The sequence below is a fragment of the Consotaella salsifontis genome, from assembly GCF_900167365.1.
Classification (GTDB): Bacteria; Pseudomonadota; Alphaproteobacteria; order Rhizobiales; family Rhizobiaceae; genus Consotaella; species Consotaella salsifontis.
Genome location: NZ_FUXL01000002.1, coordinates 168,352 through 280,826, shown reverse-complemented (window position 1 = coordinate 280,826; position 112,475 = coordinate 168,352). Strand labels below are relative to the sequence as shown.

At 64.7% G+C, this 112,475-nt stretch carries 104 protein-coding genes and 1 tRNA gene (2 of these 105 only partly in view); 56 read left to right on the top strand and 49 right to left on the bottom strand.

Features of this window, described 5'->3' with window-relative positions:
• The 8 genes from adhE to B5D38_RS03375 form a co-directional block, all read right to left on the bottom strand.
• Positions 1-2,274, bottom strand: the 5' portion of a protein-coding gene (adhE, locus tag B5D38_RS03410) for a bifunctional acetaldehyde-CoA/alcohol dehydrogenase (RefSeq protein WP_280949363.1). Its footprint begins 432 nt before the window's first position; 2,274 of the gene's 2,706 nt are visible here — the first part of the coding sequence; it begins with the start codon at positions 2,272-2,274; the stop codon falls past the left edge of the window.
• 230 nt (positions 2,275-2,504) lie between these two features.
• Positions 2,505-3,488, bottom strand: coding sequence for a threo-3-hydroxy-L-aspartate ammonia-lyase (locus B5D38_RS03405; protein WP_078706945.1), 984 nt, complete (start codon positions 3,486-3,488; stop codon positions 2,505-2,507).
• A 104-nt stretch (positions 3,489-3,592) separates the two neighbouring features.
• The gene (pflA, locus tag B5D38_RS03400; protein ID WP_116002558.1) at positions 3,593-4,393 is read right to left on the bottom strand and encodes a pyruvate formate-lyase-activating protein; all 801 of its coding nucleotides are present in this window, start codon (positions 4,391-4,393) and stop codon (positions 3,593-3,595) included.
• Between the two features lie 107 nt (positions 4,394-4,500).
• Positions 4,501-6,759, bottom strand: coding sequence for a formate C-acetyltransferase (gene pflB / locus B5D38_RS03395; RefSeq protein ID WP_210189110.1), 2,259 nt, complete (start codon positions 6,757-6,759; stop codon positions 4,501-4,503).
• A gap of 722 nt (positions 6,760-7,481) precedes the next feature.
• On the bottom strand, positions 7,482-8,669 hold the full coding sequence (uxuA, locus tag B5D38_RS03390) for a mannonate dehydratase (protein WP_078706944.1): 1,188 nt from the start codon (positions 8,667-8,669) through the stop codon (positions 7,482-7,484).
• Positions 8,670-8,676: 7 nt separating this feature from the next.
• Positions 8,677-9,954, bottom strand: coding sequence for a TRAP transporter large permease (locus tag B5D38_RS03385; RefSeq protein WP_078706943.1), 1,278 nt, complete (start codon positions 9,952-9,954; stop codon positions 8,677-8,679).
• 3 nt (positions 9,955-9,957) lie between these two features.
• Complete coding sequence (locus B5D38_RS03380) at positions 9,958-10,491, bottom strand: TRAP transporter small permease (protein WP_078706942.1); 534 nt, start codon at positions 10,489-10,491, stop codon at positions 9,958-9,960.
• A gap of 86 nt (positions 10,492-10,577) precedes the next feature.
• Complete coding sequence (locus B5D38_RS03375) at positions 10,578-11,564, bottom strand: C4-dicarboxylate TRAP transporter substrate-binding protein (RefSeq protein WP_078706941.1); 987 nt, start codon at positions 11,562-11,564, stop codon at positions 10,578-10,580.
• Between the two features lie 179 nt (positions 11,565-11,743).
• Here B5D38_RS03375 and B5D38_RS03370 point away from each other — a divergent pair, with 179 nt between their 5' ends.
• The 7 genes from B5D38_RS03370 to B5D38_RS03340 all read left to right on the top strand — a co-directional run bounded on the left by B5D38_RS03370 (position 11,744) and on the right by B5D38_RS03340 (position 19,845).
• A complete protein-coding gene (locus tag B5D38_RS03370; RefSeq protein ID WP_078706940.1) occupies positions 11,744-12,499 on the top strand; it encodes a GntR family transcriptional regulator in 756 nt (251 codons plus the stop codon).
• A gap of 256 nt (positions 12,500-12,755) precedes the next feature.
• Complete coding sequence (locus tag B5D38_RS03365) at positions 12,756-14,012, top strand: ABC transporter substrate-binding protein (RefSeq protein WP_078706939.1); 1,257 nt, start codon at positions 12,756-12,758, stop codon at positions 14,010-14,012.
• A gap of 283 nt (positions 14,013-14,295) precedes the next feature.
• Complete coding sequence (locus B5D38_RS03360; protein ID WP_078706938.1) at positions 14,296-15,291, top strand: carbohydrate ABC transporter permease; 996 nt, start codon at positions 14,296-14,298, stop codon at positions 15,289-15,291.
• Positions 15,291-16,118: a carbohydrate ABC transporter permease gene (locus tag B5D38_RS03355; RefSeq protein WP_078706937.1), complete on the top strand. Its 828-nt coding sequence runs from the start codon at positions 15,291-15,293 to the stop codon at positions 16,116-16,118. The genes B5D38_RS03360 and B5D38_RS03355 overlap by 1 nt, the downstream gene beginning before the upstream one ends.
• 102 nt (positions 16,119-16,220) lie before the next feature.
• Positions 16,221-17,351: an ABC transporter ATP-binding protein gene (locus B5D38_RS03350; protein ID WP_078706936.1), complete on the top strand. Its 1,131-nt coding sequence runs from the start codon at positions 16,221-16,223 to the stop codon at positions 17,349-17,351.
• 398 nt (positions 17,352-17,749) lie between these two features.
• The gene (gene draG / locus B5D38_RS03345; protein WP_078706935.1) at positions 17,750-18,730 is read left to right on the top strand and encodes an ADP-ribosyl-[dinitrogen reductase] hydrolase; all 981 of its coding nucleotides are present in this window, start codon (positions 17,750-17,752) and stop codon (positions 18,728-18,730) included.
• A 203-nt stretch (positions 18,731-18,933) separates the two neighbouring features.
• A complete protein-coding gene (locus B5D38_RS03340; protein WP_078706934.1) occupies positions 18,934-19,845 on the top strand; it encodes a polysaccharide deacetylase family protein in 912 nt (303 codons plus the stop codon).
• A gap of 65 nt (positions 19,846-19,910) precedes the next feature.
• Here the strand turns inward: B5D38_RS03340 and B5D38_RS03335 are convergent, their stop codons facing one another.
• The 3 genes from B5D38_RS03335 to rocF all read right to left on the bottom strand — a co-directional run bounded on the left by B5D38_RS03335 (position 19,911) and on the right by rocF (position 24,007).
• Positions 19,911-20,576 carry an HAD-IA family hydrolase gene (locus B5D38_RS03335; protein WP_078707110.1) on the bottom strand — a complete coding sequence of 222 codons (666 nt, stop codon included), beginning with the start codon at positions 20,574-20,576 and terminating at the stop codon, positions 19,911-19,913.
• A gap of 161 nt (positions 20,577-20,737) precedes the next feature.
• Positions 20,738-22,921, bottom strand: coding sequence for a methyl-accepting chemotaxis protein (locus tag B5D38_RS03330; protein ID WP_165690776.1), 2,184 nt, complete (start codon positions 22,919-22,921; stop codon positions 20,738-20,740).
• A gap of 165 nt (positions 22,922-23,086) precedes the next feature.
• Complete coding sequence (rocF, locus tag B5D38_RS03325; protein WP_078706932.1) at positions 23,087-24,007, bottom strand: arginase; 921 nt, start codon at positions 24,005-24,007, stop codon at positions 23,087-23,089.
• 115 nt (positions 24,008-24,122) lie between these two features.
• On the opposite strand from rocF, the gene B5D38_RS03320 reads away from it, so the two are divergent.
• Together B5D38_RS03320 and B5D38_RS03315 are read left to right on the top strand one after the other, a co-directional pair.
• The gene (locus B5D38_RS03320; protein ID WP_078706931.1) at positions 24,123-24,560 is read left to right on the top strand and encodes an Lrp/AsnC family transcriptional regulator; all 438 of its coding nucleotides are present in this window, start codon (positions 24,123-24,125) and stop codon (positions 24,558-24,560) included.
• Between the two features lie 117 nt (positions 24,561-24,677).
• Positions 24,678-26,108 (top strand): MATE family efflux transporter, encoded by a 1,431-nt coding sequence (locus B5D38_RS03315; RefSeq protein ID WP_078707109.1) that lies wholly within the window; start codon positions 24,678-24,680, stop codon positions 26,106-26,108.
• Positions 26,109-26,131: 23 nt separating this feature from the next.
• Here B5D38_RS03315 and B5D38_RS03310 read toward each other — a convergent pair whose 3' ends face one another.
• Positions 26,132-26,866, bottom strand: a complete 735-nt coding sequence (locus tag B5D38_RS03310; protein WP_425349305.1) for a GntR family transcriptional regulator — start codon at positions 26,864-26,866, stop codon at positions 26,132-26,134.
• Positions 26,867-27,364: 498 nt separating this feature from the next.
• Here B5D38_RS03310 and citC point away from each other — a divergent pair, with 498 nt between their 5' ends.
• From citC to B5D38_RS03275, 7 genes are all read left to right on the top strand, one after another.
• Positions 27,365-28,486 carry a [citrate (pro-3S)-lyase] ligase gene (gene citC, locus B5D38_RS03305; protein ID WP_078706930.1) on the top strand — a complete coding sequence of 374 codons (1,122 nt, stop codon included), beginning with the start codon at positions 27,365-27,367 and terminating at the stop codon, positions 28,484-28,486.
• 121 nt (positions 28,487-28,607) lie between these two features.
• Positions 28,608-28,904, top strand: a complete 297-nt coding sequence (citD, locus tag B5D38_RS03300; protein ID WP_078707107.1) for a citrate lyase acyl carrier protein — start codon at positions 28,608-28,610, stop codon at positions 28,902-28,904.
• The gene (citE, locus tag B5D38_RS03295) at positions 28,901-29,773 is read left to right on the top strand and encodes a citrate (pro-3S)-lyase subunit beta (RefSeq protein WP_078706929.1); all 873 of its coding nucleotides are present in this window, start codon (positions 28,901-28,903) and stop codon (positions 29,771-29,773) included. The genes citD and citE overlap by 4 nt, the downstream gene beginning before the upstream one ends.
• A gap of 14 nt (positions 29,774-29,787) precedes the next feature.
• Positions 29,788-31,311, top strand: coding sequence for a citrate lyase subunit alpha (gene citF / locus B5D38_RS03290; protein ID WP_078706928.1), 1,524 nt, complete (start codon positions 29,788-29,790; stop codon positions 31,309-31,311).
• On the top strand, positions 31,308-31,874 hold the full coding sequence (citX, locus tag B5D38_RS03285; protein ID WP_207552878.1) for a citrate lyase holo-[acyl-carrier protein] synthase: 567 nt from the start codon (positions 31,308-31,310) through the stop codon (positions 31,872-31,874). Before citF ends, citX begins: the two co-directional genes overlap by 4 nt.
• 31 nt (positions 31,875-31,905) lie before the next feature.
• Positions 31,906-32,766, top strand: a complete 861-nt coding sequence (gene citG / locus B5D38_RS03280) for a triphosphoribosyl-dephospho-CoA synthase CitG (RefSeq protein WP_207552877.1) — start codon at positions 31,906-31,908, stop codon at positions 32,764-32,766.
• Positions 32,767-32,805: 39 nt separating this feature from the next.
• On the top strand, positions 32,806-33,483 hold the full coding sequence (locus B5D38_RS03275; RefSeq protein WP_245318767.1) for an RBBP9/YdeN family alpha/beta hydrolase: 678 nt from the start codon (positions 32,806-32,808) through the stop codon (positions 33,481-33,483).
• A gap of 31 nt (positions 33,484-33,514) precedes the next feature.
• Here the strand turns inward: B5D38_RS03275 and B5D38_RS03270 are convergent, their stop codons facing one another.
• The 5 genes from B5D38_RS03270 to B5D38_RS03250 form a co-directional block, all read right to left on the bottom strand.
• Positions 33,515-36,013 (bottom strand): sensor histidine kinase, encoded by a 2,499-nt coding sequence (locus B5D38_RS03270; protein WP_078706926.1) that lies wholly within the window; start codon positions 36,011-36,013, stop codon positions 33,515-33,517.
• Positions 35,988-36,659, bottom strand: a complete 672-nt coding sequence (locus B5D38_RS03265) for a response regulator transcription factor (RefSeq protein ID WP_078707104.1) — start codon at positions 36,657-36,659, stop codon at positions 35,988-35,990. The genes B5D38_RS03270 and B5D38_RS03265 overlap by 26 nt, the downstream gene beginning before the upstream one ends.
• Before the next feature lie 125 nt (positions 36,660-36,784).
• Positions 36,785-38,290, bottom strand: coding sequence for a tripartite tricarboxylate transporter permease (locus B5D38_RS03260; RefSeq protein ID WP_116002556.1), 1,506 nt, complete (start codon positions 38,288-38,290; stop codon positions 36,785-36,787).
• Positions 38,291-38,304: 14 nt separating this feature from the next.
• The gene (locus B5D38_RS03255) at positions 38,305-38,778 is read right to left on the bottom strand and encodes a tripartite tricarboxylate transporter TctB family protein (protein WP_165690775.1); all 474 of its coding nucleotides are present in this window, start codon (positions 38,776-38,778) and stop codon (positions 38,305-38,307) included.
• A gap of 87 nt (positions 38,779-38,865) precedes the next feature.
• The gene (locus B5D38_RS03250) at positions 38,866-39,843 is read right to left on the bottom strand and encodes a tripartite tricarboxylate transporter substrate binding protein (protein WP_078706924.1); all 978 of its coding nucleotides are present in this window, start codon (positions 39,841-39,843) and stop codon (positions 38,866-38,868) included.
• A 278-nt stretch (positions 39,844-40,121) separates the two neighbouring features.
• On the opposite strand from B5D38_RS03250, the gene B5D38_RS03245 reads away from it, so the two are divergent.
• Positions 40,122-41,558: a M20/M25/M40 family metallo-hydrolase gene (locus B5D38_RS03245; protein ID WP_078706923.1), complete on the top strand. Its 1,437-nt coding sequence runs from the start codon at positions 40,122-40,124 to the stop codon at positions 41,556-41,558.
• Here B5D38_RS03245 and B5D38_RS03240 read toward each other — a convergent pair.
• Positions 41,519-42,475, bottom strand: coding sequence for a nucleoside hydrolase (locus tag B5D38_RS03240; protein WP_078706922.1), 957 nt, complete (start codon positions 42,473-42,475; stop codon positions 41,519-41,521). The genes B5D38_RS03245 and B5D38_RS03240 overlap by 40 nt on opposite strands.
• Positions 42,476-42,669: 194 nt before the next feature.
• Between B5D38_RS03240 and B5D38_RS03235 the strand changes: the two genes are divergently transcribed.
• The 5 genes from B5D38_RS03235 (at position 42,670) to B5D38_RS03215 (ending at position 47,868) form a co-directional block, all read left to right on the top strand.
• The gene (locus B5D38_RS03235; protein ID WP_078706921.1) at positions 42,670-43,710 is read left to right on the top strand and encodes an ABC transporter substrate-binding protein; all 1,041 of its coding nucleotides are present in this window, start codon (positions 42,670-42,672) and stop codon (positions 43,708-43,710) included.
• 76 nt (positions 43,711-43,786) lie between these two features.
• Positions 43,787-44,614 carry an ABC transporter permease gene (locus B5D38_RS03230; RefSeq protein WP_245318766.1) on the top strand — a complete coding sequence of 276 codons (828 nt, stop codon included), beginning with the start codon at positions 43,787-43,789 and terminating at the stop codon, positions 44,612-44,614.
• Between the two features lie 2 nt (positions 44,615-44,616).
• Entirely contained in the window at positions 44,617-45,405 is a 789-nt protein-coding gene (locus B5D38_RS03225) for an ABC transporter permease (RefSeq protein ID WP_078706919.1), read from the top strand.
• A gap of 20 nt (positions 45,406-45,425) precedes the next feature.
• Entirely contained in the window at positions 45,426-46,478 is a 1,053-nt protein-coding gene (locus B5D38_RS03220) for an ABC transporter ATP-binding protein (RefSeq protein ID WP_078706918.1), read from the top strand.
• A 220-nt stretch (positions 46,479-46,698) separates the two neighbouring features.
• Positions 46,699-47,868 carry an AIPR family protein gene (locus B5D38_RS03215; RefSeq protein WP_078706917.1) on the top strand — a complete coding sequence of 390 codons (1,170 nt, stop codon included), beginning with the start codon at positions 46,699-46,701 and terminating at the stop codon, positions 47,866-47,868.
• A gap of 203 nt (positions 47,869-48,071) precedes the next feature.
• Here B5D38_RS03215 and B5D38_RS03210 read toward each other — a convergent pair whose 3' ends face one another.
• The 3 genes from B5D38_RS03210 to B5D38_RS03200 all read right to left on the bottom strand — a co-directional run bounded on the left by B5D38_RS03210 (position 48,072) and on the right by B5D38_RS03200 (position 51,616).
• On the bottom strand, positions 48,072-48,752 hold the full coding sequence (locus tag B5D38_RS03210) for a phosphoribosyltransferase (RefSeq protein ID WP_078706916.1): 681 nt from the start codon (positions 48,750-48,752) through the stop codon (positions 48,072-48,074).
• A 162-nt stretch (positions 48,753-48,914) separates the two neighbouring features.
• Positions 48,915-50,690, bottom strand: coding sequence for an adenine deaminase (locus B5D38_RS03205; protein ID WP_245318765.1), 1,776 nt, complete (start codon positions 50,688-50,690; stop codon positions 48,915-48,917).
• 8 nt (positions 50,691-50,698) lie between these two features.
• On the bottom strand, positions 50,699-51,616 hold the full coding sequence (locus B5D38_RS03200; RefSeq protein WP_078706914.1) for a nucleoside hydrolase: 918 nt from the start codon (positions 51,614-51,616) through the stop codon (positions 50,699-50,701).
• 111 nt (positions 51,617-51,727) lie between these two features.
• Here B5D38_RS03200 and B5D38_RS03195 point away from each other — a divergent pair, with 111 nt between their 5' ends.
• Complete coding sequence (locus B5D38_RS03195; RefSeq protein WP_078706913.1) at positions 51,728-52,345, top strand: nucleotidyltransferase family protein; 618 nt, start codon at positions 51,728-51,730, stop codon at positions 52,343-52,345.
• Here B5D38_RS03195 and B5D38_RS03190 read toward each other — a convergent pair.
• Positions 52,328-53,251: a DMT family transporter gene (locus tag B5D38_RS03190; RefSeq protein WP_078707102.1), complete on the bottom strand. Its 924-nt coding sequence runs from the start codon at positions 53,249-53,251 to the stop codon at positions 52,328-52,330. The genes B5D38_RS03195 and B5D38_RS03190 overlap by 18 nt on opposite strands.
• Before the next feature lie 115 nt (positions 53,252-53,366).
• Between B5D38_RS03190 and B5D38_RS03185 the strand changes: the two genes are divergently transcribed.
• The gene (locus B5D38_RS03185) at positions 53,367-54,233 is read left to right on the top strand and encodes a LysR family transcriptional regulator (RefSeq protein WP_078706912.1); all 867 of its coding nucleotides are present in this window, start codon (positions 53,367-53,369) and stop codon (positions 54,231-54,233) included.
• A gap of 38 nt (positions 54,234-54,271) precedes the next feature.
• On the opposite strand, the gene B5D38_RS03180 is transcribed toward B5D38_RS03185, so the two are convergent.
• On the bottom strand, positions 54,272-55,324 hold the full coding sequence (locus B5D38_RS03180) for a LacI family transcriptional regulator (protein ID WP_425349311.1): 1,053 nt from the start codon (positions 55,322-55,324) through the stop codon (positions 54,272-54,274).
• Positions 55,325-55,547: 223 nt separating this feature from the next.
• On the opposite strand from B5D38_RS03180, the gene B5D38_RS03175 reads away from it, so the two are divergent.
• The 4 genes from B5D38_RS03175 (at position 55,548) to B5D38_RS03160 (ending at position 59,833) form a co-directional block, all read left to right on the top strand.
• Positions 55,548-56,810 (top strand): ABC transporter substrate-binding protein, encoded by a 1,263-nt coding sequence (locus tag B5D38_RS03175; protein WP_078706910.1) that lies wholly within the window; start codon positions 55,548-55,550, stop codon positions 56,808-56,810.
• Between the two features lie 100 nt (positions 56,811-56,910).
• Positions 56,911-57,837, top strand: a complete 927-nt coding sequence (locus B5D38_RS03170) for a carbohydrate ABC transporter permease (RefSeq protein WP_078706909.1) — start codon at positions 56,911-56,913, stop codon at positions 57,835-57,837.
• Positions 57,827-58,708, top strand: coding sequence for a carbohydrate ABC transporter permease (locus B5D38_RS03165; protein ID WP_078706908.1), 882 nt, complete (start codon positions 57,827-57,829; stop codon positions 58,706-58,708). Before B5D38_RS03170 ends, B5D38_RS03165 begins: the two co-directional genes overlap by 11 nt.
• A 9-nt stretch (positions 58,709-58,717) precedes the next feature.
• The gene (locus B5D38_RS03160; protein WP_078706907.1) at positions 58,718-59,833 is read left to right on the top strand and encodes an ABC transporter ATP-binding protein; all 1,116 of its coding nucleotides are present in this window, start codon (positions 58,718-58,720) and stop codon (positions 59,831-59,833) included.
• A gap of 61 nt (positions 59,834-59,894) precedes the next feature.
• Here B5D38_RS03160 and B5D38_RS03155 read toward each other — a convergent pair whose 3' ends face one another.
• Positions 59,895-60,959: a LacI family DNA-binding transcriptional regulator gene (locus B5D38_RS03155; RefSeq protein ID WP_165690774.1), complete on the bottom strand. Its 1,065-nt coding sequence runs from the start codon at positions 60,957-60,959 to the stop codon at positions 59,895-59,897.
• A gap of 90 nt (positions 60,960-61,049) precedes the next feature.
• Here B5D38_RS03155 and B5D38_RS03150 point away from each other — a divergent pair, with 90 nt between their 5' ends.
• The 7 genes from B5D38_RS03150 to B5D38_RS03120 all read left to right on the top strand — a co-directional run bounded on the left by B5D38_RS03150 (position 61,050) and on the right by B5D38_RS03120 (position 69,824).
• Entirely contained in the window at positions 61,050-62,294 is a 1,245-nt protein-coding gene (locus B5D38_RS03150) for an ABC transporter substrate-binding protein (protein ID WP_078706905.1), read from the top strand.
• Between the two features lie 108 nt (positions 62,295-62,402).
• Entirely contained in the window at positions 62,403-63,266 is an 864-nt protein-coding gene (locus B5D38_RS03145; RefSeq protein ID WP_245318764.1) for a carbohydrate ABC transporter permease, read from the top strand.
• Positions 63,263-64,204, top strand: a complete 942-nt coding sequence (locus tag B5D38_RS03140) for a carbohydrate ABC transporter permease (RefSeq protein WP_078706904.1) — start codon at positions 63,263-63,265, stop codon at positions 64,202-64,204. The genes B5D38_RS03145 and B5D38_RS03140 overlap by 4 nt, the downstream gene beginning before the upstream one ends.
• A 26-nt stretch (positions 64,205-64,230) precedes the next feature.
• Positions 64,231-65,316: an ABC transporter ATP-binding protein gene (locus B5D38_RS03135; protein WP_078707100.1), complete on the top strand. Its 1,086-nt coding sequence runs from the start codon at positions 64,231-64,233 to the stop codon at positions 65,314-65,316.
• Positions 65,317-65,342: 26 nt separating this feature from the next.
• Complete coding sequence (locus B5D38_RS03130; protein ID WP_078706903.1) at positions 65,343-66,104, top strand: sugar phosphate isomerase/epimerase family protein; 762 nt, start codon at positions 65,343-65,345, stop codon at positions 66,102-66,104.
• A 13-nt stretch (positions 66,105-66,117) separates the two neighbouring features.
• On the top strand, positions 66,118-67,260 hold the full coding sequence (locus B5D38_RS03125; RefSeq protein ID WP_078706902.1) for a Gfo/Idh/MocA family protein: 1,143 nt from the start codon (positions 66,118-66,120) through the stop codon (positions 67,258-67,260).
• A gap of 44 nt (positions 67,261-67,304) precedes the next feature.
• Positions 67,305-69,824: a beta-glucosidase gene (locus B5D38_RS03120; RefSeq protein ID WP_078706901.1), complete on the top strand. Its 2,520-nt coding sequence runs from the start codon at positions 67,305-67,307 to the stop codon at positions 69,822-69,824.
• Between the two features lie 93 nt (positions 69,825-69,917).
• On the opposite strand, the gene B5D38_RS03115 is transcribed toward B5D38_RS03120, so the two are convergent.
• The 4 genes from B5D38_RS03115 to B5D38_RS03100 all read right to left on the bottom strand — a co-directional run bounded on the left by B5D38_RS03115 (position 69,918) and on the right by B5D38_RS03100 (position 73,907).
• Positions 69,918-71,246, bottom strand: a complete 1,329-nt coding sequence (locus tag B5D38_RS03115) for a TRAP transporter large permease (protein WP_245318763.1) — start codon at positions 71,244-71,246, stop codon at positions 69,918-69,920.
• A 1-nt stretch (position 71,247) separates the two neighbouring features.
• The gene (locus B5D38_RS03110) at positions 71,248-71,856 is read right to left on the bottom strand and encodes a TRAP transporter small permease subunit (protein WP_078706900.1); all 609 of its coding nucleotides are present in this window, start codon (positions 71,854-71,856) and stop codon (positions 71,248-71,250) included.
• A 180-nt stretch (positions 71,857-72,036) separates the two neighbouring features.
• Positions 72,037-73,086: a TRAP transporter substrate-binding protein gene (locus B5D38_RS03105; protein ID WP_078706899.1), complete on the bottom strand. Its 1,050-nt coding sequence runs from the start codon at positions 73,084-73,086 to the stop codon at positions 72,037-72,039.
• Positions 73,083-73,907 (bottom strand): FadR/GntR family transcriptional regulator, encoded by an 825-nt coding sequence (locus tag B5D38_RS03100; protein WP_078706898.1) that lies wholly within the window; start codon positions 73,905-73,907, stop codon positions 73,083-73,085. Before B5D38_RS03100 ends, B5D38_RS03105 begins: the two co-directional genes overlap by 4 nt.
• A 287-nt stretch (positions 73,908-74,194) precedes the next feature.
• Between B5D38_RS03100 and B5D38_RS03095 the strand changes: the two genes are divergently transcribed.
• Positions 74,195-74,728, top strand: a complete 534-nt coding sequence (locus B5D38_RS03095) for a gluconokinase (protein ID WP_245318762.1) — start codon at positions 74,195-74,197, stop codon at positions 74,726-74,728.
• Between the two features lie 31 nt (positions 74,729-74,759).
• On the opposite strand, the gene B5D38_RS03090 is transcribed toward B5D38_RS03095, so the two are convergent.
• Positions 74,760-76,568: a sensor domain-containing phosphodiesterase gene (locus B5D38_RS03090; protein ID WP_207552876.1), complete on the bottom strand. Its 1,809-nt coding sequence runs from the start codon at positions 76,566-76,568 to the stop codon at positions 74,760-74,762.
• Positions 76,569-76,825: 257 nt separating this feature from the next.
• Here B5D38_RS03090 and queF point away from each other — a divergent pair, with 257 nt between their 5' ends.
• From queF to gph, 4 genes are all read left to right on the top strand, one after another.
• A complete protein-coding gene (gene queF, locus B5D38_RS03085) occupies positions 76,826-77,290 on the top strand; it encodes a preQ(1) synthase (protein WP_078706897.1) in 465 nt (154 codons plus the stop codon).
• A gap of 146 nt (positions 77,291-77,436) precedes the next feature.
• Positions 77,437-78,552, top strand: a complete 1,116-nt coding sequence (gene ribB / locus B5D38_RS03080; RefSeq protein WP_078707096.1) for a 3,4-dihydroxy-2-butanone-4-phosphate synthase — start codon at positions 77,437-77,439, stop codon at positions 78,550-78,552.
• A gap of 164 nt (positions 78,553-78,716) precedes the next feature.
• The gene (locus B5D38_RS03075) at positions 78,717-79,214 is read left to right on the top strand and encodes a MaoC family dehydratase (RefSeq protein WP_078707095.1); all 498 of its coding nucleotides are present in this window, start codon (positions 78,717-78,719) and stop codon (positions 79,212-79,214) included.
• Entirely contained in the window at positions 79,211-79,942 is a 732-nt protein-coding gene (gene gph, locus B5D38_RS03070; protein WP_078706896.1) for a phosphoglycolate phosphatase, read from the top strand. The genes B5D38_RS03075 and gph overlap by 4 nt, the downstream gene beginning before the upstream one ends.
• 172 nt (positions 79,943-80,114) lie before the next feature.
• Here the strand turns inward: gph and B5D38_RS03065 are convergent, their stop codons facing one another.
• A complete protein-coding gene (locus B5D38_RS03065) occupies positions 80,115-80,561 on the bottom strand; it encodes a DUF983 domain-containing protein (protein WP_078706895.1) in 447 nt (148 codons plus the stop codon).
• A gap of 139 nt (positions 80,562-80,700) precedes the next feature.
• Between B5D38_RS03065 and B5D38_RS03060 the strand changes: the two genes are divergently transcribed.
• Positions 80,701-80,925 carry a hypothetical protein gene (locus B5D38_RS03060; RefSeq protein WP_078706894.1) on the top strand — a complete coding sequence of 75 codons (225 nt, stop codon included), beginning with the start codon at positions 80,701-80,703 and terminating at the stop codon, positions 80,923-80,925.
• Between the two features lie 214 nt (positions 80,926-81,139).
• Here B5D38_RS03060 and B5D38_RS03055 read toward each other — a convergent pair.
• Positions 81,140-81,215, bottom strand: a tRNA-Thr gene (locus B5D38_RS03055).
• Positions 81,216-81,403: 188 nt separating this feature from the next.
• On the opposite strand from B5D38_RS03055, the gene B5D38_RS03050 reads away from it, so the two are divergent.
• The 3 genes from B5D38_RS03050 to B5D38_RS03040 all read left to right on the top strand — a co-directional run bounded on the left by B5D38_RS03050 (position 81,404) and on the right by B5D38_RS03040 (position 84,187).
• Complete coding sequence (locus B5D38_RS03050) at positions 81,404-82,225, top strand: exonuclease domain-containing protein (RefSeq protein WP_078706893.1); 822 nt, start codon at positions 81,404-81,406, stop codon at positions 82,223-82,225.
• On the top strand, positions 82,225-83,844 hold the full coding sequence (locus B5D38_RS03045; RefSeq protein WP_078706892.1) for a cisplatin damage response ATP-dependent DNA ligase: 1,620 nt from the start codon (positions 82,225-82,227) through the stop codon (positions 83,842-83,844). Before B5D38_RS03050 ends, B5D38_RS03045 begins: the two co-directional genes overlap by 1 nt.
• Positions 83,845-83,920: 76 nt before the next feature.
• Positions 83,921-84,187 carry a DUF6460 domain-containing protein gene (locus tag B5D38_RS03040; protein ID WP_078706891.1) on the top strand — a complete coding sequence of 89 codons (267 nt, stop codon included), beginning with the start codon at positions 83,921-83,923 and terminating at the stop codon, positions 84,185-84,187.
• Between the two features lie 4 nt (positions 84,188-84,191).
• Here B5D38_RS03040 and B5D38_RS03035 read toward each other — a convergent pair whose 3' ends face one another.
• Positions 84,192-85,334 (bottom strand): YihY/virulence factor BrkB family protein, encoded by a 1,143-nt coding sequence (locus tag B5D38_RS03035; protein WP_245318760.1) that lies wholly within the window; start codon positions 85,332-85,334, stop codon positions 84,192-84,194.
• A 155-nt stretch (positions 85,335-85,489) separates the two neighbouring features.
• Between B5D38_RS03035 and B5D38_RS03030 the strand changes: the two genes are divergently transcribed.
• On the top strand, positions 85,490-86,878 hold the full coding sequence (locus tag B5D38_RS03030) for an MATE family efflux transporter (RefSeq protein ID WP_078706889.1): 1,389 nt from the start codon (positions 85,490-85,492) through the stop codon (positions 86,876-86,878).
• Between the two features lie 4 nt (positions 86,879-86,882).
• Here the strand turns inward: B5D38_RS03030 and B5D38_RS03025 are convergent, their stop codons facing one another.
• Positions 86,883-87,983 carry a quinone-dependent dihydroorotate dehydrogenase gene (locus B5D38_RS03025; protein ID WP_078706888.1) on the bottom strand — a complete coding sequence of 367 codons (1,101 nt, stop codon included), beginning with the start codon at positions 87,981-87,983 and terminating at the stop codon, positions 86,883-86,885.
• Positions 87,980-88,333, bottom strand: a complete 354-nt coding sequence (locus B5D38_RS03020) for a DUF952 domain-containing protein (RefSeq protein WP_078706887.1) — start codon at positions 88,331-88,333, stop codon at positions 87,980-87,982. Before B5D38_RS03020 ends, B5D38_RS03025 begins: the two co-directional genes overlap by 4 nt.
• Before the next feature lie 120 nt (positions 88,334-88,453).
• On the opposite strand from B5D38_RS03020, the gene B5D38_RS03015 reads away from it, so the two are divergent.
• The 5 genes from B5D38_RS03015 (at position 88,454) to B5D38_RS02995 (ending at position 92,400) form a co-directional block, all read left to right on the top strand.
• Positions 88,454-89,050: a hypothetical protein gene (locus B5D38_RS03015; protein ID WP_078706886.1), complete on the top strand. Its 597-nt coding sequence runs from the start codon at positions 88,454-88,456 to the stop codon at positions 89,048-89,050.
• A gap of 8 nt (positions 89,051-89,058) precedes the next feature.
• Positions 89,059-89,499 (top strand): secondary thiamine-phosphate synthase enzyme YjbQ, encoded by a 441-nt coding sequence (locus B5D38_RS03010; RefSeq protein ID WP_078706885.1) that lies wholly within the window; start codon positions 89,059-89,061, stop codon positions 89,497-89,499.
• A gap of 101 nt (positions 89,500-89,600) precedes the next feature.
• On the top strand, positions 89,601-90,056 hold the full coding sequence (mscL, locus tag B5D38_RS03005) for a large conductance mechanosensitive channel protein MscL (RefSeq protein ID WP_280949362.1): 456 nt from the start codon (positions 89,601-89,603) through the stop codon (positions 90,054-90,056).
• Positions 90,057-90,163: 107 nt separating this feature from the next.
• A complete protein-coding gene (locus B5D38_RS03000) occupies positions 90,164-91,336 on the top strand; it encodes a pyridoxal phosphate-dependent aminotransferase (protein WP_078707094.1) in 1,173 nt (390 codons plus the stop codon).
• The gene (locus tag B5D38_RS02995; protein WP_245318758.1) at positions 91,333-92,400 is read left to right on the top strand and encodes an AbrB family transcriptional regulator; all 1,068 of its coding nucleotides are present in this window, start codon (positions 91,333-91,335) and stop codon (positions 92,398-92,400) included. The genes B5D38_RS03000 and B5D38_RS02995 overlap by 4 nt, the downstream gene beginning before the upstream one ends.
• A gap of 10 nt (positions 92,401-92,410) precedes the next feature.
• Here the strand turns inward: B5D38_RS02995 and B5D38_RS02990 are convergent, their stop codons facing one another.
• From B5D38_RS02990 to B5D38_RS21980, 3 genes are all read right to left on the bottom strand, one after another.
• A complete protein-coding gene (locus B5D38_RS02990; protein ID WP_078706883.1) occupies positions 92,411-92,782 on the bottom strand; it encodes a cupin domain-containing protein in 372 nt (123 codons plus the stop codon).
• Positions 92,783-92,922: 140 nt separating this feature from the next.
• The gene (gene hemA, locus B5D38_RS02985; protein WP_116002555.1) at positions 92,923-94,203 is read right to left on the bottom strand and encodes a 5-aminolevulinate synthase; all 1,281 of its coding nucleotides are present in this window, start codon (positions 94,201-94,203) and stop codon (positions 92,923-92,925) included.
• A gap of 212 nt (positions 94,204-94,415) precedes the next feature.
• The gene (locus B5D38_RS21980; RefSeq protein WP_131829855.1) at positions 94,416-94,613 is read right to left on the bottom strand and encodes a hypothetical protein; all 198 of its coding nucleotides are present in this window, start codon (positions 94,611-94,613) and stop codon (positions 94,416-94,418) included.
• 207 nt (positions 94,614-94,820) lie between these two features.
• On the opposite strand from B5D38_RS21980, the gene B5D38_RS02980 reads away from it, so the two are divergent.
• On the top strand, positions 94,821-96,146 hold the full coding sequence (locus B5D38_RS02980; RefSeq protein WP_078706882.1) for an NAD(P)H-dependent oxidoreductase: 1,326 nt from the start codon (positions 94,821-94,823) through the stop codon (positions 96,144-96,146).
• An 84-nt stretch (positions 96,147-96,230) separates the two neighbouring features.
• Here B5D38_RS02980 and B5D38_RS22155 read toward each other — a convergent pair whose 3' ends face one another.
• From B5D38_RS22155 to B5D38_RS02935, 10 genes are all read right to left on the bottom strand, one after another.
• Entirely contained in the window at positions 96,231-96,680 is a 450-nt protein-coding gene (locus B5D38_RS22155) for a MarR family winged helix-turn-helix transcriptional regulator (RefSeq protein ID WP_165690773.1), read from the bottom strand.
• 196 nt (positions 96,681-96,876) lie between these two features.
• Positions 96,877-97,920, bottom strand: coding sequence for an ATP-binding cassette domain-containing protein (locus B5D38_RS02970; RefSeq protein WP_078706880.1), 1,044 nt, complete (start codon positions 97,918-97,920; stop codon positions 96,877-96,879).
• A complete protein-coding gene (locus B5D38_RS21785) occupies positions 97,917-98,912 on the bottom strand; it encodes an ABC transporter ATP-binding protein (protein WP_245318757.1) in 996 nt (331 codons plus the stop codon). Before B5D38_RS21785 ends, B5D38_RS02970 begins: the two co-directional genes overlap by 4 nt.
• Positions 98,909-99,724, bottom strand: a complete 816-nt coding sequence (locus B5D38_RS21780) for an ABC transporter permease (protein WP_245318755.1) — start codon at positions 99,722-99,724, stop codon at positions 98,909-98,911. The genes B5D38_RS21785 and B5D38_RS21780 overlap by 4 nt, the downstream gene beginning before the upstream one ends.
• A gap of 50 nt (positions 99,725-99,774) precedes the next feature.
• Entirely contained in the window at positions 99,775-100,722 is a 948-nt protein-coding gene (locus tag B5D38_RS02960; protein WP_078706878.1) for an ABC transporter permease, read from the bottom strand.
• Between the two features lie 269 nt (positions 100,723-100,991).
• Positions 100,992-102,521, bottom strand: coding sequence for an ABC transporter substrate-binding protein (locus tag B5D38_RS02955; protein WP_078707091.1), 1,530 nt, complete (start codon positions 102,519-102,521; stop codon positions 100,992-100,994).
• 119 nt (positions 102,522-102,640) lie between these two features.
• Positions 102,641-103,765: a GTP cyclohydrolase II RibA gene (ribA, locus tag B5D38_RS02950; protein ID WP_078707090.1), complete on the bottom strand. Its 1,125-nt coding sequence runs from the start codon at positions 103,763-103,765 to the stop codon at positions 102,641-102,643.
• A 125-nt stretch (positions 103,766-103,890) separates the two neighbouring features.
• Positions 103,891-104,682 (bottom strand): phosphatase PAP2 family protein, encoded by a 792-nt coding sequence (locus B5D38_RS02945; protein WP_245318753.1) that lies wholly within the window; start codon positions 104,680-104,682, stop codon positions 103,891-103,893.
• Between the two features lie 90 nt (positions 104,683-104,772).
• The gene (locus tag B5D38_RS02940; RefSeq protein ID WP_078706877.1) at positions 104,773-104,964 is read right to left on the bottom strand and encodes a hypothetical protein; all 192 of its coding nucleotides are present in this window, start codon (positions 104,962-104,964) and stop codon (positions 104,773-104,775) included.
• A gap of 96 nt (positions 104,965-105,060) precedes the next feature.
• Positions 105,061-105,267, bottom strand: a complete 207-nt coding sequence (locus B5D38_RS02935) for a hypothetical protein (protein WP_078706876.1) — start codon at positions 105,265-105,267, stop codon at positions 105,061-105,063.
• Between the two features lie 470 nt (positions 105,268-105,737).
• On the opposite strand from B5D38_RS02935, the gene B5D38_RS02930 reads away from it, so the two are divergent.
• Positions 105,738-105,932, top strand: coding sequence for a hypothetical protein (locus tag B5D38_RS02930; RefSeq protein ID WP_078706875.1), 195 nt, complete (start codon positions 105,738-105,740; stop codon positions 105,930-105,932).
• Between the two features lie 29 nt (positions 105,933-105,961).
• Here B5D38_RS02930 and B5D38_RS02925 read toward each other — a convergent pair whose 3' ends face one another.
• Entirely contained in the window at positions 105,962-106,612 is a 651-nt protein-coding gene (locus tag B5D38_RS02925) for a fused DSP-PTPase phosphatase/NAD kinase-like protein (RefSeq protein ID WP_078706874.1), read from the bottom strand.
• Between the two features lie 171 nt (positions 106,613-106,783).
• Positions 106,784-107,569 (bottom strand): SDR family NAD(P)-dependent oxidoreductase, encoded by a 786-nt coding sequence (locus B5D38_RS02920; protein ID WP_078706873.1) that lies wholly within the window; start codon positions 107,567-107,569, stop codon positions 106,784-106,786.
• A 155-nt stretch (positions 107,570-107,724) separates the two neighbouring features.
• On the opposite strand from B5D38_RS02920, the gene B5D38_RS02915 reads away from it, so the two are divergent.
• The 4 genes from B5D38_RS02915 to pstC all read left to right on the top strand — a co-directional run.
• Positions 107,725-108,723 (top strand): hypothetical protein, encoded by a 999-nt coding sequence (locus tag B5D38_RS02915; protein WP_078706872.1) that lies wholly within the window; start codon positions 107,725-107,727, stop codon positions 108,721-108,723.
• A gap of 131 nt (positions 108,724-108,854) precedes the next feature.
• Positions 108,855-110,144: an ATP-binding protein gene (locus B5D38_RS02910; RefSeq protein WP_078706871.1), complete on the top strand. Its 1,290-nt coding sequence runs from the start codon at positions 108,855-108,857 to the stop codon at positions 110,142-110,144.
• Between the two features lie 413 nt (positions 110,145-110,557).
• Complete coding sequence (pstS, locus tag B5D38_RS02905; protein ID WP_078706870.1) at positions 110,558-111,613, top strand: phosphate ABC transporter substrate-binding protein PstS; 1,056 nt, start codon at positions 110,558-110,560, stop codon at positions 111,611-111,613.
• 68 nt (positions 111,614-111,681) lie between these two features.
• On the top strand, positions 111,682-112,475 hold the 5' portion of the coding sequence (gene pstC / locus B5D38_RS02900; protein ID WP_078706869.1) for a phosphate ABC transporter permease subunit PstC. It continues 196 nt past the right edge of the window; the window shows 794 of its 990 coding nt (coding positions 1-794); the start codon lies at positions 111,682-111,684; the stop codon falls past the right edge of the window.

The window sequence follows — 112,475 nt, the reverse complement described above, 5'->3', positions numbered from 1 at the left end:
CAGGAGCAGCGCGTTGGCAAGGCCGTGCGCGATGTGGAACTCCGCGCCGAGCTTGTGGGCCATGGAGTGGCAGACGCCGAGGAACGCGTTCGCAAAGGCGATGCCGGCGAGCGTCGCCGCATTGTGCACCTGCTCGCGTGCCTTCGGATCGCGCGCCCCGTTCTTATAGGCCGAGGGCAGATATTCCTTCAGGAGCTTCAGCGCCTGGAGCGCCTGGCCATCGGAATATTCGTTCGCCATCACCGACACGTAGCATTCGAGCGAATGCGTCACAGCGTCGATGCCGCCATGGGCGGTCAGCGACTTCGGCATGTGCATGACGAGATCGGCGTCGATGATCGCCATGTTGGGGGTGAGCTCGTAATCGGCGATCGGATACTTGATGCCGGTCTTCTCGTCGGTAACGACGGCGAAGGGCGTCACTTCCGAGCCCGTGCCCGAGGTGGTGGGGACGGCGACGAACATCGCCTTCTCGCCGAGCTTGGGGAAGCGGTAGATGCGCTTGCGGATGTCCATGAAGCGCAGCGCGAGATCGGCGAACTCGACGTTCGGATGCTCGTACATCACCCACATGATCTTGGCCGCGTCCATCGGCGAGCCGCCGCCCTGGGCAAGGATCACGTCCGGGGCGAAGGCGTTGCACATGGAAAGTCCCTTGCGCACGACCGCCAGTGTCGGATCGGCCGAAACCTCGAAGAACACCTCCACTTCGAGGCCCTGCTCCTTGAGGATGCGCACCGTCTCGTTCACGTGGCCGTTCTCGAAGAGGAAGCGGTCGGTGACGACGAGGCAGCGCTTCTTGCCCTTCAGCTCCTCAAGGGCAAAGGGCAGGCAGCCGCGGCGGAAATAAATGTCCTTGGGGAGCTTGTGCCAGAGCATGTTTTCGGCTCGCTTTGCCACCGTCTTCTTGTTGATGAGATGCTGCGGTCCGACGTTCTCCGAAATGGAGTTGCCGCCCCAGGAGCCGCAGCCGAGGGTGAGGGAGGGGGCGAGGCGGAAGTTGTAGAGGTCGCCGATGCCGCCATGAGAGGCCGGGCTGTTGATCAGCACGCGCGCGGTCTTCATCTTGTCGCCGAACGTCGCGATGCGCTGCGGCTCGAGGTCCTGGTCCGTATAGAGAACCGAGGTGTGGCCAATGCCGCCGAGGGCGACCAGAGCCGCCGCCTTGGAGCACGCGTCGTCGAAGTCCTTGGCGCGGTACATGCCCAGCGTCGGCGAGAGCTTCTCGTGGGCGAAGACCTCGTCCTCCTCCGTGCTTTCCACCTCGGCGATGAGCACCTTGGTGTCGGACGGAACGGTAATGCCCGCCGCCTTGGCGATGGTCGGAGCCGACTGGCCGACGATCTTGGCGTTGAGCGTTCCGTTCTGCATGATCACGTCGCGCACGGCGCCCGCCTCGTTGCCGGACAGAATGTAGCCGCCATGGCTGCGGAAGCGTTCACGCACCGTGTCGTAGACCGCATCGACCGCGATCACCGACTGCTCGGAGGCGCAGATGACGCCGTTGTCAAAGGTCTTCGACATGAGAATGGAGGCGACGGCGCGCTTGATATCCGCGTGCTCGTCGATGACCGCCGGCGTGTTGCCTGCGCCAACGCCGATGGCCGGCTTGCCGGACGAATAGGCCGCCTTCACCATGCCGGGGCCGCCGGTCGCCAGGATCAGGTTAATGTCCTTGTGGCGCATCAGAGCGTTGGAGAGCTCCACCGACGGCTCGTCGATCCAGCCGATGATATCCTCGGGCGCGCCGGCCTTCACCGCCGCGCGCAGAACGAGGCGCGCCGCCTCACAGGTCGACTTCCTGGCGCGCGGATGCGGCGAGAAGATCACGCCGTTGCGGGTCTTCAGCGCGATCAGCGCCTTGAAGATGGCGGTCGAGGTGGGATTGGTGGTCGGGACGATGGCGCAGATGAGGCCCACCGGCTCGGCCAGCGTCATGGTGCCGTATTCCGGCTCCTCGTCAAGGACGCCGCAGGTCTTCTCGTCCTTGTACTTGTTGTAGATGTATTCGGAGGCGAAATGGTTCTTCGTGACCTTGTCCTCCATGACGCCCATGCCCGTCTCCTCGACGGCCATGCGGGCAAGAGGAATGCGCGCGTTGGCAACGGCCAGCGCCGCCTCGCGGAAGATCAGATCCACTCGCTCCTGATCGAATTCCGCATAGACCTGTTGGGCCGCTTTGACGCGGGCAACAAGCTGGTCGAGCTCGGTCGGATTGGTGACGGGCATGGTGTCCCTCCTTCGAAGGGTTGACGGGACAGCACGGCGTTGCACCGTGCCGCGGCCAGCCCGACCTCAGGTCGGATGGCCGGAGATGCGCGATAGCGGAAGCGCCTATCGATCGGGCGGTCGCTGGCGGTCAGGAGCCTTTGATGGGAGCGGCGATGACCTTGCTAGCGACGACTTAAATCCATTTAAATGGCAAAAAAGCTCAGGTCAACGCTGCTCGGCACCCATGCGTCACACCGCCGCCATGTCCTGTCGCACAGATCTGGATGAGTTCGTCAGAAGAACCGGGCGAAGCTCGCCATGTCGACATTGCCCCCGCTCAGAATCACGCCGACCCGCTTTCCCGCGACGGGCACGGTGCCGGTAAACGCCGCCGCGGCTCCGAGGCACCCGGTTGGTTCGACCACCAGCTTCATTCGTTCGGCGAAAAACCGCATGGCTTCGACCAAGGCGTCATCGGGCACCGTCAGGATGTCCGTTACCAAGCGGCGGATGATGGGGAAGGTCAAGTGGCCGAGACGACTGGTGAGCGCCCCGTCGGCGATGGAACGCGGAACCGCGATGGTGACGATCTCGCCTGCCTTCAATGATTGGCGGCCGTCATCGCCAGCCTCAGGTTCGACCCCGTAAATTTCGCAGTCGGGGGACAGCTTCTCGGCCGAAAGGGCCGAGCCGGCGGTTAGCCCGCCGCCGCCGAGAGGCACGATGAGCATGTCCAGCGGCCCGACCTCCTCGAAGAGTTCGGCCGCGGCAGTGCCCTGGCCGGCGATGATGTCCGCATGATCAAAGGGCGGGATCAGCGTCAGCCCCCGCTCCTCGGCCAGAACGCGGCCGAGAGCCTCGCGATCCTCGGTATAGCGATCGTAGGTGATCACCTCAGCGCCGTAGCCGCGTGTAGCGGCGAGCTTCATCGCCGGGGCGTCCGCCGGCATCAGGATCGTGGCCGGAACGCCCTGAAGCTTGGCGGCATAGGCGATCGCCTGGGCGTGATTGCCCGAGGAGAACGCCGCGACGCCGCGCGCGCGCGCCTCATCCGAAAGGGCTGCGATGGCGTTACAGGCGCCGCGAAACTTGAAGGCGCCGGCGCGCTGAAAGTTCTCGCATTTGAAAAAGAGATGAGCGCCCGTCAGCGCGTTTGCGGTGCGGGAGGTCATCACCGGCGTCCGGTGCGCGATGCCAAGGATGCGCTGGCGCGCGGCATCCACATCGGCGAAGCTCGGGAGACCCCTGGCGTGGTTCACGTGGTCGGCGGCTGTCATCGGTGGCGTCCTTCGCGCAATCTTCCATGCCTCGGCATGTCGCCGGCAGGGTACGCCATGACGCGACCTGATCAAGCCGAAAGGCGGCGAGATCAGGATGAACTTTAAAAGACCTTCAGCCCGCGCTCGGCAAAGATAGAGCGCGCGGCCGCCGTCGCCTCGTTGGAGGGTGTCGGCCATCCTTGGAGCGGATACTTCATGCCAAGCTCCGCCCATTTGTGGGCGCCCATCTGGTGGAAGGGAAGAACCTCCACCCGCTCCACCACCGACCCCAGATCGGCGACGAAATCCGCTAGGCGGGCGACATCGTCAGCATCGTCGGTGAGGTTCGGGACCAGGACGTAGCGCAGCCAGATGGGCTTGCCGAGGCGCTTCAGCCGGTGGGCGAAGTCGAGCGTAGGCTGAAGCGGCTGCGCCGTCAGCTTCTCGTATTTGGCAGGATCGGAATGCTTGATGTCGAGAAGAACGAGATCGATGGGATCGAACCAGTTGTCGTCGACATGGGCGTGGAGGAAGCCCTGGGTGTCGAGGGCGTTGTGCAGCCGCAGTTCGTCCTTGATCCGCCGGAAGAGCGCGCCGACGAATCCGGCCTGCATCAGCGGCTCGCCGCCGGAGATGGTGACGCCGCCGGCAACGCGCAGGAAGCCGGCATAGGGCTTCACCTCCGCCATCGCCTCATCGAGCGTGACGGAGCGGCCGTTGTGGAGCTTCCAGGTGTCGGGGTTGTGGCAATAGGAGCAGCGGAAAAGACAGCCCGAGGTGAAGAAGACGAAGCGCATGCCCGGTCCGTCGACCGCCGCCCCGGACTCCACAGAATGGATGTAGCCGTGGTCGGACGGCAGATGCACCGCGGAGGGAACGTGGAGCTGGGGGGCTTCGACCGATTCCGTCATGCGAAAGGCCATCTCGATATCTCCTGTCCAGGCCGTGTCGAGCCGAAGGCTCGAAGGTGTCAGGTGGTCGGGGAGGGCAGGAGCCGGGCGGGAAGATCCCGCTCGGCTCCTTGAAGACCTTACATGTGCTCGTGGAAGGTCCGGTTGATGACGTCCATCTGCTGCTCACGGGTCAGCTTGACGAAGTTTACCGCATAGCCGGAGACGCGGATCGTCAGCTGCGGGTAGAGCTCGGGATGCTCCATGGCGTCGAGCAGCGTCTCGCGATTGAAGACGTTCACGTTGACATGGAAGCCGCCCGCCGCCGTGTAGGCGTCAAGGCAGTTGGCGAGGTTCTTGACCCGATCCTCCGCCGTGCGGCCGAGGGAGCCTGGCGTCGCCGATGCCGTCCACGAAATGCCGTCGAGCGCCTCGTCGTAAGGAAGCTTGGCAACCGACGCACCCGCTGCGACGAAGCCCTTCTTGTCGCGGCCGTTCATCGGGTTGGCACCCGGAGCGAAAGGCTCGCCGGCGCGGCGACCGTCCGGCGTGGTGCCGGTCTTCTTGCCGTAGACCACGTTGGAGGTGATCGTCAGGACCGACTGCGTCGGCATCGCATTGCGATAGAAGTAGGGCTGGGCCCTGACCTTCTCCATGAAGGCTTTGACCAGCCACGCCGTGATGTCGTCGACGCGATCGTCATTGTTACCGAAGGCCGGATATTCACCCTCGATCTTGTAATCGACGGCCAGGCCCTTCTCGTCGCGGATCACATGCACCTTGGCGTGCTTGATGGCCGAGAGCGAGTCGGCGGCCACCGACAGACCGGCGATACCGCAGCCCATGGTGCGCAGGATGTCACGATCATGCAGCGCCATCTCGATACGCTCATAGGCGTACTTGTCGTGCATGTAGTGGATGATGTTCAGCGCGTTGACGTAGGTCTTGGCGAGCCAATCCATCATCTTGTCGAACTTGGCGAGCACCTCGTCATAATCGAGGACGTCGCTCGTGATGGGCTCGAAGCCCGGCGCGATCCGCTTGCCGCTCTTCTCGTCCACACCGCCGTTGATGGCGTACAGCATGCACTTGGCAAGGTTTGCACGAGCACCGAAGAACTGCATCTGCTTGCCGATGCGCATGGCCGAGACGCAGCAGGCGATGCCGTAGTCGTCGCCCCACTTCTCGCGCATCAGGTCGTCGTTTTCGTACTGGATGGCGCTGGTATCGGTCGACACCTTGGCGCAGAAGTTCTTGAAGCCTTCCGGCAGCTTGGAGCTCCACAGCACGGTCAGGTTCGGCTCAGGTGCCGGGCCAAGGTTGAACAGCGTGTTGAGGAAGCGGAAGCTCGACTTCGTCACCAGCGGACGGCCGTCCAGGCCCATGCCGCCGATCGATTCCGTCACCCAGGTCGGATCACCCGAGAACAGCTCGTCGTATTCCGGCGTGCGCAGGAAGCGGACGATACGCAGCTTGATGACGAGATCGTCGATCATCTCCTGCGCCTGGTCCTCGGTGAGAAGGTTCGCCTCGAGATCGCGCTGGATGTAAATGTCCAGGAAGGTCGACACGCGGCCGAAGGACATGGCGGCGCCATTCTGCTCCTTCACCGCAGCCAGATAGGCGAAATAGGTCCACTGCACCGCCTCGCGGGCGTTTTGCGCCGGCCGGGACAGATCGAAGCCATACTTGGCGCCCATCTCGCGCAGCTCATCGAGGGCACGGAACTGCTCCGAAAGCTCCTCGCGCTGGCGGATCGTGTCTTCCGTGAAGACCGCGCCGTCGAGCTCGTGGAATTCCTTCTGCTTGGCTGCCCGAAGGGCGTCGGTGCCATAAAGAGCCACGCGGCGATAGTCGCCGATGATGCGGCCGCGGCCGTAGGCATCCGGGAGGCCGGTGATGACGCCGGACTTCCGGCAGGCGATGATCTCGGGCGTATAGGCATCAAAGACGCCCTGGTTGTGGCTCTTGCGGTGGTGCGTCCACATCTCGTGGACGACCGGGTCCGCCTTGAAGCCGTAAGCGGACAGGCCGCCCTCGACCATGCGCAGTCCGCCGTTCGGCATGATCGCCCGCTTCAGCGGCGCGTCCGTCTGCAAGCCGACGATAACTTCGTTGGCCTGATCGATGTATCCGGCGTCGTGAGCGATGATCGAGCTGGGCTTGTCAGCGGAAACGTCCAGCACGCCCTTCTTGCGCTCTTCGGCGAGAAGCACACTCAGCTTCTCCCAGAGCGCCTTCGTGCGGTCGGTGGCGCCGGCAAGGAAGGAGGCATCACCTTCGTAGGGCTTGTAGTTCGCCTGAATGAAGTCGCGAACGTCGATCGCCTCGCGCCAGGTGGTTCCGGAGAAGCCGGCCCAGGGCTCTGCGAGGGTGGCGTCGGAAACGGTATCCATCATGTCTGTCCTCTTTCCTTGGGACCACCGCCGACCGTGCGGCACTGGCGGTCCTGGCAGATCGGCCGAGTCGGGAACGTTTGAACTTCGCTCTCACGGGGCCGGCTGTGGTGCCTGTCGGTTGAAGATCATTGGCACCGTGTCTCCCCCGATATGATCTCCATTCTCTACCTGGACAATCTTGTTTTGGCGAAAGCTCCCTTGCCCGGTTTTCAGGTCCTCATTTGATCTATGACAACGACCTCGGACCATGCGTGATTAAGATGGATCTTCCAGCGGTTGTTCCGGTGAATGCCTGCTAGATTTCTCACGCTGGCCTGCCCGCGCCATCGCGGCGCACGTCGACTCATGTCTGCGTGTTCGCTCGACCCGATACGACCGGACGCCTGTCGGAAGATGTCCGACGAGCTCACAGTCTATTCGCCAACACCTTCATTTCCGCATTGGTTCCCTTCGGTCCGCACGACGCCACTCTTGCGGCGGTCCTGCTAATTCTTCGCAAAGAGTTCCAGAAAAAACCATGGGACTAAGGCGAAAGACAGCCGCGAACTTGTCGGTCTTCATCAACGAACTGTGAACCCGCCAGCGTGATGGAAGAAAGGTGCCCCTCGGGGCGGCGCATGCCTTTGCCAGATCATGCCTTCCCAAAAGAAAACCGGCGCCCATGGGCGCCGGCAATAAGCTTCTCGCACTTGTACTGCGCTTTGCTTCGGAAAGCGGTTGGGTCAGCCTTCGATCGCGCTGATGGCCGCCATCACGCCGCGAAGCTCCGCCAATCCGCGCATACGCCCAATCAGCGGGTAGCCCGGATGGGTCTTGCGGCCGACGTCGAAAAGCATCTCGTGGCCGTGGTCCGGCCGCATGACGATATTCGAGTCCGCGCGCCCGCTCTCGCGGCGGCGCTTCTCTTCCGCCATCAGCACGCGCACCAGCTTCACCATGTCGGTGTCGCCCGCAAGGTGAGCCGCTTCCTGGAACGAGCCGTCCGCTTCCTTCTTCACGTTTCGAAGATGGGCGAAGTGGATGCGGTCGGCAAAGCGCGCGGCGATGGCCGGCACGTCGTTCTCCGGATTGGCGCCGAGCGAGCCCGAGCACAGCGTCAGGCCATTGGCGAGCGAGGGAACGGCGTCGAGGATGAAGGCGATGTCCTCGGCGTTCTTGACGACGCGCGGCAGGCCGAAGATCGGACGCGGCGGATCGTCGGGGTGGACGCAGAGCATGACGCCGGTTTCTTCGGCCGTCGGCACGACCGCCTTGAGGAAGGCGACGTAGTTGGCGCGGATGTCGTCGACGGTGATGCCCTTGTAGCGGGCGAGCACCGCGCGCAGTCCGGCGACGTCGTAACGTTCATAGGCGCCGGGAAGGCCCGCCATGATCGAGTTGAGCAGCCGGTCGCGATCCTCCTGCGTCGAGGCGTCGAACCAGGCCTTCGCCCGCTCGAGCACGTCGGCGGAGAAGGTTTCCGCCGCGCCCTCGCGCTCCAGGATAAAGACCTCGAAGGCGGCGTATTCATGCATGTTGAAGCGCAGCGCCGAACCGCCGCCGGGTAGCGGCTCCCGCAGCTGCGTGCGGGTCCAGTCGAGAAGCGGCATGAAGTTGTAGCAGACCGCCTTGATACCGCAGGACGCCAGATTGCGCAGCGAAATGCGGTAGTTCTCGTAGAGCGGCGTAAGGTCCCGGTCGCCGAGCTTGATCGACTCGTGAACCGGCAGGCTCTCCACCATCACCCACGACAGCCGGCCGTCAGACTCGCGCTCGATGAAGGCCTTGCGCTCCTCGATCTGCTCCACGGTCCACACTTCGCCGTAGGGAATGTCGTGGAGCGCCGTGACGATGCCGGTGGCGCCGGTCTGGACGATTTCCGGAAGGGTGACTTTGTCGGCTGGGCCGAACCACCTGAAAGATTCTTGCATGACGGCCTCACATCAAAAGGTTTGGCAGGAACAGGACGAGACCGGGCAACAGCACCAGGACCGCGATGACGATGAGGATCGCGACCAGGAAGGGCAGCGATTCCTTGAGGTATTCCTCGACCGGACAATCGAGGATCGAGCACACGGCGTACATCGCCACACCCACCGGCGGGGTCATGCCGCCAAGGGTGATGATGCTCATCATCAAAACGCCGAAGTGGACCGGGTCCATGCCGAGCTTGGTGATGATCGGCACGAAGATCGGCGTCAGCAACAGCGTCATCACCGTGGCTTCGACGAAGAGGCCGCAGATGAAGATGAAGACGAGGATCATGAAGACGACGACGACGGGCTGGCTGGAAAGGCCGAGCATCACCTGGGCGATCGTCTGCGGCGCCTGCTCGAACACGATGGCATAGCCGACCATGCCGGAGAGCAGGATGATCAGCGTGATGACGCCGATGTCCTGGACGCTCTCGCTGAGCGCTTCGTTGAACGAGGCCCAGGTCAGGTCGCGGTGGACGAAGGTGCCGATGACGACGGCGTAGACCACCGCGAAGGCGCCGACCTCGGACGGGGTGAAGACGCCGCTGCGGATGGCAAAGAGAAGCGCCACGGGGAAGAGCAGCGCCCACTTGGCATGCCAGACGGCGCGCCCGACGCGGGGCAGTGTGGGCGGAACGGCGTCGGCGGCGCTATAGCCGCGCTTGCGCGCCACGAGCCACACGGTGAACATCATGGCGATCATCATGAGGATGCCCGGCACGACGCCCGCGAGGAAGAGGCGGCCGATCGAGACGTTGCCGACGAAGCCGTAGAGAATGAGGCCGAGGCTCGGCGGAATGGTCGCGGTGATCAGCGAGCCGACGGCGATCGAGGCGCAGGTGAAGCCTCTCGAATAGCCGCTCTTGATCATGGAGGGGCCGAGAACGCGCGCCTCCATGGCGGCATCGGCGACCGCCGAGCCGGAGACGCCGCCCATGAACGTCGAGAGCAGGATGCAGACCTGGGCGAGGCCGCCGGACATCCATGCCACCAGCACGTTGGAGCAGCCGATGAGCCGTTCCGTGATGCCGGTCTTGTTCATCATGTGGCCGGCCAGCACGAACAGCGGCACGGCGAGCAGGGGGAAGCTCTGGGACATCGCCGCCACCTGCTGAACGCCGATGGACACGGGGATGAACTGGCTCGTGGCGAAGAAACTGAAGCCCGCGATGCCGATACCGAAGGCGATCGGCATGCCCGCGAACATGAATAGGAAGAAGAGGACAGCGAGCAGCACCATGGCTCAAAGCTCCTGCTGCATGAGGTCGTCGGCTTTTTGCCCTGGCGCGACGTCGGTGGCCGGTGTCTCTTTGGCGAAGATGAGCGCTCCATCGCGGATCGCGATGAACATCTGGTAGAGCAGAATGACCGCCAGAAGACCGCAGCCGATGGGAACGGCGATCGTGACCCAGGCATAGGAGATGCCGCTGTCGCCGTAGACGCGCTCCCAGTTGAGGAGCGTCAGCTGAATGCCGAACCAAGACATGACAGCCAGGAAAACGACGGCGAGGGCGGCCATCACGAAGTCGACCACGCGGCGCATGCCGAGGGGCAGCTTCTGCACGAAGTAGTCGACGCCGATGTGCGAGCGGCGCGCCAGCCCCTTGACCGCGCCTGCGAAGCACAGCCACACGAACAGCGCCTGCGCGAGATCGACGGACCAGACCAAGGGATGGTCGACGGTGCGCGCGATGGCGGCGGTAAAGACCAGGACGACGATGGCGGCAAGGAGCAGCTTGCCGAACCAGTCTTCCAACCAGGATAGAAGTGATAACATTGGGATGAACCCCTGCCGCGACGCCGCGGCTTCTTGCGGCCCGAAGAGGAAAGGCGGCTTTCGCCGCCTTTCCGTGAGTGTCTGGCTTACTTGGCCAGAACCTCGTCGATCTCTTTCTTGAGATCGGCATAGCCGAGCTTCTCGTAGACGCCGGCGGTCGCTTCCTTGAAGGGCGTGACGTCGATCTTGTCGATCGAAAGGCCGGCCTTCTCCATGTCGGCGTCGACCTTGGCTTCAGCGTCCTCGGTGGCCTTGGAGGCCACGTCGCCGCCGGAAAGCGCCTCTTCCTTCAGCACTGTCTGGAATTCCTGCGGCAGGCTGTCGAACCACTGCGCGCTGGTGACGAGGCCAGTGATCAGGCCGATGTGGCCGGTCTTGGTATAGTGCTTGGCGACCTCATAGAGGCGGGCGCCGTAGACGGCGGTGTCCTGCGCCTCAGCGGCGTCGATGACGTTCTGCTGCATGGCGGGATAAACCTCGCCCCAACCCATCGGCGTCGGCGTGGCGCCCATCGCGCGGATGGTTTCCATCCAAACCGGCGCGCCGGGCGTGCGCATGCGAACACCCGAGAGGTCTTCCGGCTTGGTGACGGGCTTCTGCGTCAGGACGTTGCGCGAGCCCTGCCACCAGTTCATCGACAGGATCTGATGGCCGGACGCCTTGCGCAGTTCCTCGGTCCACTTGTCGAAGAGCGGCGAGGTGACGACCTTGCGGTAGCCCTGGAAGCCATCGGCGAGGTAGGGCCCGCCGAGGACGCCCATGTCCTTGACGAAGACGGCGAGGCGGCCCGGATCGACCAGAACGGCGACGTTGGCGCCGGCGCGGGCCTGCTCAAGAACGTCTTCGTCCTTGCCGAGCTGCGAGCTCGGGAAGAGGCGCACTTCGACCTTGCCGTCGGTGCGCTCGGAGACGCGCTGGCGGAACTGCTCGAGACCCTGGTAGATCGGGTCCTCGGCGGTCAGCGCCGTGCTGACGTTGAGCTGATAATCGGCGGCATTCGCCGCCGGAAGACCGAAGACGACCATCGCGCCGGCGGCAGCGGCGACAGACATGAGTTTGCTGAGAATCGACATGTGTTCCCTATCTCCCTTCAGGGTTCCGGCCGACGACCGGCGCACGAGAATTCAGCCGTCACGGCGGCTCTCAACGGCCGCTCGGGGCTGTGCGGCTCGCTTCAGGCCTTCATCAAGGCTTGCGGACCGGTATTGGTATGGTAGTATGACGGGCATGAGATGCAAGCGGTTTTTTTGAGATGGTAGCGGCAATCGACCCGGCGGCGGCGCTCGCGCCCCAGATTTATGCGCAGCTTCGCGCGTCGATCATTCAAATGCGTCTGATGCCCGGCCAGGCGCTTTCGGAGAAGGAAATCGCGGGCCAATTCGGCGCCAGCCGTCAACCCGTGCGAGAGGCCTTCATCAAGCTCGCGGAAGGGGGGTTGGTGCGCATTTTGCCGCAGCGGGGAACCTTCGTGGTGAAGATCTCCCTGCGGGCGGTGGCCGATGCGCGCTTCGTGCGCGAGGCAGTAGAGGTGGCCACGGCGCGAACCTGCTGCAGGGTTGCCACCGAAAAGGACATCGCGAGGATCTCGGCCATCCTTGACGAACAGGAGCGCGTTGCTGCGAGGGCCGATAACCAGGCGTTCCTGGCGCTCGATGAACGCTTCCATCATGCACTGGCCGAGGCCGTCGATTGTGAGGCGGCTTGGCGTGTCATCGAAAACGGCAAGGCCCAGATGGATCGCGTCCGCTATCTCAGCCTGCCCGGGGCCACGCCGAGATCGCTTCTGGTCGAGCAGCACCGCTCGATTGTCGATGCCATTGCCCGGCGTGACGAGCGCGCGGCGATGGAAACGATGCGCGTTCATCTCCGCGAGATCTTCCTGGCGCTGCCGGCGCTCGCCGAGCAGCATCCCGATCTTTTCGAGAACGACTCGCTCCCGCTTCACGCCGAGGAGATGAGCCACGCCACCATCGCGGCGCTGGGCAGCTCCGTCTCCGCCGTCGGCTGAGGTTCGGAACCCTCCATATGAGCGCATTCCGGCGATGCCATTCATCGCTCCCTGTGAGGCTGTCTCGCTTTGAAGGCGAATCCGCCGCGCCGCTATTGCAACGGAAGGTATCGCGCCTACCCTCTCCCTAGGAACCCCGGGCCGCCGGCCGGCTGTGGCATGATCTGCCATGCGGCCCTTGAAAGAGCACCGGGGATGGAATTCCGGTCGACGGCGACTGCCCCAGACCGTGGTGTTTCAGTCTAGGGAGGCAACGATGAAGTCCATGAAACTCTGGTTCGCGCTCGCAGCCGGCGTTGCGCTGATATCCGGTCCGGCAAGCGCGGTCGAGCTGTCGATCGTCTCCGGGGCCACGGGCCAGGACATCGAGGATATTCGAGCCGGCATAGCCGCCTACGAAAAGCAGACCGGCAACACCGTCAAGATCGTCGAGATGCCCAACTCCTCGACGGACCAGTTTGGCCAGTACCGGCTTTGGCTTTCGGCCGGAAATCCCGACATCGACGTCTATCGCACGGACGTCGTATGGGCGCCGCAGCTCGCCGCCCACTTCGTCGACCTGTCGGACGCCGCCAAGGATATCGCGGGCCAGAACATTCCCTCGATCATCGAGTCGCAGAAGGTCGAGGGCAAGCTCGTCGCCCTGCCGATGTTCGCCGACGCGCCGGCGCTCTATTACCGCAAGGACCTGCTCGAAAAATACGGCATGGAGCCGCCCAAGACCTGGGCTGAACTGGAGAAGGACGCCAAGCAGATTCTGGAGAAGGAAGGCGATTCGGGCCTCAACGGCTTCGTCTTCCAGGGCGCGCCCTACGAGGGCTTGACATGCAACGGCCTGGAGTGGGTCGCGAGCCACGGCGGCGGCCAGATCGTCGAACCCGATGGCGAGATCACCATCAACAACGACAAGGCCGTGGCGGCCTTGAAGCAGGCGGCCGGGTGGATCGGGACCATCGCCCCGCAAGGCGTGCTCTCCTATCAGGAGGAAGAGGCGCGTGGCGTCTGGCAGACCGGCAAGGCCATCTTCATGCGCAACTGGCCCTACGCCTATGCCCTGTCGCAAAGCGGCGAGTCGGCGGTCAAGGACAAGTTCGCCGTCGTGCCGTTGCCGGCCGGCGAGGGAGGCAATCCGGCGGCGTGCCTGGGAGGCTATAACCTTGCCGTTTCGAAATATTCCCGCCACCCCGACGACGCCGTCGAGCTGGTCAAGTTCCTGACCTCGGCCGACGCGCAGAAGGATCGCGCGATCCGTTCGGCCAAGCTGCCGACCATCGGCAGCGTCTATGAGGATCCCGAGGTCGCCAAGGCGCAGCCGATCGTCGCGCAGTGGAAGGATGTCGTCACCAACGCCGTGGCGCGCCCCTCCGCGCCCACCAAAAAGCAGTATAACGAAGTCTCCAAGGACTTCTGGACGGCGGTGAACGAGACACTGGCCGGCCGCGGCTCGGCCGAGGAAAACCTGAAGCAACTTGACCGTCAGCTGAAGCGGCTCAAGCGCGGCGGCTGGGAATAGACGTCTTTCCCTCCTTCGCCGGCGCGGAATCTGCCGCACCGGCGTCCCTGATCGCGCCAGTCGGTATCTCCGGCTTTCGCCAGCATCCGGCGCTCCATCATCTCCGATAGACACGCACCAGCCCGCGCTTCGGCGCCGGCTGGACCAACAGGGAAGGTGCATTCCTCGCCGGAAAAGTAACCACGCTGGCTACCGCCGCAACTCAGATGCGATTTTTGGTGTGCTGTTAGGGAACTAAGTATTCGGCACATTCTTAACAGAATAAAGGTCAGTGGGAGGAGCCATGACCAACGTCAAACTCGGTGCGCCGCCTACCGAGCATTCATTCGTTGCGGATGAGGCGGCCGCGGTTCAGTCGCAATTGTCGCGCCAGAGGCTTCGCTCCGCCTGGATGTTCCTCACGCCAATGATCCTGGTGTTGGCGCTCGTCGCGGGGTGGCCTCTCGTCAAAACCATCTGGTTTTCCTTCACCGACGCCAGCCTCGACGATCTTGCCGGCGCAAATTTCGTCGGCTTCCGAAACTACCTTGAATATGTCGACTATGGTGACGGGGAGGGCGAGTATTTCGGCCTTCTCGTCGATCCCAATTGGTGGAACGCCGTCTGGAATACGGTCTATTACGCCGCCATTTCGGTTACTATCGAGACTGTGCTTGGACTTGTGTTTGCACTCGTCCTGAATGCCGAGTTTCGCGGTCGCGCCTGGGTCCGGGCCGCCGTTCTGATTCCCTGGGCCATTCCCACCATCGTCTCGGCGAAGATGTGGGCCTGGATGATGAACGATCAGTTCGGCATCCTCAACGACATGCTGATGTCCGTCGGCATTCTCTCCCAGCCCATCGCTTGGACCGCGAACCCCTCCACGGCGATGATCGCCGTCATCATCGTCGACGTCTGGAAGACGACGCCCTTCATGGCGCTGCTTATTCTCGCCGGCCTCCAGATGGTGCCGGGAGACATCTACGAGGCAGCGAAAATCGACGGCATCCATCCGGTCAAGGTGTTCTGGAAGGTCACATTGCCGCTGATCCGGCCGGCGATCCTCGTCGCCGTGATCTTTCGCGCCCTCGATGCACTGCGGGTCTTCGACCTCATCTATGTGCTGACGCCGAACAACACCCAGACGAAGTCCATGTCGGTCTTCGCCCAGGAAAATCTCTTCCAGTTCGACAAGTTCTCCTATGGATCAGCGGCATCGACGCTGCTTTTCCTGGTCATTGCGATGATCACGCTGGTCTACATCAAGGCCGCGAAGCTCGAATTCGAGGGAGGGCGCTGATGCCGACCGTGATCAAGCAGACGGGGTTCTACCTCCTCGTGGCCTTCATTGTTCTGTTCTCGGTGTTTCCGTTCTACTACGCGATCCTGACCAGCCTGAAGTCGGGCACCGCGCTATTCCAGGTCGATTATCTTCCGACGCATTTCGACTTCGGGAATTATGCCGATCTCTTCGCTACCGGTGTCTTCCCGAAGAATATCTTGAACTCCGTAATCGTGGCGACGGTCGTGGTGGTGATCTCGCTCTTCCTGGCGGTGACGGCGGCCTACGCGCTGTCGCGCATTACCTTCAGGGGCCGAACGCTGCTGCTTCTCACCATCCTCGGCGTCTCGATGTTCCCGCAGATCGCGGTGCTCGCCGGGCTCTTCGAGATGATCCGCGCGGCCGGGCTCTACAACACGCTCTTCTCGTTGATGTTCGCCTATATGATCTTCACCTTGCCGTTCACCGTGTGGGTGCTGACGACCTTCATGCGCGATCTGCCGGTGGAGATCGAGGAGGCGGCGATCGTCGACGGTGCGGCGCCGCTGACCATCGTCCTGAAGGTGTTCCTGCCGCTGATGTGGCCGGCATTGGTGACGACCGGGCTCCTCGCCTTCATCGCCGCCTGGAACGAGTTCCTCTTCGCGCTGACCTTCGTCTCCAACAACGAGACGCGGACGGTGCCCGTGGCGATCGCGCTCCTGTCGGGCGCCTCGGAGCAGGAAATCCCCTGGGGCACCATCATGGCCGCCTCGGTGATCGTCACCGTGCCGCTCATCGTGCTGGTCCTCATCTTCCAGCGCAAGATCATTTCGGGCCTCACCGCCGGCGGTGTGAAGGGCTAGCGCAATCCTCGCGAACGGCGGTTCGGCAGCCGGTGCCGGACCCCACAACCGGACATCAACCCCGTGGTCGCGCTGGCAGCGCGGAGCTGAGAGGGGCCTGACATGGCGCATCTGAAGCTGACCAACATCAAGAAATCCTATGGCAGCGTGAAGGTGCTGCACGACATCAATCTCGACATCCGCTCCGGCGAGTTCGTCGTTTTCGTCGGCCCCTCCGGCTGCGGCAAGTCCACCTTGCTGCGCGTCATCGCCGGCCTCGAGGACATCACGGGCGGAACGTTCCAGATCGACGGTCAGGTGGTGAACGCCCTGACGCCGAAAGCGCGGGGCGTGGCCATGGTGTTCCAGTCCTATGCGCTCTATCCGCATATGACGGTCTACGACAACATGGCCTTCGGCTTGCGCCTCGACAAAGGCTCATCGTCGAGCGAGGTCGACCGGCGGGTGCGCGAGGCGGCGGCGATCCTCCAGATCGAGCCCTATCTCGACCGCCTACCCAAGGCGCTCTCGGGTGGCCAGCGCCAGCGCGTCGCCATCGGCCGTGCGATTACCCGCGACCCCAAGGTCTTCCTCTTCGACGAACCGCTGTCCAATCTCGACGCGGCACTGCGTGTCGCTACTCGCATCGAGATCGCGCGGCTGCACGAGCGCATGGCGGACACGACGATGATCTACGTCACCCATGATCAGGTGGAGGCGATGACCCTTGCCGACCGCATCGTCGTGCTCAACAGCGGCCATGTCGAGCAGGTTGGATCGCCGATGGAGCTCTACAACGATCCCGACAACCTCTTCGTCGCCCGTTTCATCGGCTCTCCTTCGATGAACATCCTGCCGGCAAGGATCGAGGCCGCCGGCGCCGAGACGGCCGTCGTGCCGGAGGGTGGGCGCCGCATCGTGGTGCCCGTGCCGACGCCTTCCGGGTCTTCTAGTTCGGCCGCGCATCTTGGCGTCAGGCCGGAAAGCCTCGAGCTTGTGGATGAAGGGCAGGGGCTCTTTACCGGGCGCGTGACCTTGGTCGAGTCGCTCGGAGAGGTGACGCTGGTCTATATCGATATCGGACGGGGCGATGAGCCCCTGGTGGCGAAGCTGCCGGGCGAGGTGAGGCTCGCGCGCGATTCGACGGTGTCGCTGTCGGTCGATGTATCCGCGCTGCGCCTGTTCGACGGCTCCGGTCGTGCGTTGCGCGGCGATCGCGCCCGTGAGCCGGAACTGATGCGGAACGCCGGCTGACTGGACAAGAGGCGGGGGCTCATCAGGCGTCCGCCGCCCGACATTGCGGTGCGTCAATGCGCCCCTGGGTCATTTGGTGACTGAGTCCTTTCCGAGGACCATCGGAGCGTCGAGCGGGAGGTTGGCGGCGCATCATCCCCAAGCGGAGAACGGCAGGAGTCTCGTCGGTGGCGTCATTGCCGCCGTCATTGGTCGTGGAAGCCCATCTTCCGAGTGCGGGCGCCGCCTTTCAGGGTGATGTTTCGGTGGACTTCTGGTCGATTCCGCGGGGAAGACGTGCCCGTTGAGCGCGAGACGTCTTGTCGGATGCGGTGTCATGCAGCCATTCTCGGTGGAGACGGGGAACGGCTGGCCTGTCCCACAAGGACACGGGCATCGAAGGGAAGGGAGCGGAGGCTATGAGCGAGATCCTCGAAGACGGCATTCGCGACAGGGCGCTCGGTGCATATTTCGGGCTCGCCGTTGGCGACGCTCTGGGCGCGACGGTCGAGTTCCTCTCCAAGGACGAGATTGAGGCGCAGTACAAGCTCCACACCAAGATGATCGGCGGCGGCTGGCTGCGGTTGAAGCCGGGGCAGGTCACGGACGACACGGAGATGAGCCTCGCGCTCGGAAACTCTTTGGTCGGGCGCAGTGGCTTTGATGCCGCCGCCGTCTGCAGCGCCTTCGCCAGCTGGTTCCGCAGCCGGCCGGTCGATGTCGGCAACACCTGCCGACGCGGCATTCAGCGCTTCATGGTCCACGGCACCACCGAGACCCCGTTCAACGAGGGTGACGCCGGCAACGGCGCGCTGATGCGCAACCTGCCCGTCGTTCTCGCCACGCTCTTCAATCCTCCCCTGATGGAGGCTTGGTCGCTGGGCCAGAGCCGCACGACGCACAATCACCCGCTGTCCGATCAGGCGACCATCGCTCTCGGCCACATGACGCGCATTCTGGTGCTCGGCGGCTCGCGCGAAGATGTGCGCCGCGCGGCGGACAAGCTGGTCGACGAGTGCAACGCCTTCCGCTTCGAGCCTTATCGCGGCTTGAGTTCCGCCTTCGTCCTCGACACGGTGCAGACAGTCCTCCACCACTATTTCGCCACCAACGACTTTCAGACCGCGCTCATCGAAACCGTGAACCAGGGGGGAGACGCCGATACCACCGGCGCCCTGGTGGGCATGCTCGCCGGCGCGACCTATGGGGCCGATGCCATCCCCGCGATGTGGATGAAGAAGCTCGACACCAAGGTCCGTCGCCAGATCATCGGTCAGGTCCATGATCTTCTGGCGCTCAGCCGCCAGACGAAGGAAGCACCTGTCGTCGTGGAGACGCAGCCGACCCGGCAGACGGCCGAAGTCGTGCGGCTTGCCGATCGCGATCGAAGGAAAGCGTAGCAGTTCTTGTCCGACAGGCTGGTTCGGCTCCCGCATCCTGCCGCGAGGCTCGGGGCTGACAGATGTCGGATGTCGTTCTCCGGCGGGCAGGAGACGAGACGCTCCAAATACACCGGGAGTGGCCAAAAGGACCCACCGCCGGAAAGGGTCCATTAACCTTAACAAATTAACTCTCTCCGGGTCTTTCACCGGGGACCCCCATCATGCGTTGTCTCTCTCTTGTCTTGGCGACCGTGCTCGGCACGGCCGGCGTGAGCGGCTGTGCCCAGCTTCCCAGGGAGAAGCCCGTCGCCGATGCCAGCGTCCGGACGACCGATGGCATGGTGCCTCTCCTCGCCTTCGCCAGCCCCAGCGTCAGCCTTAGCAAGTCAAATGGCGACATGTTCCCGCAGGCCTATAAAGGCACGGAAGGACCTCTCACAGGCAGGACACTGCCGGTCAGTCGCGCGAGCGATATCGTCCTGAAGGATCACGAGGTCATCCTGACCTTCGACGACGGCCCGATGCCGGGCAAGACCACCAAGATTCTCGATGCGCTGGATCACTATGGCGTCAAGGCGACGTTCATGATGGTCGGCCAGATGGCGCGAACCTATCCGGCCATTGTGCGTCAGGTCGCGGCCCGAGGGCACACCATCGGCAACCACACCGAGGACCACAAGAACCTCGCCAGCCTGAAGTTCGATGCCGCGATGGACGAGATCAAGGCCGGCGACGAGGGCATCTCCGCCGCGCTGCGGCCGCTCCGCACCGACCCCATCCGCTTCTTCCGCTTCCCCTACCTCGCCTCGACGAAGGCTCTGCGCGATGCCTTGGCCGGCGAGGGCGTCGTCGTGGTCGGCGCGGATGTGGATTCCAAGGACTACTTCATCAGCACGCCCGAGCAGGTGAAGGAGCGCGCCCTTTCCCGCCTGGAGGCGCGGGGCAAGGGCATCATTCTCTTCCACGACATCCACGGCCGGACGGCCGCGATGTTGCCGGACTTCCTCAAGGCACTTCAGGAAAAGGGCTACAAGGTCGTCCGCATGGTGCCGGCCCGCTCGCTGGAGGGCAAGGAACTGGTGGCGAGCGCCGAGGCTGGGGCCGCGAAGAATGGGACTGCTGCCAAGGGATGATCGGCCGCGCTTGACGAAGTGTGAGCCGGCGCCGTGGCGCCGCTCTCGGACTCAGGGCAAGCCGATCAGTCGGCCTTGAAGACGCGGATGCGCCCGTCCGGCAGAACTTCCGTCCTGAGGCTCCGATAGTCGGGGATGGCGAGGTGCCGCTCCTCGACCTCGCCATGGAGCCATGCCGTCACCACGACGACCTTGCCGCCGGCGGCCTCCGCCGCAGCGATGCCGGTCGGCGCGTCCTCGAAGATCAGGCAGCGCGCCGCCGTTGTGCCGAGCCGTCGCGCCGCGAGCAGGAAGCCGTCGGGAGCGGGCTTGCCGCGCTCGATATCCTCCGCCGTGATCATCGTTTCCGGCGCGGGCAGTCCGGCCGCCTCGAGCCGGCGAGCGGCCAGCCGGCGCGGCGAGGAAGTGACGATGGTCCAGCGCGATACCGGCAGACCGGACAGGAAGGCTGCAGCGCCTGGAATCTGCTCGATGTCTGCAACGTCGATCATCTCGGCTTCGGCGATGCCGTCCGCTTCGACCTGAGGGTCGATCCCTGGAAGGCCGAGATTGCGGATCGTATCGATGCCCCTTGCGCCATGCATCTTCGGCAGGAAGGTCGCGACATCGAGGCCCTGACGCTCCGCCCAGGCTCCCCAGACGCGCTCCGCCGCCTTCAGAGAGGTGAGGATGGTGCCGTCCATGTCGAACAGAAGAGCATCGGCGGTTTCTTCCAGAAGTGCGTGGGGCATGGCGGTCTGCGCGCGATCTCTCGAAAAGGGCCGCCTCGGCAAGCCGAGGGTCGGGAAGAAGAGGGCAGGGCGACCGGATGTCGCCTTGCTCGGCGCTTCATAACGCGAATTCAGCATCCATCAAACGCCAAGCCGCGACCGCTCTTTGTCGCGCCCTTGTCTCAGGCGGCTGATCGCATGCCTCTCGCTGACGTTGCCCGGTTATCGGCGAAGGTGAAGGCGCCGACATGCCTTTCCAGCGTTTCCGCTTCGGTTGACAGCGAATGAGTGGCCGCGGTCGACTCCTCGACCATCGCCGCATTCTGCTGTGTGACGACGTCCATCTGGGAAACCGCCCGGTTGATCTCGGAGAGCGTCGTTGCCTGCTGTGTGGCGTTGGCGACGATCGCCTCGACCTCGCGCTGTACGCGGACGACCCTTTCGACGATTCCCTCGATCGACTTGTTGGCCTGGCTCGAAAGGGAAACGCCGTGGTCGACCTCCGACAAGGAGCGCTCGATCAGGCTCTTGATCTCGCGGGCTGCATCCGCCGAGCGCTGGGCAAGGGCTCGCACTTCCTGGGCAACGACGGCGAAGCCCTTGCCGGCCTCGCCGGCGCGCGCCGCCTCGACGCCCGCGTTCAGGGCGAGAAGGTTCGTCTGGAAAGCGATCTCGTCGATGACGCCAGTGATTTTGGAGATTTGCCGGGAGGATTCGGCAATGGTTTCGATGGCGTTGACGCTTTGTCCGACGACCGTCGAGGAGCGGCTGGCGTAGCTGGACGTTTCGCTCACCAGATCCTGGGCGTGTCCGGCGCGCTTTGACGTCGCATCGATGCTACCGGAGACTTCCGCCAGCGCTGCCGCCGTTTCCTCCAGCGCGGACGCCTGATTTTCCGTGCGGGCGGCAAGATCGTCGCTCGCTGCCTGAAGCTCCTTCGTGCCCTGCCGCACGACGGCGACCGTGGTTCCCACCGACCGCAGCGCATCGGAGAGCTTGTCGGCAGCGCGATTGAAATTGAGCCGCACCGCGTCCATGTCCGAGGAGAACGGTCTCCCGATCCGGTGATCCAGCCGGCCGCTGGCCAGAAGCTCCAGTCCCTCGGCGAGGGACGAGAGTGCCTGCTCGACGGTTTCGGCCCTGGATCGGCGGGATGCTTCCGCTTCGGCGCGGTCGGCCTCCCGTTCCTGGGCGTGGCGCAATTCTTCCTGACGCTGTGCCGTCGCGTTATCGCGCGTGATGTCGACGAAACGATGGACCGCGCGCGCCATCAGTCCGATCTCGTCCTTGCGGGTGATGTCGATGCGATCCATCTCGATGCGTCCTTCGGCGAGGCTGCGCATGGATGCGGTCAGCTCGGCGAGCGGGCGGGAAACGGTGCGAGCGATGAGAAGCGAGGCGACGAGCGTTGCTGCCGTTGCGGTCCCAAGCCATGCGAGCAGGCGCACGAAGGCGGACCAGGCGCGCTCTGCCGCCACTGTGGCGTCATTGGCGATCGCGGCGAGCTCTTCGTCCTCGGTCGCCTTCAGCGCGTTGATTCTCTTGCTGGCGAGGTCGAACCAAGTCATGGGGTCGAGGCCGCCGAGATCGGTCGTCACGCCGTTCTTCATCATCGAAGCCCGCATCTCTTCGAGGTCCGCGGTGCCCGCAGCGGCCAGGCGTTGCTCAAAGGCCGCTTTCCTGTCGGATGGCAGCGAGGCGGCATAACGCTGCAGAAGAACGGCCTCGGCGCCGCCGAACGAGACGAACTTCACATAGATGCCCGGATCGAAGCGGCGCGCCGCGATGACGCCGGCGCCCATGCCGCGTTCCTGGCCCGCATATTCCTTGGCCAGAAGCAGGTCATCATAGGCGACGAGGCGCGGCGCAAGCTCCTGATCGGCAGTGCCGGACGACAGGTGGACAACGGCGTCGATGAGGGATGAAATCATGCCGTTGTATGTCTGGAATGCCTTCTGCGGCAGGACACGCAGCGTGGCGACGTCGTCGCGGAGCGCTGGGATGGCCTCCAGATTTCCGGCAACGGCCTGGGTGATGGCGAGGGTCTCGCCGTCGATCTCCCGCTCCATGGCGGAGAAATCGCTGAGCGCGCCGTCCGTGGCCGCGCGCACCGACGCCAGTCGATCCTTGGCCTGAAGTCCCCCGGACGCCATGAATGTGGACGAGGTTCCTCTCTCCGCCTGGAGGGTGTGGATGAGTCGGCCCGCGGCCCCGATCGCCCGGGCCTTCTCAACGAGATCGTGCATCTCGTTATAGGTCTGGTGCGAAGAGGATATTCTATCCGCCGCCATATAGAACATCATGATGATGGGCAGGGTGAACGCCGCCACAAGGCGAGCGGTGAGACGAACGTCAGAGATCCGCATAGAGTAAATTCCGGGCATAAATCGACTTGGCATCCCGAGGGTGGGATGAGGGAATACTGCCGGAAAAAATTTTAAATATTACACTTCAAATATAAATCACATATAAATTCAGAGAAGCTTAAAGAGGGGGCAATTCTATTCGGCACACAATCGGGCTCTTTAGAGCTAATAGCTGCGGGTGGGGCGGTCCATCACTTTGCGGCCCATCAGGCTTGCGGCGAGCTCGACCAGCAACATCGCTGTGCGTCCGCGTTCATCGAGGAACGGGTTGAGTTCGACAAGGTCCAGACTTGCGACGAGGCCGCTGTCGTGCAGCATCTCCATGACGAGATGCGCCTCGCGGAAGGTTGCCCCGCCCGGAACCGTGGTGCTGACGGCCGGTCCGACCGCAGGGTCGAGGAAGTCGACGTCGAAGCTCACATGGAGAAGGCCGCCGGCCGCCGCGACACGTTCGAGGAACGGGCGAAGCAGGGCTGCGATGCCGTTCTCGTCGATCGCGCGCATGTCGTGGACGGCGATCCCGGACTTTGCCACGGCCTCCCGCTCGGCCGGGTCGACGCTTCGGATTCCGATCATCGAGATATTGCGGGGATCGACCGGCGCTGAAACGGTCGGAAAATAGGGCTGAAAGCCGGGCTGCCCGGTGAAGTAGGCAACCGGCACCCCATGGAGATTGCCGCTCGTCGTCGTTTTAAGCGTGTGGAAATCGGTATGTGCGTCCAGCCACAGCACGAAGAGCGGCCGGCCGAGCTCTGCCGCGCGCCGCGCCATGCCCGACACCGTGCCGGCGGAAAGCGCGTGGTCTCCGCCGAGGAAGATCGGCATGGCATCGGCGCTTTCCCGCCACGCGGTTTCGGCGAGGCGGGCCGTCCAGGCTGAAATCTCCGCAAGATTGCGCACCGCTGCGTTGGGGTGGCTCGCGGGTGATGATGGTGAGGCGGCGACGTCGCCCTTATCGACGACGCGATGGCCGAGGGCGGTGAGGGCATCGGCGAGGCCCGCTATGCGCAGCGCCGCCGGCCCCATGGCACAGCCCAGTTGGGGTGCGCCATCCTGAAGCGGCGCGCCGATCAGCTTTACATCCATGTCCAAACTCCTGTTCCTGTCAGACAAGCAGGGGATGGCGGCGGATCGAACAGGCATTATTGCCAAAAAGGCGGCAGTTTCTTAGCAATATGTCGGCTACAGGAGGCAAAGCGGCATGGATCAGCTCGACACCAACCTCATCACGCTCCTTCGGCACAATGCCCGGCGCTCGATCTCCGATCTTGCCGCCGCGCTCGGCGCGTCCCGCGCCACGGTACGCTCGCGACTGGAAAAGCTGGAAAAGAACGGCAGCATTCTCGGCTATACGGTGATTCTACCGGCGGACGCCGTCGATCTTCCGGTGCGCGGCATCATGATGATTGAAATCGAAGGACGGGTAACGGATCGAGTGATCAGCGCGCTTGGCGGCTTTCCGGAGGTTTCGGAGATCCACACCACCAACGGGCGCTGGGACCTCGTCGTCGAGCTTGGTGCCGCGACGCTGGCCGATTTCGACAGTGTGCTGAGGCGCATCCGCCTGGTTCCCGGCATCACCGCCAGCGAGACGAATCTTCTTCTGGCAACGCCGCGAAGCACCCGCGCCCGGCTCTAGCGGGAGGCGCAGCGAAACCCGCCGATACCGATCCAGTTTCCGCGCTGACGGATCCCCTCACGACGGGTTGGACTTCCGGCGTGGCACCGGCTAAGGGCAGGGTTCACAGGTGATATGATGAATCCCGATACCCGTCTTACCGCAGGCAACGGCGACCGCGTGGTCGTGCCTGTTGCTTCCTCCCTCTCATGGCCGGGCCATGCGCGCGCGACCGCTGTACTGGCGCTGCCGCTGGTCGGCGCGCAGCTGACGCAGATCACCATCTCCGTCACGGACACCGTCATGATCGGCTGGCTGGGGGCTCGCGAGCTCGCCGCCGCTGTGCTTGCGACTCAGGCGTTCTTCTTCGTCTTCATCTTCGGTTCGGGCTTTGCCCAGGCCGCGCTCCCGCTCGCCGCCAACGCGGAAGGCAAGGGTGACGTTCGCGAGGTGCGGCGCGCCATCCGCATGAGCCTCTGGGTGTCGGGGATCTATGCGGCGCTGGTCATGATCCCGCTCTGGCACATCGAAGGCATTCTCGTCGCGCTTGGTCAGAAGCCCGACGTGGCGGCGCTCTCTGCCGATTACATGCATGTCGCCCAATGGTCGATGTTTCCCGCACTCCTCATCATGGGGCTCAGGTCCTACCTGACGGTGCTGAACCGCGCCTATCGTGTTCTCGCGGTGGTTCTTGCCGGCGCCCTGAGCAACGCTGTGCTCGACTATGCTCTTATCTTCGGCGAGTTTGGTGCGCCGGCGCTCGGCCTTGTCGGCGCGGCGATCGCCACCCTCGGGACACAGATCATCATGGCGGCGCTGCTCTTCGTCTACACCGCACGCTCTCGCGAGTTCGAGCGCTATGCGCTGTATCAGCGGTTCTGGCGGCCCGACTGGGCGGCGTTCTTTGAGATCATTCGGCTCGGCTGGCCAATTGGGGCGACCGTCATCGCGGAGGTCGGCCTGTTCACGGCGTCGTCGCTGATGGTGGGATGGATCGGCACGATCCCGCTCGCCGCCCATGGCATCGCGCTCCAGATTTCGTCCATCGCCTTCATGATACCGCTGGGCATCGGCAATGCCGCAACCGTCCGCGTCGGATTGGCCTTCGGCCGTGGCGATCCTGGTGAGCTTTGGCGGGCGGGTGTCTCGGCGCTCCTGCTTGGCGGCACGATAGCCTTCGGCACGGCCTCTCTCTTCTGGCTGATCCCGGACCAGCTCGTCGGCCTCTATCTTGATCCCGAGAGGGAAAACGCGGAAGCGGTGCTCGCCTATGCCGCGCCGCTGCTCCTCGTGGCCGCGATCTTTCAGATCTTCGATTCGCTCCAGGCCGTGGCAAGCGGCGTCCTGCGCGGCATGAAGGATACCCGCACGCCGATGTTCATCGCCGTGGTCAGCTACTGGTTCGTCGGCATGCCGGTCGCCTATTTCGTGGCATTTGGCGCGGGCTGGGGAGGGCTCGGCATTTGGAGCGGGCTCGCCTCCGGACTGGCGGCGGCGGCGCTGATGCTGACCTCACGCTATGTCTATCGGGCTCGGCGGTGGCATGGCGAGCCGGGGCTCGCGGGCTGACCGCCACAGCCGGGGGCGCCGGCTCATCTGCCGGCATCGTCCGCGATGAAGTAGCCTGGATGCGCAGACACGATGGCCGGCAGATCGTCGAGAACCTTGCGCAAATGTGTGCGCATGGCTGCCTCCGCCGCTGCAGGGTCGTGCGCCGCGATGGCGTCGACGATCACCTGATGCTGGTCGATGATCAGATCGAGCGGGAAATCGACGGTGCTGAGGAAGCGTACCCGATCCATCTGCGCCTTGATGTCCTCGAGAAACGACCAGATGCGCCCTTTGCCCGCAGCCTCCGCCAAGGTGCGATGAAACACTTCGTCGAGCTGAAAGAAGGTCGCGGTTCCCTGGGCTCGTGCGTCGCGTTGCTCAGCGATCTGGCGCTGGAGTTCGGCGACGAAAGCGTCATCGGCCGTTTCCGCCACCAGGCGCACGATGTCCGTCTCGATCGCCTCGCGCACGAAGCGGGCGTCCATCACCTCGGCCTGCGAGATCTTTCGCACGAAGCTGCCGCGCTGCGGTCGGATCTCCAGAAGACCTTGCTCTGACAGCTTAATGAATGCCTCGCGAACCGGCTGTCGCGAGAAACTGTAGCGCGACGCGATCTCCTGCTCCGAGAGTCGGGTTCCCGGAACCAGCTCGGCTCGCACGATCTGGCTGCGGAGAACACGGACGATCTGTGGCCCGATGGGGGCCGCCGGATCTAGAACAAGAGGCTCTTCGGGGGCGGGCATGACGGCGATCGCTTCTTCGAACATGGCTTGCATACTAGTCAGCTCATAATGCCACAGCATTGAAGGATAAGATATCTTTGCCTTCGCGCCGCCAGCGGTTCCGCTCCCCCTCCTTTTCGGCCGTGCGACGTTTTGCCGAAGCACGGGGCCAATCCCGAGAACTATAGATGCCGACCGGCGCCATCGCCGCCTTGGCTGCCCATGTCGCACCCTCGCTGACAGGGCCGCGACAGCTTCTTTGCGTAAGCCGTCATAGGTCAAAATTGGCGCGAAAGAGGGGAGTTCATCCCCCGATGGACAAAAATGGGCCTTCCGGCCCCTGTGGGGGAGGAGCACCGAAAGCGGCATTTCAGGCGCCGACAAAATCGGTGCCGATGGGTGGCTGTCTGCCGCCGCGATGCTTCGTTCGGCTGCGTCGATGGCAGGGCGCGAGGATGACGGAAAAGAACCGAACCGCATCATGACGGGAACGCGACCTTTCATCCGACGACGGTTTGGGCGACTTGTGGCTCTCCGGGGGGAGGGGCGGCGATGAGCGAGGGCGGGGACGAACTCGACTTCTCTGTCGTGGACCCCACGCTGGATGCGGGGGAACGGGCGGCGGTGATCGCGCTGCTCGCGGAATGCGGCCTCGATTATGAGGAGAACATCGAGGCTCTGGTGGTCTGCCGTCGCGAGGGGCGGCTGGTGGCCTGCGCCGGGCTCGAATGCAACATCGTCAAATGCGTCGCCACCTGCCCCGATTATCGCGGTGAAAATCTCAGCCTCAAGGTGGTGAGCGAGGTGGTGGCGCTCGCCCATGAACGCGGCCACACGCACCTCTTTCTCTACACCCGCCCCGAGAACGTCTCAGTCTTCGCAGGCTGCGGCTTCTATCCGCTGGTGGAGGCGCCCGGCTACGTCACGGTGATGGAGAACACGCCCATCGGCATCCGCTCCTACTGCAATCGCCTGAAGGCGTTGCGCAAGGACATGCCTCGGATCGGCTCCATCGTGATGAACGCCAACCCGTTCACCTACGGCCATCGCTATCTGGTGGAGCGCGCGGCGGAGGCCTGCGACTGGCTGCACCTTTTCGTGGTCGCCGAGGATGTCTCGCTGATCAGCTATCGCGACCGCTATGCCCTGGTTGCAGAAGGGGTGAAGGACATCACCAACCTGACGCTCCACCACGGCTCGCAATACATGATCTCGCGGGCGACGTTCTCGGCCTATTTCTTTAAGGAGAAGGGGATCGTCGGCGACTGTGTCTCGGCGATCGATCTGCTTCTCTTCCGCAACTACATTGCACCGGCTCTCGGTATCACCCACCGCTATGTCGGCACCGAGCCCTTCTGCGCCACGACGCTCAAATACAACGAGGACATGAAGTACTGGCTCCAGGCGGACGTTTCCCCCGCCGCGCCGGTGGCGGTGGTGGAGGTCGAGCGCACCACGGCGACGGGGGTGCCGATCTCGGCCTCCGAGGTGCGCCGGCTTTTGCGCAACGAGCGCTTCGACCGCATCGCCGAGATCGTGCCGCCGGCGACGCTCGATGTCCTGTTGAAGAACTATGCGCCGATGCGCCGGCGATCGGTGGAACTTCCCCCTGGCGCGAGCGAGGCAGAGGGCTGGCAGACGCTGGCCTCGCTGCCTGGCGGTTCGCGCCAATGAGAGATCGGGCACGGCGCTGGAAGAAACGGCTGTCGGTCACGGCCCGCTGATGGATGATGAGGGAATAAGCGGTGGGCGGGCAGGCCCTGTCGCCGCATGGAATGAGGAGGCGAGGAAAGACGTGAACATCGTCAGGGACAGCATCGCCGGAACGCTGGAATCCAACGACCTGTTGGTAAAGGTGTCGCCGGCCCAGGACGAGGGGTTGGAACTCCACGTCAACAGTGAGGTCATTCACCAGTTCGGGGCGCAGATCGAGGCCGTGGTGCGCGAGACGCTTTCCCGCCTCGGCGTGACGAACGCCCTGGTTCTAATCGAGGACAAGGGAGCGCTCGACTGCTCGATCCGCGCGCGGGTCCAGGCCGCGGTGCTGAGAGCCTCGGACGCCACCGGAATCGACTGGGAGGCGCTGTCATGACGCTCCGCCGCTCCATGCTGTTTCTGCCGGGCTCGAACGCGGCGATGCTCTCCACCGCTTTCGTCTTCGAGGCCGACAGCTTCATGTTCGATCTCGAGGACGCCGTGTCGCTGCGCGAGAAGGACACGGCGCGCCTGCTCGTCTATCACGCGCTGAAGATGCCGGCCTACGCCAAGCGCGAGAAGGTGGTCCGCATCAATCCTCTCTCGACGCCCTTCGGCCGGCTGGACCTGGAGGCGGTGGTGCGCGCCGGCGTCGACGTCGTGCGCCTTCCCAAGACCGACACCGCCGAGGATGTTGCCGATCTCGAGACCGAGGTGGAGCGCATAGAGCGCGCCTGCGGACGCGAGGTCGGATCGACCAGACTGATGGCGGCGATCGAATCCGCCTCGGGCGTCGTCAACGCCCTGGCTATCGCCAAGGCTTCGCCGCGCATCATGGGCATTGCGCTCGCCGGGTTCGACTATGTGATGGACATGCAGACGCAGCGCGGCGACGGCACCGAGCTCTTCTATGCCCGCTGCGCCGTGCTTCACGCGGCGCGCGCCGCCCGGGTCGATGCCTTCGACGTCGTGTTCGGCGACGTCAACGACGAAGCGGGCTTCCTGAAGGAGGTGGATCTCATCAAGCGCCTCGGCTTCACCGGCAAGTCGCTGATCAATCCGCGCCAGATCGAGCTTTTGCACAACGCCTTTGCGCCAGCACAGGAGGAGGTCGACTACGCCCGCCGCGTGGTGGCGGCAGCGGCCCAGGCAGAGGAGAAGGGCCTCGGCGTCGTCTCGCTCAACGGCAAGATGGTGGATGCGCCGGTGATTGCCATGGCCGAGCGGGTGCTTCAGCGCGCCGCGGCCTCGGGTGTCCGGCAGTAGAGGGAGACGAATCCATGAACGACATAGCTGATCGTCTCGCCGGTGCGTCCACGCCGGCCCTTGCCGGGCTCGAGCCCTATGCGGGCTTTGCCGCCAAGACGCCCTATCTCGCGAGCCGCGAGGAGAAGCGCTCGCGCAAGCTTTGTGCCTCCCTCGAAGAAGCCGTGCGCAAGGCGGGGCTCGCGGATGGCATGACCATCTCATTCCATCACGCCTTCCGCGAGGGCGACAAGACCATCAACGACGTGGTGGCGGCCCTGGCGACGATGGGCTTCAAAAACCTGACGCTCGCCTCCTCCTCGCTGCTCTCCTGCAATGCGCCGCTGATCGAGCATATCAAGAGCGGCGTGATCTCGCGCATCTACACCTCGGGCATGCGCGGCAAGCTCGCCGAGGCTCTGTCCCACGGCCTGATGGACGAGCCGGTGAACATTCACTCGCATGGCGGACGTGTGGCGCTCATCCAGTCGGGAGAGCTCAAGATCGACGTCGCCTTTCTTGGCGTTTCCACCGCCGACGACTTCGGCAATGCCAACGGCGTCTCGGGGCGTTCGCGCTGCGGCTCGCTCGGCTATGCGATGGTCGACGCGCAGTTCGCCGCCAAGGTGGTCCTGCTGGCCGAGGAGATCGTGCCCTTTCCCAACGCGCCGGCCTCCATCCGCCACGACCAGGTGGACTTCGTGGTCAAGGTCGATCAGATCGGCGATCCGTCCAAGATATCCATCGGCGCGGCGCGCATCACCTCCAACCCGCGCGAACTGCTGATCGCCAAGTTCGCGGCGGACGTGGTGGAGCATTGCGGCTTCTTCGAGCAGGGCTTTTCCCTGCAGACGGGATCGGGCGCGTCGGCGACGGCGGTGACGCGCTTCATCGAGAACCGCATGAGGAAGAGGGGCATCACCGCCTCCTTCGCCCTCGGCGGCATCACCGGCTCCATCGTCGATCTTCACAAGAAGGGGCTGATCGAGACCATCATCGATACCCAGAGCTTCGACGCGGACGCGGCGGAATCGCTGCGCACCTCGCCCCGGCACCTGGAGGTCTCGACCAACCAGTACGCCAGCCCGCGCGGCAAGGCCGCCTATGTCGATCAGGTGGACATCGTCGTCCTCTCGGCGCTGGAGGTCGATCTCGACTTCAACGTCAATGTCATCACTGGCTCGGACGGCGTAATGCGCGGCGCTTCGGGCGGCCACAGCGACGTGGCGGCGGGCGCCAACCTCGCCATCGTCGTCGCGCCCTTGATCCGCAGCCGCATTCCGACCGTGGTCAGGCGGGTCAACACCGTGGTGACGCCGGGCGAATGCATCGGCGTGCTGGTCACGGACCATGGCGTCGCGGTCAATCCCGCCCGTCCCGAGGTCGCCGAGCGGCTAAAGGCGGCGGGCCTGCCGGTGCTTTCCATCGAGGAGCTTCATGAGCGCGCCGTGTCAATTACCGGCGAACCGCGACCGATCGAATATCTCGACAAGGTCGTCGGCATCGTGCGCTACCGCGACGGCACGGTGATAGACGTCGTCCGGCAGGTCAAGGGTTGACCTGGTCCGTCGATATCGGCGGGCGAGGGGACTCCCATGCCCGCCCGATCACTCTCGAGGAAATGCTCGCCGCCCGCGAGGCGCGCGTGGAGCGCCAGGGGGCGATGCTGGCGCGCTTTCACCGCCCTTTGGTTTCCCTCACCCTGGTCATGCCGGGCGCGGTGAAGAACCCGCCTTTCGCCACGCCATTGCTGGCGGCTGCGATCGAGCAGGTTCGTGCGGCGGCGCGCGGGTGTGGCTGGACGATCCTGGCGGAGGAGAGGATCGCTGCGGGCACGGGGCCGGAGGCGCTTGTCGTCATCGACGCCGAAGCGGCGGATATCAAGCGGGCGATGACGGCGATCGAGGAGACCCATGAGCTCGGCCGGCTGTGGGACCTTGACGTCATCGCGCTGGGCGAGCTTAGCATTTCGCGACGTGCTCTCGGTCTTCCCGTGCGGCGATGTCTCGTCTGCGGGGAGGCGGCTCACGTCTGCGCCCGCTCGCGCCGCCATCCCGTGGAAGAGCTGTTCTCGATTGTTGCGGAAAAAGCCCATGCCTCTCTCGGTTTCGGCGGCGACTGACCCCGCGCTTGTTCTATCCGCGTCGAGCGCCGTGACTTCCACCGCGTGGGCGGGGCTGGCGTATCGTGCGCTGATCCGCGAAGTGACGCTGACGCCCAAGCCCGGCCTCGTCGACCGGCGCAACAGTGGCGCCAACCGCGACATGAAGCTATCCACCTTCATGGCGAGCGCGGCCGCTATCGCCCCGTTTTTCCTGCGCTTTCATCGCTGCGGCGTCGAGGGCAGCGGCATCCCTCCGAGGACATTCCTCGCCTCGATCCGGGGCGAGGGGATCGCATGCGAACGCGCGATGCTGACTGCCACCGGCGGCGTCAACTGCCACAAGGGCTCGATCTTCGCTCTTGGGCTTCTGCTGGCGGCGGCCGGACGCCTTTCGGCCCTGCCCCGGCGCCCCGACGTCGACGATCTTTGCGAGGAAGTGGCGCGGATGTGCGACGGCTTGGTAGAGGCCGAGCTAGGGCACGCCGGCCAGCCGCGGACGGCGGGCGAGCATCTTTACCGGCTTCACGGCCTGACGGGCGCGCGCGGCGAGGCCGCCTCGGGCTTCGCCACGGTACGGCAGTATTCGCTTCCCGCCTACCGTCAAGCGCGCGAGGCGGGTGCGGGGGGAAGGATGGCGCTTCTCTCTGCGTTCCTGGAGCTTCTCGCCGTCAATGCCGACACCAACATCGTGACAAGAGGCGGTGTGGGCGCTCTCCGCTACATCCAGGAAAAGGCGCGCCGGCTGAGGGCGATGGGGGGCATCGATCATCCAGGGTTCATTGAGGCGATGATCGTCCTCGACGAGGCGATGATCGAGCGCAATCTCAACCCCGGCGGCTCGGCCGACCTTCTCGCCGTCACGTGGTTTCTCGCTCATGCGGAGCGCCTCGGCGGCGGTACGGCCCCTTGATGAAGCGCGGTCGGGGGGATTATTGTTTTTGTTGAACGAATGTTCATCAGCGTTGGTGTCGCGGGGACGGGCGGGCCGGTGGAAGCCTTGATGGAAGAGATCGACGAGGCGCTGCTTGCGGCCTCCGAGCGCTATGACTTCGTTCTCGTGCCCGGCCTCTACGACAGCGGACCTGAGCATTGGCAGAGCCATTGGCAGCGCCGCCACAGCTTCTGGCGCCGGATCAGCCAGAGCAAGTGGGACGACCCCGACATCGAGCGCTGGATCAGCGCCATTCGGCGCGATCTGGCGACCGCCCGCCATCCCGCCATCCTTGTCGGCCATAGCCTCGGCGCGCTCGCCTCATGCTGCATCGCCGCCGAGGGCGAATACCTGGTCGCTGGCCTGATGCTGGTGGCGCCGGCCCAGCCCTCCAAGTTTCACGTCGAGGATCGTGTGCCGCAGTCCAATCTCGGCGTCCCCTCCGTCATCGTTGCCAGCCGCAATGATCGCCTGATGCCGTTCGAAAGGGCGATTCACTGGACGGGGGTGTGGGGCGGCCATCTGGTGGATGTGGGCGAAGTCGGCCACATCAACGCCGAGGCGGGATTCGGTCCCTGGCCCTATGGCGTGGAGCTGTTGAAGGCGCTCGTCGACCGTGTCGACGCCTGGGACGACAGCCTCGACAGCGCCTATTGCGACATTTCCGGCGACGGCCGCCAGCCGGCCGCCGGCTGAAGAGTTCGCTGGGCTTGGAGCGCTCAACCCCTCATCGGGCCGCCGTCACGATCCGCCATTGCTCCAGGAAGCGCTCGCGCTTGCGCCGGTCCAGGAAGACGAGAAGGCCGGGGCCGAGGGCGATCCTGTAGATCGAGCCGTCGAAGGCGCCACGCCCCGGATTAGCCGACCAAAGCTCGTTGACGTCGTGCGGCAGTGTGTTGTCGATGACGGTGCGTTTGGCAATCAAGGCCTGAGCGCGTTCCGAGAGCAGATAGTCGATGAACCGGCCAGCGATAGACGGGTGCCGCGCCGTGCTCGGTATGACCGCAGTCCGGGGGACGGCCAGCGTATAATCCGTCGGCAGAACGATTCCGATCGGCGCCCCGGCGTCCAGCCGCTCTTGGGCATAGCTGGCGAGCACGTTGTAGCCGATCAGCGCCCTGCCGGCCTCCACCTCCGACAGCATGTCGTAGGCACGGGACATGAGCTTGGCGTCGAGATCGCCCCAGGCGGTGGCGAGTTGCCAGAACTGGCTGGACAGCAGCCAATCCTGCGTCGCCAGAAGATAGCCGAGACCGGCATTGGCGATGTCGTAGGTGACGACCTTGCCGCTGTAGCGCGCCTCGTGTTCGCGCATCAGGCGGATCAGCGCGTCGCGCGAATGCGGGACCTCGTCGGGCGGCACGAGATCGCGGTTGTAGACGATGGCCACCGGTTCGTTCGAGAAGGCGAAGATTTCGTCGCGCCACTTCGCCCAGGGCGGCAGGCGCTCGGTGCGCGGCGAGGAATAGCGCAGGCTGTAGCCGTCATTGACCAGCTTCACCTGGAGATCCACGGCCGAGCTTATGACGATGTCGGCCCCGTCGGACTGGTTGCGGTCGATGGTGGCGGCATAGAGATCCTGGGTCAGCATGTCGCGATAGGCGACGCCGATGCCGGGGTTCTGGGCCTGAAAGTCGCGGATCAGCGGTTCCATGAACTGCTGGTCGGCCGCCGCGTCGATCACCAGCGTCGCTTCCTGTTTGGCGGTGGCAGGGAACTGAATGCGCTCCGTGCCGAGCGCTGGCGCGGCGGCAAGAAAAAGTGCCAGAAGGAAGAGCGGCGGCAGAAACGGCAGGCGCCGCCGGCGTTGCGGCTCGGTCACTTCCTTGGCAGGCGAGGGGAAGGACAGGCGCACGACGAGCCCGCCGCCCGGCCGATCGAGTAGCTCCAGGCTCGCCTCGTGGGCCTCGGCCGCCACCGTGACGATGGCAAGGCCGAAGCCGCTGCCGGGCATGCCAGCCGCCGAGCTGCCGCGCCTGTAGCGCTGCAGCACCAGGGGCTTTTCCTCGTCGGGGATGCCGGGGCCGCGATCCGCCACCTCGACGACCGGCCCGCGCCCATCCGCCGCGCCGTGCACGAAGACATCCACCTCAGGCTCTGCGCCTCCATACTTGATGGCGTTGCCGACGAGATTTGCGAGCGCCTCGCGCAGAATGATCGAATCCCCCTCTATCGTCCGTTCCGGCGCCCCGCCGTCGCGCAGCACGCGGATCGAGGCATTCTCCGCGATCACGGCCGTCCGGTGCACCACCTGTGCGGCGAGACCCGCGAGATCGATCGCCTGCTTCTGCATGGCTTCGGAGCGGTGGACGACCGCCGCATGGTTGAGGAGCTGGGTCGTCAACTCGCTCGCCTCCACCGCGTTCCGGTGGATGCGCGCGAAGATCTGGCGCAGGCGCTCCGGATCGGTTTCGTCGACGCCGAGCTCGGCCTGGCTACGCAGGGCCGCAAGCGGCGTGCGGATTTCGTGGGCGGCATCGGCCAGAAACATCTTGCCGGATTCGAGGCTCGTCTTGAGGCGCGACATCAAATGGTTGATCGCCTGGACGAGGGGAGCGACCTCCGTCGGGGCGGGAATCTCGATGGGCGTGAAATCCTGCGGCCGACGGGTGCTGATGCTGTTCTCGAGCTTGCGCAGGGGCTGGAGCGTCTTGCGAATGCCGAACCACACCATGAGCGCGGAAAAGAGCATCGCGCCTGTCAGCGGCGCGAAGGAATAGGCGAAGATGCGCTGAGAGAGCAGGCCGCGCTCCTCCCGCGTCTGCGCGACGACGATCGTCACCCAGCCGCTCTCCTCGGCACCGGTGACGAACCTGCCGAGCCGAACCGTGCGCACCGGGGTTTGCCGATAGACGGCATCCGCGAAGACGCCTGACCCGCGCCTGAGTGGCTCGCCGGGCAGGTCGCCATAGCCGGTAAGAAGGCTGCCGTCCGCGCCCAGCACCTTATAGAAGACGCGGTCGCGCCGGGCCATGCCGAGAATATTCAGCGAGGAATAGGGCAGGTCGACCGTGACGACCCCGTCCTCGGCACGGACAGAGTCGGCGATCGAGAAGGCCGAGGCCGAGAGAAGCTGGTCGTAGGCGCTGTCGGCGGCGTGGTGCGCGAAGGCGCTGAGAAAGGAGAACAGCACCAGCGACAGCAGTCCGAAGACGGCGAAGACGACCGTCAGCAGCCGCTGAAGCAGCGAACCCTCTGCCTTATTCGGGCTTCTTCTCCGCCACATAACCCATTCCATGGACCGTGCGGATCGCCACCGAGGCGTTTTCGAGCTTGCGGCGCAGCCGGGAGACGTAGAGCTCGATGGCGTTGGGCGCCACGGCCTGGTCGAGGCTGAAAAGCTGGTCGATCAGCGCGTTCTTGCTCATCACCCGGCCGAGATTGCCGAGCAGGATCTCGAGCAACCCGAACTCGCGCGCGCCGAGATCGACGGGCTGGTCGTTGATCCTGATCCGCCGCGCGGCCACGTCCAAGGCAAGATTGCCAAGTGTGATGGTCGAGGAGGTCTGGCCGTGTGGCCGCCGCAGGAGCGCCCGGCAGCGTGCCTCCAGCTCGCCCAGGTCGAACGGCTTGACCATGTAGTCGTCCGCCCCGATGTCGAGGACGTTGATGACACAGTCCACCTGCGACCGGGCGGTGATGACGAGCACCGGCGTGGCATCGGCGGCGCGGCGCATCTGGCGCAGCAGCGTCTGGCCGTCGATGCCGGGCAGCATGAGATCCAGGATGACCAGCTGATAGGTCTCGGTGGCAAGCAGTTCGGCGGCCGCCGCCCCTTCCGCCACCCAGTCCACGGCATAGCCGCGCTTGCGCAGATGGCTGACGACAGCATCGGCAAGGTCTTCGGCGTCCTCGACGACAAGGATGTGCATCGAGCGCATTCCTCCCTCCGGCGGTTCCCGAGGGTCCGCCGGAACATCTTCTTTTTCCTCCACCTTCATTTCCGACATTTCGCCCCGTCCCGCCAGTGTTTTTACAAAGGTGGAGCCGCCGGTCGTCAGACTGCGGAAGGGACGGTCGTGTGGCGCGCGCGCCAGCTGCGGTAGAGCGGCAGCAGAAGGATGATGATGGTCAGCAGGTAGAGGACGATGGAAATCGAGGAGTTGACGAACACCCCCATGTCGCCGCCCGACATCTTCAGCGCCCGGCGGAAATTCGTCTCCATCATGTTGCCGACGATCGCCGCGAGGATGAAGGGCGAGGTCGGAATGTCGAGGAAGTCGAGCACGAGGCCGAGCAATCCGAAGAGGATCAAGGGATAGAAGTCGAAGGCGCTGTCGCTGATGGCGTAGATGCCGAGATAGGCAAGGCCGAGCACGGAGGGGTAGAGAATGCGCCCCGGCACCGAGAGCACGCGCACCAGGAGAGAAGCCAGCGGCAGATTGATGATCGCGCAGATGATGTTGCCGACGAACATCGAGGCGGTGAGGCCCCAGACGATATCTGGATGATCCTGGAAGAGCGTCGGCCCCGGCTGGAGCCCCAGCATCAAGAGCGCGCCCATCATCACCGCCGTTACGCCAGAGCCCGGAATGCCGAGCGTCAGCATGGGGATGAGGGCGCCGATGGAGCAGGCGTTGTTGGCCGATTCCGGAGCGGCGAGGCCGACGATCTCGCCCTTTCCGAAGGCTTCGGGCGTCTTCGAGAGCTGCTTCTCGTTGCTGTAGGCCATCATTGAGGCCATGGTGCCGCCGGCGCCCGGCAGCACGCCGATGAGGAAGCCGATCGGCGCCTGGCGAAGGATCGGCATCAGGCAGCGCCGCCATTCCTCCTTGGTGATCCAGATCGGGCCGAACTTGGTCTGGACCTGACGCGTCACCGTTTTGGGATTGGCGCATTTATAGACTTCCACCAGCGCGTAGAAGCCGATGATGACGATGAGGAAGTCGAGCCCGCCCATGAGCTCGAGGAAACCGAAGGTGTAGCGATCGACGCCCGTGAGCCCGTCGAGGCCAATGGTGGAGACCATGAGCCCCATGGCCGTCGAGACCAGCCCGCGCAGGAGATTGCCGCGCGACAGCGAGGCGGTCGCAACGAGCGCGAAGATCATCAGGGCGAAATACTCGCCAGGGCCGAAGCGCAGCGCGAAGCGCGCGACATAGACGGCCGCGAAGACGAAGATGACGGCGCCGATCAGTCCGCCGATGAAGGAGGCGATGGCCGAGATGGCGAGGGCCGATTCCGCCTTGCCGTTGCGCGCCATCGGATAGCCGTCGAAGCAGGCCGCGACTGCCGCGCCGTCGCCCGGCGTGTTGAGCAGGATGGAGGCGCGCGACCCACCGAACATCGCGCCGTAATAGATGCCGCACATGGTGATTAGCGCGCCCGTCGGCCCCATGAAATAAGTCATGGGAAGGAGCACGGCGACGCCGGTGGCCGGCCCGAGGCCGGGCAGCATGCCGATGACCGTGCCGACCGCGCCGCCCAGCGTCACGTAGAGAAGGTTCTCCGGCGTCAGGCAGATCGTGAAGCCATAGGCGAGGTTCTGAAGGATTTCGATCATGATCGCCTCGACGCTCAGAACTCGGGGAAGGCCACGAGGGGCTTGCCCAGCCAGGTGAAGATGAAGAAGACGATGATGGCGAAGCCGATGGCGGTGATGATGTTCGCCTTCCACCGCTTGACGCCGTTATAGGCGAACGAAATTCCGCCGATGAAGATGGTGGTGGAGGCGATGAAGCCGAGCGGCTCGAACGTCAGCGCGTAGAGCACGCCGAAGGCGGAGCCGATGAGCGCCGCGCGGTGGGTGCTCGTAAATTCCCATGTCACCAGATGCGCGACACCGGGCTTCAGGATCTCGCTGACGATCAGCGCGACGCCGCAGACGACGCAGAGCCCGGACACCAGCCAGGGAAAATACTTCGGCGCGTTGGGATCGCCGAGGGCGGCGTCGCGCATGCTGAAGGAGGCGAGCCCCCACGCCGCGCCCACCACGACGGCGAAAAGGCCGGCGAGAAAGCGGCTGTTCCTGAGCAGACTGCCATCGGTCAAGGGCGTGTCTCCAAGCGAAAAGATGCGCGATCGTTCAATCGGGAGGGGTGGGCCGGCGAGCGCGGCGCGCGCCGGTCCACGGCCGCGTCACTGCGCGGCGAGCATGCCCAGCTCGGAGAGCATTCCCTTGTATTCCTCGTTGGACTGCTCGAGGAATTTCTCGAATTCGGGCCCGTCGAGATAGGAATCATCCCAGCCGTATTGCGCGCGCGCGTCGGCCCATTCCTTGGTCTGGACCATCTTGCCCAGCGTGTCGCGCCAGTACTTGACGGCGGCCTCCGGCATCTTCTCTGTGCCGAAGAGGCCACGCCAGTTGAGGAAGTCGACCGGAACGCCCGCCTCGCGGCAGGTCGGGATGCCTTCGCGTCCCGCAACCGGCTTGGGCGCCGTGTAGCAGAGCACGCGAATGTCGCCGCTCTTCAGCTGGCCGAGAAGCTCGGTGATGCCCGTCGACAGGATGTCGAGGTGGCCGCCCAGCAGCTGGGCGAGGCTCGATCCGTCCTGGTAGCTGATATAGTTGAGCTTCTTGATGTCGTTGACGCCCGCGGCCTTGGCCACCTGCACGAAGGCGAGATGGTCCATGCTGCCTGCTGCCGACGTGCCGCCGATGGAGACGGAGCCGGGGTCCTTCTTCAGCGCCTCGATGACGTCGTTGAGGTCCTTGTAGGGGGAATCGGCCTTCACCGCGAACGCCTCGTAGTCCGAGATGAGGCGGGCGAGCGGCGTCGTGTTCTTGTAGGAAAGCGGGGTCGTGCCGCTGAGGTTGATCAGCAGGAGCGGGGGCGAATAGACGCTGACGATCGTGTCGGACTTCGCCTTCTGGGTCATGTAGGCGAGATTGACGCCGCCGCCGCCGCCGGGCTTGTTGGTGACGGGCATCGGAACCTTGACGAGCCCGGTGTCGGACAGGACCTTCGCCACGGCGCGAATGGTGGTGTCCCAACCGCCGCCGGCGCCGGCCGGTGCGATGAATTCCATCGGGCGCGACGGATAGTCGGCCGCGCTGGCCGAGAACGCAAAACCGGCGACGAGCGCGGGCAACAGGTATTTGGCGACTTTAAGCATTCATCTCCTCCCAAGCCGAGGTGCAAGCTAAGATTCGTCCGCGCCCGCCGGCCCGCGCATCGCGACAAGGCGGGCGCCTCCCAGGGCCATCGATGCGACAGCCTCGTTATGGGTTAAACGGAGCTTCTGTCACTGACCTGTCAGCCGTGCGGTCAGTGCATGGCAGAGATGCGCCTGCTGGCCGACAGACGGGATGGCACGGAGGCCGCGCGGGTCGCGGCGATGTCGTATAGGCTCTCTGGCAGCAGCCGCGAATGAACTGAAGGAAGGATCGAGGAATGGCCGACAGAACGGTGGAACAGGCGCTGGAAGCGGCGGATACGCAACTCGGCGCCAGCCTGGAGCGCTTGCTGTCCTTCGTCCGCATCCCCTCCATCTCCACCGACAGCCGGCATCGCGGCGACTGCCGCCGGGCGGCCGAGTGGCTGGCGGGCGAGCTGGCCTCGCTCGGCCTCGACAGCGCGGTGCGTGACACGCCGGGGCACCCGATGGTGGTCGCCCATGATCCGGCCGGCGTCGCGGGGCCGCGCGTTCTCTTCTACGGCCATTACGACGTACAGCCCGTCGATCCCCTGGAGCTGTGGGATCATCCGCCGTTCGAGCCGAGGATCGTGGATGCGGGCGACGACAAGCACATCACCGGGCGTGGCGCCTCCGACGACAAGGGAGCACTCCTGACCTTCATCGAGGCTTGCCGCGCGTGGAAATCCGTGCATGGCCACCTGCCTGCCTCCATCTCCTTCCTCTTCGAGGGCGAGGAGGAATCCGGCAGCCCGAGCCTGGTTCCTTTTCTTGAGGCCAACCGGGACGAGCTGTCGCGTGACGTCGTCTTCGTCTGCGACACCGACATGTGGGACGACCAGACGCCCGCCATCACCACGCTCCTGCGCGGCCACCTCTTTGAGGAGGTGACGCTGGAGGCCGCCGATCGCGATCTCCACTCCGGCATGTTCGGCAATGCGGTGCGCAACGCCGTCGAGCTTCTCTGCGATATCCTGGGCGAGCTACGCGGCCCCGACGGCGCGATTGCCATTCCCGGCTTCTATGATGGGGTTCAGCCCTTGGCGCCCGAGATCGCGGCGCTGTGGAAGAGCATTCCCTTCGACGAAGCCGGTTTTCTGGCGCGGGTCGGCGCGAGTGTTCCCGCGGGCGAAGCGGGGCGCTCGGTGATGGAGCAGCTTTGGGCGCGGCCTTCCTTCGACATTTGCGGCATCTCGGGCGGCTATGAGGGCGAGGGATTCAAGGCCGTGCTGCCGGCCAAGGCGAGCGCCAAGGTCTCGTTCCGGCTCGTGCCGGGGCAGGACCCCGACCGCCTGCGCACGCTGTTCCGCCAGTTCGTGACCGAGCGCCTGCCGGCCGACTGCCGCGCAAGTTTCTCCTCCTTCGGCGCCAGCCGCGCCACGGCGATCGCACCCGACGGCCCGTTCATCGGCCCCGCCCTGGAGACGCTGACAGAGGAATGGGGGCGACAAGCCGCGCTCGCCGGCACCGGCGGCTCCATTCCCATCGTCGGACACTTCAAGCGGATTCTCGGCATGGACTCGGTGATGGTCGGCTTTGCCCGCTTCGACAACCGCGTCCACAGCCCGAACGAGAAGTACGACCTTTCGAGCTTTCACCACGGCATCCGCTCGTGGGTGCGCGTCCTCGGGCGGCTGGACGAGATGGCGCGCTCTCAGGCCGAAAGGCGGAGTTCGCCGACCGAGGCCCGGTAGAGCTCCTTCATGCGGTCGAGATCGACCGCCTCGACCAGGACGACCGGCGGCGTGCCCAGCCGCCGGCTCGGATCGACCACCGTCATTCCGCGCGTGATCCCCGGCGCCAGCGCCACCTTCACCGAGGCCGTAAGCGAGCGCGTCACGATCGCGGGGTCGATCGCCACCGCCGCCGCCAGCGGATCGACGAAGCGCATGATGTCCATGCCGGTATAGGATTTGACGATCTCGCGGCTCTGGTTGGCGAGGGCCTGGGAGAAGCGCTTGCCGGCGCTGTCGCCCACTCCGGCGAACATCTCCTCGATCTCCTGGCCCTGCATCTGATGGGTGGCGCAGGTCTCCCACGGCACGACGACGGTCTCGATGTCGCTGCCGAAGACGATGCTGGCGGCTTCGGGGTCGGCATAGATGTTGAACTCGGCGGCGGGCGTGGTGTTGCCGCGTCCGTTGAGCGTGCCGCCCATGATGATCAGGCGGCCGATGCCGGCGATGACCTTGGGCTCGAGATGAAGCACCAGGGCGAGGTTGGTCAGCGGTCCGATGGTGAGGATGTCGACCTTCTCGCCATCCATCGCGGCCTGGAGCAGCGTCTCGCGCAGAAACTGGACGGCGTCGTCGCCATGCGGATCGCCAAAAACCTCCAGGCGCGGTGCCCCGCCGAGCCCGTCCTCGCCATGGATATGCGTGGCGTCGATGATCGGCTGGACCAGCGGCTGCGCTGCACCGCCATAAACCGGGATATCGGCGCCCGCGACGGCGAGGGTCGTCAGGATGTTCCGCGTCGCCGAGGCCAGCGAGACGTTGCCGAAAACCGTGGTGATGGCGTCCGGTGCGCGCCCGTTGGCGATGAGCAGCAGCAGAGCCTGGGCGTCGTCGACGCCACCGTCGGTATCGAGGATGAGGCGATTTTGGGCCACGCGGCATACTCCTAATTCGACCTGTCCGTCTTATGAGCCACCGCTCGGGTGCTCGGCAAGCGCCGCGAGCGACGGTGTATCAGCGGCTGGATTCGCGCTATCCGCGTGTGGGTGCTTGATATTTCGGCTTGAAAAGCTTCTGCCGGGAAAATAGCCTCCGCGCGGACTCGGCCGGGGTGCCGACGGAAACACGCATGGGAAGCGACATCATGAAACGTGTTTGGACGGCGCTTGCGGTGGCGGCTCTGGCGGACGTGGCGGGTGCGACATCGGCCTCGGCCGAGACGCTCACCATTTCCTGGTGGGGCTACAACGGCGACAAGATGAACGCCAACATCATCGAGCCCTTCAAGAAGATGTGCGGCTGCGATGTCGTGTTCGAGACGGGCAACAACGCCGACCGGCTGAACAAGCTGGCCATCCGCCAGGGCGCGGGCGTCGACGTCATCTTCCTCACCGACAGCTTCTCGCAGATCGGCATCGACCAGGGGCTGTTCCTGCCGGTCGACCGCGCCAAGGTGCCGAATGTCGAGCACGTCTACGACATCGCCAAGGCGCCCCAAGGCGAATATGGCCCGGCCTATACGATCGGCCGCGTCGGCATCGTCTACGACTCGGCCAAGGTGAAGCCGCTGACGACCTGGGACGATCTCTGGCGCGACGATCTGAAGAGCGCCGTAACACTGCCCGGCATCACCACCACGGCCGGCCCGATGATGGTGCTGAAGGCAGGCGACCATGCCGATGTCGACGCCTATGAGGACGAGGACGCGGCCTTCGACGCGATCGAGAGCCTGAAGCCCAACGTCGTCAAGAACTACAACACCGGCTCGGAGATGGTGAACCTCATCTCGACCGGCGAGGCGACGGTGGCCGTCGCCCAGGACTTCACGCTCGCCTCGCTCCAGAAGGCGGTGCCGACCATGACCTGGGCCGACCTCGAGGACGGCGCGATCGCCACGCTCAACACGGTGAACATCCCCAAGGGCTCCGAGCATGTCGACCTTGCCCTGAAGTTCATCAACTTCCTGCTCTCCGACGAGGTGCAGCAGAAGGAGGCCGAACAGGGCGTCGACGCGCCGGTCAACGTCAACGTGAAGCTGACGCCGGACGAGGCGAAGCTCTGGACCTATGGCGCCGACATGGTGGGAAGCCTCACCACCGTCGACTATGCGGCCCTCAACGCCGCCAAGGATGCGTGGATCGACCGCTGGAACGAAATCTTCGGAATGTGAGCGCCGTCGTGGCGCATGGTCGATCGATGACAGGCCGGATGGCGTGGCTCCCCCTGGCGCGAACAGGGGGCCGGTCGTGACGCGCCGCTGGCTTGGATGGGCCCTGGCGGCGCCGGCCACGATCGCCGTCGCGATCTTCCTGGTCGCGCCGGTGCTGGCGACGTTCGCCACCACCTTCGGCGGGCCGAAGGGGGCTTTCGCCGCCTATGCCGCCTTCTTCGGCAGCGGCTTTCGCCGCACCGTTCTCTACCGCACGACCGAGGTGGCGCTGATCACCACGGCGATCTCCGTCTTCGTCGGCTTCATCACCGCCTATGTCGTCTCGCGGGTTCGCGGAAAAGCGAAGAGCATCCTGATCATCGCGGCGGTCTTCCCGCTTTTGACCGGCGTCGTCGTGCGCTCCTTCGCCTGGCTCGTCATCCTCGGCAAGAACGGCATCCTCAACACCGCGCTTCTCGATCTCGGGCTCGTCAGCGAGCCGCTGTCGATGCTTTACACCGAGGGCTCGGTGATCGTCGCGATGGTCTACCTCTTCGTGCCGCTGATGATCCTCACCTCCGTCGGCGTGCTGGAAGGCATTCCCGACGATCTCATCCAGGCGTCCACCTCGCTCGGCGCCTCGCCCGCCGCAACCTTCCGGCAGGTGGTGTTTCCGCTCGCCATGCCGGGCATCATCGTCGGCGCCGTGCTGGTCTTCACTGGCTCCTTCACCTCCTACGCCACGCCCCAGCTTCTCGGCGGCGAGCGGCAGATGATGATGGGCACCTTCCTCTACCAGCGCGCCATGGTCACGTTCGACTGGGTCGGCGCCTCGACCGTCGCGGTGATCATGACCGTCGTCACCATCGCCATCGTGCTTCTCATGAGCCGGATCGCCCGGCGCCTCAACCCGGCGGCGGTCTGAAAATGGCAACGCGCATCCACCCGCTTCTCGTGGCCTTCGCCGCGCTCGTCTTCTTCTTTCTGGTGGGGCCGCTGGTCATCATCGTCGGCGCCGCGCTCTCCGACACCAGCTTCCTCACCTTCCCGCCCCAGGGGCTGACGCTTCACTGGTTCTCCAACATCTTCGAGATCAGCGCCTTCCGCGAGACCATGACGACGAGCTTTCTGCTCGCCTTTCTTGGCACCTCGCTGTCGCTCCTCGTCGGCATTCCGGCGGCCTATGCGCTGCATCGCCACCGCGTGACGCTGCCCACATGGCTGTCGACGGTGTTCGTCTTGCCGGTGCTGATCCCGGAGATCGTCTTCGGCTTCTCGCTGATGAAGTCGGCGACGGCCGCGGCGGGCCTGCCGATCTTCGCGAGCCTCCTCATCGGCCACGCCCTGCTGGTGCTGCCCTATTGCGTGCGCGTGGTGAGCGCGAGCCTCGCCGCCTTCGACTTTTCCGTCGAGGAGGCGGCCGTCAGCCTTGGCTCCCCGCCGTTGAAGACGTTCTTCACCGTGGTCCTGCCGAACATCCGCGCCGGGGCGATCGCGGCCTTCATCCTGGCCTTCATCACCTCGCTCAACGACGTCTCGGTCTCGCTCTTCCTCACCGGCCCCGGCATCTCGACCCTGCCGATCCAGCTTCTCGCCCACATGGAGCAGTTCTTCGATCCGACGATCGCGGCGGTTTCCGTGCTCTTGATGGCGGTGACTGTGGCGGTGATGGCGGTGGTCGAGGCGACGCTCGGCCTCTCCTTCCTGACCAAGTAGCCCAGCTGGCGAAGTAGCTTATGTCCGTGACCCTCGACCTCTCGTCCGTCAGCGCCCATTACGGCACCACGAAGGTGCTGGAGGAGCTGTCGCTCTCCGTGAAGGCGGGCGAGCTCGTCTCGCTGCTCGGGGCCAGCGGCTGCGGCAAGACGACGACGCTGCGCCTCGTCGCCGGCTTCCTCTCGCCCTCCGGCGGCACCATCCGCCTCGGCGGCGAGGACCTGACGCGAAAGCCGGCCCATGCCCGCAACATCGGCATCGTCTTCCAGAACTATGCGCTGTTTCCGCATCTGACGGTGGAGGAGAACGTCGCCTTCGGCCTGAAGCAGCGCCGCGTCGAGCCGGCCGCGCGGCGCGAGCGCGCCCTCGCCATGCTGGAGCGGGTGGGCCTTGCCGAATTCGCCGACCGCCACCCCGCCGCGCTCTCGGGCGGGCAGAAGCAGCGCGTCGCGCTCGCCCGCGCGCTGGTCATCGATCCGCCGCTCCTGATGTTCGACGAGCCGCTGTCGAACCTCGACGCCAAGCTGCGCGTCGACATGCGCGTCGAGATCCGCCGCCTGCAACAGGCCAACAACACCACCGCCCTCTACGTCACCCACGACCAGGAGGAGGCGTTCTCGATCTCCGATCGCGTCGCCATCATGAACGCCGGGCGGATCATGCAGCTCGACGCGCCGGAGGTGCTCTACAGCCGCCCCGCGAACCCCTTCGTCGCCCGCTTCGTCGGCTTCGAGAATCTGGTGAGGATGCGCGTTGCCGAGCGCATGGGCGAGACGGTCCTCGCCGAGGCGGAGGGCGGCGGCCGGCTGCATTTGTCGCAGCAGGCGCTCGGCCCCATCCCCGACGCCTTCGTCCTCGCCGCACGCCCCGAGGGGTTGACGGTGGCGAGGCAAGGGGAGGGCATCGCCGCGCGCCTCGGCCTGCGCACCTATCTCGGCCGCGCCTATCAGTATCGCTGCGAAACCAGCGCCGGCGAACTCATCGCCAACGGCCCGCTCTCCCAACCCTTCGAACCCGGCGAAACCGTCGTCCTCACCCCCAGCCTTGAGCAATGCTGCGTGCTGGAGGGGTAGGAAAGCGAGATCGTTGATGGAGCGGAAGATCGGATAGCCTCCTAGTTCGTCGAGCCTCCCAACCTCCTAGCTGTCTGGTTGCAGTCTAAAAACGCCTCTATGGGCGCGACGATCTTGAATGTTCTGCCAGATCGGCGCATCGTAAGTAAGTAACGATTCGCCTTGGTCATCCAGGTGGGTGCGCCAATAGCGGGGCGATCGTTGGTTGAAAGGAAGTAAAATGGCGTCTAATGCCAAACAGGAGAGCTATGCTCTCGAATATCGCGTTCTGCGCAATATCAGTGCTCCTGAAGATGAGGCTGATGGGCGTAAAGTATATGCCGGGCAGGCGCCGGCATCTAGCCTCCTAGAGCTTGAGGACGACGATAACGTCCGGGAATATCTGGTTGAGGCTAAGGGGAAGCAGAAGCATACCCCTACTCTGGTTCATCAGGCTATTAGAAAAACACTTCGTGATCATCCAGATCAGTTCAATATATTGAACGGAGGTTTGGTTATAGTTGCGCGTGGCGCATCAGTAGATGACGCTAAGAAAGTTGTTCGCCTTGATCGTCCGAGCATTATAAACGGATCGCAAACTCAGGGCGAGCTAAAGCGCTTCTTTAATGACCATATCAAAGATGAAGCCGGTGTCGATCCCAGCGTGAAATTCGAGCTGATCATCACTGCTGATCGTGATTTAGTTGCAGAAATTTCAATCGCCCGCAATTTTCAGAACGATGTTCGAGCAATATCCATCGCAGGTCGCCGGGGGCAGTTGGACGAGTTGGAGTCTGCGCTCCAGGAGCAATATCCTGATGCAAAGCTAAGAAAATCAGAGACTGATCTCACGGCTGACGGTGAATATGTTGATACGGAAAAATTAATCCAGGTTATTTTTGCGATCCTTCCGGAGGAGATACTTGGAAAGCTTGAGCGGCTTGATAGTACAAATAAAGTATTTACTTATTCTCAGAAGACTAGATGTCTTAAGCTGTTTCAAGGCGTTGTGGATAACGGTCCTTTTGATGTTTACGAAGCGTTTCTCGGTCTAGCTCCGACGGCGTGGGGGCTTTATGAGCGTTGGAAATGTCATCAAGGATTTAAGGGTACTCGTATCCGCTCGATAACTCGAGAGGATGGTGTAATCGTGGAAGTGCCTGACGGCGTTATTTTTCCGATACTTGCTGCTCACGCTGCTTTCGTTAGTAAGCACAAGGGCCAGTGGGTAATGCGAAAGCCAGATGCACTTGCCGATTCCGAGCTAATTGAAGCTGCCAAGCAAGCATATATGGAAATTGCTGGGAGTAATCCGCAAACCATGGGAAAAAGTAAGGCATGCTATTCTACGCTTCATCAGATTACCTCCATCTTTGCCCGGCTGGCAAAATCTAGTTCTAGTCGTGCATAGCTAAAAGACGTGGTGGAAGGAGCGGCCGGCAAGGGGATTTCTTGGTTCGGCTTAACGGGTGTGACCCTGTCGGATATTGCTTTCACTCGATAGACGAACGCAACTTACCGGGCTAAGTTGGTAGCCAGCAGAGATGTTGGCTACCAATTGGCTTGCAATTGTCTCCGCTAAGCCCCTCCGGCAAACACTTCCTTCTTCCCCCCTCACGCCATCCAGCACCCTCTTTCCCCACACCGCTTCAGCAACGGCGTCGAGAAGACGGCGACAGTCTTTTCCGGCCAGGAGGGATCAAGGGCGGAAAGGGTTTCGCGCCAGCGGTCGGACTGGAGCATGGCGGCGCCGAGGGCGATGGGGGTGACGCCGCAGGCGGCGAGGAGGGTGATGCCGGCGGCGGCCGAGCTTCCCGATGAAATGACGTCGTCGACGAGGAGCACGCGCTTGCCCGCGATCAGCGGCAGCATGCGCGGGTCGAGATAGAGCCGCTTCTCATGGTCCGGCGAGGTGACGGAGGAGAGCGGCACCGACAGGGCTTCGTCGTACCAGAACTTTTTCGACGTTCCGAGCGGCACGTAGCGCTCGTGGCGCAGCCGGCGCGCGACGGCGCTCGCCAGCGTCAGGCCGAGGGTCGGCAGGCCGACCACCACCTCGGGCGAAAATTCCGCCGCGCGCTCGGCCAACGCCTTGGCCAGACTCTCCTGCACATGAAAGCTCGCCTGGCTGATGATGAGCGAGGCAAGGCCGGTGCCGCCCTCGGCACGCGGGCGGATCGGAAGCCTAAGAACGCGGCCGTCGGGAAGCCGGGCGGGATAGACATCGGCAAAGCTCAGCGCCTCGGGCGCTTCGCCCTCGGGCTCGAACTCCTGCCAGAACTCGTGGGGCTGCATCGGCGGCGGCATCCTCGGCTTTCAGCGACAGCGATGGTTTTCACGGATGGCGGGAGCATGCAACCTGCCGCAACGCCGCATCGCTCTACGCCTTTGATCTATGAGCAATTCCAGACGCAAAGCCGCTTCACGGTTTTGCTGGAATTGCTCTGGGCGCGCGCGTCAAGGTAGCGTTTCGAGGACGGGCGAGGCGAGGAGCCGGCCCGTCGCCCCGTCGGCGATGCCCCGGTCCGTCTGGTGCGGGCCGGCGTTGCAGGCGAGCGTCGCGCCGAAGCAGGCCTTGAAGACGAGATAGGGCGGGCGCCATGGCGCGATGCGGTCCATCTCCGCCCTGAGCGCGGCGAAGGCGGCGCCGACCTCGGCGATCCCCTCGGCCGAGACGAGCCCGGCGATGGGCAACGGCAGGAGCGCGCGCACCTCTCCGCCCGAGGCGACGGCCATGCCGCCGCCCGCCGCGATCACCGCGTTGGCTGCCGCCGCCATGTCCGCCTCGTTGCCGCCGAAGACGGTGAGGTTGTGGCTGTCGTGGGAAACCGTGGTGGCGAAGGCGCCGCGCCATTCGCCCCAGCCATGGAGGAAGCCGACGCGCGGGGCGCTGTCGGCGCGGCCGTGGCGATGGGCGACGGCGATCAGCGTGGTTCCCTCCGGCGGCACGACGAAGCCGCCGCGCACCTCGGCCTCCGCCTCGCTCCAGCGGGTGAAGCGCGGCTGGTCGATGAGCGCGACCCGCGCCCGGTTCCCCGTGGCGGCGACGCGAAAATCGTCCGGTTCGAGCGCGCCGAGCTTCATCGTGCCGAGAAGCGGCGCCGGGTCCGTCTCGGCGATGTCGAGGAGAAGCCGGCCCTTCGAGGCGGCGTGGCGCCCGCCGACGATCACCTCCCGCGCGGCAAAGCCCGAAAGATCCTCGAAGAGGACGAGATCGGCTCGGCAGCCGGCGGCGACGAGGCCGAGATCGGGCCGGCCGAGGCGCCTTGCGCCGTTGAGGCTCGCCGCCTGGAGCGCCCATTCCGGCTTCATGCCGTAGCGCACGAGCCGCCGCACCACGTCGTCGAGCCCGCCGGCGGAGGCGAGATCGTCGGGAAAGACGTCGTCGGTGCACAGCGTCACGCTCTGCGGCAGATGGCCGAGACGGTCGAGCGCGGCGACGAAATCCGGCAACAGATGATCGTGGGAGCCGCGCAGCTCGATGGCGATGCCGGCGCGCAGCTTGGCGAGAAGGTCGTCGCCCGAGACGAGCTCGTGGTCGGAGGAGATGCCGGCCGCCATGAAGGCCTGAAGCTCGGCGCCGGCAAGGCTGCGCGCATGGCCGCAGACCAGCTTGCCCGAGGCCAGCGCCGCCTCGACGATGGCGCCCATGCGAGGATCGCCCGAAATCACCTCGCGCATCGCCATCATCTCGGCAAGGCCGCCGATTTCCGGCCAGGAGAGAAGCTCGGCGATGGTCTCCGGCCCGAAATCCGCCCCCGCCAGCTCCAGCCCCGGCGCGGACGGCACGCAGGAGGGCGCGAGCGGAACGATCCGCAGCGGCAGGCCGCGCACCGCCTCGACACTCCATCGCACGCCGGCAACGCCGGCGACGTTGCCGAACTCGTGCGGGTCCCAGATTGTGGTGGTGACGCCGCGCGGCAGCACGGCGCGGGCATAGTGGGCGGGCGTCACCATCGAGCTTTCGACATGCATGTGCGTGTCGATCAGCCCCGGCGCGACGAAGGCGCCGCTGGCATCGATGGTCTCGGCGGCGTCGCTGCGCGCGCCGGGCGCGTGAAGGCTGGCGATGAGCGGGCCGACGAGGCCGATATCGGCCGGCAGAAACTCCGCCGTCGCGCCATGAAAGACGGTGCCGCCGGCAATCAGTAGGTCGAACGGCGCATCCCCTCGCGCCGCCGCGACGGCGCGCCGGCGAAGGGCTGGATCGGCAAGGTCAAGCGGCTCGCGCATCGCCCCACTCATCGCGCCGCCACCTGATGAAGCGCGCCGAGAATGGCCGATCGCGCCGCGTCGGCGTCGAGCCCGGCGGCAAAGCGAGCGTTGAAACGGGCGCCCGGCCGAGCATCGACCACGGTGCGCCCGCGCGTCAGAGCGCCGGCGAGCTCGACCTCGATCCGCGCCTCGCGGAACTCCACCTCGTCGGGGCGCGTGAAGGCGAAGGCGGCGACGGCGTCATAGAGCGACATGCCCGCCCGCCCGCGAGAGGTGGCGATATCGATGAAGCCGGCGAGGAGATCGGCAAGCGTTTCGGCCGCCGCTCCGCCGCCCGCGCGGATGGCGGCAACGTCGTCAGGATAGGCCAGCACCTTCCGGCAGAAATCGAGATCGACCATGGTGAAGGGGATGGCGGCCGCAAGTACGATGGCCAGCGCCTCCGGGTCGGCGAGGGCGTTGAACTCGGCCGAGGCGGTGTGGTTGCCCCTGGTCAGCCCGCCGCCCATCCAGGTGAGGTGGGTGATGCGCGCGGCAAGGTCGGGCCGCGCCAAAGCGAGGGCGGCGATGTTGGTCAGCGGCCCGAGCGCGAGGATGCGATGTTCGCCCTCGCTCGACAGCCAGCGGCAGAGGGCCTCGAAGGCATCATCGGTAAACTCCGTGGCGACCACGGGCAGAGTGCGTTCCGCCGTCGGGATGCCGGTTTGTCCCAGAATGCGCGCCGCCGTCTCCACCGCGCCGAGGACGGCGCTCTCGCGTCCGGCATGGATCGGAAAGCGCCAGCCGAAAAGCGCCTGCGCGCCCGCCGCGTTGGCGCAGACTTGCGTCAGCTCGCTGTTGCCGAAGACCAGGGAGACGCCGTCGATGGCCTCGCCGCCCGCTTCCACGACGAGGATGGCCGCGATGTCGTCGAACCCCATATCCGTATCGATCCAGACGCCCATCGTCGCTCCTTCGCGTTTCTTCCTCGGCCGGCTTATAGCAGCTCGGGCGGCAACCGGCAGCGCCGAGGACGCATTCCAGTTCTCCAAAACCCGTGACGCAAGGAGCGCCGATTGACCGAAAGCCCGCCAAGGATCGCCGCGCTGGTGCTCGCCGCCGGCCTGTCGCGCCGCATGGGGGAGAACAAGCTGCTGGCGCGGGTGGAGGGGCGCCCGCTGGTGCGCCGCGTCGTCGATCGGGTGGTGGTGGCCGGATTGGGCGAAGTGATCGTCGTCGTCGGCCATCAGGCGGGCGAGGTGCGCCAGGCGCTGGACGGGCTTCCGGTCCGCTTCGTCGAGAACTCGCACCATGCTCTCGGCCTGTCCACCTCGCTGCGGGCCGGCATCGCCGCCCTCGGGGCCGATGTGGATGGCGCGCTGGTCTGCCTTGGCGACATGCCGGATATCGATGCCGGGCTGATCGCCCGGCTGGTCGCGGCCTTCGCGCCGGAGGAGGGAAGGGCCGCCGTCGCGCCCGTCCGGAACGGCCGGCGCGGCCATCCCGTGCTCTGGGGGAGGCGCTTCTTTCCCGAGCTGCTGACGCTTTCGGGCGATGTCGGCGCGCGCGAGCTTTTCCAGCGCCATCGCGGCGCCATCGCCGAGGTGACGGTGGAGAGCGACGGCATCTTCACCGATCTCGACACGCCCGCCGACCTCGCCGCATGGCGCAGCCGCTCAGGCGATCTGCTTTGATCGGGTGAACCGGCCGCTGGCCAGAAGGACGCCGAAGATGGCGATCGCGACGCCGAGCACCTGGCTCCAGTCGGGGATGCGCCCGAAGGCGGCCGCGACGACGAGCGCGGAAACGGGCACGAGGTTGAAGAGCACCGATGTCGCCGCCGGGCCGCGCGCGGCGATGCCGATCTGCCAGAAGATATAGGCGAGGACGGAGCCGATGAGGGCCATGTGAAGGATTGCCGTCCAGCCGACGGCCGATATCCTCGTCAGGGCGGCGAACGGCGTCTCGACAGCGAAGGCGGCGATGACCATGGAGATGGCGCCGAAGACCATGGTCCAGGTCGAGGTTTCCATCGGGCTGGCATCGATCACCCAGCGGCGGCAGCCAATGGTGTAGAGCGCCCAGGCGAGGCTTCCCAGGGCGATGAGAAGATCGCCGCGGGCAAAATGCGCGCCTGAGAACGCACCGACCGTCAGGGCGACGCCGAAGAGGCCGATTGCCATGCCCGCGAGAGCGATCCCCGCCGGCATTCGCCGCCTGATGGCCGAATCGATGAGGGTCGTGGTCAGCGGGCTCGTTCCCATGATGAGCGCCGCCGTGACCGGGCTCGACGTCTGCATGCCGACGAAGAGCGCGGCGTTGAAACCGCCGACGCCCACGATGCCGAGAACGATGAACTGCAAGAGGTTGCGGCGAAGAACGGGGAGGCGGATGCGCTCGGTAAGCGCCAGCCACAGAAGGATCGCGGCCGCCGCGATGACGAAGCGCGTCGCCCCCGCCGTCCAGGGCGAAAGCTCCGACAGGACAATACGCGTCGCTTCGAAATTCGTGCCCCAGAAGATCGCGGCAAGCGCGCTGGCGAGAAGTGCCGCGTTGCCCGCGTGGGCTCCGGCGGGTTGTGACAGGGAGACTGAAGACATGGAGAACCTTGGCGTCTGCGAAAGAAGGATGCTGCGATCCTGCCCTTCCGAATCATGATGGAATAGCGCAAACTTTGGAGAGCGGATTTCCGAAAATGGAAAAAGGAAAGCTCCCATGGCGCGGCTGAATTGGGACGATGCCCGCGTCTTCCTGGCGCTGGCGCGGGACGGAACCCTCACCGGGGCCGCGAAACAGCTGAACGCCGGCGTGGCCACTGTCTCCCGCCGGATCGAGCGGCTCGAAGCGGCGATCGGCATGCCGCTCTTCCTGCGCCATCAGAGCGGCTATCGTCTGTCAGACCAGGGCGCGGCCATGCTGCCTCGCGCCGAGGCGGTCGAGCTCGCCATGCGGGAAATGCGGCTGGAGGTCGACAGGCAAACCGGCATCTCCGGGCTTGTCCGCCTCGCCAGCGTCGAGAGCCTAGTGACGCCCCTGGTGGTGCCGGCGCTGGCGCCTTTGCTCGGGGCCAATCCGGGTCTCGACGTCGAGATCCTGTTCAACGTCGTGACGGTCAATCTCCAGCGGCGCGACGCCGATCTGGCGCTCCGGATGGTGCAGCCGCAACGCGGGCACCTCAAGGTGCGCCAGTTGGCGTCAATGGGCTTCGGTCTCTATGGCCCGCCCGAAGGAACGCGGCCGCAGCGTCTCGTCACCTGGCCTGATCAGGATGCCCTCGCTGTCGTGCTCGCCTGGTCCCAAGCCTTTGGCGAAGGCGATGCTCCCCGGTTTGCGGTCAACACGGTCGCCGGCCAGATCGAAGCGGTGCGCCTTGGCGTCGGTGTGGCGGTGCTTCCGCACATCCTCGCGCGCGCAGCGGGGCTGAGGTTGCTGACGGACCGTCTGCCGGACGGGGAGGCGATGCAGCGGCCCATCTATCTGGTGAGCCATGCCGACATCGCCGCCTCGCAGCGCGTCCTTGCGGTTGCGGAGACCGTGTCTCGTGCCGTCATCGCCCACCGGGCGGCTCTCGCCAGGCCCTGAGGCAGGCGGCTTTGGCGCCCGTGATACCGTTGCGCCGGTCAACCATCGACGTAGGAAAGGCGCGGCGGCTGGAGAAAATGGGCGTCGCGCCGGGCGGAATCGGTAATGACCCCCAGCAGAAGTTCGCCCATCCTCTCGCCGGCCTCCTCCAGGTCCTCGACGATGACGTCCACCTGCGGGCGCACCTGCGAGAACACCGGCGACGTCTGCTTGACGACGAGATGAACGTCGCGACCGACCGTCCGGCCGGCGTCCGTCAATCCCGCCATCACGGCAAGGCCGGAAACCTCGCCGCCGCACACGAAGCCGTCGACCGGCTCGTTGCCTCCGGCGCGCTCGAAGGCATAGGCGCGGATCTGCTCGGCGGGGCTGTCGAGGTCGATGCCGTCGGGAATCTCGAAGGCGACGCCAGTTTCACGCACGGCCGTCATGAAGCCGTGGCGCATGTGCTGGCAGAAGGTGAATTGGCGCGACGGCGCGATCATCGCGATACGCCCACTGCCCCGCGCGATGAGGCGGCGCACCGCCTCAAGGGCAAAGCTCCCATTGTCGAAATCGACGAAGGGATGGGGGAAGGTGAATTCGGTGCGCCCATGGCTGACGAAGGGCACGTCCTGCTCGGCGAGCAGGCGGATGCGCTCGTCGAACGGCTCGGTGTGGGTGAAGATGATGCCGTCCGCCATGCGGTTGCGCACGAGATGGCTGACCGGATCGAGCGGCGGCTCACCCTGGAAATGCGGCGTGATGATGAGGTGGTAGGGCGTGGCGCGGAACGCCCTCGTCAGGCCGCGAATGAGCGAGATGCCGAAGCCGAGAATCTCGTCATGGGGATCGAGCACGAGGCTGACGACGTAGGTGCGCCCGGTCCGCAGCCGGAGCGCGGCGCGGTCCGGCAGATAGCCTATTTCCGAAGCGAGCGATTTGACGCGCAGCCGCGTCTTTTCCGCGATATCGGGATCGTCATGAAGCGCCCTCGAAACGGTCGTGACCGCGAGGCCTGCAAGATCGGCGATGGTCTTGAGCGTGGGCTTGCCCGAAACCTCGGGTTGCGCCGCGAGCCGCGCCTTGCGCGGCCGTCCCCGCTGAGGCACGGCTTGCATCTCCTTCATCCAAGGCAGCGTGTTCTAAAACGTTGCAGAAATCAACAGCGAGAGACTCCGGGCGGACTTGGTGCCGTTTACGCGGCAAAAGCCCCTTGAAATGGCCAAGAATTATCGGGATCACAATCGGTCTTTCCACCTTGACGAGTGGTCATTTGTATCGTTGTAATAATGATTAGCGGCCTGGAGGGGCCGCCACATTCGGGAGGTATTCATGTTTCGTCGATTTGCGACGGCGCTCGCCGCGAGCGCCGGACTGGTTGCGCTTGCCACAGGCGCGGCCTCGGCTCAGGATTCCGGGCAGAGCGTCGAGGTGCTGCATTGGTGGACGGCCGGCAGCGAGGCTGCCGCGCTGAACGTCCTGAAGCAGAACCTCGAAAAGGAAGGCGTGACCTGGAAGGACATGCCGGTGGCCGGCGGCGCCGGCACGGAGGCGATGACGGTGCTGCGGGCCCGCGTCACCTCGGGCAATGCGCCGACGGCCGTGCAGCTTCTGGGCTTCGACGTCACCGACTGGGCGAAGCAGGGCGTTCTGGCCAACCTCGATCCCGTCGCCGAGGAGGAGAAGTGGGGCGAGGTCATTCCTGAGGCGCTTCAGAGCTTCGCCAAGTATGATGGCCACTGGATCGCCGCGCCGGTGAACATCCACTCCACCAACTGGATCTGGATCAACAAGGCGGCGTTCGACAAGGCCGGCGGCAAGCAGCCGACCAATTGGGACGAATTCATCGCGCTCCTCGACAAGATGAAGGAGCAGGGCATCACGCCGTTGGCCTATGGCGGGCAGGCCTGGCAGGACACGACGGTGTTCGAGAACGTGGTGCTGTCGACGGGCGGCCCCGACTTCTACAAGAAGGCGATCCTCGATCTCGATTCCGAGGCGCTCGGCTCCGACACGATGAAGACCGTCTTCGAGCGGATGACGCAGCTGCGCGGTTATGTCGACGACAACTTCTCGGGACGTGACTGGAACCTCGCCACGGCGAAGGTGATCGATGGCTCGGCGGGCCTCCAGATCATGGGCGACTGGGCCAAGGGCGAATTCCGCAACGCCGACAAGAAGGCGGGCGAGGACTTCGTCTGCTTCCGCTTCCCAGGCACGCAGGGAGACGTCACCTTCAACTCCGACATGTTCGCCATGTTCGACCAGAAATCGAACGTCGAGGCACAAAGGAAACTCGCCTCGGCCATCGAGGACCCGTCCTTCCAGATCGCATTCAACAAGGTGAAGGGCTCGGTCCCCGCGCGGACGGACATCCCCGCCGATGAGTTCGATCCTTGCGGTCAGAAGGGCATGAAGGACGTCAAGGAAGCGAGCGCCAACGGCACGCTGATGGGTTCTCTGGCCCATGGCTACGCCGCGCCGGCCGGCGTCAAGAACGCCTTCTTCGACGTCGTCACCGCCGAGTTCAACGGCCAGTATGATGCCTCTGAGGCCGTGGAGCAGCTGGTGAACGCGGTCGAAGGCGCCAAGTGAGCCATCCGGCCTGATCCGTGGCTTCCGGCCCATGGCCGGAAGCCGTTTTCGCCAGCCGACCGCTTGTTCGGTCGGCTGGCCGCAGGGCAGGAGAGCGACCATGTCGACCATTGCACAAGCCAGCGTGCCGCCCGCCCGCGCCAGCGGCGCGCGCGCCCGCCTTCAGAACTGGCTGCCGCGCCTGGTGCTGGCGCCGAGCTTCGCCGCGATCCTTGTCTTCGTCTACGGCTTCATTCTCTTCACGGTCTACCTGTCCTTCACCGACTCGACGATCCTGCCGCGTTACGGGCTCGTCGGCTGGGCGAACTACGAGCGTCTCTGGCGGTTGCCCAACTGGTGGATCGCGCTTGAGAACCTCGCCATCTTCGGCGCGCTCTATATCGGCATCTGCGTCGTCATCGGGCTTTTCCTTGCCATCCTGCTCGACCAGAAGATCCGGGGCGAGGGGGTGTTGCGGCCGATCTATCTCTACCCGATGGCGCTCTCCTTCATCGTCACCGGCACGGCGTGGAAGTGGTTTCTCGACCCCGGCATCGGCCTTGAGCAGGTGATGCATCATTGGGGCTGGACGTCCTTCCATTTCACCTGGATCAAGGACACTGAGATGGCGATCTATTGCGTCGTCATCGCCGCCGTGTGGCAGTCCTCGGGCTTCGTAATGGCGATGTTTCTCGCGGGGCTGCGCGGCATCGACAACGAAATCCTGAGGGCGGCGCAGATCGATGGCGCTTCCACTTTCCAGATCTATCGGCGGATCGTCATTCCGCAGCTTCGGCCGGCCTTCCTCTCGGCCTTCGTCGTGCTCGCCCACCTCGCCATCAAGTCCTACGACCTCGTGGTGGCTCTCACCAATGCCGGGCCTGGGCGGGCGACCGAGCTGCCGGCGACCTTCATGTATTCCTACACCTTCGCGCGTAATTCCATGGGCGTCGGCGCGGCGTCCGCCGTGATCATGCTGATGATGATCGCCTCGGTGATCGTGCCGTACGTCTATGCCGAGATCCGGGGAGGCGGCAATGAGCGCTGAGGCCGGCACCACCGGCGCGCGCCAATCGCGCCTTTCCCGCGCGCTGCTTTACGCGCTTCTCATCGTCTTCGCGGTCTATTACCTGCTGCCGCTCTTCGTCATGCTGGTGAACTCGGTAAAGCCGCTGTCGGAGATCCGCGGCGGCAACATGCTGGCCCTGCCGCACGAATTCACCACCGCGCCCTGGAAAAGCGCCTGGAATGAGGCGCAGATCGGCGTCTCTGCGACGGGCCTCGCGCCCTATTTCATCAACTCGATCCTGATGGTCGTGCCGGCCGTGGCGATCTCGCTGATCGTCGGCGCGCTCAATGGCTATGTCCTGACGAAATGGCGCTTTCCCGGCGCGAACGTCGTCTTCTCTCTGCTGCTTCTCTCCTGCTTCATCCCGTTCCAGATCGTGCTTATTCCGATGGCGCGCATCCTGGGAATAATCGGCCTCGCCGGCAGCATATCCGGCCTCGTCCTCGTCCACGTCGTCTACGGCATCGGCTTCACGACGCTGTTCTTCCGCAACTACTACGAGGCGTTCCCGACGGAGCTGATCCGCGCGGCGCAGATCGACGGCGCCGGCTTCTGGCGCATCTTCACGCGCATTCTTCTGCCGAGCTCGGGGCCGATCGTCGTCGTCACCATCATCTGGCAGTTCACCAACATCTGGAATGACTTCCTGTTCGGCGCTTCGTTCTCCGGCTTCGATTCGATGCCGATGACGGTGGCGCTCAACAACCTCGTCAGCTCGTCGACGGGGGTCAAGGAATACAACGTTCATTTCGCCGGAGCGATCATCGCGGCTCTGCCGACCCTGGTCGTCTATATCGTCTCCGGCCGGTACTTCGTTCGCGGCCTGATGGCCGGCGCGGTCAAGGGTTAGGAGGTCGTCATGGCATTTCTTGAGATCGTCGACCTCGAAAAGTCCTTCGGCAATGTCCGCGTGCTGAAGGGCATCAATCTGGAAGTGGAGGAGGGGGATTTCCTGGTGCTGGTCGGCCCGTCGGGCTGCGGCAAATCCACCCTGCTCAACACCATCGCCGGGCTGGAGCCGATCAGCGGCGGCGAGATCCGCATCAACGGCCGCGTCGTCAATGACCTTGCGCCCGCCAAGCGCGACATCGCCATGGTGTTCCAGTCCTACGCGCTCTATCCCAACATGACGGTGGCCGGGAACATCGCCTTCGGCATGGAGATGCGCGGCATTCCCAAGGCCGAGCGCGACCGCAAGGTGGCCGAGGTCGCCAAGATGTTGCAGATCGACCATCTGCTGGATCGCCGGCCATCGCGCCTGTCGGGCGGTCAGCGCCAGCGCGTCGCCATGGGACGCGCGCTGGTTCGCGATCCGCAGGTCTTCCTGTTCGACGAGCCGCTATCGAACCTCGATGCCAAGCTGCGGGTGGAGATGCGCACCGAGATCAAGCGCCTGCACTCCTCCATGGGCACCACCATCGTCTATGTCACTCACGATCAGGTGGAGGCAATGACGCTGGCGACCAAGATCGCTGTTCTGAAGGATGGCGTCCTCCAGCAGTTCGGGACGCCCGACGAGGTCTATAACGATCCCGCCAATATCTTCGTCGCGGATTTCATGGGCTCGCCGGCGATGAACCTCATTCCGGCGCGCGTCGATGCCGGAGCCGCGGAGCCGATGCTCGTCCTCGATCGTGGCAGTGAGGAGCCGCTTCGGCTTCCGCTCAACGGCGCCGCGCCCAAGCTGGCGAATGCCGTCGGAGGGGACATCTTCTTTGGCATCCGCCCCGAGGCGCTGACCGATCCCGACAGCGCCGACCGCACCGCAAGTCACGTCGCGCACGGCGAGTGTACGATCGAGGTGGTGGAGCCGACGGGGTCAGACACCTTCGCGATCACACGGCTCGGCGGCAAACCGGTTGTCGCCCGCCTGCGCGCCGACGCGAGGGTGAGGGCGGGGGAGCCGATGCGCCTTGCCTTCAACCTCGACAAGACGGTGTTCTTCGACGCCAAAACCGAGCAGCGCATCGCCTGAAGCGTGGGCTTTGCGACGTGCTCACACGTTCAAGGACGTCGCCCCATCCGCTTTGATCTCATCAATCTCGTTGCCCCGCCGGCGGCGCGGCGGTGCTGCCGCGCACCTTGAGATCAACGTCGAGGAACGACCGGTTCTGGGCGTCGAGATCGACCGAGGGCGGGACGCCTGAGATCATCTCGACGAGGAGCTTTGCCGCAGTCGCCCCCAGCTCGAAGCGCGGTTGGGCGATGGTTGTCAGGGCCGGCTCGCAATAGTCGGCGAACTCGATGCCGTCGAAGCCGATCAGCGACAGGTCGCCGGGGATGGTGAGGCCGGCCGAACGTATCGTCTTCATGAAGGCGACGGCGCACTCGTCGTTGCTGCAGATAACGGCCGAAGGGCGGTCGGCCAACGCCAGATAAGCCTCGGCGCCGCGATGGCCGGCCTCGAACACGTAGTCGCCCGGGCACTCCACCAGCGCCTCGGGATAGAGCCCGGCCGCCGTCAGCTCCGCGACGATGCCGCGATGGCGGGCCGTCTCGTTGTAGTTGCCGGCGGGACCAGTCACGTAGAAAATTCGTCGATGGCCCAGCTCCAGGAGGTGGCGCGCCTGGCTGCGGGCCGCTGCCTCGTCGTCGATGAGCACCGCCGGCATCCCCTTCACGCCCGGATCGGCACATAGGGCGACAGCCGGCAGGCCGCCGTCGAGGATCGATCGTCCGTTGACCTGGGGCAGCTTGCCGGAGGTCGTCATCAGCCCCGCGAGATGGCCCGAGGTGGCGAGCTCGATAAGCCGCAGGTCACGGTCCTCCCCCTCCATATAGCCGGTGATGAGGACATAGCCGGCCTCCACGAGCGTGACGTCGACGCCGCGCAGGACCTCCGAGAAGAAAGGGGGATTGGATCGGCGCGGCACGACGACGAGGATCATCCGCGACGAGCCGACCCGCAGCTGCCGCGCCAGCGTGTTGGGCGTGTAGCCGAGCTCGTCGATCGCCGCGAGGACCCTGCGCCTCGTCCCCTCGCTGAGCTTTTCCGGCGCGGAGACGGCGCGGCTGACGGTTGCAACGGAAACGCCGGCGGCCCGCGCCACGTCGCTGATGCGGGCACTGCGCCTTGCTGGAATCGAGCGTTTGTAGGTCAACCGAATTTCCGTGTTGTAATCGATTTCTTTCTCGCTTAGCATCTTGTAATCGATTTCATACGCCGCGTCACGATCCAACGGGAGGAGATCATGAAGCAATTTGCTGCACTCGTTTTGGCCGGGGCTGCCCTGTCAATCGTTTCAATACCTGCGGTTGCGCAGGATAAGCCGACCGCTGAGGTCATGCATTGGTGGACGTCTGGCGGGGAGGCCGCGGCCATCAAGGAATTCGCCAAGGCCTACGATGCCGCCGGCGGCGTGTGGAAGGACACGGCGACCGCGCTCGGCGAGAATTCCCGCGCTGCGGCCATCAACCGCATGGTCGGCGGCAATCCGCCGGCGGCGGCCCAGTTCAACACCGGCAAGCAGTTCGATGATCTCGTCGCCCAGGGGCTCGTGCGCTCCATCGACGATCTGTCCAAGGAGGAGGGGTGGCAGGCCGTCATGCCGCCATTCCTCTATGACGCGGCCAGCCGCGACGGCAAGCTCTACGCCCTGCCGATCAACGTCCACGGCCAGAACTGGATGTTCTATTCCAAGAAGGTGCTGAGCGATTCGGGCGTCGAATCTCTGCCGACGGGCTGGGATGCGCTGGTTCCCGCCTTGGAGAAGATCAGGGCCGCCGGTTTCATTCCGCTCGCCCAGGGCGGCCAGCCCTGGCAGGAGCGCCTTCTGTTCAGCGCCATTCTGCTCGGCAAGGGCGGCAAGGATCTCTACTTCAAGATCTATCGCGATCACGACGCGGAGGCGGCTCAGTCCGACGAGTTCCGTGGCGTGGTGGAAGCCTTCGGCGCCTTGCGCGGCTTCGTCGACCAAGGCTCACCCGGTCGCAACTGGAACGACGCGACGGCTCTCGTCCTCCAGGACAAGGCCGGCATGCAGCTCATGGGTGACTGGGCCGTTGGCGAGTTCCGCACGGCCGGAAAGGTGGCCGACAAGGATTATGGCTGCTCGATCGGTCTCAAGGGCGACACGCTGATCGTCGGCGGCGATGTCTTCGTCTTCCCGAAGACGGGCGACGAGGCGCAGGTCAAGGCACAGAACCTTTTGGCCAAGACCATGCTCGATCCCGCGACCCAGGTGAAGTTCAACCTTGCCAAGGGCTCGATGCCCATCCGCAACGATGTCGATACCGGCGAGTTCAATGCCTGCGCGCAAAAAGGCATGGCGCTCCTCAAGGACAAGGACAGTCAGGTGCCGGTGGTCGATATCATCATGAGCGCAAGCCTGCTCGGCGCGCTTGACGATGTGCTGACGCAGTACTGGCACAACCCGTCCGCCTCGGCTGACGACGTGGTTGAAGGCTTCGTCTCCGCCTTCGAGCTGGAGGAATAGCAAGGGCTTGATCGCCTGGCGGCCGGGCCTATGGGCGCGGCCGCTCCTTTCTTCCTTTCCTTCGCGATCAGAGGTGGCGCGATGACGACAAGGCCAAGACGGCTGCGCATGGCCACGTTCGTGGTTCTGCCGGCCTGGGCTCTGGTTCTGGCTGCCTATGTCGGAACGATGGTGTGGACGATGCAGATTTCGTTCACCGACTCCAAGCTGCTTCCTGTCGACACCTATGTTGGCTTCGACCAGTACGAGCGGCTGTTTTCCAGCACGCGGTGGCTTGTTTCACTCCAGAACGTCGCGATCTTCGGCGTACTTTTCATCGCCGGTTCTCTCGTTGTCGGATTTCTTCTCGCGGTCGCGCTGGATCAGCATGTCCGCTTCGAGAACACGCTGCGCACCATCTTTCTCTACCCCTACGCCATGTCCTTCATCGTCACCGGTCTGATCTGGCAATGGCTGATGAACCCCGGTCTCGGCATCCAGAAGGCGGTGCAGAATTGGGGCTGGGAGAGCTTTCGCTTCGATTGGGCGGTCAACCGCGAAATGGCCATCTATGCCGTCGTTATCGCCGGCATCTGGCAGGCCTCCGGCCTCGTCATGGCGCTGATGCTGGCGGGCCTGCGTGGCATTGACGCTGATCTGTGGAAGGCGACCCGCATCGAGGGCATTCCGCCTTGGCGCGTCTATCTTTTCATCATCGTGCCGATGCTGCGCCCGCTGATTATCACCGCCGTGGTGCTGCTCTCCATCGGCGTGGTCAAGGCTTTCGATCTCGTGGTGGCCCTGACCTCAGGCGGTCCTGGCATCGCCAGCGAGGTGCCGGCCAAGTTCATCATGGATTATCTCTTCACTCGTCAGAACATCGGCCTCGCGACGGCCGCCGCCACGGTGATGCTGATCACGGTCGCGTCCGTGCTAACGCCCTGGCTCTATTTCGAATATTTCCGCAAGGCGCGGCCAAGGGGGGCGGCATGAGCAGTCCCCGTCCAACGGTGGCCGCCGCCGCGCCTCTCGAGCGTCCGGCCAACCGGCAGAAAAGCGTCGAACGCGGGAGGAAGCCGAAGCGGCTGACGCCCGGCCGGATCGGTCTCTATGCCTTCATCGCGGTCGCCGCCGCCTTTTTCCTGCTGCCGGCGGTGATCATGATCTTCACGTCGCTGAAGAGCATGGACGAGATCCGCGACGGCTCGATCTTCGCACTGCCGCAGCATCTCGATTTTTCCGCCTGGATCGCCGCATGGTCGACCGCCTGCACGGGGCTTTCCTGCGATGGCATTCGCGTCGGCTTCTGGAATTCCATCAAGATCCTGGTGCCGAGCGTCGTCCTCTCCATCGCCGCCGGTTCCATCCTCGGCTACGCGCTGTCGTTCTGGCGGGTGAGGGGGGCGAACGTGCTCTTCGCCATCCTGCTCCTCGGCGCCTTCCTGCCCTATCAGATCTTCATCTATCCGATGGTGCGCGGCTTCTCGCTTCTCGGCATCTACAATTCGCTGGCCTGCATCGTCACCATCCACGTCATCTTCGGCCTGCCGGTGATGACGCTGATCTTCCGCAATTTCTACGCGGGCCTACCGCAGGAGTTGTTCAACGCCGCGCGCGTCGACGGGGGAGGGTTCTGGCGCATCTTCCTCTACGTCATCCTGCCCATGTCGACGCCGATCCTGATCGTCGCGGCGATCCTTCAGATCACCGGCATCTGGAACGACTTCATTCTCGGCCTCGTCTTCGCCGGCCGGGAGAACCTGCCGATGACGGTCCAGCTCAACAACGTCGTCAACACCACCTACGGCGAGCGCACCTACAACATGAACATGGCCGCGACCATTCTGACGGCCGCCGTTCCGCTCGTCGTCTATTTTGTGTCCGGCCGCTGGTTCGTCCGCGGCATAGCTGCGGGAGCCGTCAAGGGATGAGCCAGCCGACGCCTGCCAACGAGGTCATGGAGCCTGCCGTTTCGGTGCGCGACCTCGCCATCGCCTTTGCCTCGCACCGGGTGATCGACGAGCTCGATCTCGAAGTCCAGAAGGGCGAGTTTCTCGTCCTGTTGGGGCCGTCCGGCTGCGGCAAGTCAACCCTTCTCAACGCCATCGCCGGTCTTCTCGACGTCGCCGATGGCGAGGTCTGGATCTCGGGACGCAACGTCACCTGGGCCGAGCCCAAGGACCGGGGGATCGGCATGGTCTTCCAGTCCTATGCGCTCTACCCGCGCATGAGCGTTCGCCAGAACCTGTCCTTCGGCCTGAAGATCTCCGGGGTGCCAAAGACCGAGGTCGACGCCCGGGTCGACAAGGCGGCACAGCTCCTGAAGCTCGAGGAGTTGCTTCAGCGCCGGCCGGCGGAGCTTTCCGGCGGTCAGCGCCAGCGCGTCGCCATCGGCCGCGCCCTGGTGCGCAATGTCGACGTCTTCCTCTTCGACGAGCCGCTGTCGAACCTCGATGCCAAGCTGAGGAACGAGCTTCGAGTGGAGATCAAGAAGCTTCACCAGCGCCTCGGCAACACCATGATTTATGTGACGCACGATCAGGTGGAGGCGATGACCCTCGCCGACCGCGTCGCGGTGATGCGCGGCGGCACCATCCAGCAGCTCGCGCCACCCCAGGAGATCTACCGCCGCCCGGTCAATCTGTTTGTCGCGGGCTTCATCGGCTCACCCGCCATGAATTTCTTCGAGGGCGAGATCGTCGCGGGCGAGGGGCCTCGGCTCAAGGTCGGAGACGCAATGGTGGACCTGTCGCGCTATCCGTTCTCAACGAACGTTTCCCCCGGCCAGCGCGTCATCCTCGGCATCCGGCCGGAGCATCTGGCCGTTGGGCCGGCGGCGGTGGGCAGCGTCGAGGTGGAGAGCCAGGTCCACATCACCGAGCCGATGGGCGCCGACACCATCGTATGGGCGAGCTTCGCCGGCGAATCCATCACCATTCGCACCGATGGCGAGTTCAACGCTCGCCCGGGCGAGTCCATCGCCTTCCATTTCGATCCCGCGCGCGCCTCTCTCTTCGACGCGCAAACCCATCTGCGCCTCTAGACCGGCGCAACCTTGGAGGACTTTCCATGCCTCTCACCGATTCTCTCTCGTTCCAGCTCTACTCCGCGCGCAACGATGACACGGAGAAGACGCTCCAGATGCTCGCGGAAGCCGGCTACACCAATGTCGAGACCTTTGGCGCCAACTATGAGGACCCGTCCGGCTTTCGCGCGCTGCTCGACGGACATGGGCTGGGCGCCAAGAGCGGCCACTTCGCTCTCGCGATGGTGGAGGGCGAGCCCCAGCGCGTCATCGATATCTGCCGCACGCTCGGCATTGAGACGGTGGTCGTGCCATTCCTGCCTTTGGAGGAGCGGCCGACGGACGCCGCCGGATGGCAGGCGATCGGCGCCCGCCTCGCGGCGCTGAAGCCTCTTTATGGCAAGGAGGGGCTCGGGCTCGCCTGGCACAATCACGACTTCGAGTTCCAGGCGCTGGCCGATGGCTCCTATCCGATCGAGCACATCCTGGGCGAGGAGATCGATTGGGAAGCCGACGTCGCCTGGATGGAGCGTGCCGGGGCCTATTCCGAGAACTGGCTGAAGCATTTTTCCGGCCGCGTCGTCGCCGTCCACGTCAAGGATATCGCGCCCGAGGGCGAGAAGGCCGACGAGGATGGCTGGGCGGACGTTGGTACAGGCACGGTCGATTGGGATGCTCTTTGGCCGATCGCCGTCGAGGCCGGCGCCCGCCTCATGATCGCCGAGCACGACAAGCCCGCCGACGCGGCGCGCTTCGCGCGCGTAAGCATTGCCAAGATGAAGGCCCTGGCCGGCGCCGGCAACTGAGGAAATTTCCGTCATGGTCACTCGCATCGGCCTCGTCGGCTGTGGCAACATCTCCGACATCTACCTGACCAACGCCGCTCTCTTCCGCGACATCGACATCGTCGCCTGCGCCGACATGAAACCTGCGGCCGCAACTGCCAAGGCAGAGAAATACGGCATCTCTTCGGCGCCTGTCGGCGAGCTCCTAGACCGCGAGGATATCGACTGCATCCTCAACCTGACGGTTCCCGCCGCCCATGCGGACGTGTCGCTGGCCGCGCTGGATGCGGGCAAGCATGTCTACAGCGAGAAGCCGCTCGCCACCTCGCTGGCCGATGGCAAGGCGATCCTCGCTGCGGCCGACGCGCGGGGCCTTCGCGTCGGCTGCGCGCCCGATACCGTGCTCGGCGCCGGATGCCAGACCGCCCGCCGGATCATTGATGAGGGGATCATCGGAACGCCGCTCCTCGGCGTCGCCTCGGTGCTCTCCCACGGGATGGAGCACTGGCACCCCGACCCGACCTTCTTCTTCAAGCCGGGGGGCGGGCCGGTGTTCGACATGGGTCCCTATTACCTCACGACACTGGTGACGTTGCTGGGGCCTGTCGCCTCCGTCCAGGCCTCGGGCCAGATGGGCTTTGCCACCCGCAAGGTGACGACGCCCGGCTCGCCGCTCTTCGGCGAGGAGATCACCGTGGAGACGCTGACCAGCGTGCAGGCGCTCCTTGAATTCGAGTCCGGCGCGCAGATCACCTTCCTGGCGAGCTGGGACGTCTGGCGTCATGGGCTCCAGCCGCTCGAACTTCACGGCACGCTCGGCTCCATGCGCGTTCCCGATCCCAACTGGTTCGGCGGGACCATTGAGACGGCGGTGGAGCGCGGAGACTGGCAGGCGCAGAGCACGAGCGATCTCGTCTTCGGCGCGGCCAACTATCCGGCGGCGCAGCCCGCCCATGCCAACTACCGCGGGCTCGGGCTCGCAGACATGACGCGGGCCATCGCCGATGAGCGTCCGCACCGGGCCAGCGGCGCCCTCGGGCTTCATGTTCTTGCCGTGATGGCCGCGACGCTGGAAGCGGCCCTCTCCGGCTCCCGCATCCCCATTGCCGAGCGGTGCGAGCAATCCGCTCCGCTCGGCGAGAGCGAGGCTGCCGCGCTTCTTTCCTCCTCCTCCTGAAGATAGCTGCGGCAGCCTCCCGGTTTTATTTCGAAAGGTCCTCCATGAGCCGATTGAAGCAAGGGCCCATCGCCCATTCCCATGGTCTCGGCACGGCGGACGAGGCCGATCTTCGTCGAAAGATCGCCGGCCTTACCCTTGAAGAGAAAGTCCGCCTTTTGGCCGGCGCGGACAACTGGTCGATGCCCAGCGAACCGAAGATCGGGCTCAGGGCGGTGATCTTCTCCGATGGGCCGAACGGCGTGCGCGGCTTTGCCTGGGGGCATGAGGAAAATCTCTCGGCGCTGCTCCCGGCCGTCTCCAGCCTCGCCGCCACCTGGGACGAGGATCTGCTGGTTGCGGTCGGTCGGATGCTCGCGGCCGAGGCGCGCCGGAAGGGCGTCGATGTCCTCCTCGGCCCCGGCGTCAACCTCCAGCGCTCCCCGCTCGGCGGGCGCAACTTCGAGTATTTCAGCGAGGACCCGCTGCTCACCGCCCGGCTCGCGGTGGCTTATGTCGCGGGGCTTCAGGGCGAGGGTGTCGGCGCCTGCGTGAAGCACTTCGTGTGCAACGAAACCGAGACCGGGCGCATGTGCTACGATGTCTCCGTCGACGAGCGCACTCTGCGGGAAGCCTATCTCCTGCCTTTCGAGATGACGGTGAAGGCGGGCGCGGCGAGCGTCATGGCCGCCTATAACGGCCTCTCCGGCCAGACCATGACCGTCAATGGACGCCTCAACGACGGCGTGCTGAAGGGCGAGTGGGGTTTCGACGGCGCCCTCATTTCCGATTGGACGGCAACGCGCAACAAGCTTGGCGCGGTGCTCGGCGGGCTCGACCTCGCCATGCCGGGACCTGATCTGGATTATCGCCGCGTCATCGCCGTCAGCGTCGAAAGCGGCGAGGTGCCGCAAGAAGTGGTGGACGATCACCTCCTGCGCGTGTTGCGGCTGGCGGCCCGCGTTGGCGGCTTTTCCCGCGCCCCGGCCACGGGCCCCGAGCGGCCGCCGCGCGAGATGGCGCCGCTGCTGCGCGAATTGGCCGCGCGGTGCATGACGCTGCTGAAAAACGAGCCAGTCGCGGGCCAGCCGCTTCTGCCGCTCGGCTCTCCGCCGGCAAGCATCGCCCTGATCGGCCCCATGACGAACCGGCCGACACTTCAGGGCGGGGGATCGGCGTCGCTGACGCCGCCGATGACGATTTCGCCTGCCGAGGGACTTCGCGCCGCGCTGGGCGACAGCACGCGGATCGAGCTGGTGGAAGGCGTGACGGCGCATCGCCTGTTGCCCGATCTTCCACTCGATGCGACGCAGGACCCCGAGACAGGCGAGCCTGGCCTTCGGGTCAATTTCTATGCCGCCGATGGCTCCCTGCTCGAAAGCGAGCATCGGCGCACCAGCCGGCTTCTCTGGGCCGGCCACAGCGCCGGCGCGCTGCCCGCCGGCACGTCGCGGATCGAGGTTCGCGGGCGGTTGACGGCCGATGAATCGGGGGAACATCAGCTGGCCGTCGCCGGATGCGGCATGGTCGTCCTGCGCCTCAGGGATCAGGACGAGCACTCGATCGATCTCGACGGCGATAGCGAGAGCAATTTCGAATATGTCGTAAAACCTCACCAGGCCGTCGTTTCCTTTTCCGCGAAGGCGGGCGACACGATCGATATCGTCGCAAGCCGGGTCGTCGAGACGAGAGAGCTCGACATCTTCGTGCCGCTTGGCTTCGGCTATCGTGGTCCCGGCGCTGTGGAGGACGAGCGCATCCGCCAGGCCGCCGAGGCGGCGCGTCAGGCGGACGTTGCCATCGTCGTCGTCGGCAACACGGACCAGGAGGAGACCGAGGCTTTCGACCGACCCTCCCTGGACCTGCCCGGTCGACAGGACGAACTGGTCGAGGCGGTTCTCGCCGCCAATCCAAACACCATCATCGTGGTCAATGCGGCCTCGCCGGTGATCATGCCCTGGGCCGAGCGAGCGTCGGCGATCCTATGGAGCGGACTCGGCGGTCAGGAATACGGCGCGGCGCTCGCCGATGTGCTTCTTGGCAGGTCCGAGCCTTCCGGGCGTCTGGCTGCCAGCCTGCCCCGTCGCGTGGAAGACGTGCCGGTGCTGGAGACGTTGCCGGTGGCCGGCCGCCATGTCTATGCGGAAGGGCTGAAGCTCGGTTACCGCGGCTATGTCGCGGCCGGCAAGGCTCCGCTTTTCGCCTTCGGCCATGGGCTCGGCTACGGCGACTGGGAGTATGCGGACGCGGCGGCGGAACGGCACGATGGAGCCGATCCTGCTGATCTCGACGCCATCGGCGCAGTTGTGTCGGTCAGCCTCACCAATCGCGCGAGCCGCTCCTCGCGTGAGGTCGTGCAGATCTATGCCGACGCACCGCAGGGCGACAAGGAGGCGGCGCCCATCGCCCTGGTGGGATTTGCCGTGGTCACGGCGGGGCCGGGCGAAACCGTGCGCGTTGATCTGCCGATCCGGGCGCGACTGCTGGCGCGCTATGGCGCATCGGGATGGGAGATGCCGACGGGTCCACGCCGCCTCCAAGTCTCGCGTTCGGCGCAGGATCATCGCCTGACGCTCGATCTCTGAAGACTGCCACGTTCGACCACGGCGGATCGGAAACAAAAGAACCGGCGAGATTGCTCTCGCCGGTTCTTTTGCGTGCTCCACGAAGAGCGAGGCTCAGCGCAAGATCCACATCGAGACTTCGGGGAAGGCGATGATCAGCGCCAGAACCGCGACCTGGATGCAGATGAAGGGAATGAGCGCCATGAAGATGTTCTGGAGCGATATCTCCTTCGGCGCGACGCCCTTCAGGTAGAATGCCGCCGGACCGAAGGGCGGACTCAGGAACGACACCTGCATGTTGATGGCGAAGAGGACGCCGAACCACACCGGGTCGTAGCCGAGTTGGACGATGATCGGCACGAAGATCGGCAGAGCGAGCATCGCAATGCCGATCCAGTCCAGGAAGAGGCCGAGAACGCCGAGAATGACCATCATCACGACGATTATGACCCAGGGGGCCGCGTCGAGGCCGAGGATCGTCGCCGAGACGAAGCGATTGCCACCCATCAGGTTGTAGACGCCGACGAGAATGGCGGCGCCCACGCCGATCCAGATGATCATACCGCAGGTGTCGATGGTGTGCTGAACGCTTTGCTGAAGCAGCTTCGGCGAGAATTCGCCGCGCACGACGATGGCGAGCAGCACGCCGACGACGCCCATCGCCGCCGCTTCCGTCACCGAAGCGATGCCGCCATAGATGGTGCCGAGAACGATGCCGATGATGATGACCGGCCAGAACAGGCCCGTGGCGATGACGACGAGGCGTTCCTTGGCCGGCAGGCGGTCGCGCTCCGGTAACGGGGGGCCGAGCTCCGGATTGCGCAGGCAGCGGAACAGCACATAGGCGACGTAGGACAGCATCAGGATCGTGCCCGGCGTCACCGCCGCCGCGAAGGTGTCCGCGATCGAGACGCTCGCGATGAGGCCGTAGATGATCAAGACGATCGAGGGCGGGATCATCGTGCCCAATGATCCGCCGGCGCACACCACGCCGATGGCGATCGACCGATCGTAGCCGAGGCGCAGCATCTGGGGCAGGGCGAGCAGGCCGAGAAGAACGATCTCGCCGCCGATGATGCCCGACATTGCCGCCAGCAGGAACGCCACGACGAGGGTTTGCACCGCAACGCCGCCGGGAAGCCGCCCCGCCAATATTCGCATCGAGTTGAAGAGGTCCTTCGCGATCCCCGATCGGTCGAGGAGCGAGGCCATGAAGACGAACATCGGCACCGCGACCAGCGAATACTCGGTGATGAAGCCGTAGACGCGGCTGGTGATGAGCGGCAGAGCATTCGGCCCGAACCAGCCGAAAGTGAAGATGAGGGCGACGAGACCCGTGACGAAGGCGAGAGGCAGGCCCGTCAGGAGCAGGCCGAAGATTCCGCCGATGAGGAGATAGGTACCGTATTCGATACCCATCGCGTTGAGGCCAAGGCCGCCCATGTCAGCGCCCTCCTTGCTGAGCCGGCGTCTGGCGCGGCCAGTGGGTCAGCGTGTGGAACAGATGCATCAACGCCTGAACCAGCATGATCGCCACGGCGAGAAGGATGACGCCCTTGGTGATGGCTGGGAACGGTGGATTCCAGGAGGTGCCGGACCGTTCCAGCTGCCATTCGCCCAGCGGATTGTGCGAGGCGGTGAAGAACATCAGCCAGGCCGCGTAGGTCATGCCGAAGGTGAAGACCAGCGTCAGCACGCCGTTGACGATGTCGAGCACCCAGCGCATGCGCGGCCCCGCCAGATCATAGAGGATGCGGACCCGGATGTGCTTGTTGCGGGCAAGCGCGATAGGGCCGCCGAGCGCGAAGATGACGGAGATGAGGAAGACGGTCGTCTCGTGCACCCACGAGGTTGGCGAGTTCAGCGCATAGCGCATGAACACCTCGTAGACGGAAATGGCCGTCGCGATAAACACCAGCCAAGCGATGGCTCGGCTGGCAAGGCCGATGAGGCGGTCGAGGCCCGTGATCGGGCCGTCCTCGGACGGATCGCCGGAGTTTGGCTCGTCCTTCAACGGTTCGACCGCATCGGGAAGGGAAGGTTCATTGGTCATGGGAGCACTTTCGCTGACCTCGCCGGGATGGGACGCTGCCGCCGGTCGTGCATCGGGCGCGCCGGCGCGCTGGGGAGGCGTTGCGCCGTGAGGGCGTGAACGGCGCGACGTTGGGCGCTGCGTCCGTCATGATGCCGGAGACGGAAGCGGCGGGATGCAATACCCCGCCGCCGGACCGCCTTACATCATGCCGTTTTCCTTGAGGTACGCCGTCACGGAATCATAGTACTTCTGCGTGATGGCGTTCTTCTTTGCCCAGACTTCCCATTCCTGGCGGGCGATGTTGCGGAACTTGGCCCGCTCCTCGGCCGGCAGATCGATGATCTCGATGTTCGGGTCCTTGCGGGCTTCCGCGACCGCCTTGATGTCGCGCTGCTTCAGCTTGGCGACCATCTCGTAGGCCATGGAGTCGACCGAGACCTCGAGGATCTTCTTCAGATCATCCGGCAGCCCGTCCCAGATCTGCTTGTTGATGGAGACAGACACCATCGGCAGGGAGTGGAAGCCCGGATAGGCCGGATATTTGGCGAAGCTGTGCAGGCCCTGGGCCTGGTTGGTGGCGAAGACGGTATAGTCGGCCGCGTCGATCACGCCCTTCTCGAGCGAGGTGTAGACCTCCGAACCGGGCAGATTCACTGGCGTTGCCCCGGCCTTGGAGAAGATGTCGTAGACCATGCCCTCGGGGGCGCGCAGCTTCAGGCCCTTGAGGTCGTCGACGGAGCGGATCGGCTTGGACGAGGGCAGAGACTCGAGGCCGGTGGCGGCCGAACCAATCAGGTGCAGCCCGTAGGGCTCGACGAGCTCGTTATAGATCTCGTCCCCGCCGTTGTACTTCATGTACTCCAGGAACTCGAGCGGATCGCCCCAGGCGCCGACGAGGTTGCCGATCATGCCGAAGGCCGGGTCCTTGCCCGAGAAGTAGCTGGGATCGGTTAGGTGGCCCTGGAGAATGCCGGCAGCCACAGCGTCGAGGGTCTGGTTTGCCGGAACAACGGCGTTGACCGGCAGGATCTCGATCTCGATCCGCCCGCCGCTCATCGTCTTGACGTTCTGGGCCCACTCCTTCTTGATCTCGAACTGCGGCTCGCCATTGGTCTCCGAGGTCTGGAACGTCCAGCTGTATTCGGCGGCGGCGAGCGCGCTTCCTGCCGTCAGGGCGGTGGTGGCAAGAGCTCCCATCGCCACGGCGCAGACGCCGGCCAGAATTCTGTTGGTTTTGGAACCGGTCATGGTGTTGAGTCCTCCGTTGGAATGCTTAGAGTTGTTTCCGTTTCTTGATCGGAACGGTTGGCCGCCGCGACCGTGTTCATCACGGCAAGGCGACGGGTCAGGATGAGGAACGGATCGGCGGCATCGGTCAGTCCTTCCGAGCGCGTCTCGATTCTCAGGTCCTGTGCAGTGCGATCCATCACCCGGATCGCGGCCTCGAAAGCGCCCTTTGCGTCTCTCAGGCGAATGGCCTCCATCAGCCGTCTGTGGCGGCCGAGGCTGTCTTGCAGAAGATCCGCCGTCTGGTTGCTCTTGGTGACGACGAGGCGGATGGCCGGGCGCAGAATATGGGCGAGCTGGGCCCAGATGGCGTTGCGCGTGCCGCGATAGATTGCCGCGTGAAAATCGACGTCGAATTCGCTGAAGGCGCGACGATCCCATGAAGGTTCGGCATCGACGGAGCGCACCATGCCCTCGAAGGCCTCCTCCATGGCCAAAAGGTCCCGCGCGCCGGCATTGATCGCCGCAATCGCCGCGATCAGCGGCTCCGCACCGTAGCGGAAGGCGAAGAAGTCCCGCAGCAGCTCGGGGTGGGGCGCTTCATGCTCGGCGAGCCAGCCGGTGAAGACTGGGTCGAGGATGTTCCAGTCACGGAACTCCTGGACGATGGTTCCCTGGCCGGAATAGCGCCGGACCATGCCGCAGGAATTCAAAAGCTGAAGGCCGCTGCGCACGGATGCCCGGCTGACGCCGAACTGCGCGGTCAACTCCATTTCCTTGGGAAGAACGTCGCCGGCGCGGTAGATGCCCGACAGAAGATCATGGGCGAGCGAAGTCGCCACACGCTCTCCTCGTGATCCCTGAGCTGAGCTCCCGTTCGCCACCATTCCGGCTTGCCTCCCAAGTCCGTTGGTGTACCATAACCATGTCAGACATGAAGCGCAACAATGTTCGATATGGGGTGCTTCCGGATCGGACAAGAATTGGGGCATCGGCGAGCCTGGGCGGTTCGATCTCTCCCGCGCCGCCAGAAGCTTGACAGGATGGCGCCTTCGGAGGTTCTTCGCCGCGTTCGGCCGTGTCGGCAGTGAGCGCTGAAGAGGGCCGGACGGAAACGAACGGATGTGAAATGGGCGGACGGGCAAAGGCGATCGTAGTGATGGGGCCCTCCGGCGTCGGAAAGACGACGACGGCCATGGTTCTGGCGGCGCGTCTCGGATGGCCTTATGCGGAGGGCGACGACTTCCATCCCCTGGAGAACATCGCCAAGATGTCCGCCGGCATCCCGCTCCAGGATGCTGATCGGGAGCCGTGGCTTGCCGCGATCCGCGACTGGATCGATGAGCAGGCACGCGGCGGCGCCAGCGTTGTCGTCACCTGTTCCGCGCTGAAGCGGCGTTATCGCGACATCCTGCGACAGGCCGACGTCGATCTCTGCTTCCTGTTCTTGGCGGCCGATCAGCTGCTGGTGGGTGAGCGCGTGGCGCGCCGGGCCGGCCATTACATGCCGCCTTCGCTCCTGGCCTCGCAGTTCGGCGATCTGGAGCCGCTGCAAGCAGACGAGCCGGGCATCTTCGTCACCGTGGACAAGGCGCCGGAGGCGGTCGCCGAGGAGGCGCTGTTGCGGCTTGCCGAGCGCGGATGGGCTGTAAAACCAGTTTGATCCTTGGAAATTCTGCCAGGAGCCGGATCGGTCAGCCCGCTCGGCCCACCAGGATCGGAAGGCTTGCGCGCTCACGGCTTTGCTGCCACTGCCGCTCGAAATCAGCCGCCTTCATCGGCCGGCCGAAGAAGTAGCCTTGAGCTTCATGGCAATGATAGCCGCGCATGATCTCCGCCTGCTCGGCGTGCTCGATGCCTTCGGCGATCACTTCGAGCCCGATGCCCTTGGCGAGTGATGTGATGGCCTCGACGATCACCTGATCCTTACGGTTGGAAGTGATGGTGCGGATGAACGAGCGATCGATCTTCAGGCGACTGACCGGATAGTCCTTGAGCATGGCCAGCGAGGCGTAGCCGGTGCCGAAATCGTCGAAGGCGATTCCGACGCCCATCGCCCTCAAATCCTCCAGCTGCTCCATGGTGCTCTGTTCACGGCGCAGGATGATGTTCTCCGTGATTTCCAGCTCCAGCGCCGGGCTGGGCAGGCCGTGGTCGTCCAGCGCCTTCGCGACGATCGCGGCGAGGTCGCGATTGCGAAACTGCGCGCCGAAAAGGTTGACGCCCATTCGGAAGCGCCCCGAAGCCAATTCCTGCCAGCTCGCCGCCTGCCGACAGGCCGCGCGGATGATCCATTCGCCGACCGGAGCGGCGAGGTGGCTGGCCTCCAGCACCGGAAGAAACGCACTCGGCAGCACGACGCCGCGATGGGGATAGTTCCAGCGAATGAGCGCTTCGGCGCCCACCCAGCTGCCATCGCGCAAGGACACCTGTGGCTGATAGTAAAGCTCGAAGCTTCGGGTTTCCCAGGCCTCCTGCAGTTCCAGGTTGATGTTGCCGCGCTCCAACGCCCGATGCCGCAGGTCTGCCGTGAAAATCCGCGCGCAACCGCGCCCTGTCGCCTTTGCCTGGTAGAGCGCAAGATCGGCATTGCCGAGAACCTGCATCTCGTCGCTGTCTAAAGTCGCGGTAGAGGCGATGCCGACGCTGGCGCAGATGTGGACGATCTGGCCGTCGACGTCGATCGGCTCCTGGATCGCCGCAATGAGATCCCCCGCCAACCTCTTGGATGCCAAAGGGTCCGCGGAGTTTGCAATAAAGAGCACGAACTCGTCGCCGCCAAGGCGTGCAATGACGCGATCCTGCCCATCGAACGCCCGCAGTCTCTTGCCGACTGCCTGGAGAACGAAGTCCCCGGCGTTGTGCCCGAGGGTGTCGTTGATCTCCTTGAAACCGTCGAGATCGATGATCATTGCGGTGGCGCGAACCTTGTCGTCAAAGCTCTTGCGTATGGCTGACAGGAGCATGGTCCGGTTGGCCAACTGTGTCAGGGTGTCGATCCGCGCGGCATGGCCAAGGCGCATCAATTCGATATGTTCGATCACGAAAGAGGCGAGGCAGCGCAGCGTCGCGCGTTCTTCCTCGTTCAGCCGATGCGGCTTGTCATCGACGAGGCAGAGCGCGCCGATTCGGTGGCCGGAGGGCGATATCAGGGCAGCACCGGCGTAAAATCGAACGAAGGGAAAGCCCTTGACCAGCATGTTCTGGGCGAAGCGCGAATCCTCGCATGCGTCCTCGACCACGAGAATGTCGTCGCTTTCGTCGATAATGGTCCAGTTGCAGAATGAATCCTGGCGGGCGATTTCCTCGAAGTGGAACTCCCCGGTGTGGGCCCGGCAAATCTGCGCCGTCGCGCCGATGGTGGAGATGTAGCAGTTCGGTATCGCGAAGATGCGCGCCGCCAGCTGGACGAGGTGATCGAACTGGCGCTCGTCGAACGCTCCAGACAAGAGATACTGGTCCAGTGTCTCGAGCCGTTCTTTTTCTTCGTTTGAAAGAATCATTGAACTGATCATCGCTCGTGCTTGGCGGCGGAAGCAACCGCGGGTATAGACCTGGGGCAGTTAATTATTCCGTTCCCCAGCCGCGATTTGTTCCGCCGATCGAGCGGTCTATGGCGTTGCTTCCGGCACTTGTGGAAATGGTTCTCCAGGCTGAACAAGCCGCCGTTCTCTTCATGGGATGCGAGCGTCTTTCCTCTGCCGGTTGAGTTGCGCTCGCCGTCGCCTTAGATCGACCGGAATCGTTTCAGGAGACCCTGATGTCCGAAAACCTCGGTGCTCTTAGCCAGCTCGGCCGGCCAGCCCACCCCGCTGCCTCTCCGCAGGAGGCAACGCTGGAAACCGTGCCGTATTCGAGAGGCGAGGGACCGGCCGCCATCGTGCGCTTCACCTGTCCCGAGTTCACGTCCCTCTGCCCGGTAACGGGGCAGCCCGACTTCGCCCATATCGTCATCGACTATGCTCCAGATAGCCGTCTCGTCGAATCGAAGTCCCTGAAGCTGTTTCTCACCAGCTTCCGCAATCACGGCGCTTTTCATGAGAACTGCACTCTGATGATCGCCCGCAGAATCGTTGACGCGACGGCCCCGCTGTGGCTTCGCATCGCCGGCTTCTGGTATCCGCGCGGCGGCATCCCGATCGACGTTTTCTGGCAAACCGGCGCCCCGCCCGCCGGCGCCTATGTTCCAGAGCCGGGGGTGCCGCCCTATCGCGGGCGTGGCTGAGGCTGAGGGCTGCCGGCATTGAATGCTCCGTTCACCGCGCCGGCGCCGCCAGACGTTGATCAGCCGGGGTAAAGCGCCTAGAGCCGGAGCATGTGGGCGCTGACGAAATGGGTGCCGCGCCGGCCGACGAGACGATGGGAAAACCGATGGACCTCGACAGGATCGAAGATGCCGTTGCGGCGATCGCCGCCGGCGAGCTGGTGGTGGTGGTGGACGATACCGACCGCGAGAATGAGGGCGATCTCATCATGGCGGCGGCCACTTCGACGCCTGAGAAAATGGGTTTCATGATCCGCCACACCAGCGGCATCATCTGCGTTCCGATGACCGCCGAGCGCGCGGATCGGCTGAACCTGCCACCCATGGTGGCCAACAATCTCGACCCCATGCGCACCGCCTTCACGGTTTCGGTGGACTACAAGGTCGGCATGACAACCGGGATCTCGGCCGAGGAGCGAAACAACACGGCGCGCGCTCTGGCCAATGACAACTGTCAGGGCAGCGATTTTCTGCGTCCGGGCCACATCTTCCCGCTGATCGCGCGGGCCGGCGGGGTGCTCACGCGTTCGGGCCATACGGAGGCCGGCGTCGATCTCGCCCAGCTGGCGGGCGTCGGCTCCATCGCAGTGCTGGCGGAGGTCGTCAAGGACGACGGCACGCTGATGCGCCTTCCCGAGCTCGTGCCCTTCGCCCGGGAGCATGGCCTCAAGATCATCTCCATCGAGGACCTCATTTCCTATCGCATCCGACGGGAAACCTTTGTCGAGTGCGTCCGCGAGGAGGAGACGTCAGTGGAGGGCGTTCCGGTGCGGGTGCGCGTCTATCGCACGCCCTTCGACGCCATGCAGCACGTCGCCATGGTTTTCGGCGATGTCTCCGACCGCGACGGCGTTCCGACCCGCATTCATCGCGAGCAGCCTGCGCTGGAGTTGATGGCGCAGGCCCAGGGCGAGGAAAGCTGGGCCAAGATCGCGACCAAGGCAATGGCCGATCGCGGCTTCGGCGTCATCGTGCTCCTGCGCACGCCGCAGGTCGAGGAACTGCCGGATACCCCGCAAGTCGCGCCCCAGGGAGACGAGGCCGAGGTTCACAGCAGCGCGCTCGCCCGCATGCAGCGTTGGCGCGAGGTTGGGCTCGGCGCGCAGATCCTGCTCGATCTCGGCGTGCGCTCCATCTCCGTGCTGGCGACGCATGAGCGAGCCTATGTCGGGCTGACGGGCTTCGGCATAGCCGTGTCCGGCACGACGCTCGTCAAGGACTGAGACGGGCGGAGCATTGTCCTTGGCGCGGGCTGCGGCAAATAGACCTTTGACCGGGGCCGCGAACAGGATAGGCACGCGCTACGGACAAGCCGTACGGGCGAATCTTGAGGAACGACACGATGGATGATGCCGCTCGCAACGGGCAGCCTACGCCGACAGGGCGCATGAGCGCCGATGCCGACGCGCTGCGGCAGCGTCTCGTTCCCGCTGCCGATTACCGGGCTCACCTCAATGGTCCGGAATTCGTGTCGAACTGGTTCACGGTCGATCAGGACATGATCGACGCTTTCGCCCACGCCACCCACGATCACCAGTTCATCCACGTCGATCCCGTGCGCGCCAAGGCGGAAACGCCGTTCGGCGGCACCATCGCCCACGGCTTCCTGACGCTTTCGCTGCTTTCGGCGCTCGCCTACGATGTTTTGCCGGGCGTCGAGCACACCCGCATGGGCGTCAATTACGGCTTTGAGACCGTCCGCTTCATCCAGCCGGTGAAGTGCGGAGCGCGGGTGCGCGGCCGCTTTCAGCTCGTCGGGCTGACAGAGCGCGCGGTTTCGATCCAATCCACCTGGAAGACGAGCGTCGAGGTGGAAGGGGCGGCCAAGCCCGCCCTGACCGCCGAGTGGATTACGCTCGCGATGCTGGAGCCGCCGACCGCATGATCGCTTCGCTCGACCCGCCGCAGAACGACAAGCCTCGCGCGCGAGAGGAATGGCCGCGGGCCGCGCTCTTCGATCTCGACGGGACACTGGTCGATTCGGCGCCCGATCTCCATGAGGCGTTGAACGAGACCTTGGCGAGCTATGGCGAGCCGCCCTTTACCTATGAAGCGGTGGTCAAGATGATCGGGGCAGGGGTGCCGAAGCTGATCCAGCGCGCCTATGCCGGTCTCGGCAAGACCATCGACAAGGCGACCCGCGACAAGGTTGTAAAACGCTTTCTGGCGATTTACGGCCCGCGCGCGACGCGGCTGACGACGCTCAACCCTGGTGCAGCCGAAGCCACCCGAGCGCTCTCGCAGGCAGGCTATCGGCTCGCGGTCGTCACCAACAAGAACGAGGCCGAGACCGAGACCGTCCTCGGCCATTTCGGCCTTGGTAAGCTGATGGATGCCGTGGTGGGCGGCGATTCCGGTCCGCCCAAGAAGCCCCACCCCGGAATGCTGCTTCTGGCGTGCGAGCGTCTTGGTCTGTCGCCGGAGGATGCCGTCTTCATCGGTGACGGCGAGAACGATGTCGAGGCGGCCAAGGCCGCCGGGATGCCGGTTATCATCGTGCGGGGAGGATACGGCTTGGTGCCCACCGAAAAACTTGGAGCGACTCGGGTTATCGATCGGCTCGACGAGCTTCCCGCCGTGCTGGACGAGATGGCGGCCACCCGGAAAAAATAGATCGGCCGTGGAGCACGCGACCGGCCCGAGCCTGTCGGGTGCTCCGACGGTGATCTCGAGACGCCGCCCGCTGCCATCGTCCGCGGCCGCCAGCCCACCCAATTGGGTATGCGGCAGCGGGATGGTCTCGGACGCAAGGGCATGAAGCCTCGGGTGAACGTGAAGCCAATGGTCAAAATCTGGCGTCTGGCTCCTGGCCTGTTTCGGCGGCTTCGGGTGACCTCGCCTCATAGGACTCGCCCGGTCTGACGAGGCGTCCCTCGGCAGCCTTGTGATAGAACTGGCTGGCCACCAGCCAGCCCTTGAGAGGGCGGAGCGGCGGGATGCAGAACAGGAGGAGCAGGGGAAGCGAGACGATCAGATGCACCCAAAAAGGCGGCTCGAACGCCACCTCGAGCCAGACAGCGACGACCATGGCCGGGATGCAGGTGAAGCAGAGAACGAAGAAGGCCGGGCCATCTGCCGGTTCGGCGAAGGAATAATCGAGGCCGCAGACCTCGCAGCGATCGCGTAGCGTCAAAAAACCCTTGAACAGCCCGCCCTGACCGCAGCGGGGGCAGCGCCCTGCAATTCCTACCTTCCACGGCTCTTGGCGAGGCCAGGTCTTGTCTTCACTCATCGATCGGTCCTCGTCGCAGCGGTCAAATCCCTGGGCTTAGCGGGCCAAGCCCCTTCTCGCGGCGGGCAAATGCGGGTGCATTCCACTTCGGCTAACGTATGCATACGTTCACAGATTTGCATGGCTCTGGCGAGCAAGAATGAACGCGCTCTCGCTCTCCCCTCGCTCTCTTCGTTCGGTGATCGGTCCGATCTGTCTGGCGATGGCCGCTGCCGCTAAGATCGAGGGTGCGGCATTCGTCGTCATTGCCGATGTTCAGGAGACACCGCTCCGAATTGTGGCGCGGATGGGAATCGATTGGACGATCCTCTTGCGACAGGGCTTTCGCGACTCGGTCGGTCAGGGTGCTTATCATGCGCAGTGAGCGTAGCGCGTGGCCGATAAGGCCGGCATGGATGAACGGATGCCGACAATTCCGCGAGATGTTCGAGAGGGCCTTCTTCAACCAGTCGCGCCGTCTTTCCGCCGATTCTGGCGAACACGCAGCTTGGGCCTTCTCGTCACGATCACCAACGTTACGATAAATACGCCGGGTAAAGAAGCAAGATTTGGCTGTTCATCAGGGAAGACGAGGGGGGTGGTGCCGCATGCCGGACTCGAACCAGCGACCCCATCATTACGAATGACGTGCTCTACCAACTGAGCTAATGCGGCGCGCCCGCGCGGCCGTTGGCGGCGCGAACGAGGGTCCTGATAGCGATAAACGGCGCCGTGTTCAAGCGCCAAAGCCACATCGGCTTGCGTAAGGCTTGCTTGGCGCCTGCCGGCCCGCCTTCGACATCGATATCACGCCGTTAACGAGCCGCTTGCACAACGGCTGATAAAGAGCGAAGGAGAAGGCAATGGCCGGTTATTTTCCTCCCGTCGCCGCAACGCTCTCCCTGTTCGCCGAACCGGCGAGGCCGTTGGTGCGCGTCATCGATACCGAAACGGCGGGGCACCGCCTCTCCGAGGACGCCGTGATCGAAATCGGCTCGGTCGATCTGGATCTGTCCACCGGCGAAATCTTTAATCCGATGCAGACGTTTTGCGATCCGGCAGGCGTCTTGATCGAGCCCGGCGCGCGGCGTGTCCACAAGATCACCGACGACATGCTGGCCGGCGCGCCGCCTTTCGCCGAGGCCGTGGCCGCCTTCGCCGGAGCTCCGGCCTATGCCGCCCAGCGCGCTGACTTCGATCGGCCGAGGCTTGGCCTCACCGGGCGGTGGCTTTGCACCCATAAGCTCGCCTTGCGCGCCTTTCCCGAGGTGCGGGCGCACGGCCTCCAGTCGTTGGTGAAATACGTGCCGCTGGACCTTTCGTCGGTGCGTCCGCTCCTTTGCGCGCTGCATCCCCATCGCGCGCTCTATGATGCCGTCTGCACCGCCGTTCTGCTCCGGGCGATCGCCGGCGCCTTAATGGCGGATTGCGCCGATCTCGGGGACTTTCTTGAGCGTGCGGAAAAGGTCTCGCTGGAACCGGCGCTCCTCACCAAGTTCCGGTCGGGCAAGCACAAGGGCGAGCTCATCTCGGCCGTGCCGGACGCGTATCTGGAATGGCTGGTGGCGGAAAAGGGAGTCGATCCGGACGCCCGCTTCACCGCCAAGCATCATCTGAAGCTGCGCCAGGCGCGCCGCATGCGGCTCGGCAAGGAGGTTGGCGCGCCCCTTGGCCCGCCGCTTTGATGAAGCGTTTCGCCGAGCTTCTCGACCGCCTAGTTCTGACGCCCTCGCGAAACGGCAAGCTTCGGTTGATGACGGACTTCTTCCGCGCCGTTCCCGACCCGGAGCGCGGCTACGCGCTCGCCGCGATCACCGGAGAGCTTCGCATCGAGAGCGTCAAGCCGGCCATGCTGCGGGCCTTGATCACCGAGCGCATGGACGAGGTGCTGTTCGGCTATTCCTATGATTATGTCGGCGATCTGGCCGAGACCATCGCGCTCGCCTGGCCGCAGCGTTCGGATGGGGAAGACGCGGATCAGCCGAGCCTCACCGAGATCGTCGAGCGCCTCGGCCACGCATCGCGGCAGGAAGGGCCGCGACGGGTGGAAGGCTGGCTGGACCGGCTCGACCCCTCTGGCCGATATGCGTTGCTGAAGCTCGTGACCGGCGCGATGCGCATCGGCGTCTCGGCGCGTCTTGCCAAGCAGGCGCTGGCTGACTTCGGCGGCAAGGAAACCTCAGAGATCGAAGAGCTTTGGCACGGCCTCGAGCCGCCCTATGAGACCCTCTTCGCCTGGCTGGAGGGAAGGAGCGAAAAGCCCGCCTCGGCCGCCGCCGCGCCCTTTCGCCCCGTCATGCTGTCGCAGCCGCTGGAGGAGGCCGACTACGCCAAGATCACGCCAGAGGATTACAGCGCCGAGTGGAAATGGGACGGCATCCGCGTCCAGGCGACGCGCGAGGGTGAGGTGTGTCGGCTCTATTCGCGCACGGGCGACGACATTTCTGGCGCCTTTCCCGATCTCATCGAGCACATGGATTTTCAGGGCTCGCTCGACGGCGAGCTCCTGGTGGCGCACCCCGCCAAAACGGAAGGGGAGGGGATCGTCACCGGGACGTTCTCCGATCTCCAGCAGCGGCTCAACCGCAAGAACGTCAGCGTTGCCGTGATGCGGAAGTTTCCCGTGTTCCTGCGGATCTACGATTTGCTCCAGGACGGCGCGCAAGACACGCGCGCGCTCCTCTTCGCCGAGCGCCGCAAGCGCCTGGAAGGCTTCGTCGCGGCGCTCGATCCGTCGCGTTTCGACCTTTCGCCCCTGGTGCCCTTCGCTGATTTCGCCGATCTCGCCGGAAAGCGCGAAAGTCCGCCCCATCCGGTGATCGAGGGCGTCATGCTGAAGCGCTGGGACAGCCCCTACCTGCCGGGGCGCCCCAAGGGGCCCTGGTTCAAGTGGAAGCAGGACCCGCACCTCGTCGATGCCGTCCTGATGTACGCCCAGCGCGGCCACGGCAAGCGCTCGAGCTTTTATTCGGACTATACGTTCGGCGTGTGGACCGGTCCGGATGACGCGCTGGAGCTCGTTCCTGTCGGCAAGGCCTATTTCGGCTTCACCGACGAGGAGCTGAAAGCGATCGACAAATATATCCGCGACAACACCATCGAGCGCTTCGGACCGGTGCGCTCGGTTCGGGCGGAACCCGGCCACGGGCTCGTGCTGGAGATCGCCTTCGAGGGGCTCGCCCGCTCGTCGCGCCACAAGTCCGGCGTCGCCATGCGTTTCCCACGCATATCGCGCCTCAGATGGGACAAGCCCGCCGCCGAGGCGGATCGCCTGGAGACGCTTCAGGCGATGCTGCCCGACTGAGCCTGCCGTCTTGCGGCAGACCGCGGCATTGCCTACCTGCCAGTGCGAAGTGAAGAGTTTGGCCGAGGAGCCGGAAATGGCAGGACGCGTTCATCAGTTTCTTGGCGGCTCGCCGCTATCGGTGTTGATCCGCCTCGTGCTGATATCGCTGCTCGTCGGCGTTCTTCTCTCCTGGCTCTCTTGGACACCCAACGACATCATCCGCTGGATCGTGGACTTCTTCGATTGGGCATGGTCCTCGCTCTTCGGGTCTTTCAATCGCGCGGTCGACTATTTCCTGCTCGGCGCGGCCATCGTTATCCCGATCTTCCTGATCTCACGTCTTCTGAAGTGGCGGAGCTGAACACTCAGCTCCGCCGCTTGGCCCGCTTCTGGGCGTAGGACAGAATCAGCGCCGCCGGCACGGTCACGGCGAGCGTGCCGAGGGAGATCTTGCGCCTTTCGGGCGGCGGGGGAGGCGCGCCCTTCTGCTCGCCGGGAAACATTGCGTTTTTCGACGGCCGGGCGGCCTCGCCCCAGTTGCGCCCCACCGAGTCAGCCATGCGCGCACCCCGCTCGCCCATAGGCTGCTCGACGCCCGTGGTGGTATCCATCGCCGTCTGGTGCTCGAGCTCGGAATTGAGTTCGCCGCCAAGGATCAGGAGCACCAGCGAGATCCACATCCAGGTCATGAAGCCGATGATGGCGCCGAGCGAGCCGTAGGTCGCGTCATAGGAGCCGAAATTACTGGTGTACCAGGTGAAGAGGACCGAGATGATCAAAGTGCCGATCAGGCCGAGCGCGCCGCCCGGGGTGATCCAGCGCCATTTGGCCTGCGAGCGGTTGGGCGCCCAGCGGTAGAGCGCGGCGATGGCGAGCGAGAGCAGGACAAAGAGCGCGGCATAGGAGAGGATCTGGATCAACCATTCCGTGCCCGTCCCAAGCCCGATGAAAGCGAACACCGCGGGAAGGCCGATGACGACCACGATGATGGCCATGATCATGGCCATGGCGCCGAGCGTGAACAACAGCGAGACGGCCGTCAGCTTGATGAAGCCGCGCGACTCCTTTTCATCGTAGGCAACGTTCATCGCCTCGAACAGCGCCTTCATGCCGGCGTTGGCGCTCCACAAGGCTAGGCCGAGGGAAATCAAAAGAGTCAGCGACAGCGACGTGTTGCCCCTTTCGGCGAGCCGCGTCAGCTGTTCCTGGAGGATGTCCATTGCGCCGCCGGGAATGATCCCCTGGAGCATCGACAGGTGCCCCGTGACCGTGGAGGGGTCGAGAAACAGGCCGTAGATCGAGATGAAGGCGGAAAGACCCGGCACGAAGGCGAGCAGGATGTAGTAGGTCACGCCTGCCGCGACGAGCATGATGCGGTCGTCCGACACCTCGTTGTAAAGGCGCCAGAGAATATCCTTCCAGCCTTGCAGAGGAATCTGCGTCGGGCCATCAGCCTCCCGCCCACGACCGTTCTGCTCGCTGCGTTCCGTATCGATCGTGCTGGTCATCTGCCTTCCGCTCCTGGTCGCTCCCCCGAAACAATGCGGCAGGCGGCCGCGAGTTGCGGCAAATCTGCGGCCTCGATGTGCGGAGTTCGTGGCGCGAGGCTGGCGGCTCATCAGGATGGCTTGCTTTCGCTGCGGCGCAATGCCACGGCAGAGCCATGAAGATCGATGGCGAATCCACGGCCGGCGCGACCGGCGTTCCGGTAGCGGCGGAAGCGGTGCGACCCTTCTCCGTCACGCATGGCGATGTCTGGCGCATCACCCTGCCAATGACGCTGGCGTTCCTGACGACGCCGCTCCTTGGGCTGACCGACACCGCCGTCGTCGGGCGCAGCGGCGACGCCATAGCTCTCGGGGGCCTCGTCGTCGGCGCGCAGATCTTCGACATCGTCTTTTCCACCTTCAACTTCCTGCGCTCGGGCACGACCGGCCTGACGGCGCAGGCCGTGGGGGAGGAGAACGAGCGCGAGATTCAGGCGGTGTTCTATCGCGCGATCATCCTCGCCCTCGGCATTGGCCTCGTCATGGTGGCGGCGGAAAGGCTTCTCGTCTGGCTGGGGCTTCTCGCCATCGCGCCAAGCGCGGGGGTGGCCGCGGCCACCTCCACCTATGTTTTCGTGCGCATGTTCTCCGCGCCCATGGCGCTCGCCAACTACGCCATCCTCGGCCATGTGCTGGGGCGCGGGCAAGGCGTGATGGGCCTTCTCCTTCAGGCGATCATCAACGGCACCAACATCATTGCCTCGGTCGCCCTGGGGCTCTGGCTCGGCTGGGGCATCTTTGGCGTGGCACTGGGCACCGTGCTCGGCGAGACCATGGGCATGGCGGCCGGCCTCGTCGCGGTGATGACCGGTTTTCGTGGCAGCACGCGACCCAGCCTGGCGCGGATCTTCGACCGCGCCGCGTTCCTGCGCATGCTGTCCGTCAATCGGGACATCATGATCCGCTCCTTCTGCCTGCTCGGCGCATTCACGCTGTTCACGCGCTGGAGCGCCGGCTTCGGCCCGGTCACTCTGGCCGCCAATGGCATCTTGATGAACCTCTTCCTCGTGGGCGGCTTCTTCCTCGACGGTGTCGCGACCGCCGCCGAACAGCTCATCGGCCGCTCCATCGGCGCGCGCTGGCGGCCTGCCTTCGATCGGACGCTTCAGCTTACGACGCTCTGGAGCTTCGTCTTCGCGGGGTTCCTCGCCGTGGTGTTTTTCGTCACGGGCGACGCCATCGTCGCCTTCCTGACGACGGACGAGGCGGTGCGCGAGGCGGCGGCGACCTTCCTGCCCTGGGCCGCGTTGACGCCGGTAGCGGGTACGCTCGCCTTCCTCATGGACGGCGTCTATATCGGCGCCACCTGGTCGAGCACGATGCGCAATATGATGCTCGCCTCTGCGGCGCTGTTCGCGGCCCTCGCGCTCCTGGTCATGCCGGCGCTCGCCAACCACGGCCTCTGGCTCGCCATGGAGTTTTTCCTCGCCGTGCGCGGCTTCACGCTTCTCGCGGCGTTGCCCGCTCGCCGGGACGCCGCCTTCGCGGCCCGCGCGAGAAGCTGAGGCTTCAGTCGGACGGCGGTCCCTTGGCGACGATCTCCTCGACTCGGGCATCGCGCAAGGAGGCGAGGGAATCGGCGCCCGTCTCGTCGAGATAGGCGCGAAGTCCTTTCAAGATTGCCGTCGGCAGGCCCGGTCCGGCATAAACCATGGCGGTGTAGAGCTGAACGAGATCGGCGCCCGCCGCGATCTTCAGAAGCGCGCTCTCGGTGTCATGGACGCCGCCGACGCCGATAAGCGGCATCTCCGGCCCCAGCGCCTTTCGGAAGGCGGCCAAAGCCCAGGTCGAGCGCGCGAGCAGCGGCCGCCCCGAAAGGCCCCCTGTCTCCTCGCTGTGGGCGAGGCCCGCGACGCCGTCTCTCGATAGCGTGGTGTTGGAGACGATAAGACCGTCGATCTGGTGGCGCAGCGCCGCTTCGGCGATCTCGGCGATCTGTTCGGGCACGAGATCGGGGGCGACCTTGACGAAAAGCGGCTTCTTGGCGCTGGCGGCCATGGCGGCAAAGCCGTCGCGCGCCGCGACCACCGCCTCCAGCAGCCGATGAAGGTCTTCCCCCGATTGCAGGGCTCGCAGCCCCGGCGTGTTGGGGGAGGAGATGTTCACGGTCAGGTAGTCGGCCACAGACTCGAACAGGCTGACGCCGTCGACATAGTCCTGGATGCGATCGTCCGCATCCTTGTTGGCGCCGATGTTGACGCCGACGATGCCCGCCCTGCGCCGCCTGCGCTGGAGCCGCTCCAGCGCGTCCGCGTGGCCGTCGTTGTTGAAGCCGAAGCGGTTGATCATGGCCTCCGCCTTCGGCAGGCGGAAACAGCGCGGACGATCGTTGCCGGGCTGCGGGCGCGGCGTCACCGTTCCTGCCTCGACGAAGCCGAAGCCGAGCCCCAAAGCCGCATCGACGACCTCGGCGTTCTTGTCGTAGCCGGCGGCAAGGCCGATCGGATTGGGGAAGGAGATGCCCGCCACGGAGACACGAAGACGCGAGTCGACAGGAACGTCCATGCGGGGCACGAGACCGTGCTTCAGCGCCATGATCGACAGATGATGGGCGCTCTCGGGCTCCATGGTGAAGAGCAGGGGGCGGCCGAGGCGGTAAAGGCGGCTCATGGCTTCAGCGGCGGAAAGACGTGGCGGCCGTCAGGGCCGAGAGGGAGCGCCTTCACCCAAAGGACGGCGCTCGTGGCGAGCGGGGCATAAAGATGTGGAAAAAGGGCGCCGCCCCGCGACGGCTCCCATCGCAGTGCTTCGCCGAGGCCCGCCGGATCGATGGCGACCAGCACCAGGTCGGATTGCCCGGCGAAATGCTTTGACGCCGTCTCCTCCACCTGCGCGGCGGTGGAGAAGTGGATGTAGCCGTCCGCGAGGTCCACCGGCGCGCCGGAAAAGGCGCCAGCGGCCTCGGCCTCCTGCCAGAGGGCGCGCGGGGCGATCTTGAAGATGAGAGAAGGCTCTGCCATGGCCTCCGGTTGCCAGACGCGCGAGGGAAAAGCAACGGGCCGCCACGCTGCGCCCTTCTCACGCCCTCTTCCCTTGCCATGTGTTGAGGCCAGCAGGCGCAATCGAACAGGAGACCAGAGATGAGGCTTTTCCCGCTGACAGCAGCGCTTCTCGTGGCGTTCGCCGGCGAGGCCGCCGCGCAGGCTGGCCCGCTTCACCCGCCCGCCCAGGCTGGCCGATATCAAATGCAGCCGGTGGAGGGCGGCGTCGCCCGCCTTGACACCGAGACAGGCGAGCTGACTTTGTGCCGCATCGAGGGCAGCGCCATGAGCTGCGCGGCGCCGACCAGTGCCGAGGCTCTTCCGCCGGCCGCGTCCTCGCCGGATGCGCTCGATGCGCTTGAGCAGCGCGTGGGGCGCCTGGAGGAGGCGATGCGCGTGGTCGGCAAGCGCCAGGACCGCCTGCCGGGCCGGGCGGCTGACGATCCGCAGAACCTGGATGAAGCCCTCGGCCAAATGAAGCTGGATGAAGCCCTCGGCCAAATGAAGCTGGATGAAGCCCTCGGCCAAATGAAGCTGGATGAAGCCCTCGGCCAAATGAAGCATGTCTTCCGCGCGTTCCGCGATGTCATGCGCGAGATGGAGGACGAGGAAAAGGGCGGGCGGATGCCCAAGAACGAGCCGGCACCGCACCCGGACGACGAGGACCCCGCCGGGCCGATCCCTGATCGCACGTGAGGCCGCCAATGCAGGATGCGACCTTGTTTCAGGCCATGCGGCGGATCTCTGTGCGCACGGAAGGGCGCTCGATGCGCGACGTTTCGCGGGAGATTTCGGCGCAGCTTGGCGAGATGGGGGCGGGAGAGGGGCTTCTGACCGTCTTCATCCGCCATACCTCGGCGTCGCTCACGATCCAGGAGAACGCCGATCCGGACGTCCGCGAGGATCTTCTCGACGCTCTTGATCGGCTGGCCCCGGCGGACGCTCCCTATCGCCACTCGATGGAGGGACCGGACGACATGCCGGCCCACATCAAGACCGTGCTCACAGGGCCGAGCCTTCAGGTGCCGGTGTCCGGTGGCCGTATGCTGCTCGGCACGTGGCAGGGCGTCTATGTGATCGAGCACCGATCGCGGCCGCACTCGCGCGAGATTGTCCTCAGCTTTCTCGGTACAAGGCGAGACTGACACTGTGCTGTTTCCGACCGTGGCATGAGCGCTAGTTTGCGGTGCGGGTTAAACGTGGCGGTCGACCCGCCGCCGCTCCCGCTGAACAGGGGACCACGGCAGTGCAGTCGTTCTTGCGTGAATTCAAGGAATTCGCCCTCAGGGGCAACATGGTCGACCTCGCGATCGGCATTATCATCGGCGCGGCCTTTTCCGGCCTCGTCAACTCGCTCGTCCAGGACATCATCATGCCGCTGGTTGGGATCATCACCGGCGGCGTCGATTTCACCAACAAGTATATCGCCCTGGCTCCGGGCGTGACGGCGGCAAGCCTCGCCGAGGCGCGCAAGGAAGGCGCCGTGTTGGCCTATGGTAACTTTCTGACGCTGGCGATCAATTTCATCATCGTCGCGCTGGTGCTGTTCGTCGTCGTGAAGATCATGAACAACCTCAAGCGCAAGGAAGAGCAGAAGCCGCCCGTCGAGGAGGCGCTGCCGCGCGATCAGCAGTTGCTGGAGGAGATTCGCGATCTTCTCGCGGTGCGCCTGAAGGGCGATACGCCGTCGCCCAAGGTCTAGACATTCGGCGGCCTTCGGGGGGATTGACCGGCGGCGCTCATCGGGCGATTCAGAAGGCGAGGCCCGCATTGGCTGCGGGCTGCCCCTCGATGAGTCTGCTCGCTGACATGATGAACTTCGATCGGTTGCGCCCCGAGGCGATCACCGCGCCCAGCAGCGGTATTGTCTCCGTTATCGACTATGGCCGCATGAAGCCCGGCCTTGTCCCGCTTTGGGCGGGCGAGGGGGACCTTTCGACGCCGGCCTTCATATCCGATGCGGCCGCGCAATCGCTCGCAGCCGGCGAAACCTTCTATACGTGGCAGCGCGGTTTGCCGGAGCTGCGCGAGGCTATTGCCGCCTATTCCAGCCGCCTCTATGGCCGCGCCATCGACGCCGAACGTTTCACCGTCACCAGCTCCGGAATGCACGCGATCCAGATGGTCCTGCGGTGCATCGTCGGCACGGGCGACGAGGTTATCGTGTTGACGCCGGCATGGCCGAATTGCGCGGCCGCTGCCGCTCTCGCCGGAGCCTCCGTGCGTGAGGTTCCGCTCGACTGCTCCGACGGCGGCTGGTCGCTTGATCTGGACAGGCTGCGCGATGCCATTGGCCCGCGCACGCGCGCGCTCTTCATCAACACCCCCGCCAATCCGACAGGCTGGACGGCGGACCGCGACACCCTTGGCGCCCTTCTTGGTGTCGCCCGCGAAAAAGGCCTCTTCATCATCGCGGATGAGATCTATGGCCGGTTCTTCTATGCCGGCGGCCGCGCCCCGTCGTTCCACGACGTGATGAATGACGACGACCCCGTCTTCTTCGTCAATTCGTTCTCGAAAAATTGGGCGATGACCGGCTGGCGCGCAGGGTGGATCGAGGCGCCGGCCGAACTCGGCACAGCCTTCGCCAATCTCGTCCAATATTCGACATCGGGCCTCGCCGCCTTCATACAGCGCGGCGCCATCGCCGCCATCGAAAAGGGCGAGCCCTTCGTCGAGGAGCAGGTGGAGCGGGCGCATCGGGCGCGCGACATCTTCATAGACGCACTGGCCGCGACCAACCGCGTTTCCATCGCCAAGCCCGCCGGCGCCTTCTATTCCTTCTTCGCAATCGATGGGATCGAGGACACGCGGGAGGCAGCCTTCCGCATCGTCGACGAGGCGGGCGTCGGCCTGGCGCCTGGTTCGGCCTTCGGCGAAGCCGGAAACCGGTTCTTGCGCGCCTGCTTCCATCGGCGGCTCGATGAGGTGGAAACTGCCGCGAACCGGCTCGCCGAGTGGATCGGGAGCCGCGCGAGATGACCGTCTCCGCGATGGCCTCCCTCGCCTTGACGCTGGTCATCGCGCTGGCGGGGGGAGCAATCGCTACATTCCTTGAGCTTCCTGTCGGATGGCTGCTCGGATCGGCCATCGCGGTGACGATCGCCAGCCTGTCGGGCGTTAGGACACGGCTCCCGAACGCGCTGCGCAACATCACCTTTGTGGTTCTCGGGGCTCAGGCCGGTGCCGGGGTTAGCCCTGATGTGTTGGGGCAGATCGCCGTCTGGCCCTTGTCCTTCGCGATCCAGATGGTCGGCGTCGCGGGCGTGATCGCCTTGACCTACCTATTCCTGCGCCGCTCCTTTGGCTGGGACATGGAAACCGCGCTGTTTGCCTCGCTGCCGGGGGCCATGTCCTTCGTCCTCGCCGCCGCCTCGGAAACCAAGGCGGACATGGCCCGCATCACGGTGGTGCAAAGCGTTCGCCTAATGCTTCTTCTCGGCGCGCTGACGCCGACCCTCGCATGGCTCGAGGGCGAGAGCTCCGCCCAGGCGGTCGCTAGAGGTGGCCACGCCGGCTCGCTGCTCGAATTCGCCTATCTGATCGGCGCATGCCTCCTGGGAGCGGTCCTCGGGACGCTTGCCAAGGTGCCGGGCGGCTTGATGCTCGGCGCGCTCGTCGGCAGCGCGCTGATGCATGTCACCGGCGTGGCGCAGATCGCCATCCCGCTTTGGGTTTCCACGCCTGCGCTCGTCATGCTGGGAACGATCATCGGCGGCCGCATTCGCCGCGAGCACCGCGCCGAGCTTCTCCAGCTTCTGCCGGCCTCGCTCGGCGCCTTCGCCATCGGATTGGGCGTCTCCAGCCTTGCTGGGATGCTGGCCCATGGCATCCTGGACATCTCGTTCGGCAAGCTGGCATTGGCCTATGCGCCCGGCGCGCTGGAAGCCCTGACGACACTCGCCTTTCAGTTCAACTTTGATCCGGCCTACGTGGCGGCGCACCATGTCGTGCGCTTCGTCGGCATCGCTCTTCTGGTTCCGGTGCTTGCGCGGCGCGTGCCATCCGCCCGCGCCGATGTTCCGGACTGGCGCAAGGATAGCTGAGACCGTCGAATCAGGCGTCGATGGCGGCGAAGACCGAGGGCGAGATCGCCGGGGCTTCCCCGCCTGTCGGGCCCCACAGCATGACCCAGGCCGCGAAATCCTCGCTCATATCGGAAAAGCGGTGCTCCTTGCCGGCGCGCGCGAACACGGCGTCGCCCATCTTCACGCTCATGGATGCGCAGTCGAGATCAATCTCCGCGCTGCCTGACGCGATGATGAAGACCGCGTCCTGATCGCGCGCCTCCTGCCGCTCCCCTTGACGCGGAGTGTAGAGCGATAGGGACATGGTGCCGTGGGCAAAGCCCTGGGCGATGGCCTGCTTGGCAGGCGAGCCGTGCTGCGCGGAGATCTGTGAGAGAAGATCGGCGAGGGAGGCCTTCATTGGGCAGGTTCCTCGAAAAGGGCGCCGGCCATGCATTCCGCACGCCTCTGTTGAAACGACAACGGCCGGACGAGGGTCCAGCCGTCTTCGCTTCAACAATGATCTTCGGAGAAAGGTTTCCGAACCGCGCCGGGAAAGCTTCAGCCGCCCGCCTGAGAAACCACGAGAGGTGTCACCTTCTCCGTGCGCTCGGCCGGCGAGGTCCGCTCGGAGGTGAACGGGATGCCGATGGTCTTCCAGGTCTCCACCAGCGCATCACGCAGCGTGTCGATCAGCGCGTCGTTGTGGAACGGAGTCGGCGTGATGCGCAGGCGCTCGGTGCCGCGCGGCACGGTGGGATAGTTGATCGGCTGGATATAGATGCCGTGGCGCTCCAGAAGATGATCGCTCGCCTTCTTGCAGAGGTCGGGATCGCCCACGAGCATCGGCACGATATGCGTCTCCGAGGGCATCACCGGCAGGCCTGCTGCGCGGAACACGTCCTTGGCACGGGCTGCCTGACGCTGCTGCGCGTCGCGCTCCGCCTGGCTCTCCTTGAGATGGCGGATCGAGGCGGTCGCCGCAGCGGCCAATGCCGGCGGAATTGCGGTGGTGAAGATGAAGCCGGGCGCGTAGGAGCGCACGCAGTCGATGAGGCTCTTCGAGCCCGTGATATAGCCGCCGAGGACGCCGAATGCCTTGGCCAGCGTGCCCTCGATGACGTCAATGCGGTGAGCGACGCCGTCGCGTTCCGTGATGCCGCCGCCATGGGCGCCATACATCCCGACGGCATGCACCTCATCGATGTAGGTCATGGCGTTGTAGCGATCGGCAAGGTCCGCGATCGCCTCGATGGGGGCGACGTCGCCGTCCATCGAGTAGACGCTCTCGAAAACGATGAGCTTGGCCCGCTCGGGATCGGCCGCCTTCAGGATCTCCTCGAGATGGGCGAGATCGTTGTGACGGAAAATCTGCTTCTTGCAGCCCGAGCGCCGCACACCCTCGATCATCGAGGCGTGGTTGAGCTCGTCGGAAATGATCAGGCAGTCGGGCAGAAGCCGAGCGATCGTCGAAATCGCCGCCTCGTTGGAAACGAAGCCGGACGTGAAGACGAGGGCGGCCTCCTTGCCGTGGAGATCGGCAAGCTCACGCTCCAACTCGACCAGCGGATGGCTGGTGCCCGAGATGTTGCGGGTGCCGCCGGCGCCGGAGCCCATGTTGGACACGGCATCGGTCATCGCGCCGAGGACCGTCGGATGCTGGCCCATGCCGAGATAGTCGTTAGAGCACCAGACGGTGATTTCCCGCGCCCGGTCGCCATCGCGCCAAATGGCCGTTGGAAAGCGGCCCACGATTCTCTCGAGGTCCGCGAAAACCCGATAGCGCTTCTCGGCATGCAGCGAGTCGATAGCGCCGACGAAATGACTCTCGTAGTCGATCATTCAGAACTCCCTCCAGAACGGTTCTAAGGAGTAATCCTTTCGAAGTCCACGCTCTGCGAGTGCAAATCAGGATTGCTGGCGCGTTTTGTCGCCGCTGCGACGCAAGTACACATTGACGCATCGCAAACTCGATGAACGGACCAGATTATAAGGGCCGAGCTGGCGCCGTCCTTGATGCCGGCGCAGGTCGTTTCAATGGTGGGAAATAGCCGTCAACGCTGGTCGTCGCGTGATGGCGGGGAGGTCTCCGGGGTGGAAGGTGCCGATTGGCGGGCGCGTGCCTGTTCCTTGCGGCGCTTGAGATTGGCCTTGAGCGCCTCTTCCAGGCGCTGCTGGCGCTTGTCCTTGACGGGAGCGGGCGATTTTTCATCGGGCATAGCGGGCACTGCGGGATCAGTGGAATTCCCCATTCCATAGCACCGTGGCGCGCTCTTGTCGCGGCGAGGTGGCTGGCTTCATCCCCCGGGTCCCGTGGCGCGGCGCCTGCCGACAAAGGAGGAACCCGCAGGGCCTCCTCAGGCGTTCCGACATGACGACGGCATTTGGCCTTTTCGGCTCGGCAAAAGGTGTATACCCGCAGCTGAGCAGCGAGGATGCCACAGAGCGGATACCGAGGGATGACGAACCGAATCGAACGGATTGGCATGGCGGCCGAACTGGCGGCGTACGAGGAGCGGCATGGACCTGTGACGATCGGGTTGGCGGGCGCCGGCCAGATGGGCACCGACATCGTCGTCCAGGTGGCCTTGATGGCGGGCGTCAGGATCGGCGCGGTGGCCGCGCGGCGGCCGGATCGCCCCCGCCAGGCGATCGCCATGGCCGGATATGCCGAGGACCATGGCGTCATCGCGTCCAGCGCGGCCGCGATCGACGCGGCCATCGAGAACGGCCGGATCGCCATCACCGACAATCTGGAGGAGATGTGCAAGGCAGGGCGCATCGACGTCATCGTCGACGCCACCGGCAGCCCCAATCTCGGCACCGAGCTTGCACTCCTTTCCATCCACAACGGCAAGCACATCGTGATGCTGAACGTGGAAGCCGACATCACCGTCGGGCGCTGGCTTGCCGCCGAGGCTCGGAAGGCGGGCGTGGTCTATACGGGCTCCATGGGGGACGAGCCGGCCGCAACGCTCGACCTCATCGCCTTCGCGCAGAGCCTCGGCATGGACATCGTGGCGGCGGGCAAGGGCAAGAACAATGCGCTGAATTTCGACGCCGTGCCCGAGGATTATGAGAAGGAGGCTCGCGAGCGGAACATGAACGCGCGCGTCCTCGTGGAGTTCGTTGACGGCTCCAAGACCATGGTCGAGATGACGGCCATCGCCAACTGCACCGGCCTTATCCCCGACGTGCCGGGAATGCACGGCCCTGAGGTGACGCGTCAGACGATCGCGCAGATCTTGTGCGCCAAGGAGGACGGCGGAATCCTGTCAAGGCCGGGCCGCGTCGATTACACGATCGGCGGCGGCATCGCGCCTGGAGTCTTCTGCATCGTCAAGCCGCGCCATGACAGGGCCGTCGAGCGTATGGCCGATCTGAAGGTCGGGCCGGGCCCGTGCTTCTGTCTCGAGCGCCCGTTCCACCTGACCAGCCTTGAAACCCCGCTGTCGGCCGCCCGCGCGGTGATGTGGCGGCGGGCCGACATGGAGCCGCTGACGCGGCCGGTCGGCGAGTGTGGAGCCGTGGCCAAGCGGGCCCTTCAACCCGGCGAGATCCTGGGCAAGATCGGCGAAAGCCAATACCGCGGCTTCGCCATGACGTGGGCGGAGGGCCGCGCCTGTCATGCCGTGCCGCTGGGGCTCGCGGAAGGCTCGCGCGTCGTTCGGCCGATCGCGAAGGGAGAGCGGCTGACCTATGACAACTGTGAGCCGGACGCCGGGCTTGCCGTCACGCGTATCCGCCGCCTCCTCGACGAAGCGGACCGCGTCTTTCTCGATTGAGGCAAGTCGCCGTCCTTCACATTCACAACCGAGGGAGCAGGGAGCGCGCCGCTCGTCGCTCCCATGAAAAAGTTCAGCCGGCTCTCACTTGCCTGTCGCCGCATCTGTCTCGTTGCCCGACATCGTCGCCTTGATGGCAATCTCGATGCCCTGCGACAGCGCCCGGCGATCATCCTGACAGAGGGTTTCGAGAGCGGCCGCGATATGCCGGAGGGGGTCCTCCTCCAGCAGCGCGCGTCCCGCGTCCGTCAGGTTCAGTTGCTCGGCGCGCCCTCGGCCGATGGTTCCGCCCTTGGCGATCAGTCCCTTGCTGACCAGCGTTCGCACCGTGCGCGCGACCGCGCCTGAGGCAAGCCCCTGAAATCGCGCGAGATCGATGGCCGTGCGCAGGTTTGGCGGTGCGCTTGCGAGATAGCGAAGGGCCGACCATTGGGCGGGGAAAAGATCGGCGGCGTAACCCTGCGAGTGAATCCGCCTGGCAAGTTGCTCCATCAAACTGGCCAGAGCAGGAGCAGACGTCAAATCGGAGGTCAAGAAAATAACTCCCCTGGAAATTTCAATGAACACAGACAGAATTTCTCGTCTGTACCCACTCGAATATCGGACTTCTGGGATGCCGCAATCCCAAGTGTGCGATATCCTTGTACGCCGAGAAAGGAAAGAATCTTCTTCGGTTAGGAATTTTTTTAAACAAATACGTTGAGTACTTGGAAACACTGAACTGTTCGTCTTACTGCTCAGTCGATGACAACGTATTGGCGTGATGGCATGCAGCGAAACCTTCGGTCGACGTTGGCCGAAGGATTGGCGGATATTGCCGACACAGCTTGTCGGCATAAGGGCAGCGCGCCTGAAAAATACAGCCTCTCAGGGAGGAGGAGTTGAGTGGAGCGGCGCGCGGTACCGCCGGATCTGCCGTAACGTCAATCTCCATGCGTCTTGCAACCGAGGCGGGTGAAGGATTTGTGACGCCAGGCTGAACATGCGTCGCCGATGCGACGCGAGACAGCATTCGACTATAGGGATGTTGGGGCTGGCGAAGAACGACATCAGCCGGACCGATCTCCACGAGGTGGCCGCGATACATCACAGCGATTCGGTCGGCGATGGCCTCGACCACCGCGAGATCGTGGCTGATGAAGAGAATCGCCAGGTTTTGCTGCTCCTGAAGATCCATGAAGAGGTTCAGGACCTGCGCCTGGACCGACAGGTCGAGCGCCGAGACCGCCTCGTCGGCGATAAGCAATTTGGGACGGGTCGCCAGCGCGCGGGCGATGGCGATCCGCTGCCGCTGACCTCCGGAAAACTCGTGCGGATGTCGGCTCGCGTCGTCCGGCGACAGGCCCACGGAGGCCAGGACCTCCGCCACGCGCTCTCGTCGCGCCCGCCGGCCGAGGCGGGGCGTCACGAGGTGGAGCGGCTCGGCGACGATGCGGCCGACCCGGTGACGGGGGTCGAGAGAGCCGTAAGGGTCCTGAAAGACCATCTGGAACTCGCGGCGCAGCGGGGCGATTTCCCGCGACGACAGAGCGAAAAGGTCGTTGCCCTCGAACAAGACGCGACCCGCCGTCGGACGCTCCAGGGCCATCGCAATGCGGGCGAGCGTCGACTTTCCCGAGCCGCTCTCCCCGACCACGCCCAGCACTTCGCCGTGTCCGATCGAAAGCGAGACGTTGTCGAGCGCGACCACCGGCGCCGTGCGTTGGAGAAAACGCCGCCCGCCATGGACGCGCGTCACGCCTTCGACGGTCAGAAGGGGGGCGGGATCGCTCATGCCGGCGCCTCGTTCGCCCGGGTATGGATGCAGCGCACGCCGCGACCGTCTGGAAAATCGCGCCACGGCGGCTCGCCGGCATCGCAGTCCGGCTGGTGACGGGAGCAGCGGCCGGCGAAGCGGCAACCGGGCGGCAGGGTCGAAAAGGCCGGCACCGCGCCTGGAATGACAGCGAGCCGCTGGCGTGGGCGTTCGAGCCGCTTCCCCTCTGGTAGGCTTGCCGGGCTCGCGGCGAGCAGGGCCTCCGTATAGGGGTTGAGGGGACGGCCCAGCACCATGGCCGTCGGCCCTTCCTCCAGCCGCGCTCCCGCGTACATCACCATCGTCCGCGCCGTGGCGCGGGCGATGACGCCGAGATCATGGCTGACCATTATGAGGGCCATGCGCTCTTCTCTCACAAGCTCGGAGAGCAGCGTCAGGATTTCCGCTTCGAGGGTGACGTCGAGCGCGGTCGTGGGCTCGTCCGCGATGAGGAGATCCGGACCGCCCGCGAGGGCGATCGCGATCAGCACTCTTTGCCGCTGGCCACCGGACAGCTCATGCGGATAGGCGTCGATCCGCTGGCGGGCATGGGCAAGCCGCACCCTGTCGAGCAGAGAGAGGGCCGCCTCGCGGGCCTCTCGTCGTCCCGAGCCTTTGAGGCGAAGCATCTCGCCGATCTGATCGCCAATGCGCATCGTCGGGTTGAGGGCCGTCATCGGCTCCTGAAAGATCATGGCGATCTTCCGCCCGCGAAGGCCGCAGAAGGCCGCATCATCGAGGCCGACGAGTTCCTCGCCGCGGAAGCGGATGCTGCCGAAGGCGCGCGCCCCCGGCGCTAGCAGGCCGATCAACGCCAGTGCGAGGAGCGACTTTCCCGAACCCGACTCTCCGACGATGCCGAGCGTTTCGCCCTCGGCGAGGTCGAAGGTCATATCGGAGACGATCGGAAGCTCGCCCTCGGGGGTCGATACGGTGATGGAGAGATCACGGACGGAGAGAAGCGGTGTCACCGGCCTTGCCTCCGCCGCGGATCCACTAGGTCCGACAGGGCATCGCCGAGAAGATTGAGACCAAGCACGGAGAACGCGATTGTCACTCCCGGCGCGATCGCGAGCCAGGGCGCCGCGCCGATATAGGTCACGGAATCCGCCAGCATCCGCCCCCAGCTCGGGGCGGGCGGCGCCAAGCCAAGGCCGAGAAAGCTGAGGCCCGCCTCGGTCAGGATCGCAAGGCCGAGCTGGATCGTCGCCTGAACGACAATATCCCCGGCGATGTTTGGCAGAACGTGCTCGAGCGCGATCCGGCGGCTGCCTTTTCCCGCAGCACGGGCCGCCAGAACGTAATCGTGCGTGAGGATGCGGCGCGCCGCCGATCGGGTCAGGCGGGAAAAGACCGGCACCATGAAGGTTGCGATGGCGGCGATCGCTGTCATGCGTCCCGTCCCGAGCGCGGCCGCGAGCATCATCGCCGAAACGATGGGCGGAAAGGCGAAGACGACATCCATCGCCCTCATGAGCAGCTCGTCGACGACGCCCCGCCGGGTGGCCGCCAGCAATCCGATCGCCGTGCCGACGGCGGCGCCGAGAAGAACGGAAGCGATGGCGATGGAAAGGGAGTTCGTCGCCCCGGCCATCAGCTGGGAGAGAACGTCGCGGCCGAGCTGGTCCGTGCCAAGGAGGCCGGCGACGAGCGGCGGCTTCAATCTCTCCGCGATGGCGATGCGAGTCGGCGCGGCGGGTGTCCAGAACGGCGCGATCAGCGCCGTCAGAAGGAACAGCGCGGTGATCGCGCCGCCAAGCAGCAGCTTGCCGTGGCGCGGCACGGCACATCTCTTCCGTCTTGCGGCAGGCGACGAGGCTCGAAACGCGGCGCTCACCGGGACGACCTCAAGCGCGGATCGAGGAAGAGATAAAGAAGGTCGACCAGGAAGTTCACGACGACAACCAACGCCGCGATGAAAAGAACGACGTTCTGAACCACCAGGAAGTCCCGCTGCGTGAACGCCTGATAGGCCAGCCGGCCGAGGCCGGGCAGGGTAAAGACGTTTTCCACCAGCACGGCGCCGGCAACGAGGAAGGAAAATTGAAGGCCGAGGATCGTCACCACGGGAGCGAGCGCGTTCGGCACGACGTGGCGAAAAAGCGCCTGCCTGCGGTTGAGGCCCTTGGCCCGCGCCGTACGCACGAAATCCTCGGACAGGACATCGAGAACGGCGGCGCGGGTGACGCGCGTCAGAACGCCAGCTTGAGGGAGGGCGAGCGCGACAGCCGGCAGGAAGAGCTGCTTGATGCCGTTGATCATGCCGTCGTTCCAGCCGGAAAAGCCGCCGGACGGCATCCAGCCAAGAGCGGTGGAAAAGACCAGAATGAGAAGCAGCCCGATCCAGAAATTGGGTGTCGCCACCCCGAGCTGGGAAAAGATCGTCGCTATCCAGTCGGCGGCGCCGTTTTGCCGGGAGGCGGCGAGAATCCCCAGGGGCAGCGCGAGCAGCATGGACAGCAGAATGGCCATTCCTGCCAGCGGCAAGGTCACGGCAAGCCTGTCTGCGATGAGACCTCTCACCGGGACGCCGTAAGTGGCCGATGTTCCGAAATCGCCGGTGATCGCCCCGCCGACCCAGTGGACGTAGCGGACGGGGAGAGGCTGATCCAGCCCCATCTCATGACGAAGGGCCGCGAGCGTATCCTCCTGCGCGGACGTCCCAAGGGCCACCGCCGCCGGATCGCCGGGCAGCACGTTCATCACCAGGAAAATCACCATCGAGACGGCGGCGAGCGTCGCCGCGAGGCTGGCGAGACGTTTGACCATGGCGGCGACCATCAGCGCGCCACGCTCCTTGCATCAAAGACGAGGCCGTACCGATTTCGCACTCGCGCCCCTTTGCCGTCCGAAGCTTCGAGGCGTTTTGCCGAAAGCCGCGGGCCTCTTGGAGAAACACCATGTTGAACAGAGGGGTATGGCGAAATCCCGGTTCAAGTAAATCCCATGCCGCTTCAGAACAAACGCGCTTTTCGCAACGCGCCCTTGCGCTCCGTCTCTCGCTACGACGCGCTTTCTGCGCGAGGGGCGCAGGCCCTTGTCGAGGCGTCCTAATCCTGCCAGCGAACATCCGTGAGGTCGTTGGAGGGGATGGGCTCGTTCGTCCATAGCCCCGAGAGCTTGGCATTCCAGACGCCGAGCTTGGGCATGACGAAAAGATAAAGAGCGGGCACGTCCTCGGCCAGCATCGTCTGCGCCTTGCCGTAGAGCGAAAGCCGCTCCGTTTCATCCGTCGTCGCCTCGGCTTGCGCGATCGTCGATTTGAAGTCGGGATTGGCGTAGCCGAAATAGTAGTTGTCGCGGGCGTAGATGGAGATATCCATCGGCTCGGCGTGAGCGACGATCGTCATGTCGAAATCGTGCTTCTGAAACACCTGGTCGATCCAGGTCGCGGGAAACTCCGTCGGCACGATGTTGAGGGTAACGCCGACCTCGGCCAGAAGCGCCTGAAGGATTTCCGCCGAGCGCGTGGCATAGGTCATCTGCGGCGTCTTGATGGAGAAACTCAATCCCGATCCATAGCCCGCCTCGGCGAGTAGCGCCTTGGCGCGCGCCGGATCGTAGGGGTGAACGCCGGTGGTATCGACGTAGCCGGGATCGTTGGGCGTGTAGTGGCTGCCGATGGGCTGGCCGTAGCCCGACCATGCGCCGTCGATCACCATCCTGCGGTCGATCCCCATCATCAGGGCTTGACGCACCCTTGCGTCGTTGAACGGCGGTTTCCTGAGATTCATGCCGGCGACCACCTTGAGCTCGGTGTTGCCGACGGCGGTCTTGAGATCGGGGTCGCCTTCGAATGCCTGGAAGAGCTCGGGCGCGCCGAATTCCGGAAAGGCATCGACGTCGCCATTCTTCACCGCCGCCGCCTGCGCCTGGGGGTCTGAAATGAAGCGGAAGGTGGCGGAGGACAAAGCGGGCTTATCATCCGCGTTCCAGTAGGCGTCGTTGCGCACCAGCGTCAGGCGGTCCCCCTGGCGCCATTCACCGAGCTTGAAAGGCCCCGTTCCGACGGGCGCGGTCTTGTCCGTGTTGGCCGATGACGGCTCGACCATCACCGAGGCCGGCCAACCAAGCCAATAGAGAAGATTGCCGGCGGGCTTGGAGAGCTTCAAAACGAGGGTGCTCGGGTCGGGCGTCTCGATGCTGTCGATCACCGAGAAGAACTGCTTCTGCGGATTGGTGGAGTTTTCACCGCGCGCCCGGTCGAGGGTAAATTTTGCCGTCGAGGAGTCGAACGCCACACCGTTGTGGAAGGAGACGCCGGAGGTCAGGTGGAAGGTATAGGTCCGGCCGTCGTCCGAAATCGTCCAGTCGGTGGCGAGTTGGGGTTCGACCTTGCCATCCTCGTTGATCCGCGTCAGCCCCTCGAAGACGTTCTGCCAGGTGATCTGTCCGATGGCAGCCGGCGCGGCGACGGTGGGATCGAGGCCGGCGGGCTCGATGCCCATGCCGATCACCACGTTATCCTTGGCTGCCTGTGCCGCCGGAAGCCCCAGCAGCGTCGCGCTCGCGCAGATGGCGAGCACGGCGAGGCTGCGGCTGATGACGTGTCGGATGCCCCGCCCGATTGGTCCGCTCATGGCTGGTCCCCTGTCGAAGGCCGCGCTGTGTGCGCAGCCGCTCCCATCGCGTCCGTCTGTGCCATAGAGCGACAGATGCGCGCAACCGGAGCGGCGTTCGGTCTTCGCCGGCGGGAGCGTCAATCCGTTTCTTCGAGATCTGCGCGGAGCCGTGCAATGTCGAGGATATGCCCGGCGCGGCGCACCTTCGTTTCCAGGTAGCGAAGGTTCTGATGGGTGCTCGCGCCCACGACGGGCGTGCGGTCGGCGACGGTGATGCCTGATCTTTCGAGCCAGGCGATCTTTGAGGGATTGTTGGTCAGAAGGTTGATCGAACCCACGCCGAGGTGCCGCAGGATGGCGATCGCCGCGTCGTACCGCCGCTCATCAGCCTCATAGCCGAGGATGGCGTCGGCCTCGATCGTGTCCATGCCACCGTTCTGATAGCCGTAGGCGCGCATCTTGGAGGTGATGCCGGTGCCGCGTCCCTCCTGGTCGAGATAAATCAGAATGCCGCCGCCGAGATCCTGGATGGCTTTGAGGCCGATCCGCAGCTGATCGCCGCAATCACACTTGAGCGAGCCGAACACGTCACCGGTGAGGCACGCCGAGTGAATGCGCACCGGCACCGTCCCCGAAAGGTCCGGCTCGCCAACGATGACCGCCACCTGGTCGCGCTGGGCGGGGCCGCCACGGAAGGTCAGGAACTCGGCCTTGTCGATATCACGCAGCGGCACGACAACCCGCGTCAGAAGCGAGTAGTCCTGCGAGCGGGACGCCACGAGACGGGCGACGTCCTCCTCGTCGACGCTGACGCAGGCATCGAAAGCAGAGGCGCTCGGCAGATCTGCGACGAGGAGCGTCGGCAGCAAGAGAGCCTGCTTGGCGAGTTCTCCAGCCGAGCGCGCCGTGGCATCTGCGGCCTCGTGGAGAGGCAGTGGCGCGATCTTCGGCGCGAAGGCGAGGCGTCGCGCATGATCGAACGAAATGCCGGTCGGATCGATCAACGCGCCCTCGGGGGCGTCCATTCCAAGGGAAGTTGCCCGCCGAGAGGGAACGTAGAGCCGGGCGTTCCCATGCGCCTCATTGATGAAAGCAGAGAAGACGGGCTCACTGGCCGCATCCAGCGCAAGCGCCGCCAGCCGCCGATCCTGACCGAGGATCACCACCGGTCTGCCGGAGCGCAGCTCCGCCATGGCTCGGTCGGCGCGGACGGCGGAGCTTTCGAGAAAACTGCCAAGAGGGTTCGCAACGCTGTCGGACATCATTCCACTCGCAAGGGCGCTTGCCGCAGCAAGTGCGTCCACGGTTCATCGGACGTCAAGATGGGGAGCGCGTCATCCGATGAACAGAGAGGGCAAGGATCGCGAACAGACACCCGACCGCCGCGTCAGTCCTGCGGTGAGCTCGGCTCATCGCGCTCCGGCTCGACGACGCCCCGCGACTCGAGCCAGCGTGCGCCCATCCACCAGATCAGAGCCCAAGTCGCTCCCAAGGCCCAACCGGCGATGACATCGGTGGGCCAATGAACCCCGAGATAGATGCGGCTGAGGCCGACGAGCACCGAGAGAAGGCTTGCGACCACAAGGAGGTAGGCTTTTACCCGGCGGCGCGGCTCCACTCTCGCCACAAGCGCGGCGAGCGTCAGATAGATCGCCGCCGACATCATCGAATGGCTGGAGGGGAAACTGGCCGTGTAAACCGTGGCGCCGTGGGGCACGAGGTCAGGGCGCGCGCGCCCGAAGACCTCTTTCAACAGGTGGCTGACGGCAAAGCCGCCGGCGCTCGAAAGCAGCACCAGCCACATCGTGCGTCCGTTGCCGCGCATCCAGAGCCAGCCAGCCACGGCAACGGTGAGGAACGTGAGGACGGCGACGCCGCCCAGCGCGGTGATATCCCGCGCCATGCCCTCGAACCAGCCGGGGCCGATGGGGTCGGCAAGGTCGGCCGGGTTGCGCAGCGCCAGCAGGACCGCCCGGTCGAACGCGTTGGTATCGCCCTCTAGCACCTCGCTGGCGAGATGGGCAAAACCCCAGAGGAACGCCGCAATGACCACGATTCCCACCAGAGTGGGAACTTCGAAGCGGTTGAAGATAAACCGGTCCGCAAAGACGCCTGCCCGTGTCCTGCGGAAGCGGGAAGCGATGGAGTTCAGGCGGGATCGGGAAAGATCTAGAGACACGTCGGATTTTGGACCAGATGACAATTGCGTTCGGTGGGCGCAGTGCTCTGACCGACTGCTGGCCTGATAGGTAGGGCGGGCGCTGTCGGTTCAACCCGCGCCCGCATCCGCGTCGCCTCCGCCATTCTTATCTGGCAGTGCACCCGTTCCCGGTGTGGAATCCGTGTTGGTCAACTCGGGCTTAGCATGCGGACCTTCCGCACCCGACTTGTCGTGCGCCCCGACCTTATGGCCTTGCTTTGTTTTCTTGTCCTGCTCAGACTCTTTTGTCGTTCCACTCATGACGCGCTCCTGAATCGGATGTCACGAGATGAACGACGGCAAAGCAGGGAGGTTGCGCCGCTCGATGTCATGGCCTGACTGAATGGTCGACGATCGTCAGGCTGCGGGGATGGAAGCCTCCGTACTGACAATCAGATCATCGGGCAGATCAAACATGTAGCGGATTTCCTCTGCGGAGAACCCAGCATTGATAGCAAGGCGCATGTCATCCGGCGCTACCGTCGGAACGACCTCCAGGAACCGACGTCGACGCTCGAAGCGGCGCGATGTGACCATATCGAGAGGGAGCTTGTCGAAAGCCATTGCGGTCTCCTCTCCTCAGATACGCAAGACATCCAGACCTGCAAGTATGTTGAACCAGATAGATTCTGCTGTCCACTTTTTATTTCTTTCGGAGAACGACTAATTCGGTCGCGAAAGCGAAAGAAACGATCGTTCGTGAGAAGCCGGCAAATAATTAAATCGTTCCAGAAAGCAGTGGATGCCGAATCGGGTGTGGATTTGCAGGTCGGCTTCGGCGCGCGATAATGGTCAAAATCTTACGGCGTCGATAACTGAAAAAAATCATCTAGATTCATCAATTGAGAAACAACCCTTTGTGAAGCAAATAACGAGTATCGCAATTAGGCAATCGGTTGGGCTGCTTAATCGGTTTGCGCTGCAAAAAAATCGTTTAGAGCGGAACTTGCTCTTTGAGTGTGCGTTAGAAAGCATTCCCAGCGGGTTGTGCCCTAATGGCGCGGTCCGGATTCACGGTTGAAGGTGCGCGACCGATGACCCGGTTTCTCGATGTCGCCGTAGATATCGCTGATCTTCTCTTCGAGGCGGAAGAGACGCGGCGCCCGCTCGACATTCAGGTCGAGGCCCAGCGGCTTGTGACGCTCCACGCCAAATCGGGTGTTTCACTCGATGCTGTCCTTGAAACGCTGAAGAGCGAATATACGATCCCGGTCAGCGCCTCTCACTGAGGGTGTAGACTTCAAGGCGCCGCCGAATGTCACGGCCTCGTCTGTACGCCTGCCGACAACATCACCCGGTCAGGCGCGCTGGCCGGCGGCACGGGCGCTTCGTGGTTAGGGTCCCTGACGGTCCAGTTATCCGCAAAGATCGCCAGCGCCCAGTCCATGGCATAGGTGTTGCTGCCCAGCCATGGAAAATGACCGTAGAAGAAGGACAGCTGGTCCTCTGCCTGCTGGAGAGTTTCTCCGTCGACCGCGATCTCATAGATCCCCGCCGCCAAGCCAGTTCGGTCAGAACCGGATTTGCAGTGGATCAGGATGGGACTCTTGGCGTTTCGCAAGGTCTCTGCGATCTCGCGCATCGTTTCCATCGAGGGGATGCGGCCCGCGTTCAGGTCGTAATCGACAAACGCAATGTCATGAGCTTCCGCGAATGACTTCTCGGCCTTGTGCCAGTCACTGCCGATATCGCCGCGAAGATTGACGATGGTCTTGATGCCGTCTTTTTCCACCAACGCCTTGAGCCGCGCAGGTGAGAGCGTCCCCGAGCGGTAAAGCTTCCCGTCCTCAACGGTGTGAATGTTGCCGACAATTTGAAGGTAGCCGGCATAACCACCGACCGGAGCTGCGATGGCGATGATCGGTAGAAGAAGGATCGCGGCGATTAGTCGCAGCTTCGGCATTTCCATCGAATTCGTCCCGATGAAGGTACTGCTGGAGCAGCGGCGCTTCCGCGACGCCTGTGATGTGAAAAGCCTCTACCAAGCGTTCATTAGAAGAGCAAGATATGCCGCCCAACGAAGCGCTGACGAGTTCTCGAACTCAGGTCTAACTCACGAAGCTTGACCCGGTCATGACAGTCAGTCGTCCACCGGCACGGTGAAATGAAGCGCCAGACGGCCGCCATCGGCATAGATCGTCTGGCCGGTGATGTAGCTTGCCTCGTCGGACGCGAGGAAGGCCGCTACCGCCGCGATCTCGGAGGGATTTGCGATCCGCCCCAGCGGCGTTCGCGACAGGATCTGTTTGTTGGCCTCTTCATCGAGCGCGATCGAATGGAGCATCTCTGTCATCACCGAGCCCGGACCCACAGCGTTGACGCGAATATCGTAGGGCGCAAGGGCAAGCGCCATGACCTTGGTCAATTGACTGATGCCGCCTTTCGCAACGGAATAGGGCACCTGATCGGCCAGCGCGACCACGGCGTTGACCGAAGACATGTTGATGATCGTGCCGGCCGCTCCACCCGACTTCACCTTCTCGACCATGCCCTTGGCGACGGCCTGGCTGCACAGGAAGGCGCCCTTGAGGTTGACCCGCATGACGCGGTCGAAATCCGCCTCCTCCAGCTCGAGAAAATCCGCCCGATGGACGACGCCGGCATTGTTGACGAGGATGTCGATATCGCCAAAGCGGTCCAAGGTCGCGGCGAGGAGATTGTGAACGTCCAGCCGCTCGGACACATCGGCGCTGAAAAAGGCGACCTCGCCAAGGTCGGAGAGGTTTTCCACGGCTTCGGCGCCGGCGCGGTCGTCAATATCTGCGATGACGACTTTCGCGCCGTCGTGCAGGAAGCGATCGGCGATCGCATAGCCGATTCCCTTGGCGCCGCCCGTGACGATCGCAACACGTCCGTCCAATGCCATCACGTTTCTCCCCGCTGCGGCGCCTCGCGCCGGACTTTCGCTATAATGCCACGGCAATCGGACTCGCCAAAAGCAAGGGTGCGCGTCTGCCTGTCCAGTTTCGCACCGCCTGTTCCTGATCTAAAACGGCCGAGAAAAGCAAGACGGGGAGACGGATGAGCGCGATCGAAGAGGGGCTTCTGCGCGCGCTTGCTCGAGGCAACGCATCCGATCCGGCATTTCGCCGAGCGGTTCATGCCGCCGCGCGGGACGCGCTGGACAAGCTGATCGCCGCCAGCACGGCCACTGCGCATCAGGCCAAGGCCTACCGCGACCAACTCGAAAAGGTGATCAGCGCCAGCGAGGCGCAATGGCGCTCCCCCGATACGGCTCCGGTGAAACCGGCGCCACCGCCCGCCACGCCGTCCGCTGGCACTCGGCCTGGCGAACGGACAGCCGCGCGCCCTATCGCACCGGTCGGGCGGAGTGTCGCTTCGGCGCCGCGGCCCGAGGGTTCCAAACCGGCGCTCGCAGCGGCTCCCATGGGCAAGCGCTCGGCGGCCAGGTCGGGGGCGTCCAAAAGCGCGCGCGCGCCCAAGGTGTCGGGCCGTTCCGCGTCGGCTCGCATGGCTGTTGCCGCCATCGGCTTCTCGGCCGTGGCGGTTGTCGTCTTCCTGTCCGCATCCGCCTTGAAGGCCTCGCTCTCCAGCCCGGGGAGGGTAGGGCAGGAAGGCGCAGCGTGGATCACGGTTCTCGACGGGGGCGAGATCGATCAGGTCTCGACCGAGGGCGGTGCAAGGGCGGAGCAGCACGGAACCGGCGAAAACGAAGCGCTGCGCATAGCGCCGTCGAAGGCGGGTACGGGCGACGTCGTGATCGGCTTTGGCGAGGGTGTCCTCGACGGTGTCGCCGGGCAGGGAGTCACGGTCGAGTTGACGGCGGGCTCGCCCAATGAAGCCGGCCGAAGGCTCAAGGTCTCCTGCCGCTTCGGGGTAAGCTCCCCCTGCGGCGAAAGGACATTCGAGCTTGACGCGCTTCGGCGGAGCGTAGCCTTCGATTTCGATGTGCCGTCCGACCCCGATGCGGAAGCTTCTCTCGTCCTTCAACCGCAGGCGGGGGCCGGCGAAGACGACCTTCTTCTTTATGCCGTGCGTGTTCGTCCTCGGCAGCCTTGATTTCGGCTTCCTTCATGTCATCACTGATCGTGTGTCCCCGCAATATGAATGAAGCAATTCTCATTCACCCTGCGAGGAATTGAGTCGGCGGCCGGCTGTGGAGTCTGCGGCCTTTCATGCCCCGAGGTGTCATGTCTCTTCCCGCCTCGCGCGACAAAGACCTCCCGCCTTACGAGACCACGACGTCGAGCCTGCGGGTCTTCATCGTCGGGGCGGTCGCGCTTATCGGCATCGCCGTGTTTTTCCACGAGGCGCGGCCGATCGCTCTTCTCGGCCTGGCCGCGATGGCCCTGGTCACTGCGCTACAGCGGCCCCGCCAGCTCCCGTCCCGCTCTCGCAAGGCTTCGGCCCGCACATTTTCCCTGTGGCCGGAGACGGCGATGAAAGCGGTGGTCGAGGCCATCGCGGAACCCTGCATCATCCTCGACCGCAATCTCATGCTGCGCTATGCCAACCAGCAGGTGGGCGCTGCCTTCGGCGTCGTTTCGCTGGGCGATTCCATTGCGCTCCGATTCCGCTCTCCTGAACTGCTCGCCTCGATCGAGCGGGCGGTGAAATCGGCCGGGTCTGGCCGCGCGCAATATGTGGAGCGAGGTCCGGCGGCGCGCGCGTGGGAGGTGGAGATTTCGCCCGTTCCCGCCGCCCGTGGAGAAGATCCCTTCTTCTTTCTGATGCTGTTTCACGATCGCACCGTGGAGCACGAGGTCGAGCGCATGCGGAGCGACTTCGTCGCCAACGCGAGCCATGAGCTGCGAACGCCGCTCGCATCCGTCATCGGATTCATCGAGACGCTGCAAGGGCCGGCGCGAGACGACCCTGTGGCGCGAGAGAAGTTTCTCGGCGTCATGCACGACCAGGCTCGGCGAATGTCGCGCCTGATCGACGACCTGATGTCATTGTCGCGCATCGAGATGAAGCGCCACATCCCCATAGAGACCCGCGTCGACCTCAACACACTCCTTCGCGAGACGTGCGAAATGATGGCGCCTCTCGCCGCGGAGTCCGGCGTGGCGCTGGAGTTTGAGCCGCCGCAGGGCGAATTCCTGGTGTTGGGCGAGCGCGACCAGTTGATACAGGTGTTCTCGAACCTCATCGAGAACGCTTGCAAGTACGGCGATTCCGGCGAGCGGGTGGTGCTGTCCCTGAGCGCGGGCCGCAACCGCGATCTGAGCTACTACGATGTGTCCGTACGTGATTTTGGCGCCGGAATTCCCGCCGAACACGTGCCGCGCCTCACCGAGCGCTTCTACCGTGTCGATGCTGGGCGTTCCAAGGCGCGGCGCGGAACCGGCCTCGGGCTTTCTATCGTTCGCAACATCCTCGTTCGCCATCGCGCCGAGCTTCTGATCGAGTCCGAACTCGGCAAGGGATCCGTCTTTACCGCGAGGTTGCCCGCGCTGAAGGATGGGAGATCGTTCTAAATCAGGGAGTTAAGCTGTCACAAATCTGTTGTTGGAGTGTCGTATACCGCCCCTCGACGAAAGGGCGACCGGTCCGCTGGCTTGAACGAAGAAAGCCGAAATCGGTCATCCATCGGGATGCTTGCGAAGTTGTAGGCGCTTGGATTTCGTCGGAGGGAAGCAGTAATGGCCACATGCCTCTCTGCTTTCCGTGTATTCGCCGAGTATGTCGGGGAAATCCGCATGGGTGCCAAAGCATCAGTCGCGGAAAGTGCTGGAAGTGTCATGTATCGAGTCTCGTCTAGAGCGCTGAAGATCATTCATCCAAATGACATGGACGCGAGATAGTAGAGCCCCGTGTCGGCTGGTGGCCGCGACAGCGGTGACGTGACCCTGACAATGCGAACAGAATTCCAAAACAGTGAGGCTTCTCAATGAACGCTCTTCTCAAGATTTCCGCGAAGGCGGCTCTGGCCGGCGCGGCTGCGATGGCCATGGTGTCGTTCGCGCAGGCCGCCGACATCTCCGGCGCCGGAGCCACCTTCCCTTATCCGATCTACGCGAAGTGGGCGGACGCCTATAAGAAGAATACCGGCGTCGGCCTCAACTACCAGTCCATCGGCTCGGGCGGCGGCATCAAGCAGATCGAGGCCCGCACCGTGACGTTCGGCGCCACCGACAAGCCGCTGGGCGGCGAGGAGCTCGAGAAGAACGGGCTCGTCCAGTTCCCGACCGTCATGGGCGGCATCGTTCCGGTGATCAACGTCGAGGGCGTGAAGCCGGGCGAGCTGGTGCTCGACGGCGAAACCCTCGCCAAGATCTTCATGGGCGAAATCACCCAGTGGAACGACGAGGCGATCGCCAAGCTCAACCCCGATGCCAAGCTGCCGGACGCGGCCATCGCCGTCGTTCACCGCTCGGACGGTTCGGGCACGACCTTCAACTTCACCTATTATCTCGGTGAAGTCTCCAGCGACTGGTCCGACAAGATCGGCGTGAACACCAGCGTCGAGTGGCCCGTCGGCATCGGCGCCAAGGGCAACGAGGGCGTGGCCGCCAATGTCGGCCAGACCGCGAATTCGATCGGCTATGTCGAATACGCCTATGCCCTGCAGAACAAGATGACCTATGCCGACATGATCAACAAGGACGGCCAGAAGGTCGCCCCCGAGAGCGCTGCCTTCGCTGCCGCCGCCGAGGGTGCCGATTGGTCGAGCCAGCCGGGCTTCGGCGTCATCCTCGCCAACCAGCCGGGCGCCAAGTCCTGGCCGATGACCGCTGCGACCTTCATCCTCATGCACGAGGAGCCGGACAGCGCCGAGGATTCGGCCGCCGCTCTGAAGTTCTTCGAGTGGGCCTACGCCGAGGGTGACGACATGGCGCAGACCCTCGACTATATTCCGATGCCCGACGCGGTCGTCGAGAAGGTCGAGCAGGAGTGGGCGAAGATCCAGAGCGACGGCAAGGCCGTTTACGCTCCGTCCAAGTGATCCGCCTTGCCGGGAGGCCACCTTTCCGGGTGGCCTCCCGGCTTTTCATGGGCTTTGAGGCTTAAAGCATGGTCAGTATCGCAGAGGCCGACACCGAGGACTTGTCGAGAGAATCGAGGCAGCGGGCGGTTCGGCGGTTTGCGACGAGCGACGCGGTTTTCAAGAACCTGACGCGAGGGGCTGCTATCCTCGTACTCGTGGTTCTGGCGGGCGTCGCCTTTTCTCTCGTGACCGGCTCCTTCCTCGCCTTCAAGACCTTCGGGCTGGGCTTCCTCACCACGGAATCGTGGAACCCGGTGAAGGAGAATTTCGGCGCCTTGGCGCCGATCTACGGCACGATCGTAACCTCGATCATCGCCATGGTGTTCGCAGTGCCGATCGGCATCGGTATCGCGATCTTTTTGACGGAAACCTGCCCACGGCCGCTTCGCCGGCCTATCGGAATCGCAGTCGAGCTTCTCGCCGGCATCCCCTCGATTATCTACGGCATCTGGGGCCTTTTCGTCTTTTCGCCCTTTCTTCAGCGCACGCTGCAGCCGTTTCTGATTGACACCTTTCACGGCATTCCGTTCCTGTCCTCGCTCTTCGCCGGTCCGCCCTACGGCATCGGCGTGCTGACGGCGGGGCTGATCCTGGCGATCATGGTGCTGCCCTTCATCACGTCCATTGCCCGCGATGTCTTCGCGACGGTTCCGGCGGTTTTGAAGGAGTCGGCCTACGGCCTCGGGATGACGACCTGGGAAGTGACGACGAAGATCGTTATCCCCTACACCCGCGTCGCGCTTATCGGCGGCATCATGCTCGGGCTCGGCCGCGCTCTCGGCGAGACCATGGCGGTGACCTTCGTCATCGGCAACGCCCA

Excerpts from the sequence above, each read along its gene's own strand:
- B5D38_RS03260 (WP_116002556.1), bottom strand. The coding sequence starts at position 38,290 with ATGATCGAAATCCTTCAGAACCTCGCCTATGGCTTCACGATCTGCCTG.
- B5D38_RS03040 (WP_078706891.1), top strand. The coding sequence starts at position 83,921 with ATGGCAGGACGCGTTCATCAGTTTCTTGGCGGCTCGCCGCTATCGGTG.
- queF (WP_078706897.1), top strand. The coding sequence starts at position 76,826 with ATGTCCGAAAACCTCGGTGCTCTTAGCCAGCTCGGCCGGCCAGCCCAC.
- B5D38_RS03025 (WP_078706888.1), bottom strand. The coding sequence starts at position 87,983 with ATGAGCCGCCTTTACCGCCTCGGCCGCCCCCTGCTCTTCACCATGGAG.
- B5D38_RS03350 (WP_078706936.1), top strand. The coding sequence starts at position 16,221 with ATGGCGCATCTGAAGCTGACCAACATCAAGAAATCCTATGGCAGCGTG.
- B5D38_RS02930 (WP_078706875.1), top strand. The coding sequence starts at position 105,738 with ATGACCCGGTTTCTCGATGTCGCCGTAGATATCGCTGATCTTCTCTTC.
- B5D38_RS02995 (WP_245318758.1), top strand. The coding sequence starts at position 91,333 with ATGACCGTCTCCGCGATGGCCTCCCTCGCCTTGACGCTGGTCATCGCG.
- B5D38_RS03315 (WP_078707109.1), top strand. The coding sequence starts at position 24,678 with ATGAATCCCGATACCCGTCTTACCGCAGGCAACGGCGACCGCGTGGTC.
- B5D38_RS03065 (WP_078706895.1), bottom strand. The coding sequence starts at position 80,561 with ATGAGTGAAGACAAGACCTGGCCTCGCCAAGAGCCGTGGAAGGTAGGA.
- B5D38_RS02955 (WP_078707091.1), bottom strand. The coding sequence starts at position 102,521 with ATGAGCGGACCAATCGGGCGGGGCATCCGACACGTCATCAGCCGCAGC.
- B5D38_RS03360 (WP_078706938.1), top strand. The coding sequence starts at position 14,296 with ATGACCAACGTCAAACTCGGTGCGCCGCCTACCGAGCATTCATTCGTT.
- B5D38_RS02935 (WP_078706876.1), bottom strand. The coding sequence starts at position 105,267 with ATGGCTTTCGACAAGCTCCCTCTCGATATGGTCACATCGCGCCGCTTC.
- rocF (WP_078706932.1), bottom strand. The coding sequence starts at position 24,007 with ATGGATGTAAAGCTGATCGGCGCGCCGCTTCAGGATGGCGCACCCCAA.
- B5D38_RS03220 (WP_078706918.1), top strand. The coding sequence starts at position 45,426 with ATGTCCGTGACCCTCGACCTCTCGTCCGTCAGCGCCCATTACGGCACC.
- B5D38_RS02970 (WP_078706880.1), bottom strand. The coding sequence starts at position 97,920 with ATGAGCGATCCCGCCCCCCTTCTGACCGTCGAAGGCGTGACGCGCGTC.
- B5D38_RS03045 (WP_078706892.1), top strand. The coding sequence starts at position 82,225 with ATGAAGCGTTTCGCCGAGCTTCTCGACCGCCTAGTTCTGACGCCCTCG.
- B5D38_RS03310 (WP_425349305.1), bottom strand. The coding sequence starts at position 26,866 with ATGCAAGCCATGTTCGAAGAAGCGATCGCCGTCATGCCCGCCCCCGAA.
- B5D38_RS21980 (WP_131829855.1), bottom strand. The coding sequence starts at position 94,613 with ATGGGGAATTCCACTGATCCCGCAGTGCCCGCTATGCCCGATGAAAAA.
- B5D38_RS03205 (WP_245318765.1), bottom strand. The coding sequence starts at position 50,690 with ATGCGCGAGCCGCTTGACCTTGCCGATCCAGCCCTTCGCCGGCGCGCC.
- B5D38_RS03225 (WP_078706919.1), top strand. The coding sequence starts at position 44,617 with ATGGCAACGCGCATCCACCCGCTTCTCGTGGCCTTCGCCGCGCTCGTC.
- B5D38_RS03095 (WP_245318762.1), top strand. The coding sequence starts at position 74,195 with ATGGGCGGACGGGCAAAGGCGATCGTAGTGATGGGGCCCTCCGGCGTC.
- B5D38_RS03060 (WP_078706894.1), top strand. The coding sequence starts at position 80,701 with ATGAACGCGCTCTCGCTCTCCCCTCGCTCTCTTCGTTCGGTGATCGGT.
- B5D38_RS03125 (WP_078706902.1), top strand. The coding sequence starts at position 66,118 with ATGGTCACTCGCATCGGCCTCGTCGGCTGTGGCAACATCTCCGACATC.
- B5D38_RS03250 (WP_078706924.1), bottom strand. The coding sequence starts at position 39,843 with ATGCTTAAAGTCGCCAAATACCTGTTGCCCGCGCTCGTCGCCGGTTTT.
- B5D38_RS03185 (WP_078706912.1), top strand. The coding sequence starts at position 53,367 with ATGGCGCGGCTGAATTGGGACGATGCCCGCGTCTTCCTGGCGCTGGCG.
- B5D38_RS03215 (WP_078706917.1), top strand. The coding sequence starts at position 46,699 with ATGGCGTCTAATGCCAAACAGGAGAGCTATGCTCTCGAATATCGCGTT.
- B5D38_RS02910 (WP_078706871.1), top strand. The coding sequence starts at position 108,855 with ATGTCTCTTCCCGCCTCGCGCGACAAAGACCTCCCGCCTTACGAGACC.
- B5D38_RS03175 (WP_078706910.1), top strand. The coding sequence starts at position 55,548 with ATGTTTCGTCGATTTGCGACGGCGCTCGCCGCGAGCGCCGGACTGGTT.
- B5D38_RS02990 (WP_078706883.1), bottom strand. The coding sequence starts at position 92,782 with ATGAAGGCCTCCCTCGCCGATCTTCTCTCACAGATCTCCGCGCAGCAC.
- B5D38_RS03275 (WP_245318767.1), top strand. The coding sequence starts at position 32,806 with ATGTTCATCAGCGTTGGTGTCGCGGGGACGGGCGGGCCGGTGGAAGCC.
- B5D38_RS03160 (WP_078706907.1), top strand. The coding sequence starts at position 58,718 with ATGGCATTTCTTGAGATCGTCGACCTCGAAAAGTCCTTCGGCAATGTC.
- B5D38_RS03200 (WP_078706914.1), bottom strand. The coding sequence starts at position 51,616 with ATGGGCGTCTGGATCGATACGGATATGGGGTTCGACGACATCGCGGCC.
- B5D38_RS03165 (WP_078706908.1), top strand. The coding sequence starts at position 57,827 with ATGAGCGCTGAGGCCGGCACCACCGGCGCGCGCCAATCGCGCCTTTCC.
- B5D38_RS03120 (WP_078706901.1), top strand. The coding sequence starts at position 67,305 with ATGAGCCGATTGAAGCAAGGGCCCATCGCCCATTCCCATGGTCTCGGC.
- B5D38_RS02960 (WP_078706878.1), bottom strand. The coding sequence starts at position 100,722 with ATGGTCGCCGCCATGGTCAAACGTCTCGCCAGCCTCGCGGCGACGCTC.
- B5D38_RS03110 (WP_078706900.1), bottom strand. The coding sequence starts at position 71,856 with ATGACCAATGAACCTTCCCTTCCCGATGCGGTCGAACCGTTGAAGGAC.
- B5D38_RS03010 (WP_078706885.1), top strand. The coding sequence starts at position 89,059 with ATGCAGGATGCGACCTTGTTTCAGGCCATGCGGCGGATCTCTGTGCGC.
- B5D38_RS03335 (WP_078707110.1), bottom strand. The coding sequence starts at position 20,576 with ATGCCCCACGCACTTCTGGAAGAAACCGCCGATGCTCTTCTGTTCGAC.
- draG (WP_078706935.1), top strand. The coding sequence starts at position 17,750 with ATGAGCGAGATCCTCGAAGACGGCATTCGCGACAGGGCGCTCGGTGCA.
- B5D38_RS03130 (WP_078706903.1), top strand. The coding sequence starts at position 65,343 with ATGCCTCTCACCGATTCTCTCTCGTTCCAGCTCTACTCCGCGCGCAAC.
- B5D38_RS03105 (WP_078706899.1), bottom strand. The coding sequence starts at position 73,086 with ATGACCGGTTCCAAAACCAACAGAATTCTGGCCGGCGTCTGCGCCGTG.
- pflB (WP_210189110.1), bottom strand. The coding sequence starts at position 6,759 with ATGATGGATACCGTTTCCGACGCCACCCTCGCAGAGCCCTGGGCCGGC.
- citC (WP_078706930.1), top strand. The coding sequence starts at position 27,365 with ATGAGCGAGGGCGGGGACGAACTCGACTTCTCTGTCGTGGACCCCACG.
- B5D38_RS03210 (WP_078706916.1), bottom strand. The coding sequence starts at position 48,752 with ATGCAGCCCCACGAGTTCTGGCAGGAGTTCGAGCCCGAGGGCGAAGCG.
- citE (WP_078706929.1), top strand. The coding sequence starts at position 28,901 with ATGACGCTCCGCCGCTCCATGCTGTTTCTGCCGGGCTCGAACGCGGCG.
- B5D38_RS03375 (WP_078706941.1), bottom strand. The coding sequence starts at position 11,564 with ATGTCGATTCTCAGCAAACTCATGTCTGTCGCCGCTGCCGCCGGCGCG.
- B5D38_RS03365 (WP_078706939.1), top strand. The coding sequence starts at position 12,756 with ATGAAGTCCATGAAACTCTGGTTCGCGCTCGCAGCCGGCGTTGCGCTG.
- gph (WP_078706896.1), top strand. The coding sequence starts at position 79,211 with ATGATCGCTTCGCTCGACCCGCCGCAGAACGACAAGCCTCGCGCGCGA.
- B5D38_RS03135 (WP_078707100.1), top strand. The coding sequence starts at position 64,231 with ATGGAGCCTGCCGTTTCGGTGCGCGACCTCGCCATCGCCTTTGCCTCG.
- B5D38_RS02915 (WP_078706872.1), top strand. The coding sequence starts at position 107,725 with ATGAGCGCGATCGAAGAGGGGCTTCTGCGCGCGCTTGCTCGAGGCAAC.
- B5D38_RS03235 (WP_078706921.1), top strand. The coding sequence starts at position 42,670 with ATGGGAAGCGACATCATGAAACGTGTTTGGACGGCGCTTGCGGTGGCG.
- uxuA (WP_078706944.1), bottom strand. The coding sequence starts at position 8,669 with ATGCAAGAATCTTTCAGGTGGTTCGGCCCAGCCGACAAAGTCACCCTT.
- B5D38_RS03015 (WP_078706886.1), top strand. The coding sequence starts at position 88,454 with ATGAGGCTTTTCCCGCTGACAGCAGCGCTTCTCGTGGCGTTCGCCGGC.
- B5D38_RS03380 (WP_078706942.1), bottom strand. The coding sequence starts at position 10,491 with ATGTTATCACTTCTATCCTGGTTGGAAGACTGGTTCGGCAAGCTGCTC.
- B5D38_RS03035 (WP_245318760.1), bottom strand. The coding sequence starts at position 85,334 with ATGACCAGCACGATCGATACGGAACGCAGCGAGCAGAACGGTCGTGGG.
- B5D38_RS03355 (WP_078706937.1), top strand. The coding sequence starts at position 15,291 with ATGCCGACCGTGATCAAGCAGACGGGGTTCTACCTCCTCGTGGCCTTC.
- B5D38_RS03340 (WP_078706934.1), top strand. The coding sequence starts at position 18,934 with ATGCGTTGTCTCTCTCTTGTCTTGGCGACCGTGCTCGGCACGGCCGGC.
- ribA (WP_078707090.1), bottom strand. The coding sequence starts at position 103,765 with ATGTCCGACAGCGTTGCGAACCCTCTTGGCAGTTTTCTCGAAAGCTCC.
- B5D38_RS03115 (WP_245318763.1), bottom strand. The coding sequence starts at position 71,246 with ATGGGCGGCCTTGGCCTCAACGCGATGGGTATCGAATACGGTACCTAT.
- B5D38_RS03405 (WP_078706945.1), bottom strand. The coding sequence starts at position 3,488 with ATGACAGCCGCCGACCACGTGAACCACGCCAGGGGTCTCCCGAGCTTC.
- B5D38_RS03370 (WP_078706940.1), top strand. The coding sequence starts at position 11,744 with ATGGTAGCGGCAATCGACCCGGCGGCGGCGCTCGCGCCCCAGATTTAT.
- B5D38_RS03245 (WP_078706923.1), top strand. The coding sequence starts at position 40,122 with ATGGCCGACAGAACGGTGGAACAGGCGCTGGAAGCGGCGGATACGCAA.
- B5D38_RS03190 (WP_078707102.1), bottom strand. The coding sequence starts at position 53,251 with ATGTCTTCAGTCTCCCTGTCACAACCCGCCGGAGCCCACGCGGGCAAC.
- B5D38_RS03000 (WP_078707094.1), top strand. The coding sequence starts at position 90,164 with ATGATGAACTTCGATCGGTTGCGCCCCGAGGCGATCACCGCGCCCAGC.
- B5D38_RS03385 (WP_078706943.1), bottom strand. The coding sequence starts at position 9,954 with ATGGTGCTGCTCGCTGTCCTCTTCTTCCTATTCATGTTCGCGGGCATG.
- B5D38_RS03330 (WP_165690776.1), bottom strand. The coding sequence starts at position 22,921 with ATGCGGATCTCTGACGTTCGTCTCACCGCTCGCCTTGTGGCGGCGTTC.
- B5D38_RS03075 (WP_078707095.1), top strand. The coding sequence starts at position 78,717 with ATGAGCGCCGATGCCGACGCGCTGCGGCAGCGTCTCGTTCCCGCTGCC.
- B5D38_RS02940 (WP_078706877.1), bottom strand. The coding sequence starts at position 104,964 with ATGAGTGGAACGACAAAAGAGTCTGAGCAGGACAAGAAAACAAAGCAA.
- B5D38_RS03270 (WP_078706926.1), bottom strand. The coding sequence starts at position 36,013 with ATGTGGCGGAGAAGAAGCCCGAATAAGGCAGAGGGTTCGCTGCTTCAG.
- B5D38_RS03265 (WP_078707104.1), bottom strand. The coding sequence starts at position 36,659 with ATGCACATCCTTGTCGTCGAGGACGCCGAAGACCTTGCCGATGCTGTC.
- B5D38_RS02980 (WP_078706882.1), top strand. The coding sequence starts at position 94,821 with ATGACGAACCGAATCGAACGGATTGGCATGGCGGCCGAACTGGCGGCG.
- B5D38_RS03145 (WP_245318764.1), top strand. The coding sequence starts at position 62,403 with ATGGCCACGTTCGTGGTTCTGCCGGCCTGGGCTCTGGTTCTGGCTGCC.
- B5D38_RS02920 (WP_078706873.1), bottom strand. The coding sequence starts at position 107,569 with ATGGCATTGGACGGACGTGTTGCGATCGTCACGGGCGGCGCCAAGGGA.
- pflA (WP_116002558.1), bottom strand. The coding sequence starts at position 4,393 with ATGGCCTTTCGCATGACGGAATCGGTCGAAGCCCCCCAGCTCCACGTT.
- B5D38_RS03030 (WP_078706889.1), top strand. The coding sequence starts at position 85,490 with ATGAAGATCGATGGCGAATCCACGGCCGGCGCGACCGGCGTTCCGGTA.
- B5D38_RS03020 (WP_078706887.1), bottom strand. The coding sequence starts at position 88,333 with ATGGCAGAGCCTTCTCTCATCTTCAAGATCGCCCCGCGCGCCCTCTGG.
- B5D38_RS03050 (WP_078706893.1), top strand. The coding sequence starts at position 81,404 with ATGGCCGGTTATTTTCCTCCCGTCGCCGCAACGCTCTCCCTGTTCGCC.
- B5D38_RS03320 (WP_078706931.1), top strand. The coding sequence starts at position 24,123 with ATGGATCAGCTCGACACCAACCTCATCACGCTCCTTCGGCACAATGCC.
- pstS (WP_078706870.1), top strand. The coding sequence starts at position 110,558 with ATGAACGCTCTTCTCAAGATTTCCGCGAAGGCGGCTCTGGCCGGCGCG.
- B5D38_RS03140 (WP_078706904.1), top strand. The coding sequence starts at position 63,263 with ATGAGCAGTCCCCGTCCAACGGTGGCCGCCGCCGCGCCTCTCGAGCGT.
- B5D38_RS02925 (WP_078706874.1), bottom strand. The coding sequence starts at position 106,612 with ATGGAAATGCCGAAGCTGCGACTAATCGCCGCGATCCTTCTTCTACCG.
- B5D38_RS03090 (WP_207552876.1), bottom strand. The coding sequence starts at position 76,568 with ATGATTCTTTCAAACGAAGAAAAAGAACGGCTCGAGACACTGGACCAG.
- B5D38_RS03150 (WP_078706905.1), top strand. The coding sequence starts at position 61,050 with ATGAAGCAATTTGCTGCACTCGTTTTGGCCGGGGCTGCCCTGTCAATC.
- ribB (WP_078707096.1), top strand. The coding sequence starts at position 77,437 with ATGGACCTCGACAGGATCGAAGATGCCGTTGCGGCGATCGCCGCCGGC.
- citF (WP_078706928.1), top strand. The coding sequence starts at position 29,788 with ATGAACGACATAGCTGATCGTCTCGCCGGTGCGTCCACGCCGGCCCTT.
- B5D38_RS03170 (WP_078706909.1), top strand. The coding sequence starts at position 56,911 with ATGTCGACCATTGCACAAGCCAGCGTGCCGCCCGCCCGCGCCAGCGGC.
- hemA (WP_116002555.1), bottom strand. The coding sequence starts at position 94,203 with ATGATCGACTACGAGAGTCATTTCGTCGGCGCTATCGACTCGCTGCAT.